The sequence below is a fragment of the Leifsonia sp. 2MCAF36 genome (assembly GCF_052115525.1).
Lineage (GTDB): Bacteria > Actinomycetota > Actinomycetes > Actinomycetales > Microbacteriaceae > Leifsonia.
On record NZ_JBFRGV010000013.1, the window covers coordinates 1 to 111,501 of the forward strand.

Consider the following 111,501-nt stretch of genomic DNA (forward strand, 5'->3'; position numbering starts at 1 on the left):
CCGCATTGTTCTCGACCCTGACCTGGGATCAAGGCACCGAAATGGCCGAGCACGCCCGCTTCACCATCGCCACCAACTGTCCGGTGTTCTTCGCCGACCCGCACTCTCCCTGGCAACGCGGCAGCAACGAGAACCTGAACGGGCTGATCAGGGACTTCTATCCCAAAGGCACCAACTTCAACACCATCACCGACACCGACCTCGCCGAAACCCAACGCCTGCTCAACATCCGCCCCCGCAAAACCTTGAACTACGCCACCCCAGCCGAGAAACTCGACGAATACCTACAAGGCGTTGCACTCACCAGCTGAAACCACCGCGGCCAAAGGGCACATTTGGGGCAAATGCGCGAGCAACGAACCGCGCCTCACGGAAGGGCGGGCGGGCAGAATGAGGGGGTGGTGCGGGTGCAGACCGAGGTCGTGCCGCTGGTGCTGTTCCTGGCGCTGGCGGTGCTGTTCGCCGTCCTCGGGGTGTTCTGCCTGGTGCGGCCGGGGCGCGCGGCCGCCTTCTTCGCCGACGAGGATGCGCGTCGCCCCTTCCGCCCGCGCGACGCGCGGGCGCTGGGCGTCGTTTTCGCGGTGGGCGGCGCAGCCTTCGCCGCAGTGGGCATCGTGCGTCTGCTGGTCGTCCTGAGCGGCGGCTGAGCGCATCCCGACACCCCGCAGCGCCGCGGGCCGGGCGTCGCCGATCGCCTACGATGAGAGGGGGCCGTCAGGCTCCGCTCCGCACGCGAACCATGACAGGGAGGGCCCATGCCGAAGCCGCGCACGCGCCGCGTCCCTGTGCGGATGTCCGTCCCGACCGGCACCGGACGCTGGCTGCGCCAGCTGCACTTCTCGGCGTTCTCGCTCGTGATGATGGGCGTCCTCGTGCTCGCCGTCATCATCCTCGCTCCGACCGTTCAGGCGTTCCTGTCGCAGCGGCAGCAGATCGCCGACCAACAGCGCGCGGTCGACCAGCTGGCCACTCAGGTGGACACGCTGAAGGATCAGCGCGCGCGCTGGAACGACCCGAGCTACCTGCGGGCGCAGGCGCGGGACCGCCTGTACTACGTGATGCCCGGCGAGGTCAGCTACCTCGTCATCGACGACCGTGCGCCCGCGGCGAAGCAGGACGGCACGCCCGTCAGCTCGAAGCTGCAGAAGACCCGTACCGACTGGGTGGGTTCGCTCTTCGGCTCCTTCATGGGGGCCGGCCTGACCGAGGCCACGCCGCAGCAGTTGAGCGGGACGCCCGCCCCCGATCCGACCGCCACAACGACACCCGTACCGAAGAAGTAGTCCCGCATGACCACACCCCCTTTCGACCCCGTGACCGACGAGGACATCGCGGTCGTCTCCGAGCAACTCGGCCGGGCCGCACGCAACGTCGTCGGCATCGCCGCGCGCTGCGTCTGCGGCCGTCCCACCGTGGTGTCGACCGCACCGCGCCTGGACGACGGCACGCCGTTCCCGACCTTCTACTACCTGACGCATCCCGCGGCCACAGCGGCCATGTCGGCCCTCGAGGCGACGCAGGTGATGAACGAGTACAACGAACTCCTGACCACCGACGACGAGGTCAGCGCCCAGTACCGGGCGGCGCACGAGAGCTACCTCGCCGACCGCGAGTCGATCGCCGCGGTCGAGGAGATCGCCGGCATCTCCGCCGGTGGGATGCCCTCCCGCGTGAAGTGCCTGCACGCGGTGGCCGCCCACGCGCTCGCCGCAGGCCCGGGCGTCAACCCCATCGGCGACCTGGCGCTCGCCCGCGGCGGCTGGTCGCCCGCGGTGTGCGAGTGCCGCATCCACCTCGCCGGCTAGGAACGCCGTGCGGGGGAGCGGGGCGGTCGGGAGCAGCGGGATGCGCCTCAGCGGTGGCGGACGGATGCGGCGCCTGGCCGCAACCGTGGCTGCCGCGACGATCGCCGTCGCCACCGCGGTGGTCCCCGCGACCGCCGCGCGGGCCGACCAGGTGCGCGACCTGGAGTACTGGCTGAACGACTACGGCTTCTCGCAGGCCTGGAGCACCACCCGGGGGGCCGGCGTGAAGGTCGCCGTCATCGACACCGGCGTGGACGGTTCGGTCCCGGACCTCGCCGGCGCCGTGGTGGGCGGGACCGACGTCTCCGAGGTGGGTGCGACGAACGGCCAGAAGCCGCTCGGCGACGGCGACAACGCCAACCACGGCACCTGGGTGGCGTCGCTGCTCGCCGGTCGCGGCACCGGTGCGGGCAACGGAGTACTGGGCGCCGCACCGGAGGCGAGCATCCTCTCGGTCTCCGTTGCACTGGGCAAGGCGATGGGACCGGTCGGCAGCGACGCGCAGATCGCCCAGGCCGTTCGCTGGGCGGTCGACAACGGCGCCTCCGTCATCAACATGTCGCTGACCCGGAACACGCTCGACTGGCCGGTGAGCTGGGACCAGGCGTTCCAGTACGCCTTCGCCCACGACGTCGTCATCGTCGCGGCCGCGGGCAACCGGGGCAGCGGCACGAGCGAGGTCGGCGCGCCGGCCACCATCCCCGGTGTGCTGACGGTCGCGGGCGTCGACCGGGCAGGCAAGGCGAGCTTCGACGCCTCCGCCCAGGGCATCACCATCGGCGTCTCCGCTCCGAGCGAGCAGCTCGTCGGAGCCAACCCGGGCGGCGGGTACGTGCAGTGGGCGGGAACGAGCGGAGCCACGCCTCTCGTCGCCGGCGCCGTCGCCCTGGTCCGGGCGGCGCATCCGGAACTGAAGGCGGCGGATGTGATCGAGCGTCTCATCCGCACGGCGAAGCCCGCGGGAGGGACGGTCCCCAGCCCCATCTACGGCTACGGACTGTTGGATGCGGCGGCCGCGGTCACCACGGACGTGCCCCACGTCACCGCGAACCCGATGGGCGACCTGGGAGACTGGATCCGCATCCACCGGCGCGCCGAGTCGCCGTCGGCCACCTCGCCGCCGTCGCCGGGCCAGAATGTGCAGGCGGCACCTGTCCCGAAGAAGCTCAGCCCCGAACGCGCGCTACCATGGAGAGACATCTTGTGGCCGCAATGGAGCGTCCTCACCGCCTTCTGGCTTCCGTTCGCCCTGATAGCCGGCTTCCTCGCCCTCGTCGCCCTCGGCGGCGTCGGCGCGTGGCTGCATTTCAGGCGAACGCGCAGCAGGGGGTAATGTAGGCCCAAACTTTCGTGTTGAGGAGACGCATCACTGTGCCCAAAATCCTGATCGTCGGCGGTGGCTACGCCGGCTTCTACACCGCGTGGAAGCTCGAGAAGCAGCTCCGCGCAGGCGAGGCCGAGGTCACCATGGTCGACCCGCTGCCGTACATGACGTACCAGCCGTTCCTCCCCGAGGTCGCGGTCGGTTCCATCGAGCCGCGTCACGCGGTCGTCGCGCACCGGCGTCACCTGAAGACGACCAACATCATCACGGCCAAGGTCACCTACGTCGACCACGCACGCAAGGTGGCGACCATCCAGCCGCCGGTGGGCGAAGCGTACGAACTCGAGTACGACATCGTCGTGGTCACCGCGGGCGCCGTGTCGCGCACGTTCCCGATCCCGGGCGTCGCGGACCAGGCGGTCGGCCTGAAGAACATCGAGGAGGCCGTGTACATCCGCGACCGCCTGCTGACGAACTTCGACAAGGCTGCCTCCATGCCGGCCGGCCCGGAGCGCGATCGACTCCTCACCGTCGTCGTCGTGGGCGGTGGCTTCGCCGGCATCGAGATCTTCGCCGAGCTGCGCTCCTTCGCGAGCGCTCTGCTGAAGCGCTACCCCGAGCTCGCGTTCGAGGACACGCACTTCCACCTGATCGAGGCCATGGGCCGGATCATGCCCGAGGTGTCGCTGAAGACCAGCCACTGGGTGATCAAGAACCTCGCAGAGCGCGGGGCCGAGATCCACCTCGACACCCAGCTGCAGAGCGCGGTGGATGGCGTCATCCAGCTGTCCACCGGCGAAAGCTTCGAGTCGGACCTCATCGTCTGGACCGCCGGCGTGATGGCGAATCCGACGGTCGTCCGCCACACCGACCTCCCCATCGAGGAGCGCGGCCGCCTCCGCGTCCGCGCCGACCTCCGGGTGGGCACCGAGGACGAGATCATCGCCGACGCCTGGGGTGCCGGCGACGTGTCCGCCGTGCCCGACCTGACCGGCGCCGGCGTCGGCGGCTACTGCGTGCCGAACGCACAGCACGCGGTCCGCCAGGGCAAGCTTCTGGCGAAGAACATCGTCGCCTCCCTGCGCGGCGAGCTGCCGCGCCAGTACTACCACAAGAGCCTCGGCGCGGTCGCCGGCCTCGGCGTCGGCATCGGCGTGCTGCAGTCCGGCAAGATCGCGATCACCGGCGTCATCGGCTGGCTCGCGCACCGCGGCTACCACGGTCTCGCGATGCCGTCGTGGGAGCGCAAGTGGCGCGTCATCTGGGGCTGGTGGAACAACTTCTGGCTCGGCCGCGACATCGTGTCGATTCAGGCCGTGCAGAACCCGCGTGCCAACTTCGAGGAGTTCGCCGCCCGTCCGAAGCCGGCCGTCGAGGCCGCTCCGGCCGTGGAGGAGCCCGCCAAGAAGGCTCCCGCCCGCAAGAAGCCGGCCGCTGTGAAGCAGCCGGCCGAGGTCACTGCGAAGTAGCCTGCCTGTCGTCCTGACGGTGGCCGCAGCATCCTGATTCTCAGGAGGCAGCGGCCACCGTTTCAGTTCGTCGCGACCCGACGCGGTGGGGCGGAGGAACCGCGAGCGCGTGCGGCGCTGTCATCCTCCGTTTCGTGCCTCTCGCGGCGTGTCGAATCGGATCTCCTCCGATTCCCACAGGCCCAGTGCGGAGTGGTGGCTCGCCGGCAGGGGAGGAGAACACTCCCGACACGCCGCATCGGGATCGGGAACGGAGGAGAAACGAGGGCCGCCGAGGAGCGGGTTCCTCCGCGCTGATTGACTCCCGGGCTGCGGTTCCTCTCCGCCTGTCCACCATCCGTTATGAGCTAGCGTCAGACACGGACCGCTCGAAAAGTACCCCCAGTGGGACTCGAACCCACACTCGGGCGAGTTTAAGTCGCCTGCCTCTACCGATTGGGCTATGGGGGCCGGGGCCGACGGCGTGGGCCGGGCGACGGTGCGGTCGGCTGGTTACCGGTTGCGGTACGGCGACTTGACCATTTGGATGATCGCGGCCGTGGCGAGGCTGCCCCCGACGATCACGACGAGCCAGATGAGACCGATGAGCAGACCTTCCATGCGCTCAACGCTACACCGTCGCCGCCGTCCGCCGCGTCTGCGAACACCTTCAGGGCATCCCAAGTCCGTGCGCATACTCCGGGCCGAAACTGGGGCCAGACACCCTTCTGGTGAGGTGTCCCCGACCCGGCCGGTGCCCGACATCCCCCCGACGTGGTCACCGGCCGGGTTCACCTCTGCAGCGCATCGTGTGGGGCGCGCATCCCTTCGGCGCGCATCCCACCCGGCTAGGCTCGATCGGTGACCACGCGCTGCCACTGCCTCAGCGGCGAGACCTACGACGCCTGCTGCGGACCGCTCCACCGTGGCGCTCCCGCGCCGACCGCCGAGCGGCTGATGCGTTCCCGCTTCAGCGCGTTCGCCCTGGGCGATGCAGCGTACCTGCTGCGCAGCTGGCATCCCTCGACCCGTCCCACCGAGCTCACGCTCGACCCGGGCCTGCGCTGGTACCGGCTCGATGTCCAACGCACCGAGCGCGGGGGACCGTTCGACACGGACGGCGTGGTGGAGTTCGTGGCCCACTACAAGGGAGACGAGCGCGGCAGCCTGCACGAGACGTCCCGGTTCGTTCGCGAGGGCGGCGAGTGGTTCTACCTGGATGCGCTGGAACGATAGCTGCCGCCACGCCCCGACAATCCTCCCTGGGGCCCGCAAGCGTCGGGCCGCTGTCACAGGCTCTCGGATGCATTGCGTGAGGCCGGAAATGGCGCGTGTCGGTTGATTGTCCGGCTTGCGGACGTCCAACGGCTGTCGCATCATGGCCCTGTGTCTCAGGCGACGTTGCATACCGATCGTATTCGGCTGGTCCCCTTGGGCGACGAGCATCTGGAGTTCGAGGTGGAGTTGGATTCCGACCCTGAGGTGATGCGTTATCTGACCGGCGACGGCCGCACCCGCGCCCAGGTCGAGAAGGCTCACGGTCTTCGGCTGGCGACGGCGGAGTCGGTGCCGGGGCTCGGCTTCTGGGTCGGATTCGTGGATGACGAGTTCGTCGGCTGGTGGCTGCTGCAGCCTGCCGGCTGGGGAGACGGTCCCATCGTCCCGGGCGAGGCCGAGCTGGGTTACCGGCTCCTGCGGCGCCACTGGGGCAAAGGTCTCGCCACCGAGGGATCCCGCGAGATCCTGCGCCACTCGTTCCAGGACCTCGACCTGCACCGGGTGTTCGCCCTCACCCTGACCGTGAACGAACGTTCCCGGGCGACCATGTCTTCGACGGGCCTCCAGTACGTCCGGACCTTCTACGAGGACGACGACGACCGCGACGGCAGCGAGCTCGGCGCAGTCGAATATGCGATCACCAAAGACCAATGGGGAACGGCACGGGCCAGCACGGATGCCGCGACACCCGCAAGGTGACCGGCACACGCGCAGTGGGATGAGCGATCTGCGCCATCATTGTGCCCATGACATCGGAACTTGATTGGGCGCGCTTCCGTGAGGCGTTCGAGGACGACCTTGGCGTGCTCCCTGATGGCGAGGTACTCGGATATGCGGAACACGACTGGGACACCGTGTTTGAGATGCTGCACCACAGCGGCTGGAAATTGACAACGAGTGATGGGCATTCACCGCTGCCACCCAACATAAGGGATCTCGCAGAGGCCGATAGTTTTGCTGTTTGGCCCGTTGACGGGGTACGCGTCAACTTCTTCCCCGGTCCAGACGCGGTGATTTTCGACATCGACCTCCGCGAGATCGTCGACCAAGCCTCAGTGGACGGCGTGGCCCGTGTCATGAGGATGCTCGGAACCACGCTTCACCGAGATGTCGTGATTCGAGAGGAAGGCTCGAGTTGCCCGGCGATCGTTCGCTACACCACTGCAACGGACCAGTTCTCATTGGGTTGAATCCGAGGCAATTCTCGGAAGGGCGGCGCCTCGAGCTGGCCTCGACATACTGCGCGGGATCGGCTTGCGGACGCTTCTATAGGTCGCGGATGTTCAGCAGTGCGCGAACGCGCAGCGTTCGTCGAAGGCCGGGTTCGTGCAGGCCGTCGACGATGACCGCGGCGCCGCACCACCTCGCGCCACTCATCTCCACAAGGGACCGGCATGCACCGGACTGTGCACCGGTGTCCACCCAATCGTCGACGAACAGGACGGAGTCACCAGACGTGAGAAGGGAACGGCGTAGCCCGAGCCGAAGGTGCCTGTCGCGATAGTCCGGGACGGTCGAGATCATCCACCACGCATCACTGTCGGCAGAGGGACCTGGATCCTTCCTCACCTCGGCGAACCCGACGCCAAGGTGCTGCGCCACCAGAACTCCCAGCAGGCTTCCCCTCGATTGAGTGCCTAACACCACCGTCGGTCGCTCATCGGAGAAGAGTCCAGCGAGGGCAGCTCCGATCTGCTGGACGACCTGTGGATCCCTCCACCAGCCGGTGACATCGGCGCGATAGTCCGGATCAGTGCGGTCGCCGATCCACCGGAATGTGGCACGCAACTGGTCCCGCAGCTCTGACATCGCAACATCGTGACACATCGTTTCGAGGTGGCGAGGGAGGATCTCTCAGCGGACCGGTCCGCGGTGGGTGACGAACGCGGCAACCTCCGGGTCACGGAGGATCCTCGTGAGGGTGCTTCGCCCGAGCGCGCTGATTCCGGGGAGCGATTCGCGGTAGTACCAGACCAGTCCCATCGCCTGTTGGAAGGCCCATGCTGCCCCGCGTTGCCACTCCAGCTCGCTGCACCCTAACTCGTGGCGCAGCACCGCGCGTCCATCCTCTTCGAGCATGTGCCATGCGGCGACGAGGTCGAGCGCCGGATCGGCGGGGCCGAATCCTCCTCCATCGAGGACCCCGACCAGATGCTCGCCGTCGACCAGAAGGTTCCCGGGGATGAGGTCGCCGTGCGTCATCATGTCCGGCCCGGCGGCCGGTAGCGTGCGGAGTCTGCTCCAGTACAGGCGCAATTGACCGACCGGCAGCAGGCCTTCACTCTGCCGGAAGCAGGCATCCATCCATTGGTCGGAGTCTTGGAGGTTCCCTCCTCGCCCGCCGCCGCCGAAGCTTCGCCCATTCGTGTCCGCCGTCCGCAGCGTGCCGATGAGTGTCGAGAGGTCGCGGGCGAAGGCGGCTGATGTCTCCAGGGCGTGTGGTGAGGCGACGTCGCCGGGCAGCCAGGTCTGCACCGACCAGGGCAGCGGGTAGGTGCCGCCCGGATCGCCGATTGCGACAGGGGCTGGTGTCGGGAACGGGCAGCACACCGCCAGGTCGCGCATCGCTTCGGCCTCTCGGTTGAGGCTGGCTCTGACCGCGTCCGGATCGGCGGCGCGCAGCGGGAACCTGGCAGCGAGGTCGTCACCGATCCGGAAGATGGCGTTCACTGTGCCGTCGACCGCGATGCGGCGCACGGTCATGCCGGCCCACCCGGGGTATTGCGAACCGATCAGGGTGCGCGCGAGGCCCTCGTCGATGCCCAACTCGTCACGGTGCATTGAGGCACCCAAACTGGTCCCGCAGCTCTGACATCGCAACATCGTGACACATCGTTCAACGCAGAAGGAGGACCGGCTATCCGGGCCGCCGCCCGTCCGTACCGGCAGGAAATCTTGACCTAGCGGGGTAATGCGCTCCGCCCAGGGGCTGAAATCTGCCCGAATAAGGCTCCCCGCACGTGCCCGAGCCGTAGCGTGTTCGGCATGAGTTCGTTCCTGCGTCGCAATCGATGGCTCGTCGAGCCGGTCATCGCCGTGGCCTTCTTCGTGCTGTGGGCGATTGAGGTCGTTGGCCGGCACCAGATCGCCCCAGGTTCGCTTCACGTCACCCTTCCGTTTTGGGCGGCGCTCCTCCTTCTGGCCGCGGCGATTGCTTTTTCGCGCCTGCGGCCGGTTCTGGCCATGGTGGCAGGCGCTGTCGCCCTGATCGGGCAGCTGCTCTTTCCAACTGCCATCTTCGACGAGCCACTGGTGTACTCCGGCTACGTGATCGTCATCCTCGTCATTGCCGCGACGACCCACGGGCGGATGCACGCAGTCACCCTCGCTTTCGCCATCGGGTCAGGTCTGTCGGTGGCGGGACTTCTCTCGTGGTCGCTCAGCATTGGACACGACAATGCCTGGACGCGTGCCCTGTTCTTCATCCTGTGCACGGGTGCCGCGGGATTGGGGTGGCTGGCGGGCACCCTGATCGGAACGTGGAGGAGGAAGCGCACCAGTGAGCTCGAGCTTGAGCGAGCGACGAGCGCGCTGCGCGCAGCGAAGACCGAAGTCGTCGTGGCTGAAGAGCGGGAGCGTATCGCTCAGGACGTGCACGACATCATGGCGCACTCACTTTCGGTGATCCTGGCCCAAGCAGACGGAGCGCGTTTGCTGGCTGAAGAAAGGCCAACGGCGGTGGTGCCGTCCCTCGCGACGATCGCCTCCACGGCACGCTCATCCTTGACGGAGGTCCGTGTGCTCATTGAGACCCTGGTCGGAACCCCCGACGGGCCGGGGCATCCCGGCATGAAGGATCTGGAGGAGCTCGTGCAGCGTCTGTCGGACGCGGGACTGACGATCACGGTCGAGCGCTTCGGTGACGCCATCGACCTCACCGTCGCGCAGCAGCTCGCTGTCTATCGGATTGTCCAGGAGGGACTGACGAACGCGCTGAAACACGCGGGTGCGGGAGCCACGGTGCGGCTCGCGCTCGACAATCGCGACGACGGCATCGCCGTCTCCATCGCCTCCCGGCCGGCCAATGAGGTCGGTGATCCGGCGGCCCCCAACCCGGCAGGAAGGGGTGTGATCGGTATGCGGGAGCGTGCTCGGCTCGCCGGAGGCTGGCTTGACGCGGGGGCCGACGACGACGTCAGCGGAGGGTTCCTTGTCGCGGCCTACATCCCGGCGAATGGACGAAGCGAGGTGACCCCGTGATCCGGGTGGCGGTAGTCGATGATCAGCCGCTGTTCTGCGCGGGATTGCAGATGATGATCGAGTCGCAGCAGGATCTCATTTTCGCGGGCGCCGCAACGAACGGGAACGAGGCCGTGGAACTGGCGCAGTCGGCGCATCCGGATGTCATGCTCATGGACATCCGAATGCCGGGGATGGATGGCATCGCCGCCACTCACGCTATCCGGAGCGCAACAGCTTCGCGTCTGCCGCGCATCATCGTCCTCACGACATTCGACCGCGATGAAGCGGTCGCTGCCGCGCTGCGAGTCGGCGCAGATGGCTTCCTTCTCAAAGATGCGACCCCCGACTTCATCCTGGCGGCGATCCGCACCATCCATGATGGGCACTCGGTCATCGCATCCAACGCCACGAGTGAGCTGTTCCGCACACTAGCCAGGCGCCGCCCCGAGGCGATTGATCCCCTCTCGATTCGCGAAAAGGAAGTATTCCTGCTCGCAGCCCGCGGTCTGAGCAACGGCGAGATCGGCCGTACCGCTTTCATCTCCGAAGCAACGGTCAAAACCCACGTCAGAAGCATCCTCGCCAAGCTCGACCTCACGTCCCGCGTGCAACTGGTGGCGTTCGCGCATGAGAACGGCCTCGTGCGCTGACCTACCCCGGAGGGCTCCGTCGTGTACTTATCGGTGAATGTCCGAGGCTAGGTTGCTCGATTGAGCGGAGGCAGCTGCGACGGCCGAGTTGCCTGTAGCGTCGGTCGGTGTCCTGCTTCTTCATTACCCACCCTGAAGTGGTGATCGATCCCTCCGTACCGATCGAGGATTGGGGTCTGTCTGATGCCGGGAGGGCGCGGGCGGCTATCCTGCCCAAGTGGATGCGCGGCGAGGTGCGCAGCATTTTCAGCAGTGCGGAGAAAAAGGCTCGCGAAACTGCTGCCATCCTCGGGGAGGCGCTCGGACTTGACGTCACGGTGGACCCGGCGCTCGGCGAAATGGATCGAAGCGCTACAGGCTACCTGCAGCCGGATGAGTTCGAACGGATTGTCGACGAGTTCTTCGCCTTCCCCGATCAGTCGGTGCGCGGTTGGGAACGAGCGGTCGACGCGCAGCATCGGATCGAACGTGCCGTACGCGGGCATCTTCAGGACGGCCACAACGACGCGGCAGCTTTCGTCGGTCATGGCGGTGTCGGAGGCTTGCTCCTCGGGAGCCTCAGTGGCCGCCCGATAAGCCGGAACCTCGACCAACCGGGGATGGGGAGCTACTTCATTTTCAATGCCCAGGATGGTCGAGCGTCGCTGCAGTGGCGGCGCGTGGAATGACCGCCCGGGTGGCGGTGCGGTCCACGGCTAGGGGTGGCCCCACACCGATCGCGCCTGCGGGGCGAGCGCGAGCAGCGGCGCACTGTCGAGCACGACGTGAGACTCGGACACATCGAAGGCCGGCCACTGGACGATCACCTCGAGCGGGCCCTCCGGCGGCAGCGGCCACAGCCACATCCCGTCATCGAAGCGGTAAAGGTCCTCAGACCCTCCGCCCGATCCGCCGGACGGGTTGAGGCTGTGCTTCTGCGGGGTCACGCCGTACATGCCGGGCGCTAGATCGGCGATCAGCTGCTGTCCGTCCCCGAGTACGACGCCGTAACGCACGCGATCGGGGTCGTAGCGCACGAAGTGATTGTGGATCTCGGACTGCATCTCTCGCCACTCCTGACGGCTTGCGCTTCCTCGCCGGATGCGACGGTCGATGACGAACTCGACACCGTTGCTGTAGATGCGGGCAATCGTCAAGATGATGGCGACCGTGTCGTTGATGGCGATTGTCTCACCGATCGGAAACACCGCAGGCAGCTCTTCGTCTGACGGCTTCCACCATGGCGCCGGAACCTGAGCGGTGTCTTCGGTCTCATCGTCGGGCGGGTCTGACGGGAAGAAGCTCACGGGGGCAAGACGATCACATCGGTGTCCGCCCCCGCAAGAGCCCGAGTCCGCTCAGCCCATCGACGACGATGTCCGTCACCAACCGGGCGTAGCGCCCGTCGGGGTCCAGGTCGGGGTCGAATACGGTCACGGATGCGCCGATCGCGCCAGGGGCGAGCCGGGCGAGCAACGCGGTCAGCTGTGACGCGTCGAGTCCGCCGGGGTCGGGACTGTCGACCGCCGGCATGATGCTGGCGTCGAGCACGTCGACATCGATCTGCAGCCAGTATCCGGTGCCGGCCACGGCGTGCGTCGCGGCGGTCACGTCGTCCGGGGCCCGCTCGATCGCCTGTGCGGCGGAGATCACCAGTCCGAGGGTCCCGCGGGCCTCGGCGGAGTGCTCGTCGTCCTGTCGGTGGCCGATGTGCACCACGCGTCCCGGGTCGAAGTAGGGGCCGAGACCGTCGATGTCCCCGACCGCCGGCCAGTGCAGGCCGACAGCGGCCGCGAGGTCCTCGCCGGCGATGCTCGCACAGGCATCGCTGTTGCCCGGGTGCCGGAAGTCCGTGTGGCCGTCGACGTGCACCAAGCCCGTCCCGCCGCGACGCGCCAACGCAACACCGATCCCGAGGAGCACGCTGCAGTCACCGCCGATGACCAGCGGGACGTCACCCGCGTCGAGAACGCTCGTCAGCCGAGCAGCGAGCCGCCGCGCATGGTCCACCAGCGCTGTCTGGTTGCGCACCTGGCCGTCGGCGCGCGTATCGTCGTCGTCGACGTATCGACCACCCAAAACGACGCCTGCATCAGCGGCTCCCTCGTTCATGAACCGCTGGAACAGGCCCGCCTCCCGCAGCGCTTCCGGGGCTTTGTCCGAGCCCGGAACGCTCCCGCGTTGCGGTGGCCGAAGCCCGAGATTGGTGGGAGCCGAAATCAGCGCGATCATCTTGCCAGCCTGACAGAAGCCACCGACCACGGACGCCCGTGACCCGATCCGCCGTCGATAGTGTTGGGGCCGTGACGGTGACTGGTAATCCTGAAGTGTTGGTGGTCGGATTCGACCCGCGCCTCCTACCCGGTGTCGACGCGGACGCGGTGGAGCCGGCTTTCGCTGCTGGTCGTGCACGCGCACGTGAGCTGGATGTGGAGCTCGTCGAGTGTCTGATCGCGCCGGACGAATCGGCCGTGCAGACGGTGACGCACGCCATTGCGGAACGTCCGTGGGCCTCCGTTGTCATCGGCGGCGGGCTTCGGGTGCCGGATGACGCCGTGCCGCTGCTGGAGATCGTGGTCGCGGCGGTCAGGAGTCTGGCTCCCGGAGCCGTGATCGCGTTCAACACGAGTCCGGTCGACTCGGCCGACGCAGCGCTCAGAGCCCTGGAAATGCGGGCGCACTTCGGTTCTTAGGGGATCGTGCGGTCGAGTGCGGGGGCGACGAAGCGCTCCCACAGCCAGAAGGCGACGCTGGTCGCCGCGAACCCGACAGCCGCGCCGACGACCACGACGACCCCGACGCCGCGCTCCACGAGCGACGCGACCGGGAGCAGCAGTGCGAAGAGCACCGTATAGACCACGAGACTCAGGCCTGCCCACAGCCAGCGGGACCACTGGACGATGGCGCGGCCAGCCAGCCCGCCGATCGGGAGCAGCATCACCGCGGCCGAGCCGATCCCGGCCAGGGCGAGGACGTTGACCAGCTCGGCGAGGAAGACGGTGACCGGATTCGTCGGCGCGGCGAACAGGCCGACGGCGAGCCAGGCGAGCACCCCGAGGGCGGCCACCGCGGAGACCTGCACGGCGGCGATGCGTCCCTGGCGCACACGCCCCGCCTCCGGCCCGAGGGTGAGGGTGAGGACCAGGGCGAACAGCAGTGCGGGGGAGAGCTCGAGCAGCCGGGAGCCGATCGCCGCGACAGCCACCACCACCAGCAGACCCGGGTGGAGGGTCACCCGCGGCATGGGCAGGTGCAGGTGCGCCGCGAGCCCACGCCCGGCGAGGACCCAGACCGCATTGACGGCCGCGACCGCGAGCGCCACCGCGACGAGGACGCCGGGGTACGCGCCCGCATCCGGCACGGGAGCGGAGAGCGTCACCAGCAGGGAGGCCACCGCACCCGCGACGACCGTGGGCCAGAGCGACTGGAGTCCCGTCGCCGGCTGGGTGAGCCCGGTGGCGGGGGATGGGGTTGGCGACGTGGATGCGGTCGGCGTCCGGCCGAACAGCGCGGAGGCGTCGGAGAGCTCGGACCGGGGCCGGTTGCGTCCGAAGAGGGAGGCCCGCTCGCTGTGCCGCCCCCGATCTGCTCGTCCTCGCGCGAGAGCGGCGGCGAGTAGGCGTGCGGGCAGGACGAGCAGCAGCAGGGCGGCGACCGCGAGGCCGACCGAGCGCATCCAGCCGGGGAGGGCGTCCGCCGTGACCGTCGGCGCTGACGCGGTGGTGAACGGCACGTCGACCCATCCTCGGGTCTCGGGATGCGGCGGCCCGGCGGGAGGCGCCGCTCCGGGTGCGACAGGCGCGGGCGTCGTCGGGGAGGGCGTCGGTGTCGGCGTGCGGGTCGGCGGCGGCGCGCGAACGGCGCTGCCCGCGGCGACCGTCAGCGTCACCGCGTTGCTACCGGCGCTGACGTTGCCGGCGGCGTCCCGCTGCAGGGCGGACAGCGTGTAGGTGCCGGCATCGAGCGCCCCCTGGCAGGACCATCCGCCGGCGACGACATCGGCGGTGCAGACCACGGCGGCGCCGCGGGCGGTCGAGGCGTACAGCGTGATGTGCGCGCCCGTCTCGCCTGCGCCGCCGAACGCGAGAGGCGTGCCCGGCGACGCGGAGCCTCCCGTCGGCGTCGTGATGGACGGGGCGGAGGGGGACGTGCGGTCCACGTCGATCGCGACGGCAGCGCTGGTCGCCGAACGCTGCGACGAGAAGTCGGCGACCTGGGTCGCGGTGATGGCATGGCGACCGTCGGTCAGGTCGGCGCTGAGGACGCATCCCCAGTTGCCGTTCGAGTCGGCGGGGAAGGTGCAGGAGGCGCCGGTGTCTGCCGTGACCGTGACGCTGGCACCCGGATAGGCCGTGCCACGGACGCCGCCGGTCGTGGGGACGACCCCGGAGCCCGCGATGACCGGCGGATGCAGCACCTTCACCTGGTCGGCGTCGCTTCCCCCTGGACCCGCGTCGGCGCGAACCGCCACCTTCGGGCCGTCGGGCAGGGAGGCGAGAGCGCAGCTCCAGCGGCCGTCGTCGCGGACGGTCGCCTGGCAGCTCTCGGAGGCGCTCGGCGAGGAGCCGCCGGAGACGCTCACCACGTCGCCCGGTGTCCCGGAGCCGGCGACGGTCAGCGGGAAGGTGGTGACGAGGCCGGAGGGCAGCCGGTCGAGGGCGAGGGGCTGTGCGGTCGGAGGCGGCGACGGCGTGCTCGACGGCGGGTCGGTGCTGGCGGGTGCGGCGGCCGCGGGGGCGCGGGCGGCGGTGGGCGCGGGTGTGGGTGCGGCGGTGGATGCCGCGGCGGGTGACGACTCCGCCATCAGCCCCGCAGCGCTGAGCAGCAGCGCGACGAGAGCGGCGACGGCCGCGACGGTCGCGAAAGACACCAGCTCGATCGACCCCCGTGGCCGGACTGGTGGTGACCCGTCGCTCGTAAATCCCCGCATTCCACCCCATTCCAGGGGGTAGTGGATGCCGCTGTCAAACGAATCGCCGGGATTTGCGGCATACTTCCATCTGGGTCAACTGTCCCACTTTCTCCCGCGCGACGGAGCGCGGCGGAACCCGAGGAGTCCGGATGACGCGCATCCCGGTGGCGGACCGGCGCACGGCGCTGGTGCAGGCCGCGCTGCGGGTGATCGCCCGGGACGGCGTCGCGGCAGCCACCACCCGTCGCGTCGTCGCCGAGGCAGGGATGCCGCTGGCGAGCTTCCACTACGTCTTCGCCTCGCGCGACGAGTTGATGGCCGAGCTCATCGAGGCGGCCGTGGAGAGCGAGCAGCGCGACCTCGCCCCCGTCCTCTCCGGCGACAGCGGCGGGCTCGGGATGCGCGACGCGCTCCGTGCGGGCCTCCAGCACTACTTCGACGGCCTCCGCGCCGATCCCGACCGCGAGAAGGCGATGCTGGAGCTGACCCAGTGGGCACTCCGCGAACCGGGCTTCGAGCCGCTGGCGCGGCGCCAGTACGCCCGATACCACGAGGTCGCGGCCGACGCCGCCGCCGCAGCCGCACGCCTCACCGGGTGCGAGTGGACCAGGCCGCTCGACGACGTGGCGCGCATCCTGGTCGCCTTCACCGACGGCCTCACCGTCGCCTGGCTGGTCACGCGCGACGACGCCGCGGCCGAAGCGACGATGGACCTGGCCGCCGAAGCGCTCGCCGCGCTCGCATCCCGCGCCGTACCGAACCCTGCCACACCCACGCTCGCCCCGCAGGCGACCCCCACCGAGAACGCAGGTACCCGATGACGAACACCTCCACCCCGGCCGTCTTCGCCGAACCGACCCGCAAGGTGCCCGGTCGCTGGGTCGCCGCCTTCGCCGTCGCCTGGCTGGGCGTGTGGATGGCGCAGCTCGCGCCCATCCAGAAGCTGCTGCCCGACCAGGTGCAGACCGAGCTGCACACCGGCTACTGGGTCGACAATGTCATCGCGTTCGGCGTCATCTCGGGCATCTCCGGCGTCTGCGCGATCGTCGCCTACCCGCTGACCGGGGCGCTCTCCGACCGCACGACGAGCCGCTTCGGCCGTCGCCGGCCGTGGATCGCCGTCGGTACGCTCGTCTTCGCCGTCTCCCTCGTGCTCCTCGGCCTGCAGACCTCCATCATCGGGATGGGCGTGTTCTGGTCCCTCGCGCTCACCGGGTTCTGCATCCTGACGGCCGCCCTCACCGCGACGATCAGCGACCAGGTTCCGGTGGATCAGCGTGGCTACGTGAGCGGTTGGATCAGCGCTCCGCAGGCGATCGGCATCATCCTGGGCGTCGCGCTGGTCACGTACGTCTTCGTCGGCGCGGTGGTCGGCTACACCGCGATGGCCGTGCTGCTGATCGTGCTCGTGCTGCCGTTCCTGTTCCTGCCGGATGCGGTGCTGCCGCGGGAGCTGCGGGAGCCGATGACGCTGCGCAGCATCATCGAGGGGCTGTGGATCAGCCCGCGCGAGCATCCCGACTTCGGCTGGACGCTGCTCAGCCGGGTGCTGGTCAACTTCGGCAACGCGTTCGGCACGTCGCTTCTGCTGTACTTCCTGGAGTTCGGACTGCGCGACCCGCACGCCGACGACGACCTGCTCATCCTCATCCTCATCTACATGGTGTTCGTGATCGTCTCGTCGCTGGTCCTCGGCCGGCTGTCCGACCGGCTGGGACGTCGCAAGGCGTTCGTCTTCGCGTCGTCCGCCGTCCAGGGTGTCGCCGCCCTGCTGCTCGGCTTCGTGCCGCAGCTGTCCGTCGCGTTCGTCGCGGCGGCGCTGCTCGGCATCGGTTACGGCTGCTTCCTCAGCGTGGATCAGGCCCTCGCAACGCAGGTCCTGCCCGACCCGGAGACCCGCGGCAAGGACCTCGGCATCATGAACATCGCCCTGGCCGTTCCTCAGGCGGTCGCGCCGCTGTTCGGGGCGATGATCGTCGCGGCGATGGGCGGCTTCGCCGGGCTGTTCGTCCTCTCCGCCCTGTTCGCGTTCGCGGGTGCGCTCGCGGTCGCCCGAGTGAAAGCGGTGCGTTGATGCCGGACCTCGACCTCACCATTCCGCCCCGGGCCTCGGAGCGCACCTGGACCACGCCCGACCTGTTCTGGCCGTCGCTGTCCGCGGCGACGGCGCGCCTCGATCCGCCGCTGGCGGTGTTGCACCTGCCCGCCCTGCGGCACAACGCGCACGACCTGCTGCGGCGCGCGCAGGGGCCGTCCGGCCAGCCGGCCAAGGCGATCCGCGTCGCCTCCAAGTCGGTCAGGGTGCGGTCGGTGCTGGATGCGGTGCTCGCGCTGCCCGGGTACGCCGGGGTGCTCGCGTACACACTGCCGGAGGCGCTCTGGCTGGCCGAGGGGGACGCCGGGCATCCGCCGATCGGGGATGTCGTGGTCGGCTACCCGACGGCCGATCGCGCGGCGATCCGGCGGCTCGCGGCTTCGCCGGAGCTCGCCTCCCGGGTCACGCTGATGGTCGACTCGGTCTCCCACCTCGACTTCATCGACGCGGTCGTGCCGCCCGCGCAGCGTGAGACGCTCCGGCTTTGCCTGGAGCTCGACTCCTCCTGGCAGGCGCCCGTGCTCGGTCACATCGGTGTGTTCCGATCCCCGCTGTACTCGGCCGACGCCGTCCGGGCGGTCGCCGAGGAGATCGTCCGCCGGCCCGGTTTCGCCCTGGTCGGGATGATGGGCTACGAAGCGCAGATCGCGGGTCAAGGTGACAATCCGCCCGGCAAGCCCGCCTGGGGCGCGACGCTGCGCTGGGTGCAGAAGAACTCCCGCGATGAACTGCTCGGCCGGCGCGGCGAGGCGGTCGCCGCGGTCCGCGGTGTCGCCGACCTGGAGTTCGTGAACGGCGGCGGGACGGGCTCGATCGAGTTCACCGCCTCGGACCCGTCAGTGACCGAGATCGCCGCGGGCAGCGGGCTGTTCGGGGGGCACCTGTTCGACACCTACCGGTCGTTCCATCCCGCGCCCGCCGCCGCATTCGCGCTTTCGGTGGTGCGCCGTCCCGCCCCAGAGACGGCCACGCTGCTCGGCGGGGGATGGATCGCTTCCGGACCGCCGGCCGCAGACCGGATGCCCAAGGTGGAGTGGCCGACCGGCCTGTCGATGGTCGCGCGCGAGATGGCCGGTGAGGTGCAGACACCCCTCACCGGAGCCGCGGCCGGCATCCTGCGGATCGGCGACCGGGTCTGGCTGCGGCACACCAAGTCGGGCGAACTCAGCGAGCACGTGGACGGCTTCCACCTGATCGACACGGTGGATGGCGGCGCGAGCGTGGTCGGTGAGGTGGCGAGCTACCGCGGCGACGGCCAGGTGTTCCTGTGACGGCCGCGGGTGGGCTCTGGCGCAATTGGGCGCGAACCGAAGCGGTGCGTCCTCAGGGGGTGGAACGGCCGGCGTCCGCCGAGGCGGTGCAGCGCGCGGTCCAGGCTGCCGCCCGCAAGGGGATGCGCGTGAAAGCCGTCGGTGCCGGGCACAGCTTCACGGGCATCGCGGTCGCTCCGGGCATCCAACTCGACCTCGACGACCTCAGCGGGATCGTGGAGGTGGACCTCGAGCGCGGACGCGTCACCTTCGCCGCGGGGACGCACCTGCACCAGCTCCCCAGGCTGCTCCACCCGCACGGGCTGGCACTGGAGAACATGGGGGACATCGACCGGCAGACCATCGCCGGCGCGACCTCCACGGGTACGCACGGCACGGGCGGCTCGTTCGGCGGGCTCGCCACCCAGATCGTGGGCCTCACGCTGGTGACGGGGGAGGGGGTGCTGCTGCGGATCGACGAGACGCAGAACGCCGACCTGCTCCCCGCCGCCCGCCTCGGCCTCGGCGCGCTCGGCGTCATCGTCGACGTGACCCTGCAGTGCGTGCCCGCCTACCTGCTGCAGGCGGTCGAACGCCCGGAGCCGCTGCAGGCGACGCTGGAGTCGTACATCGAGCGTTCGGCGAGCGAAGACCACTTCGAGTTCTACTGGTTCCCGCACACGGAGACAGCGCTCACCAAGACGAACACGCGGCTGCCGCTCACCGCCGAGCGCCGGCCGCTGTCCCGCACCGGGCGCTGGATGGACGACGAACTGCTCGCGAACGGGTTGTACCGGGGCGTCTGCGCGCTCGGCACGGTGGCGCCCGCCGTCATCCCGCCCTTCAGTCGGCTCGCCCAGCGCCTGACCGGCAACCGGGACTTCACCGACCACGCGCCGCGGGTGTTCGTCACCAACCGCACGGTGCGTTTCCGTGAGATGGAGTATGCGCTGCCCAGGGAGGCCGTGCCCATGGCGCTCGCCGAGGTGAAGGCGCTGATCGAGCGGCGCGGCTGGCGCATCTCCTTCCCCGTCGAGGTGCGCAGCGCGGCGGCCGACGAGAACTGGCTGTCGACGGCGTACGGGCGCGAGAGCGGCTACCTCGCCGTGCACCGGTACTACCGGGAGGACCAACGCGAGTACTTCGCGGCGGTCGAGGAGATCATGGTCGCCCACGAGGGACGCCCGCACTGGGGCAAGCTGCACGGCCGGGATGCGGACGCGCTGCGGGCGGTCTACCCGCGGTTCGACGACTTCGTCGCCGTCCGCGACCGGCTCGACCCGGAGCGCCGCTTCGAGAACGCCTACCTGCGCCGCGTCCTCGGCCCCTGACCCGCCCGCTCGGCCCGCCCGGCCCGCCAACCGCGGCGTCTGCGCCCGTTTGTCGCGTGTGCACCCGCGCGCGCAGCCGCCCACGTTCCAAACGAGCGCAGACGTGCGGCGGCTGAGCCGCTAGAAGCTGCCGCCCATCTCCTGGAGGCGCTCGACGCGCTCCGGGATCGGCGGGTGCGTAGAGAACAGCCGGGCCATCAGGCCGGGCTTCAGTGGGTCGGCGATCCACAGGTGCGCCATGGACGAGTTCTGCTTGCGCATCGGCCGGCCGTAGGCCTCCAGCTTGAGGAGGGCACTCGCCAGCGCATCCGGGTGCCGGGTGGTCATGGCGCCGGTCGCATCCGCCAGGTACTCGCGCTGCCGAGAGACGGCCAGCTGCACCAGGGTCGCCACCAGCGGCGCCACGATCGCGGCGGCCAGCCCGAAGATGAGGACGACCGGGTTGCCGCCGCCGTTGTTGTTGTTGCGGTTGCCGCCGAAGAACGCCATCCGCAGGAAAATGTCGGCGATGAAGCCGATGGCCACGGTGAGCCCGAACACGATCATCCCGAGCCGGATGTCGTAGTTCCGCACGTGCCCGAGCTCGTGGGCCATGACGCCTTCGAGTTCCGCGTCCGTCATGATGTCGAGCAGCCCGGTCGTCGCGGCGACGGACGCGTGCTCGGGGTCGCGGCCGGTGGCGAAGGCGTTCGGGGCCGGGTCGTTCACGATGTAGACCGCCGGCATCGGGGTTCCGGTGGCGATCGACAGGTTCTCGACGACGTTCCACAGCCGCGGGTTGTCGGCCTTCTGGATCGGGATGGCGCCCGACATGCTCAGCGCCTGACTGCTGGCCAGGTAGTACTGGAACAGCGCGTAGAGCACCGCCCCGATGACCACCACCACGAGGATCGTGTAGCTGTGGTAGATGTACGACGCCAACCAGCCGAGCGCACCGATGAGAACCAGGAACAGCAGGATGATGAAGACGGTGTTGCGCTTGTTCCTGGCGATCGCCCTGTACATCTAGGCCCTAGAACTGGACGCGCGGGGGCTCAGCGATCGCGGCGAGGTTGTCGACCTCGAAGAACTCGCGCTCGGTGAAGCCCAGTCGTCGGGCGAAGAGGTTGTTGGGGAACACCTTGATCTTGGTGTTGAACTCGCGGACGCCACCGTTGTAGAAGCGGCGCGACGCCTGGATCTTGTCCTCGGTGTCGACCAGGTCGGCCTGCAGGCGCAGGAAGTTCTGACTCGCCTGGAGCTGCGGGTACGCCTCCGCCACCGCGAAGATGCTCTTCAGGGCGGTCTGCATGTGGTTCTCGGCGGTGGATGCCTCACCCGGTGTCTGCGCGGAGAGCGTCTCGGCGCGCGCCTTGGTCACCGACTCGAACACACCCTTCTCGTGGGCGGCGTATCCCTTGACCGTCTCGATCAGGTTCGGGATGAGATCGGCGCGGCGCTTCAGCTGCACCGTGATGTCGCTCCACGCCTCGTCGACGCGCACTTTCAGCGTCACGAGGGAGTTGTAGGTGGCCCACAGATAGATCCCGATGATCGCCACGATCACGACGACGATGATGACCGGAATGAGCCATTCCATGTTCGCAGAACTCCTTGTGTGCAGGGCGCCGGATCGAGCAGATCCGCAGTCCACATCCTAGCTTCGGGGGAGTTGGCGCTCACCGCGTTCCCATCACACTCGAAGCAAGCGCCTCGGTGATGGACAGGGGGACGACAGGGCGCGACCAGGTGCACAATGGCCTCGTGAGTGAGCTCGCCGAACGTCGCCGACCCGGCCGCCCGCGCAAGGAGCGCGGCGCCGCCTCGGCGCGCGCTGCGATCCTGCGCGCTGCGGCCGAGGAGTTCGCCGAGCGCGGCTACGAGGCGGCCTCGCTCCGGGCGGTTGCGCGCCGTGCCGGGGTGGATTCCGCGCTCGTCCACCACTACTTCGACGGCAAGGCCGACCTGTTCGCGGCGACCCTCGAAGTGCCCCTGCGACCGGACCGGCTGCTGGATGTGGTGCTGTCGGGTCCACGGGAGGACATCGGGGAGTCCCTCGTCCGCTACGTGCTCGAGCGTCTCGACGACGAGAAGTCCGCCCGGCGGATGGTCGTCATCATGCGCACCGTGCTCGGCGGTGGCCCCGGCACGCGGATGGTGCGCGAGTTCCTGGCGCGCGAAGTGCTGTCGAAGCTCGCCGCCCTGAGCGATGCGCCGGACGCGGCCCTGCGCGGTGAGCTGGCCGCCGCACAGCTGGTCGGGATCATGGTGACCCGCTACGCGCTCCAGGTGGAGCCGATCGCGAGCACCCCGGCGGACGAGATCGCGCGCCGGGTGGGCCCGGTGCTGCAATGGCATCTCTTCGGCGGACCCGATGCACCGCTCTCTTGACGTGGGCCCTCCGACAGGCGAATAATTCAGCACATGATGAATTCGCCGGATGCGGCGGACCCCGCCGTCGCCATCGAGGGCCTGCGGGTGCACCGCGGCCGGACCGACGTGCTGCACGGGCTCGACCTCCGTATCCCGCGTGGGCAGGTCGTCGGACTCCTCGGTCCGAGCGGGTGCGGCAAGACGACCCTGATGCGCGCCATCGTCGGCGTGCAGAGGATCAAGTCGGGAACGGTGTCAGTACTGGGCCAGCCTGCGGGATCGGCTGCGCTCCGGCACCGCGTCGGCTACGTCACGCAGGCCGTCAGTGTCTATGACGACCTGACCATCCGGCAGAACCTGGACTACTTCCGTCGGGTGCTCGGCGCCGGCCGCGCCGACGTCGACCGAGCGATCGTCGCCACGGACCTCGAGGAGCACGCCGGACGCCTCGTGTCGGCGCTGTCCGGCGGCCAGCGCAGCCGCGTCTCGCTGGCCGCGGCCTTGCTCGGCTCGCCCGACCTGCTCGTCCTGGACGAGCCGACCGTCGGGCTCGACCCGCTGCTGCGCGTGGAGCTGTGGGGGCTGTTCCACCGCCTCGCGGAGTCGGGCACCAGCCTCCTGATCTCCAGCCACGTCATGGATGAGGCCAGCCGCTGCGACCGGCTCATCCTGATGCGCGAGGGCGCCGTGCTCGCGGATGCGACGCCGGACGAACTGCTTGCGGAGACCGGCGCGGCGGATGCCGAGGGCGCGTTCCTCGCCCTGCTTCGGCGTCACCACGCGCGGCACGCGCTGCCCGACGCGGAACCGAGCGCGGAGTCGAGCGACGAAAGCGCCGCCCCCGCCGTTCCGGCCGATTCGGCAGAGCTCGAGGAGGACGCGCGATGAACCCCACCCGGACCCTCGCGACGACCGGCCGCGTCCTCAACCAGATTCGCCATGACCCGCGCACTGTGGTGCTCCTGCTCGTCGTGCCGAGCCTCCTCATCGGGCTGGTCGCCTGGATCTTCACGGACACGCCGGTCTTCCAGACCGTCGGGCCGGCCATGCTGGCGCTGTTCCCGTTCGTCGTGATGTTCCTGGTGACCTCCATCACCACCCTGCGGGAGAGGCGCACCGGCACGCTGGAACGCCTCCTGTCGATGCCGCTCGGCCGTGGCGACTTCATCATCGGGTACACGATCGCGTTCGGGTTGCTGGCCATCGTGCAGGCCCTGCTCGCGTCGGCGTACGCGCTGTGGGTGTGCGGGCTCGACGTGAAGGGCGACTCCTGGCTGCTGGTGGCCGTGGCGGTGACGGATGCGGTGCTCGGCAGCACCCTCGGGCTGTTCGCGAGCGCGTTCGCCCGGACCGAGTTCCAGGTGGTTCAGTTCATGCCGCTCCTGATCTTCCCGCAGATCCTGCTGGGCGGCATCTTCTTCCCGCGCGACCAGTTGCCGGCCGGGCTGAAGGAGCTGAGCGACTGGCTGCCGCTCTCGCACGCGGTGGATGCGCTCAACGCCGTCGCGACGAACGCTCACGACGCCGCGTACGTCGGCGGCCAGTTGCTGATCATCGGGGCGTTCGCGCTCGCCGCCGTCATCCTGGGCGCGCTGACGCTCCAGCGGCGCACGGCGTAGCCGCGCCCGAGGTCGCCGACGCGTGCCAGGACAGCGCCGTTCGCGCCCGTTTGTCACGTGTGCCCCTGCGCGCACAGGCGCAGAGGTGACAAACAGGTGCGCTCACCGATGCGGGAGCGCGAGCGGGAGGTAGCGCTAGGCGGACGCGGCGGCGTCCTCGTCGTCGGGCGCCTGCAGCTCGGCGGTGCCGGTGTACCGGTAGCGGACGCGCGTGCCCGTGGCCCGCTCGTCGAGCGGACGCCACTCGGTGCCGACGTTGCCGTCGCCGACGATGGAGACGTCGCGGATGACCTCCTTCGGCTGCCCGCCGACGAACGATTGGATCACCTCGGCGTACACCTCGGAGTCGGGGTTCAGCAGCACGGCGACGTAGTGGTCCGACGGCTTCACGTCGCGCGCCGGCACCCACAGCCGTTCGTCGAACTGCACGAGTGTCGTGCCGTCGGCGGCGCCACCCGGCCGCACCCCGGTGACGACGCCGTCGAGCCAGGTGTCGCCGTCGTGGTACGCATACAGCTCGCGCATCGGCGACTCGTAGTCGGCCTCGTCGGCCCCGTCCTCATCCAGGTAGTCCAGCGGTGACGTCATGCCCCGAACCCTACCCCCGGGCGCAGCGCGTCGGCGAGGAGGGGAGCCAGGTCGCCCCGGGCGCCCTCGGCGACGCAGACCGACTCCAGTCCCTGCCACGCGGCCGTCTCGGCGAGCAGCGGCAGGAGCCGGTCCAGCGTCGCGGGCGGCGAGCCGGGCTCCGTCCAGGCGGACTGCACGCGCAGCACTCCGGCCTGGCGGTCGCTTTTCAGGTCGATGCGGCCGACCAGGGCGTCGTCGATGAGGATCGGCAACGAGTAGTAGCCGTAGACGCGCTTGGGGGCGGGTGTGTAGATCTCGATGCGGTAGTGGAAGCCGAACATCCGGAGCGCGCGATCGCGGAACCAGACCACCGGGTCGAACGGGGACAGCAGCGCTGCGGCCTCGACCGTGCGCGGCTTCCGGGCGTCCCGGTGCATCCAGGCGCGGACCGGCCGGCCGGCGCTCTCCCAGCCGCGCACCTGCACCGGGATGAGCTCGCCCGCGTCCTCGAGCTCCTGCAGGGCGACGCCGACCCGCGGTCCCTTGATCCGGTAGTAGTCGGCGAAGTCGCGCGCGGTGCCGATGCCGTGCGCGACGGCCGCCCGCCGGAGCAGCTCGCGGATGGCGTCCTCCTCGGACACCGTCGTGTCGAGGACGCTGGAAGGCAGCACCTGCTCCGTCAGGGCGTACCGGCGCTGGAACCGCATCCGCCCCGCGATCGCGACCTCCCCGAACAGGAACATCCGCTCCAGCGCCCGCTTCACCTCGGACCAGCCCCACCACGGGCCCGTGCGGCGGTTCGCGTCGTGCTCGATCTCGCCCGCGACGAGCGGGCCGTTCGCCTCGAGCTCGCCGCGCAGCCACTCGGCCGTGCTCTCGTTGACCTCGAACCAGCTCCCCGGACCGCCGTAGCGCTCGCGGTACTCGCGCATCCGCCAGGCGAACAGCGGCCAGTCCTCCTTGCGCATGAAGGCGGCCTCGTGGGCCCAGTACTCGGTGTGCGGCCCGCGAGCGTCGAAGGTGAGCCGGTCGAGCAGCGAGCGGTCGTACGCGCCGAGCCGGGCGAATGCCGGGAGGTAGTGGCTGCGCTCGAAGACGTTGACCGAGTCGATCTGGAGCACGCCGAGCCGGTCGACGAGGCCGTTCAGCTGGCGGGTGCCCACGACAGCGGGGTGTGGCCTCCCGAAGCCCTGCGCGGCCAGCGCGATCCGTCGAGCGAGAGCGGGGGAGACCTGTTCGACCACGCCTGAACCCTATCGACAACCTCGGACACCGGACGTTCACCGCCCCGTCACCGCTGGGCGACCGCCCGGACGCCTGGGCTTCCTACCGTGACGACGTCCGGGCGTTCCGCCCGGGCGACACCCTGCACTGGAGGAAACCCGTGATCAACAAGCGCGCACGTGCCGCCGGCCTCGCCGCCGCGGCGACCGTCGTCGCACTCTCGCTCGCCGCCTGCTCCGGCGGCGCAAGCGCCAGCACCAGCACCGACAACGCCTCGATCGCCACCGCCACCGACGCGATGTCGGCCGGCGGGATGGACGCGCTGGTCGCCGCCGCGAAGAAGGAGGGCAGCCTCAACATCATCGCGACGCCGGGCGAGTGGGCGAACTACCAGGAGATCTTCGACGGCTTCACCAAGAAGTACGGCATCACGATCAACCCGAGCCAGGACAGCGCCTCCAGCCAGGAGGAGATCGACGCGGCCAAGAAGCTCAAGGGCCAGGACACCGCACCGGACACCTTCGACATCGGCTCCTCCGTCGCGCTCGCCAACACCCAGTACTTCGCCGCGTACAAGCCGACCGGCTGGGACGACATCCCGGCAAACCAGAAGGAGAAGGACGGCCTCTGGAAGGTCGGCTACTACGGCGTCATGGCCGTCGGGTACGACGCCGACAAGATCAAGACCGCGCCGAAGTCCTTCGACGACCTCCTGAAGCCGGAATTCAAAGGCGCCGTGGCGCTGAACGGCAACCCGACCCAGGCGGCCGCTGCGGCCGGAGCGGTCGCCTACGCGACCCTGCAGAACGGCGGGACGCTCGACGACCTGACCCCGGGCGTCGACTGGTTCTCGAAGCTGAAGAAGGCGGGCAACTGGAACGCCGCCGACGGCAAGCCGAACACCATCGCCTCCGGTGAGACCCCGGTGCTGCTCGACTGGTCGTTCAACCAGAAGGGCTACGCCACCTCCGACACCATCAAGGGCGGCGGCGTGAACTGGAAGTACGTGGTCCTCCCGGGCACCGCGTACGTCGGGTACTACAACCAGGCCATCAGCAAGGACGCCCCGCACCCCGCGGCCGCCCGTCTGTGGGAGGAGTACCTCTACAGCGACGCCGCCCAGAACGCGTGGCTGAAGGGCGGCGCCTACCCGGCGCGCGTCGACGCGATGGAGAAGGCCGGCACCCTGGACAAGGCGGAGTTCCCCGGCAAGCTGGACACGGTGGCTGTGATGAGCGACAAGCAGGCGACGGACGCCGGCACGCTGCTCAACGCCAAGTGGGCGAACGCGGTCGGCTGATGACCGAGACCGTCACAGGCGCTGCTGCGCCCGCGGTCGACCGCGCTGCCGCCGGAGTCTCCGAACCGGAGACCCGGCGGCAGCCGTCGTCCGGCCGGCTCCCGGTCGCGCGTGCCGGGAGGCGGCGCCGTACGGGCGTCGCCGCCGTGCTCGGGCTGACGCCCTTCGCCTTCTACGTCGTCGTGTTCCTCGCCATCCCGACCGTGGTCGCGGTCGGCAGCGGCTTCGTGGACGGGCAGGGGCGCTTCACCGTCGCGAACCTCACCGGCCTCGCCGAACCCGCGATCGCCGGCTCGTTCTTCGGAGCGTTCTGGCTCTCCGCCCTCACGGCGATCCTGGGCGCGATCGCCGGCGCCGCGCTGTGCTTCGCCCTGCTGCGCTCGCGCCCCGGCGGCGTCACCCGCTCGCTGGTGGATTCGGCCAGCAGCGTCTTCGCCCAGTTCGGCGGGGTGATGCTCGCCTTCGCGTTCATCGCGACAATCGGCGCACAGGGTCTCGTCACCGTGCTGCTGCGGAACGTGGCGCACATCAACATCTACGAGAACGGCGTCTGGTTGTACACGGTGCCCGGGCTCATCCTCCCGTACCTCTACTTCCAGATCCCGCTGATGGTGATCACCTTCATGCCCGCGCTGGAGGGGTTGCGCCCGCAGTGGCTGGAAGCGACCGCCACCCTCGGCGGCAGCTGCTGGACCTACTGGACGCGCGTGGGCGGGCCCATCCTGCTCCCGTCGTTCCTCGGCAGCCTGCTGCTGCTGTTCGCGAACGCCTTCTCCTCGTACGCCACGGCCGCCGCACTCGTCGGCCAGGCCAACAACATCGTGTCGCTGCAGATCCGCCAGGCGCTGATCAGCGAGACCGTCCTCGGCCGTGCGAACCTCGCAGGGGCCATGGCCCTCGGGATGCTGCTGGTGATGGTCGTCGTCATGCTCGCCTACTCCGTGCTGGTGCGACGCACCGCGAGGTGGCAGCGGTGACCCGGGCCGTCGAGGCGCGCCCCGCGCGCCGCCGCCGCGGCCAGCCGTTGCGGCTCGGACCTGGCCCCGCCGTCCGTGCGATCATCTGGACGGTGCTCGGGCTGTTCTTCGCCATCCCGCTGTTCTCGATGGTGGAGTTCACGCTCCGCACCGCGAAGCCCGGCGTGTACAACGTCGACCGCTGGGTGGCGGTGTTCTCCGGCGAGACCACACGCTACGACCGTGTGTACCAGGGTCTGGGCAACTCCCTCGTACTCGCGGTGGTGACCGTCGCGATCGTGCTGCTGGTGCTGCTGCCGACGATCGTGCTGGTCGAGCTCCGCTTCCCGAAGCTGCGCCGCCTGCTGGAGGCCGTCTGCCTGCTTCCGATCATGATCCCGGCGATCGTCATGGTGGTCGGGCTCGCACCGACGTACGCGGTCGTCACGCAGGTCTTCGGCTCGGGCTCCTGGACGCTCGCGTTCGCGTACGGCATCACGGTGCTGCCCTACGCCTACCGGGCCATCCAGAGCAACGTCGCCGCTGTCGACATGATCACCCTCAGCGAGGCCGCCCGGTCGCTCGGCGCCGGCTGGTGGACGGTGTTCTCGCGGGTCCTCGTGCCGAACCTGCGCCGCGGCATCCTCGCCGCCTCCGCCCTCTCCGTCGCCGTCGTGCTGGGCGAGTTCACGATCGCCTCGCTGCTCTCCCGCGTCAACCTGCAGACCTCCCTGCTGCTGGTGTCGCAGTCCGACCCCTTCGTTGCGGTCATCTTCGCGCTCCTCGCGCTGGTGTTCGCGTTCGTCCTCCTCCTCGTCGTCGACCGCCTGGTGAGCGTGCGGCGACGGCGTCCCGCGAAAGGCTGACATGACCGCCCTCGAAACCCCCGTTCTCTCCTCCCGCACCGGATCGACCGTCGAGCTGCGCGACCTCGTCCGCGACTTCGGTGGCGGCGCCGGGCTGTCCGGCTTCGACCTGGCGGCCGCTCCCGGCGAGCTCATCGCACTGCTCGGCCCGAGCGGCTGCGGCAAGACCACGGCGCTGCGCTCGCTCGCCGGCCTGGAGCGGGTGGACAGCGGCAGCATCCTCATCGACGGCCGCGACGTCACCGACGAGCCCACCAACCGCCGCGACCTGGGGATGGTGTTCCAGTCGTACTCGCTGTTCCCGCACCTGACGTCGGGTCAGAACGTGGAATTCGGCCTGCGGATGCGCAAGGTCGCCCCGGGGGAGCGCCGCCGCCGCGCCGCCGCCGCGCTCGAACTGGTCGGCCTCGACCACCACGCGGACCGCTACGCCCACCAGCTCTCCGGCGGACAGCAGCAGCGCGTAGCGCTCGCCCGAGCGCTCGTCACCGAGCCGCGCGTTCTGCTCCTCGACGAACCGCTGTCCGCGCTCGACGCGAAGGTGCGCGTGCAGCTGCGGGATGAGATCCGCCGCATCCAGACGGAGCTCGGCATCACCACGTTCTTCGTGACGCACGACCAGGAGGAGGCGCTCGCCGTCGCCGACCGCGTCGCCGTGATGCGCGCGGGCCGGATCGAGCAGATCGGAAGCCCGGAGGAGCTGTATCACCGGCCGGCGAGCGCGTTCGTCGCCGAGTTCGTCGGACTGACCAACCGGGTCGAGGGGACGGTCGCGGGCGGGCGCCTCCGGGTGCTCGGGCAGCAGGTGCCGCTCGCGTCGCGTGTGGCTGACGGCGCGGTCACCGCCTACCTCCGGCCCGAGGATGTGCTGCTCGCGGCGGAAGGACTGCCCGCTGTCGTGCTCACCACCAGCTTCCTCGGGGCGCTGCGCCGCACGCGGGTCCGCCTGGAGGACGGCAGCGAGCTCGCCGTGCAGCACGGCGCCCGCGAGCGGCCGGAGCCGGGCGAGCGCGTGTCCATCGCGCTCAGCGGTTCACCGGTGACTGTTGCGCCGCGCTAGCACCGGCGTAGAGTCCGCGCATGTCCAGTGACTCTCCAGCGGGGGAGCGTGCGGAGGAACCTGAATCCGGCATTCAGATCGACCCCGCCACGTTCGAGCGAACCCTGTCCCTCACGGACATCGCGCACCGTATCCCGGTGCAGGATGTCATCATCTTCCCCTGGTACCGCCTCATCGAGACAATCAGTCCCACGCACACCGTGGGCAAAGGGCGGACCAACCTGACTCTCATCGCGCCCGACATCATGCAGACGGACACCACCGGGACGCCGTACGCCTCCTTCACGAACCGGCCGACACCCTCCGGCGGGCCGGGAGTTTCGGTGCATTTCACCCCCGGCGACTACGGAGCCACCGCGCCGGCCGACTACATCGTCACGTTCGTGATCACGGCCAACGGCTCGGTGAACCTCAACGTCGGCGGCTACGCAGGCGGCACGGCGCCGACGGGGACGGGCGCACGAACGGTGAACGGCAACGTCGCCGTCGTCGTCGGCCTGAGGAGCGTGCCGCCGAACCAGGTGACCTACGCGTCCATCCAGCAGACCGGAGGCTCCAGCTGGCAGTGGTACCGCACCGAGATCGAGTACCCGCCGCTCATCCTGCAGCTGTGAGACGGGTGATCGCCGCGTGCGGGGTCCGGTGACGGCCCTCCGCCGCGGCCTACACTGACGGGCATGCCAGACACCGACCGCCCTGTCCAGCCGCCCGCCACACCGCCCGCCAGCCCGCCCGTCACCGGACCCGCGGGGAATCGCGCGCCCGCGCGTTCGTGGTTCCAGCGCCGCGGCCGTGAGCTCGGCGCGGCCGTCGACGGCACGGACTCCGCCGACGAAGCGCTGCCGCGCGGGATGCGGATCGCGGGCGCCTGGTCGTGGCGCCTGCTGGTGATCGGCGCCGTCATCGCCGTGATCATCTACCTCATCATCCAGCTCAAGCTGATCGTCATCCCGGTACTGATCGCGGTGCTGCTCGCCGGGCTGCTGGTGCCGTTCAAAGACGTCCTGGTCCGCCACCGCTGGCCGAAGTGGCTGGCGATCCTCACGGTGCTGATCACGCTGGTGGTCGTGGTCGGCGGCCTGTTCTACCTCGCCATCTGGCAGGTCACACGGGAGAGCGGCCAGCTCCAGCGGCAATCCGTCACGGCGTTCCAGGGCCTCCAGGACTGGCTCACCACCGGGCCGCTCGGCCTCAGCCACGACCAGATCAGCAGTGCGTTCTCGTCGATCGGGAAGTCGATCCAGCAGGACGGCCAGGTGTTCCTCTCGGGCGCCCTGTCGGTCGGCTCGACCGTCGGGCACATCTTCGCCGGTGCCCTGTTGACGCTGTTCAGCACCATCTTCATCCTCATCGACGGCAAGAGCATCTGGGGCTGGATCGTCCGGGTCTTCCCGAAGCGGTCGCGCGCTGCCATCGACGGTGCGGGCAAGGCCGGCTGGGTGACCCTCCGCAACTTCGCCAAGGTGCAGGTGCTGGTCGCATCCATCGATGCGCTCGGGATCGGGCTCGGCGCGTTCTTCCTGGGACTTCCGCTGGTCATCCCGATCGCGGTGCTGGTCTTCCTCGGATCGTTCATCCCGGTCGTCGGCGCAGTGGTCACCGGCGTGCTCGCGGTCTTCATCGCGCTCGTCTTCAAGGGCTGGGTGTTCGCCCTCATCATGCTCGGGGTCGTGCTGCTGGTGCAGCAGATCGAGGGGCACATCCTGCAGCCGCTGATCATGGGCAGCGCCGTGAAGGTGCACCCGCTCGCCGTCGTGCTGGCGGTCGCCGCCGGGTCGCTGCTCGCCGGCATCCCGGGCGCGCTCTTCGCCGTGCCGTTCGTGGCGGTGCTGAACGTCATGGTGCACTACGTCTCCAGCCAGGAGTGGCGGACCGGCCAGCCGACAGGCTGGGAGGAACCCGACCGACCCATCTGGGAGACCGTTCCGCGGCCCGTGCGCAAGCCCCCGGGCCGAGGCTGACGTCCGCTCCATGCGGTGCGGAGAATACGACCGCCGGTAGGCTGACCCCGTGGCAATCGCGACCGATCACACCCGCACACCGTTCGCAGGCCCCAGCCTGGACGAGTTCGAGGCCGCGCGCGCCATCGTCGCGACGGTGGCGCAGCCGACCCCGATCGAGAGCTCCCGGTACCTCACCGAGCTGCTCGGCGCTCCGGTGCTCCTCAAGTGCGAGAACCTGCAGCGCACCGGGTCGTACAAGATCCGCGGCGCCTACAACCGGATGTCGAAGCTGAACGCCGAGGAGCGGGCTCGCGGCGTCGTTGCGGCTTCCGCCGGCAACCACGCGCAGGGCGTGGCGTTCGCTGCCCGGGAGCTCGGCATCCACGCGACGATCTTCATGCCGGTCGGCGTCGCCATCCCCAAGTTCCAGGCGACGCGCGCCTACGGGGCGGATGTCGTGCTCAGCGGCAGCTACGTCGACGAGACGCTGCGGGCGGCCGCCGACTTCGCGGCCGAGACGGGCGCCGTCCTCATCCCTCCGTTCGACCATCCGGATGTCGTGGCCGGCCAGGGCACGCTCGGACTGGAGATCCTGGAGGCCGTGCCGGATGTGCGGACCATCGTCGTCCCGATCGGCGGCGGCGGCCTGATCTCCGGCGTGGCCAGCGCGGTCAAGCAGCAAGCGGCCCGGGACGGGCGGCAGGTCCGCGTGATCGGCGTTCAGGCCGCCAATGCGGCCGCCTACCCGCCGTCGCTGGCGGCCGGGGAGCCGACCAGCATCGCGCTCGTGGCGACCATCGCCGACGGCATCGCGGTCAGCCGGCCCGGCGCGCTCAACTTCGAGATCATCCGCGACGCGGTCGACGAGGTCGTCACCGTGTCAGAAGACGACATCGCGCGAGCCATGGTGGTGCTCCTCGAGCGCGCAAAGCTGGTCGTGGAGCCGGCCGGCGCCGCGGGCGTCGCGGCGATCCTGGCCGGAGCGGTGCCGGCCGACGGAACGACGGTCGCGATCCTCTCCGGCGGCAACATCGACCCGCTGCTGATGCAACGCGTGATCAGTCAGGGCCTGGCCGCCTCCGACCGCTACCTCAAGCTCCGGATCAGCCTGCCCGACCGTCCCGGCCAGCTCGCCCGGATCGCGGAGATCCTCGCCGGCGTCAACGCGAACGTCGTCGAGGTGCTGCACACCCGGCACGGACGTGGGATCCAGCTCAGCCAGGTCGAGCTCGATGTCAGTGTCGAGACGCGCGGCACGGACCACCGGCGCCACGTCATCGACGCCCTCAGCGCCGCCGGCTACGACCCCGTCGTCGACGACGAATAGCCGGGCTGGTCAGAGTCCGGGCCGGTCAGGCCCGAGGCGGCCGATCAGTGACCGGTGTACGTCTCGACCTTGGTGACCGTGACGGCGATCTGGCGGCCGTTCGGTGCCGTGTACTCCGTCTTGTCGCCGACCTTCAGGCCGAGGATGGCGGAGCCGAGCGGGCTCTGCTCGCTGTACACGGGAAGGTCGGTGCCGGACGCGATCTCGCGGTTGCCGATCAGGAACACGCTCTCGTCGCCCGCGATGGTCGCGGTGATGACGGTGCCCGGCTCGACGACGCCGTGGCTCTCCGGCGCCGCACCGACGCTGGCGCTGCGGAGCAGGTTGGTGAGCTGGACGATGCGGGCCTCGATCTTGCCCTGCTCCTCCTTGGCCGCGTGGTAGCCGCCGTTCTCCTTGAGGTCGCCCTCCTCGCGGGCCGCCTCGATGCGCTTCGCGATCTCGTTACGGCCGTTGACGCTGAGCTCCTCGAGTTCGGCCGACAGTCGGTCGTACGCGTCCTGGGTCAGAAACGAGACCTGAGACTCCTGAGACATGATGAACTCCTTCGCGCCTGCGGCTGTCGCCATCGGCAGATGGTCCGGTTCTGGACCGGTGGTAAAGTCGACGCCCCGGTCGCAGCCGGGGCGTATCCGCACAATACTAGGTCAGCCAGCAGGTGTTGATCAAACCCGTGTTGGGCTTCATGATCGTCCGGATGGGCTCCTTGTACGCCGTGAGGCGCGTGTCGGATCCGGGGTACTGCACGATGCGCCAGCCCACGATGGCGAAGTCTTCGTTGAGTGCCTGGAGGGCGCACGTCACCGGCGTTCCCGGGGGAGCGTTGATGGTGAACGAGATGTCGACGTGGTGGTCGTCCGGGATCGTGTAGGCCGTGTCCGTCGTCTCCAGGTTCGCCTGGTCGTTGTCCCAGCCGGCCCAGAACACCCACGCGGTGACGATCGCAACGAGAGCGACCAGACCACCGATCAGCAGCCAGCGGTCGCGGCGCTTCCGTTCGCGGGTGCGGCCGTAGCGGGTGTCGAGCGTCGGGGTCGCCGTCATGCGTGCACCGCCATGCCGATCCAGCTCCGCTTCCCGCTCAAGGGGTCCACCGCCGGGCGACGGTAGGCTGAGACCAGACTAGGAGACAAAGCTGTGAATGCTGACTTGCCCGAGACCGACCTCTTCCTGAGCGCGGTGGCCGCGTGATGGCGGACGCCCTGCTGCGCGCCTCCGTCCGGCTGGCCGCGACGCCGGCCCCGACACCGTCCGGCGCGCCGGCCGACGACTCCGTCACCCCCGGTGTGCTCGGATTCGTCGTCACGTTCCTGCTCGCCGTGGTCGTCGTGCTCCTGGTGCTCGACATGGTGCGGCGCATCCGTCGGGTGCGCTACCGGGCCGAGATCGCGGAGAAGCTCGACGCGGAGCAGGGCGGCGACGGGCGGCTCGACGAGGATCCGGACGGGCCGATCCGATGAACGCTGATCGCGCCGCGGCGCCGTCAGAACAGTTGCGCCACCCGCTCGGCGAGCAGTGAGACGCCGATGAGCGTCATCGCGACCGCCGAGACCCGTGCCAGCACGATCGTGCCCCGCGGCCGCGCCGCCAGCAGCTTCCGGGCGAGCACGGCGACGCTGAGGTAGACGACGGCGCAGGTCGCGACGAACAGTCCGCCGAGCAGCAGCATCTGCGCGGCCGGCGCCCACCCTCCGCTCGCTGTGGTGAACTGCGGCACGAGCGCGACCAGCACGAGCAGCCCCTTGGGGTTGAACCCGCTCACTCCCGCGCCGCGCAGGAACGACGTCAGCGGCGAGGCGGTGCTGTCGGTCGCGTGGGCGGACAGCGGTCCGGCCGACCGGACGAGACCGTTGATGCCGATCCAGAGCAAGTACAGCGCACCACCGACGGTGAGCACATCCAGCAGCACCGGGTTGGCGGCGACGAGGGCGCCAAGGCCCACCGCGACGGCGAGCACGACGATCAGATAGCCGAAGAGGATGCCGCCGATCGACGGCAGGAGAGCGCGGCCGCCGAGCCCAGCGGTGACGGCGTATGCCCAGTCGGCGCCGGGCGTGCAGACGAGCAGGGCAGCGACGGCCCAGAAGCCCATCACGAGTGTCGGATCCATAGCCGTCCCTTCCGCGCCGTTTCTTGCTGTCACGGGAAAGCTATGCCAACGCGGGACGAAAGTGCTCCCTACTTTCGACCGTCCGCACCGATAGAGTGGAAGAATCTTCCGTATGGATGCGATCGACAGGCAGATCCTTGCCGCGCTACAGGAAGACGGCCGACTCAGCCTCACCGACCTGGCCGCGCGCGTCGGCCTGACGCTGTCGCCGTGCCACCGACGCGTGCGGGAACTGGAGAGCGCCGGGGTCATCGAGCAGTACCGCGCCGTGGTGTCGCCGGCAGCGGTCGGTCTCGACTTCGAGGCGATCGTGTTCGTCACCATCGACCGCACCGACCCGGACACCGTCGGCGCGTTCGAGGAAGGCGTGCTCGCCATCCGGAACATCGTGCAGGCCGAGCGCCTGTTCGGCGACCCGGACTACATGCTGCGCGTGCTCACCGCCGACCTGACCGGCTACCAGGAGCTGTTCGACGGGCCGCTGGGTGCGCTGCCGGGCGTGCGGAAGCTGTCGTCCACGCTGGTCATGAAGCAGGTGACCGGACGCCGGGCGCTGCCGACCTGAACCGCCCTGCGCCTCAGCCGGCGTTGTAGGCGGGGTGCATCGCGATCAGGAGCGTCGCCGTCCAATGGCAGAGGAACGCCAGCACGGTCAGCGCGTGGAAGATCTCGTGGAACCCGAAGCGCCCCGGGAACGGGTTGGGCCGCTTCATCCCGTAGATGACGGCGCCGATCGTGTAGAGGATGCCGCCGACCAGAACCAGGGTCATCATCGCTGCGTTGGCGTCGAACAGGTCGACGATGTACATCATCGCGGCCCAGCCGAGCGCCAAGTAGAGCGGGACGTACAGCCAGCGTGGGGCGTTGATCCAGAACACGCGGAAGGCGATCCCGAGCAGCGCCCCGGCCCACACCAGTGACAGCAGCAGGATGCCCTTGCTCGGCGGCAGCGCCAGGACCGCGAGCGGGGTGTACGTGCCGGCGATGAGCAGGAAGATGTTGGCGTGGTCGATGCGCTTCAGCAGGATCTTCGTGCGCGGCTTCCAGTTGCCCCGGTGATAGAGCGCCGAGTTGCCGAAGAGCAGCATCGACGTCAAAACGAATACCGCGGACGCCCACTTGGCGGGCGCGCCGTGCGCCAGCGTGATCAGGACGATGCCCAGCACGATCGTGACCGGGAACGTGCCGGCGTGCAGCCAGCCGCGCCAGGTCGGCTTGACATCGGCCGGGACGGCAGGGGAGGCGTCGAGCAGCGGGATGTTGGGCAGCTCCCCGCCGCCGTCGCGCGCTTCGCGCTCGTCCGCCTGCACGGCGGCGTCGGATGCGTTGAGCCCGATCGTCGGCTCCCGCAGGAGCTCCGCGACATCCTCGCCGGCGCGCGCACTGTCGCGCGCGCCGTTCGGGCGGGCGGGGTCCGGGCTCTTGCGAGGCGACATGCTCCCAGAATACGGGAGGAGGGTGCCGGGATGCTGTGAGCAGAGGACGCCGTGAGTCGCATCCCGTCACGGTGGCGCTAACGTAGCAGCGTGAGCAGACGAGCATCGCCGGGCAGCCGGCTGCAGGCGAGCTGGCTGCTCTACGGGCTGTACCAGAAGCGCCTGCGCCGCGACCTCAACCGCGATTCCCTGCCCAAGCACGTCGCGATGATCATCGACGGGAACCGGCGCTGGGCGCGCCAGGCCGGACTCACCACCGTCGCGCACGGGCACCGCGCGGGCGCCGCGAAGATGCGCGAGTTCCTGGAATGGTGCGACGATCTCGGCATCGAGGTGGTCACCCTCTACCTGCTGTCGTCGGACAACCTGACCAACCGCGAGAGCGGGGAGCTCGGCGACCTGATCGAGATCATCGCCCAGCTGGCCGACGATGTGTCGCACTACCGCGACTGGCGGGTGAAGCACGTCGGCCTCACCACCGGGCTCCCGGCCCGGCTGGTGGAGGCGCTCGCCGACGCCGAGCAGCGGACGGCCGACAACCATGGCATGCACATCAACCTCGCGGTCGGCTACGGCGGCCGCAAGGAGATCACCGACGCCATGCGCAGCATCGTGGCCGCCCACCACGCCGACGGTGGCAGCCTCGAGACCCTGGCCGACCTGCTGACCCCCGACCTCATCGGCGAGCACCTCTACACCGGGGGCCAGCCCGACCCCGACCTCGTCATCCGCACCTCGGGGGAGCAGCGGCTCAGCGACTTCATGCTGTGGCAGAGCGCGCACAGCGAGTTCTACTTCGTCGAGGCGCTCGGGCCGGATCTGCGCGAGGTGGATTTCCTGCGCGCGGTGCGCGACTACTCCCGACGCCAGCGCCGCTTCGGCGGCTGATTTCCGGTGCTCGTCGCCGTCCGCCAGAATCGGAGGGTGACGACGATCGAGGAGTTCGCCCGCGGCTTCGGCGAAGAAGCCGGTTATCTGGACTACGGCAGGGTCGGTCCGCTCTCGGCGACCGTGCGGGCGGAGGTCATCGGGCAGTACGAGATCCTGTCCAAGGGACGGTTCGGCACCATCGCGCGGATGGGCGAAGAGGACCAGCGGGTCCGGGATGCGGTCAGTGCGCTGACCCGGTTCCCGGCCGACCAGATCGTCTTCCAGCCGAACGCCTCCAGCGGTCTCCTGCACGCGGCGTTCGGCCTGACCGGCGGCGACGTTCTGGTGTCGCTGGCCGAGTTCCCGTCGCTCACCTACGCCGCCGAGCGCGCCGCGCAGGCGCTCCGCGTCATCACGCCTGTCTGGCTCGAGACCGACCACGACCGGGTCACGCCCGCGCGCATCCGGGAACAGCTCACGGACAGCACCGCGGCGGTCATGGTCAGCCTGGTGGACTCGCGCACCGGCTACCTGGCCGACATCGACGGCATCCGCCAGGTGATCGGCGACCGCCTGCTGATCGTGGACGCCATCCAGGGCTTCGGAGTGGTGGACGCGCCGTGGGAGGTGGCCGACGTCGTCGTCTCCGGCGGCCAGAAGTGGATGCGCGCCGGCTGGGGCACCGGCTTCCTCGCCCTCAGCGAGCGAGCGATCGACCACCTGACGCCCGTCTTCAGCGGGTGGACAGGGTCCGGGCCGGAGCAGCCGTGGGACGAGGTGCGCGAGCCGGTGCACGGCGCCGGTGCGTTCTCCGTCTCCAACCCGGACCTCGTCGCCGAGGCGCGCTTCGCCGCCGCCCTCGAAGACGTCGCCGCGGTGGGAGTGGATGCGGTCGCCGCCGCGATCTCGGGCAACGTCGAGCGGGTGCTCGACCTGGCCGACGAGTTCGCCGTGCCGGTCACCTCCTCGCGCAGCCCCAACGAGCGCGCGGGCATCATCGTCCTGGAACCGCTGCCCGACCAGCTCACCGCGCTCGGCGCATCCCTCTTCAACCACGGCGTCACCGCGTCGGTACGTGCGACGAACGCGCGGATCAGCATCCACGCCGGCACGACCGAGGAGACGCTCGAGATGCTGCGGGCGGCGTTCACGTCGTACGCGTCGCTCACCTGACGGCCGCCGGTCGGCAACCTCCAGAACTGGGGGCGAATGTTCACCTGAGCGAAACACGACACGCGGTCGCAGGAGGGGTTCGCGCTGAGCTCCGGGCGTAGTTTCGAGCCATCGGGCACCGCGCCCGATCGAGACGGCCACGTACGTTCGTTTCGAAACCAGCGGCCGTCTCGCCAGTGAGATCCGCCGGCTCCCGAGGGAGCGGCGGGGTGGGAGTGGTCGTGGCGGAAACAGCAACCCGACAGGCAGCAACCCGGTCGAACGGCGAGGCTTCGGGAGCGGCGAAGACGAGCGAGCGCACCTACGTGCTCGACACGTCCGTCCTGCTCTCCGACCCGAAGGCGATCTTCCGTTTCGCGGAACACTCGGTGGTCATCCCGGTGATCGTGATCAGCGAGCTCGAAGGCAAACGCAACGACCCGGAGATCGGGTACTTCGCCCGGCAGTCGCTGCGGAACCTCGACGAACTGCGTGTGAAGCACGAGCGGCTCGACTTCCCGATCCCCGTCGGCGACGGCGGCTCACTGCGGGTGGAGCTCAACCACTCCAACATGTCGGTCCTCCCCAGCGGAATGCAGCTCGGCGACAACGACTCGCGCATCCTCGCGGTCGCGCTCAACCTGTCGAACGACGGGCTCGCGGTCACCGTCGTCTCCAAAGACCTGCCCCTCCGCGTCAAGGCCGCCTCGATCGGCCTGGCCGCCGAGGAGTACCTGCACGAGCAGGTCATCGACTCCGGCTGGACGGGGATGGCCGAGGTCAGCCTCGGCAGCGACCAGATGGCGGCCCTCTACGACGACGAGTGGATGCGCAGCGAGCAGGCGGAAGGGCTCCCGATCAACACCGGCCTGGTCATCCACTCCGACCGCGGCTCGGCGCTCGGGCGGGTGGTGGCGGACGGCGAGGTCAAGCTGGTGCGCGGCGACCGCGACGTCTTCGGGCTGCACGGACGCTCGGCGGAGCAGCGGCTCGCAATCGACCTGCTGCTCGACCCGGAGATCGGCATCCTCTCGCTGGGCGGCCGCGCCGGAACCGGCAAGTCGGCGCTCGCGCTGTGCGCCGGCCTCGAGGCGGTGCTGGAACGGCGGCAGCACAAGAAGATCATGGTGTTCCGCCCGCTGTACGCGGTCGGCGGTCAGGAGCTCGGTTACCTCCCCGGCGACGCGAGCGAGAAGATGAATCCGTGGGGGCAGGCGGTGTTCGACACGCTCGGCGCGCTGGTGTCTCAGAACGTGCTCGACGAGGTCCTCGACCGCGGCATCCTGGAGGTGCTGCCGCTGACCCACATCCGCGGGCGGTCGCTGCACGACGCGTTCGTGATCGTCGACGAGGCGCAGTCGCTGGAGCGCAACGTGCTGCTCACGGTGCTCAGCCGGATCGGGCAGAACTCGCGGGTGGTGCTCACGCACGACGTCGCCCAGCGCGACAACCTCCGCGTCGGCCGTCACGACGGCGTCGCCAGCGTGATCGAGACCCTGAAGGGCCACCCGCTCTTCGCGCACGTCACCCTCACCCGCTCGGAGCGCTCCGCCATCGCCGCCCTCGTCACCCAGATGCTCGAGGCCAACGACCTAGCCTGACCCGCCCCCGCCGTCGAGTACACACAAACTGCACGCCGAGAGCGCTCTCGGCGTGCAGTTTGTGTGTTTGTCGAGCCAGACGAGCAGATCGGCCCGCTCCGCCAGCAGCGGGCGCACTGAGGTGTACTGCCACTCCGTCGTCCAGGAATCGGCCCCGGTGAAGCCCCGAACATCCTTCACGAAGCTGGGCCGCTCTCCCCACTCGGCACCGTGGAACAGTCCGTCGATCTCCGTGTATGGGCCGCCCGTCACTGCGGCGACCCGGCGCGGAGCGTGGACTTGCCGCTGCCCGCATCCGCCGTCGAGTACACAAAAACTGCACGCCGAGAGCGCTCTCAGCGTGCAAGTTTTGTGTACTCGACGGTGGCGGGCGTCACGAGCGGGAGGTGGGCCCGTCTTAAGGAGTGAGGGAAGGGCTGCAGATGAGCGAGGACGGATTGAACACGGACGTGGTGCTGGCGGCGGAAGCCCTCGGTATGCTGCGGTCGGAGTTGCGCCTGGACGCTGAGAATACCGGCTATGGCAGCGCGGTCAGCGGAGTCGAGGGGTGCCTCTCGCGGTTCCGGGTCGCAAGGGTCACACCGCAGAAGGCCGGGTTGTTCGTGGCGGTGTGGCGCCGAGCCGCCGACGGGGGCACTGAGCCATACCCAGAGGACGCCCAGATGCGGATGGTGATCGTCACGCGCGAGGGCCTTCGGTTCGGAGCCTTCGTCTTCCCGGCGACTGTCTTGGCTCAGCGCGGCGTCACATCCGCGGGCGGTCGGGACGGAAAGCGCGGGTTTCGCGTGTATCCGCCGTGGTCCGTCGTCGAGAGCGCCCAGGCCGTAGCCACTCAGCGCTGGCAGTGCGAGCACTTCGTCACACTGGACCACTGACGAGCGGCTGGTACACACAAACTGCACGCCGAGAGCGCTCTCGGCGTGCAGTTTTTGTGTACTCGACGGTGGGGGAGGAGGTGCGGGTCAGCCGGGGCGCGTCATCGAGAGGACGTCGAGGGCGGCGTCCAGCTGTTCCAGGGTGACCTCGCCGCGGTCGACGAAGCCCAGGTCGATGACGGCCTCGCGCACGGTGATGCCCTTCGCGACGGCGTGCTTGGCGACCTTCGCGGCGGACTCGTAGCCGATGACGCGGTTCAGCGGGGTGACGATCGACGGGCTCGACTCGGCGAACGCGCGGGCTCGGTCGAGGTTCGCCTCCAGGCCGCGGATGGTCTTGTCGGCGAGCACCCGGCTGGCCTGCGTGAGCAGACGGATCGACTCCAGCAGGGCGGTGCCCATGACCGGGATGGCGACGTTCAGCTCGAAGAGGCCCGAGGCGCCGCTCCAGGCGATGGTCGCGTCGTTGCCGATGACGCGCGAGGCGACCATGAGCACGGCCTCCGGGATGACCGGGTTGACCTTGCCGGGCATGATCGACGAGCCTGGCTGCAGGTCCGGGATGTGCAGCTCGCCCAGGCCGGTGTTCGGGCCGGAGCCCATCCAGCGCAGGTCGTTGGAGATCTTCGTCAGCGAGACGGCGATCGTGCGGAGCGCGCCGGATGCCTCCACCAGCGCGTCGCGGTTGGCCTGCGCCTCGAAGTGGTTGCGCGCCTCGGTGATCGGCAGCTCGGTCTCCTCGGTGAGCAGCTCGATGACCAGCTGCGGGAAGCCGAGCGGCGTGTTGATGCCGGTGCCGACCGCCGTGCCGCCGAGCGGGACCTCGGCCACGCGGGGGAGGGCGGCCCGGATTCGCTCGATGCCGTAACGGATCTGGGCTGCGTAGCCGCCGAACTCCTGACCGAGGGTGACCGGTGTGGCGTCCATGAGGTGCGTGCGTCCGCTCTTCACGGCCTCCGCCCACAGCTCGGCTTTCTCTTCCAGCGCGACCGAGAGGTGGTCGAGGGCCGGGATGAGCTCGTCAGTGAGCGCGCCGGTGACGGCGATGTGCACCGAAGTCGGGAAGACGTCGTTGGATGACTGCGACGCGTTGACGTGGTCGTTCGGGTGCACCGGACGGCCCAGGCGTTCGGACGCGAGGTTCGCGAGCACCTCGTTCATGTTCATGTTCGACGACGTGCCCGATCCGGTCTGGTAGACGTCGATCGGGAACTCGGCGTCGTGGGCGCCCGCGGCGACCTCGTCAGCCGCCGAGGCGATCGCGTCCGCGACGTCCTGGTCGAGCACCCCGAGGCGGGCGTTCGCCAGCGCCGCCGACTTCTTGATCCGGGCGAGCGCGGCGATCTGCGCGGGCTCCAGCACCGAGCCGGAGATCGGGAAGTTCTCGACCGCTCGCTGCGTCTGCGCGCTGTACAGGGCGTTCTTCGGGACGCGCACCTCGCCCATCGTGTCGTGCTCGATGCGGTACTCGGCGTCCGCCTGGGTGTCCACCACGGTGTGTATTTCCTTTCTGTTGGCGGAGGTTGCGTCAGTCGCGCAAGCCGACGACGACGTCGGGGACGACCCGGCCCTCCGCGAGCCGGTAGTTGGCGCCCACGACCGCGAGAGTGTTCTCGGCGACCGCGGAGGAGATGATCTCGGACTGTGCGAGCAGTTCGGCGACGGTGTCGCGCAGGTGCTCGCGGCCCACCTCGCTGGCGTCGACGGCCGCCGGGTCGACCGCACCGTCGCCCACCACGCGGCGCACGGCGGGGACGATCGGAGCGATGAGCTGCGCGATGTGCGGCGGGAGCGGCTCGGCGTCCTCCGCCTGAGAGCCGATGGCCGCCGCGACGGCGCCGCAGCTGTCGTGGCCGAGCACGAGGATGAGCGGGACGTTCAGCACCGCGACGGCATACTCCAGCGAGCCGATCACCGAGCTCGACACGACCTGCCCGGCGTTGCGTACGACGAAGGCGTCGCCCAGGCCCATGTCGAAGATGATCTCGGCCGAGAGGCGCGAGTCGGAGCACCCGAAGATCGTCGCGACGGGGTTCTGGCCTCCGGCGACCGACTCGCGGCGCTCCACATCCTGATGCGGATGCTGCGGCTCGCCCGCGATGAAGCGGGCGTTGCCCTCGAGCATGGAAGTCCAGACCTTACCGGGGCGCGTGGTGGGCACTACTTGTCTCCTCCGAGTGAGTGGATCTGACCGGCGAGCGAGGACGCCACCGTGCGGAACTCCGTGTCGTCGGCTGTACCGAAGACGACGATGGTGCTGTGGCCGGATGTGGTGACGAGCGCGTAGGCGACGTTCCCGTTGTCCGAGCCCGACTTCCGGTTGTCGTAGACATCCCAGGTGACGCCGTCGATGTCGCGGGTGCCCGCGATGCGGGACTTGTCGACCTGGTCGGAGACCCAGCTGTCGTTCGCGCCGAAACCCTGCGTGATGCCGATGAACTGCTGCTTCGGCGTGATCAGCCCGATGTACCAGGAGTCGACCTTGTCGGCGGTCTTGGTGCGCAGTTCAGCGTTGTTCGATTTCCAGCCGGACGGCAGCTTCGGCACCAGGAGGGCGTCCGGCTCGCTGCCCTGCGCCTGCTGGACGATCGACGGGTAGTCGACGGGTGGTGTTGTCGCCGTCGGATTGCCGCGCGGCACGACGAGCACGATCACCGCGACCAGCGCCAGCGTCGCCAGGAGCGAGTAGACGAGGTTGTTGATCGTCTGGCGGTTGCGGTGGTTCGCCGAGTTCACGGCCTTGCGGTCTGCGGTCTCTTGCGGAGTCTCGGGGCGTCCGAGCTCGGCGACGACCGCCGGTGGTTTGTCGCGGGGGCTCATTCGCCGTCGAACGCTCCCGAAGTCTGCGGCGTTCCGGAGGACTGCGCCGTTCCGCCACCGGCGCGCGCCGCGTCGAGCCGCGCCTTCGCGCCGATCAGCCACTCTTCGCAGTGCCGGGCGAGTGCCTCGCCGCGTTCCCACAGCGCAATGGACTCTTCCAGCGTCGTGGCACCCTGCTCGAGCTCCGTGACGACGCGGATCAGCTCATCGCGTGCTTCCTCATAGCTGAGGGCGCTGAGCGGATCCCCGGCAGGGGAGGTCGAGGTGGTGGGCATGGCATCCATTCTATTTGGCCCGCTGTACGCTCGCTGGTCGTCCGGCCTCAGTTGTGGATGACTCCGTGTGCCCGGCGGGTGAGGAAACTTCTTCGCCGGCGGTGGCGGCGATCGAACCGCCGGAGACCGTCAGCCTGAGTGTCGTGCCTTCCGGCGCCTCGGCGGGGTCGGTGACCACGTGGCCCGCGGCGGTCTGCACGATCGCGTAGCCCCGGTCGAGCGTCCCCTGCGGCGACAGGGCGCGCAGCTGACCGCGCAGCTCGGCGACACGGGTGCTCTCGCGCTCGACGCAACGATCGACCAGCTCGGTGCCGCGGGCGACGTAGCGGGTCAGCTCCTCGGCGCGGGCGTCCACGATCCACGACGGGGATGCGAGCACCGGCCGGGTGCGCAGGTGGCCGATCCGGTCGATCTCGTGCGCGATCATGTTCGTGACGCGCATCCCGATGCGGGCGCGGGCCTGTTGCACGCGAGCCAGCTCCTCCGCCACATCCGGTACGACGCGCTTCGCGGCATCCGTCGGGGTGGACGCGCGCAGGTCCGCCACCTCGTCGAGCAGCGGTCGGTCGGCCTCGTGCCCGATCGCGCTCACGATCGGCGTCACCGCGTCGGCCGCCGCGCGCACGAGTCGTTCGTCGCTGAAGCCGAGCAGGTTCTGGAAGTCACCGCCGCCGCGCGCCACGATGATGACCTCGACCTCCGGGTCGGCGTCGAGCGTCCGGATGGCCGAGACGACCTCTGTCACCGTCCGGTCGCCCTGCACCGCCGCGTGGACGACCCGGAAACGCACCTGCGGCCAGCGCAGCTGCGCGTTGCGGAGCACATCCTTCTCGGCGTCCGAGTCTTTGCCCGTCACCAGGCCGATCGTGTGCGGGAGGAAGGGGAGGCGCTTCTTGCGCTCGGCGGCGAACAGACCCTCGGCGGAGAGCTGCTGCCGGAGCCGCTCCAGGCGCTCCAGCAGGTCGCCGAGGCCGACGTGCTTCATGTCGTAGACCTGCATGGTCAGGGTGCCGCCCTTGACCCAGAAGTTCGGCTTGATCGCCGCAACGACACGGTCGCCCTGCTTCAGGTCGGCAGGGATGCGCGCCTTCACCGACGACCAGATGGTGAAACTGATCGTGGCGTCCTCGTCGAGGTCTTTGAGCTTGCCGTAGACGTTGCCGCCGGAGGTGCCCCACTGGGTGATCTCGCCCTCGACCCAGGCGGTGCCGAGGCGATCGATCCATCCCTTGATCTTGCTGTTCAGCAGCGCGACGGGCCACGGCGCGTCGACGGTCGGCGGGGCCGCCTGCATGGCCACCGTCGTCGGTTGCGCCGTCGTCTGGCTCACCGCGCCCTCCCATTCCGTGTTCAGCGTGCTCACGTAGGATCGAAGGGTGAGCGACGCAACCATCAGCCTCCCGATGCCGCGCATTCCCGGCGCCAGGCGACGGCTTCAGGATAACCCGGTCGTCGGACACAAGAAGGTCCTGCTGGCAGCGCCCCGCGGCTACTGCGCCGGCGTCGACCGCGCCGTGATCGCCGTCGAGAAGGCGCTCGACCTCTACGGAGCGCCGGTCTACGTGCGCAAGCAGATCGTCCACAACGTGCACGTCGTGTCCGAACTGGAGCAGCAGGGCGCCATCTTCGTCGACGAGGTCGATGAGGTGCCGACCGGTGCGCACGTCGTCTTCTCGGCCCACGGCGTTTCCCCGGCCGTCGTCAACGCTGCGGCCGACCGTGGCCTGCGCGCGATCGACGCGACCTGTCCGCTGGTCACGAAGGTGCACCGCGAGGCCGTGCGGTTCGCGCGCGACGACTTCCAGATCCTGCTCATCGGCCACGCCGGTCACGAAGAGGTCGAGGGCACCGCGGGCGAGGCGCCCGACCATGTGACCCTCGTGAACGGTCCGGACGACGTCGACCGGATCGAGGTCCGCGACCCGGACAAAGTGGTCTGGCTCTCGCAGACGACCCTGTCGGTCGACGAGACGATGGAGACGGTGCGCCGCCTGCGGGAGCGCTTCCCGAACCTGCAGGATCCGCCCAGCGACGACATCTGCTACGCCACCCAGAACCGCCAGGTCGCGATCAAGAAGGTCGCCGAGCAGGCCGAGCTCGTCATCGTCGTCGGCTCCGCCAACTCCTCCAACTCCGTTCGCCTCGTCGAGGTGGCGCTCGAGTACGGCGCGAAGGCGGCCTACCGGGTCGACTACGCGACCGAGATCCAGCAGGAGTGGCTCGACGGGGTGTCCTCGATCGGAGTGACCAGTGGTGCCTCCGTGCCCGAGGTGCTCGTGCAGGAGGTGCTTGACGACCTCGCCGGCGCAGGTTACCGCGATGTGGAGAAGGTCAAGACGGCGGAGGAAGACCTCATGTTCTCGCTGCCGAAGGAGCTCCGCAAGGACATCAGCGGCAAGCAGGACTCCCGGGCGCTCGGCGGCCGCAGCCGCTGACGACGCGGCGGTTCCCGACGCCTACGGCGTCTGCGTGGGCGTCGTCGTGCCGCTGTAGAACCCGAGAAGCACCGGGTCGGTGGCGAGCACCGCGCCCGCGAAGATCAACAGGACGACCATCGCGACGATTCCCGCGACCAGGGGCACCCAGAACGCGAGCCGGCGCTTGACCAGGAGCATCGCGGCGATCACCGCGGAGACGACCCAGATGAGCGCCATGGTGATGGAGCCCACCAGCACCAGCGTGCCGACGATGGGCGCCGGGGTGTAGTCGCCGAGGCCGTTCGTGCTGTGCAGCAGCTGCATCGACGCCGGGATCGCCTGCAGCGAAGCGATCGAGTACGACATCCCGAAGAAGCCGAAGACGGCCAGCAGGATGGTGAGCGTGAGGTTCCAGGTCGGCGCGGCCTGGCCGAGACGCGCCTGCTCGCCGGGCGAATGGATGGGCGCGCCCGGGTGCGGGGGCCGCACGCCTGAGAGGGGTGCGCCGACGGGCGGCGCGGTGGTGTCGTCCTCGCGCTCCAGCGGCCGCGACGTGTCCAGCCGGTCGGCGTCCGCCGGGGGATGCCACACCCAGCCGGGCGGCGCGAGCTCCCCGAACTGCGGGCGCGGCCGCTCGTCCGGCTGCGGTTCCTGCTCGGCCATCCCGGCCGCCTCCTCGCTGGTGCTGGTGCGTGTTCCGGGCGGCGGAGCCTCGGACGCCGCCGCCTGGTGCGACTACTTGCCGGAGTGACCGGCCGAGCCGAGCTGCTGCGTGGCCTCGACGACGCGCGCGGCCATGCCGGACTCGGCGACCTTGCCCCAGGCGCGCGGGTCGTAGATCTTCTTGTTGCCGACCTCGCCGTCGATCTTGAGAACGCCGTCGTAGTTCTGGAACATGTAACCGGCGAGGGTGCGCGTGAAGGCGTACTGGGTGTCGGTGTCGATGTTCATCTTCACGACGCCGTTGCGCACGGCCTCCGCGATCTCCTCGTCGGTGGAGCCCGAGCCGCCGTGGAAGACCAGGTCGAGCGGCTTCGGGCCGTGGCCGTACTTGGCGGTCAGGCCGTCCTGGATCTCCTTCAGGAGTTCCGGGCGCAGCTTGACGTTGCCCGGCTTGTAGACGCCGTGAACGTTGCCGAAGGTGAGTGCGGCCATGTAGCGGCCGTTCTCGCCGAGCCCGAGGGCCTCCACTGTCTGGATCGCGTCGTCGAGCGTCGTGTAGAGGTGCTCGTTGATCTCATGGCTGACGCCGTCCTCCTCGCCGCCGACGACGCCGATCTCGACCTCGAGGATGGCGTTGATCGCCTTCGTGCGCTTGATCATGTCCCGCGCGATCTCGAGGTTCTCGCCGAGCGGCACCGCCGAGCCGTCCCACATGTGGGACTGGAAGATCGGGTTGCGGCCGGCCTTCACCTCCTCCTCGGAGGCGGCGATCAGCGGCAGCACGAAGTCGTCGAGCGCGTTCTTCGGGCAGTGGTCGGTGTGCAGCGCGACATTGATGGGGTAGTTCTTGGCGACCTCGGTGGCGAACTTGGCGAACGCGAGTGCGCCGGTCGCGCGGGCCTTCACGCTCTGGCCCGCGAAGTAGTCGGCACCGCCGGTGGTGACCTGAATGATGCCGTCGCTTCCCGCCTCGGTGAGACCCTGCAGCACAGCGTTGATCGTCTGGGACGACGACACGTTGAACGCCGGGTAGGCGAAGCCGCCGGCCTTCGCTTTGTCGAGCATTTCTGCGTACTGGTCCGGCGTGGCGATGGGCATTGCAGCTCCTAGGGAAGGGGATGTCGAACGCCCTCATCATACCGGCGCGCCCGGCGGCCGACCGTGGACTCCTCGTTCGGCGATCAGGGTGCCATGGACGGGTGGACGTCTGTGCAGATCCCCTCCCGGCGCGTGAGGTGGCCGATACACTGGCAGCGTCCGGCAGCGATGCCTCGCGCCGGTATCGACGACTCGTGTTCCGTATCCGTCCGGGAGGACCCATCATGACCAGCACCGACAGCGCGTCCCATTTCACACATCCGGACCGGAACCTGGCGATGGAGCTGGTGCGGGCGACCGAGGCGGCGGCCATCCGGGCGACGCCGTGGATCGGGCGCGGTGAGAAGAACGCGGCGGACGGCGCAGCGGTGGATGCGATGCGCAAGTTCCTCGGGACGGTCAACTTCGACGGCGTGATCGTGATCGGCGAGGGCGAGAAGGACAACGCGCCGATGCTGTTCAACGGTGAGCACGTCGGCAACGGCCGGGGGCCGTCGGTGGACATCGCGGTGGACCCGATCGACGGGACATCACTGACGGCTGCCGGGCGTCAGAACGCGGTGTCGCTGATCGCGGTGTCCGACCGGGGAACGATGCTCGACGCGTCGAGCGTGTTCTACATGTCGAAGATCGTCACCGGCGCCGAGGGCCGCGGTGTGGTGGACCTGTCCCAATCGGTCGGTGACAACATCCGCGAGCTGGCGAAGGCGAAGGGGAAGCCGGTGGGCGAGATCCGGGTGGCCGTGCTGGACCGGCCGCGGCACGCGGAACTGATCGAGGAGATCCGCGCGGCCGGCGCCGGCACCCGGCTGATGCTGGACGGCGATGTCGCCGGCGGGATCAATGCGGCGCGCTACGAGTCCAACATCGACATGTGCATCGGCGTCGGCGGCAGCCCCGAGGGTGTCACGACGGCCTGCGCGATCAAGGCGCTCGGCGGCTTCATGCAGGCGCGGCTTGCGCCGAAGGATGATGCGGAGCGCGCACAGGGGATCGCCGCGGGCCTCGACATGGAGAAGGTGCACAGCGCCGACGATCTGGTGAAGGGCGACAACACGTTCTTCGTGGCGACCGGCGTGACCGACGGCCAGCTGGTGGCGGGTGTTCGGCGCAAGGGCCCGATCATTCGCACGGAGTCGATCGTGCTCCGCTCCAAGTCCGGTACTGCCCGCCGCGTGATCGCCGACCACCTGGCCGAGAAGTGGCTGGAGCCGGACCAGCTCTAGCGGGTCGGCTGGGCGACGTCGAGTCGTGAGTCGTTGCGGCTATTCGACGCGAGTTGCGACTAATTGTCGCGACTCGCGGCGTCGTCGGTGAGAGGGCGCGGCGGTCGGGTGACCCAGCGCCGGCCCCGGCGTGGCTCCGGACGGCGAGGCGTGAGTCGTTGCTGCTATTCGCCGCGAGTTGCGACGTCTTGTCGCGACTCGTGGACCGACGGCCGGGCTGCCTCGACCAGGCAGGCCCGGACGCGGCTCGGCTATGCGGTGCGGGCGGCGGGACCGCTGTCTGCCGCGCGCTCCTGCTCCTCGATCGCGATCTTGTCGATGCCGTGCATGTCGCGCGGTTCGACGTCTCGAGGCTGCATGTCGTGCGGTTCGAGTTCGCGCGGTTCGACGTCTCGAGGTTCGAGCTCGCGCGGTTCGAGCTCGCTGGGCTCCAGTTCGCTGACGAGTTCGAAGGCGGTCAGTTCCCGCGGCGACTCCTCGATCCCGGCGAGGGCGCCGATCACCTTCGACTCGTCGAGAGCATTCAGCTTGCGGGCGGCCGGGAAGACCTGGCGCTCGAACGACCCGACGAAGCCGTTGTAGTCCTTGACGGTCCGCTCCAGCGACCGGCCCAGCTTCTCGATGTGGCCGGCCGTCGTCGACAGGCGGCTGTACAGCGTGCGGCTGAGGTCGAACAGCTGCTTCGCCTCCTGGGTCAGCACATCCTGCTGCCAGCTGAAGGCCACCGTCTTGAGCACGGACCACAGGGTGACCGGGGACGCGAGCGCCACGCGCTTGCCGAACGCGAACTCCATGATCGACGGGTCCGCTTCGAGCGCCGACGAGACGAGCGACTCACTCGGGATGAACGCGATCACCAGCTCGGGGGAGGACTCCAGCCCCGTCCAGTACGCCTTGCTTCCGAGGGCCGTGATGTGGTCGCGCACCGCCTTGACGTGCTGCTTGAGCAGCGCCTCCCGCTGCGCACCCTCGGCGCCCGTCGCTGTGGCGGGGATCTGGCTGGCCTCCAGGTAGGCGTTGAACGGCACCTTCGCGTCGAGCGCGATGTTCTTCCCGCCCGGGAGCCGCACGATCATGTCCGGTCGGCCGGCGCCCGACTCCGAGTGGATGCTCGACTGCACGTCGAAGTCCACTCGCTCGAGGAGTCCCGCCGCCTCGACCACGCTGCGCAGCTGCGTCTCGCCCCAGACGCCGCGCGTGCTGTTCGAGCGCAGTGCCGACGCCAGGGCCTCGGCCGTGCTGCGCAGGCGCTCTTCGGATTCGACCGCCGTCTGCAGCTGCTGGGTCAGCTGACCGTGCTGCTGGCTGCGCTGGGACTCCAGCTCGACGACCTTGCGCTGCATCTCGGTCAGGCTCTCGCGCACCGGGGCGAGGGCCTGCAGCACCTTGCTCTCGGTGCGCTCGCGCTCGGAGTGGGCCTCGGCTTCGGCGCGGTGCCGCTCGACCGTCTCGCGGTACTGCTCCTGGGCGATGCGCAGCTGCTCCTGCATCGCATCCACTCGGCTATGCGCGGCCGCGAGATCGGCGCGGATCTCGGCCTGCACCGCGGCCTCGGTCGCGCGGATCTCGGCCTGCGCCGCCGCCTCAGCCGCCCGAATCTCGGCGATCTCCGCCTGGTGCTGGGCCGCGACCAGCGCTGGATCGACCACGGGAGCCACCGGCCCGCTGGCAGCGGCACGGTCGCGCACCAGCTTCACGACGGCGAAGCCGGCCACGGCGGCGCCGACGATGAGCCCGATCAGGAGGCCGAGGAGCAGGGCGAGGAGGTCCATGTGCTCAGTGTGTCAGCGGCCGCCGACACTGGAGGTCGCGCGGGCCGCGAGTCGTGAGCGGATGCGCCTATCCGACGCGAATTGCGACATCATGTCGCAACTCGGCGGGAGGGCGGGCGAGAGGGCGAGGGAGTAGGAGCGCAGTCAGGCCGCGACGGGGACGCCGATCCGGCCGAGGCGGGCGCCTGTCAGCGCGGCCAGGTCGGCGATCGTGCCGGCCTCGTGCCGCTTCGCCGCGTGGATGACGATGGCGGCGCACGCCTCCGCGTCCGCGAGCGCATCGTGGTGGTGGAAGCCCTCGAAGCCTGCTGCCATGGCCGCGACCGGCAGGCGGTACGAGTCCAGAGTGTAAGTCTGACGCGCGACCTGGAGGCTGCACAGGTAGCTGTATTCGGGGCAGGCGACGAAGGTGGCCGCGCACGCGGCCCGGATCACGCCCATGTCGAAGCCCGCGTTGTGCGCGACCAGGTGGTCGTCCTCGGCGAATTCGACCAGGTCCGCGAGCTGGTCGACCCAGCCTGCCGCATCTGCCACCTGTTCGGGCTGGATGCCGTGGATGCGCACGTTCCACTCCTGGAACTGGTCGTGCCCCAGTGGCGGCCGGATGAACCATCCCGCCCGGTCGACGACCTTGCCGTTCCTGACCTTCACGAGCCCGACCGAACAGGCCGACGCGGCGGAGGAGTTGGCGGTCTCGAAGTCGATGGCGGTGAAATCCAGGGTCACGTTCGTCATGCTGACACGCGCCACCGACGCGCCCCGGCAACCCACCCGCGCGCCGCCGCATCCGCCCCTTGCATCCGCCCCCGCATCCGCCCGCCGTGCTCCGCCCGCCCCCTCGCCGAAGTGCTCGTACCTGCGCTCGACGCGCCGAGTGGACGCGCACCTGCGAGCACCTCACCGACCGGCCCGGGCGCGCCGTCGCCGCCGCGCGTAGCATCGCGGCATGCGATCCCGTCACCAGCTCGACCTCCACGCGGCCTCGTTCGACCGGGCGGCCGACGTGTATGACGCTGCCCGGCCGTCCTACCCGGCGGATGCGGTCAGCTGGCTGACCGAGGGGATCGATGGTCCGGTCCTCGACCTCGGCGCGGGCACCGGCAAGCTCGCTGCGTCGCTCGTGGAGCGCGGTCTCGACGTGACCGCCGTCGACCCGTCACCGGAGATGCTGCGCGTCCTCCGCGACCGCCTCCCCGCCGTGAGTGTGAGCGAGGGGACGGCGGAACGCATCCCCGTGCCGGACGCCTCGTTCGCGCTGGTGCTCGTCGCCCAGGCCTGGCACTGGGTGGATCCGTCGCGGGCCATCCCCGAGGTCGCGCGCGTGTTGCGCCCCGGAGGCCGCCTCGGCCTGGTGTGGAACGAGCGCGACGAGAGCGTGGGCTGGGTGCGCGAACTGGGGGAGCTGATGGATGCGGGCAGCGCGTCCTTCGACGACGCATCCGACCCGGTCCTTGCGGCCCCGCTCGGCCCGCTGGAGAAGCACGAGACGCGCTGGGTGCAGACCCTCTCGCATGACGGACTGCTGGACCTGGCGCGCTCGCGCAGTTACTTCATCACGAAGGATCCGGAGGGCCAGACCGCCGTCATCCAGTCCCTCCGTCGCCTGCTGCGCGAGCATCCCGACCTCGCCGGGCGCGACACCATCGAGCTGCCGTACGTGACACGTTCCTACCGCGCGGCGCTGGAGCAGTGAGACCGGCGGCCCGTGTCGCACCGCCCCCGTAGAATGGACGACCGTGGCTCTCACTATCGGAATCGTCGGGCTGCCCAATGTGGGCAAGTCCACCCTCTTCAACGCGCTGACCAAGAATGACGCTCTGGCGGCGAACTACCCGTTCGCGACCATCGAGCCGAACGTCGGTGTGGTGAACCTGCCCGACCCCCGGCTCGACCGGCTGGCCGAGCTGTTCCACAGCGAGCGGACCGTCGCGGCCCCCGTCTCGTTCGTCGACATCGCCGGCATCGTGAAGGGCGCGAGCGAAGGGGAGGGACTCGGCAACAAGTTCCTGGCGAACATCCGCGAGGCCGACGCCATCGCCCAGGTCGTGCGCGGCTTCAGCGACGCGGACGTCGTGCACGTGGCCGGCAAGACCGACCCGGCCGGTGACATGGAGACCATCAACACCGAGCTCATCCTCGCCGACCTGCAGACACTCGAGAAGGCGGAGCAGCGCTACGAGAAGGAGGTCAAGGGCCGCAAACTGGAGCCGATCGTGCTCGAGACAGCCCGTGAGGCGATCGCGTACCTGAACTCGGGCAAGCCGCTCTCCAGCTCGTCCATCGACCTGGAGCCGGTCCGCGAGCTCGGCCTGCTCACCGCCAAGCCCTTCATCTACGTGTTCAACGTGGATGAGGACGTCCTGACCGACGAGTCCCGCCGCGCTGAGCTGGCCGCGCTCGTCGCACCCGCCCAGGCCGTCTTCCTCGACGCCAAACTGGAGTCGGAGCTGATCGACCTCGACCCGGAGGACGCCGCCGAGCTGCTCGCGTCCACCGGCCAGGACGAGTCCGGCCTCGACCAGCTGGCGCGCATCGGCTTCGACACGCTCGGCCTGCAGACCTACCTCACGGCCGGGCCGAAGGAGTCGCGCGCCTGGACCATCCCCAAGGGCGCAAAGGCCCCGCAGGCGGCCGGCGTCATCCACACCGACTTCGAGAAGGGCTTCATCAAGGCCGAGGTCATCTCGTTCGAGGACCTGATGGATGCGGGCACCGTCGCCGAGGCGCGCTCCCGCGGCAAGGCACGCATGGAGGGCAAGGACTACGTCATGCACGACGGCGACGTGGTCGAGTTCAGATTTAATGTCTAGCTGATCAGTGCTTTTATTCGATAGGTAAGCGCACGGTCAAGACCCTGACAGCTCCAGTGGGGCAGTCCCCTTAGTCGTGGAATGTGAATTCAAGCTCACTGCCCCCACACCATGAGCCGCCCTACCAGCAGGCACAGGTACACCCCCGCGATCACGATCGGCCCGATTCGGACGCTGCGGATCAACCGGCTCGGGACCCGGTACCAGACCGGCGACTGATGCTGCGTGTAGCGGGCAGACCGGTCCAGCGTGCGCCTGCCGACCGTATCGAGCACCGCGAACAAGCGATCGTACGTACGTCGGTCGGTCATTCGGAACGGCTTGGGGGAGTACACGTACATCCAGTCGTCGACGATCTCCACGTCGAAGTCCGCGGCGCGGTCCATTAACAGGACCATCAGGTCGGGTGTGAATAGGTAGAGCGCGTCCTGCTCGGAGCCCTTCGGGACGTGCAGGTGGAAGTAACGGTCGAAGTCGCCCTCCAGCGACAGCGCCTGTGACGACGTGAAGCGCCAGGGCAGGTTGCTGCGGCCGAACCATCGCCGATTGCGTCGTGCCTCGAGCACCAGGTGCGGCAGCGCACCCGGGAGGCGCAGCCGGAAGTAGCCGAAGCGGCGCAACGCCCGCTCGCTTCGCCAGTCGCCCGCGTACTGGAAGTTGCCGACCTCGAAGTCCGAGCCAGGTCCGGTCGAGAGGATGTCGTACCCTCGCGGCGAACTCCCAGCGGTGAAGATCACGCCGGAACGGCGGAAGCCGACCGCCTCCGGGACGTAGGAGAGCCCGTTGTCCGCTGCGAAACGGTGAAGGCGGTAGCGTCGGCGCCAGTTGGGAGCGAACCACGCGTCGCGGATCACGATGTCCGACATCAGCCGCGTCACCCAGGTCACCAGCGCGAGACAACCCAGCAGTATCGCAAACATGAGTGCCGTCGTCCCGGCGAGGGCGGGGACGCTGCGATTCCCATCCTGGGCGATGCGAAGGATGGTGGCCGCGGTCATCACGAGAGCGGCGAAGGTGACGAATACCAGGACGAATAGGGTCGACGGGATGACGACGGATGTGCGGAGGACTCTCCGCAGGACCGCGATGGCCGGGAGACGCAGGCCGGACCGCTTTCGGTAGAGTCGAACGTCGCGATGGCGCACACGTGCGCTGAGCGCGGCGTAATCCGCGCGGTCGACGGCGAGTTGGGGAGGCATGGGACGATGCTGTCACGCCGCCGAGCGTCCTCGCGCGTCCCCGATGGGGCCACAACGATCACGCCGGTCAGTCGCGAGCGACGCGAGCCCTGACGGTATGCAACGCGGTGACCCAGTGGACGCCAATGGGACCCTTCATAGGCCAGTCAACGTCGAAGGGCTGATTGAGGCGACTTACCGCGCGCCCGTCGGTGGCAATTCGCATTACAGCTGAAGGTCGACCCCGAAACGGATAACAGCTTCGCGAATAGCTGCAGGCACCATCTTTTGCAGGAGTGGGAACCAGCTCTGAAGGTCTCGGGCGTCGGCATACCGCAACCAGACGTCCTCGTTGTCCGCATATGGTTCATTGTGTTGATCGCCGTGTGCAAGGTACTTGGATCGTAAAGAAACCGGAACTTGCGTGAGCGCGACGGTGGGAGCTGAAGGCAGCCGGCCAATGAACGCATTCTGATTGCGCCGAATCTCCTCCCGCTCCTTGTGCGAGAGCAAGCGGGTCAGTCGTTCCCTGGGGCGACCGGTCCCGGGCACGGCAGCTTCGCTCAACTCGAACTCGACAGTAAGCGACGTCCCGTACCAGCCGAACGGGTCGCCGGATCGCGATAGCTGTACCCATACGAGGAGGAACTGTTCTCCAACAGGCTTGGACCAAGCAGCTGTCGATCCAGGACGGATCCGACGGAAGCCTTCCTTCTCGAGGACGGGCCCTAGAAGCGCGACCAACTCTCGGTGAACCTGTTTCCCGGGGATCGCTGACATACCGCAACGATATGCAGGGCGAGAGTGTCGTTCGAACAATGACGAGCCCGAGCCTGAGACCTGGACGGCGGACCTGAGTTCGACGTCGGGCTAAGAGTGTTGTCGCGATGCAAAATCTGATGCCTATCCGTGACGTAACGTGGTGGAGTTCCGCTTCAACGTGTGAATCGCCCATGGGAACGTAGAGGGTCTCAGCCCTCCGACTTCTCACTCACGTCTTGCGTCGGAATGACACGTATCACCAGATGGCCTCCTGTGGTGGGAAGTACGCTCACAGGGAGGGTTGTTCGATCGGAAGAACCGTACAGGGGGAAGTCTTGGGTTATCCGCGTCCGGAACGGATGAAGGACAAAGACACGCAATTCAACATCATGGCCCTCGTCGGCAACGGCTTCGACATTCAAGTGTTGAATGAGTACGAGCAGAAGACCACCACCCGATACGCAGACTTCTATCACTTCATGAAGATGAAGAACCTTAGCGCCGACAACCTGGTCCTTCGGGAGATGGAAGCCTCACTCGGCAGCGGATTAGCGAATTGGAGCGATGTCGAAGGGTGCCTCGCTCAGTTGGCCGCGAAGCGTGTTCCTATCGAGGACATACGAACATCCCTTGTCGAGGTCAGAGCCTGTTTCTCCGAATTTCTGAACACCGTTGTTAGCAGCTCTCTACTGGCGCAACTCAGCCACGACGCGGAGACACGAAGCTGGAGTCTCGAGACGCTCTCTCGTTTCCTCTGGGACGTGGACGACGAGACGCAGTTGCGCAAGGTACCTTTCGGCTTGCTCAAGTCGAACTATGACACTTATAACTACTACTTCGTAAACTTCAACTACACGTCCCTTCTCGACAACTATCTCTTCATGGACTCGACGCAGTTCGACCCGCTGCCATACAAGACAGTCGACACGAACTTCACGTTTTATGCGGATCCGCGCGGGTTCGATCGGTCCGGCTGGAACTTTGCATCTTCAAGCTACGTCGAGGCGCAGGTAGTCCATCCACATGGGTATCAGGACATCCCTCGGTCTCTACTCTTCGGTGTGGACCTGGACGGCGATCCCCGCGCCAAGAACGCCAAGCTCGCGAAGCCGTACTGGGCCCGTGCGGATACTCGATATGCCCACCTCTTCTCCGACACTCACCTCTTCGTTGTTTTCGGCAGCTCGCTCGGGGCGACGGACTCGTGGTGGTGGCAGCGGATTGCCCAGTCGTTGAAGGAGGACCAAAAGCGAGCTTTGATCTTGTACTGGTGGAATCCATCTGACGTCTTCCCGGAGACGCCTGAAGAGGTCACGGACCGCTTTTTTGGCGCGGCGAATGTCACACCACAAGACCGCCGCAAGATACGGGATCAGATCGTCGTCGTCAGCTACAACGAAGGCACGAAACGCGTTTGGCTCAACACGACGCGTTAATTCCGAGCCGCTCTGCGTACCGGAAACATGTCGATGATTACCCTGCGCCAGCTGTCAAGCACGCTTCCCCGACGAATGCAGGTACGGGGACCTGACGTTGTTCTCTGACGTAACGCGGTGGAGTTCCGCTTCAACGTGTAGCTTTAGCAGTTTTCCCGCCGTATCGCTGGGCGGAGCGAACGGTCTCGGTACGCACGTCCGCAGATTGTCCGCGAGAGTTGCGCATGAGGTCCGGCCTGTCAAAGCTGATCGTGAACTATCGGCTCAAGTCCGCGGTGAAACAAATGGGCGACAACGCACCCGTCGAAGTCGGTGTCATCGCGGAGCAACTCGTCGCCGCAGGATTCCCCGAGTTCGTCATCCACTACAAGCACGGACGCACACTCTGGCACGGACCCCTTTTCCACGGCTGGGCTGAGCCGTCCTAGCGCCGTTTCAGTCGCGGTCGAGTTCCGGTTCGGACGTACCTGATAGGAGATTCATGGGAGTGCCTGCGTCCCCGTGTCCTACCGGGAACGGCCAAGCAACCAGAAGCGCCCTGGCTTACTTCTTCCCCTTCTTGTCGTCGACGATTCCCCCGATCAGTCCTCCGATCGCGCCGCCAAGTACGCCGCCGGCCGGGCCGCCGAGAAGCGAGCCGATGCCGGCGCCGATGCCCGCCAAACTCGAGCCGTAGCTGACCCTGGCGATGCTGACCGTGGTGGATCCCTCGGGGTTTACGGAGACGTCGAACGAGCCAACGGCGGCCGATGCGACGACCAGCGCCACAGGGCTGGCTTTGCCGCCTGCGGCGAGCCGGTCGTAGACCTGGCGCGACTCGAAGAACGCGCGCTGCGGGTCGCCCTTGCCTTCGCCGGCTTCGTACCCCAGGACATAAAGGTCGAGAAGGGTCTGCACCTCTTCGTCGGTGATCAGTTCTGCCGCCTCCAGCCGCTCGAGGATCGCCTTGTGGTCGCTGACGTAGTCGCCCTTGTTGGCTTCCGTAATGCGTCGCGCTTCCGCACGAGCAGCGTGCATCATCCCCGCGATGTCGGTGCCGAAGTATGTCGAACTTTCCATCATGCCCTCCCAGAAAAAGTGCTCATCGTGTTGATCGGACCTAGCACATACCCGCCGGCGGGACTCCGGCAAGACACCGGCCCCAGGCGGCTATTGGAGGGCTTGAGCGATCGCCTTGTCGGCGAGAAGCACACGATGTTGGCAGCTGCGCGAGCGGAGTAGATGCGATCGCGTCGAGAGCCACTACTTGACGGCCCTCTCGCGCAAACGCGCGGCGACGCATTTCTGCCGCGGCGCGAACGGCCCCTCGTTCTACTCTTGTCTCGGGGCACTGCCGCTCCGGAGAGGAGACGCGCATGTCCGAACTCGAGGGGGATCGGTCGTCCTCGGCGCCCGACGGCGGCGAGAACGCTGGGGTCGTGCTCACTCCGCCCGCTGCCGTCCCGGAGATTGGGGAGGACCAGGCGATCGGCATGGTCGCGGTCCCGCCGGGCAAGCGCGCCGAGCTGCAGGGCAAGGCGCAGGCCTTCGTGGACGAGTTGGCTGCCCTGGAGCCGGGAAGCCCGGAGTTCACCCGCAAGATCGTCGACATCACCCGCCTGGGCGAGCAGGAGGTCCGCTCGTCGGCGGATATGTCGAACCGGATGCTCGAGCGGCCGTCGTCCTCGCTCGCCGCCGCCCGGGGACGCGGAGCAGCGTCGGATCCGCAGGCCCAGGTGGCGCGTGCACTGCTGGACCTCCGGACGACCATCACCGAGCTCGACCCGGGACGCGCCGACCTGACCGGGCCCAAGCGTGCGCTGATCCGCATCCCGGGCGGCCGCAAGCTGACGCGCTACTTCGAGCGGTACCAGTCGGCGCAGAAGCAGCTCGATGCGATCATCAGGGCGCTGATCTCGGGTCAGGACGAGCTCCTAAAAGACAACGCCGCGATCGAACAGGAGCGTGCGACGATCTGGGCGACGTTGGGCACGCTCGCCGAGTACAACGCCCTCGCCTCCGCGCTCGACGCCGCCACCGCGGCGCGGATCGCGGAGCTCCGAGCATCCGACCCGCGACGTGCCGACGCGATGACCGCGGACGCCCTGTTCCCCATCCGCCAGCGCCGGCAGGACCTGACCACGCAGATCGCAGTGTCGGTTCAGGGGTACCTCGCTCTCGATGTGGTCCGCAGGAACAACTCGGAGCTCATCAAAGCTGTCGAGCGCGCACGGACGACGACCATCTCGGCTCTCCGCACCGCCGTGGTCGTCGCTGAGGCGCTCGAGAACCAGCGGTTGGTGCTCGACCAGATCGGCGCGCTCAACGAAACCACCAACTCGATGATCGATCGCACGAGCGAACTCCTGAAACAGCAGACCGGGATGGTCCACGAGCAGGCGTCGTCGTCGGGTGTCAGCGTCGACACGCTGCAGCACGCCTTCGACAACGTCTTCTCGACGATGGACGCCATCGACGGGTACCGCGCGAAAGCGGTGGAGACGATGGCCGTCACCGTCGATGCGCTCGAGCAGCAGGTGGCTCGGTCGAGGGGTTACCTGGACCGGTCGCGCTCGAACACGAACTGAGTGCCAGAGCGCTGGGCGCCGCAGCGCCGGAGCATCCAGCCGTCACGGCAGATCGAGATCGAGTCTCGACCCCGCGAACCGATTGGCCAGGAAGCGGCCGTTGATCAGCAGGGCGGACGCGTCCTGCTCGACCGCCGCGTCCCTCATCGTCCGCGCGGCGGTTTCGAGCGCTTCGAGTTGTGCGATCAGTGCCTGAGCGGGTGTGAGGCCGCCGGCCAGCACATGCTCGGCGGCCCATGCGGCGGGCAAGGCAAGGTACGCCCGCAGCGTGTCGGGAAGATAGACGGTCGCCGCGACCCGCACGATCACCTCCGGTTCGCCCGACCCGGTTACCCGCGGAAGGGTCTCGGCGAGCAGTTCACCGATCCGCCCGACGGCCGCCACCGCCTCCTCCGGCACGCGGCGCCCGAGACGCGCGGCAAGGGTCAGCAGGTCGCTTGCGAGGTTGGCATCATCGACGTGGATCTCCGACCCGGGCGGCAGGATTCCCAGCGTCTGCAGGGCCCGCGCCGAATTCGCTGCGTCTTCGGCGGCGTGGACTGCAAGGGCGGCGACGAGCTGGGCGAACGCCGTCAACCATTGACTGAGAGGGATCGTGCGGCTCGAAAGCGAGACCGCTCCGTAGTGCTGCTCGACCTCGGCAGTCCATCGCGGTCCGGGCTCCCACCGCAAGGACAGCGCCTCGGTCTGGCCGGACAGCCGCAACCGGCTGATCGTGCCGCGGCGGTGGGCCATCCGGTCGGCCAGTGAGCGGGTGCGTTCGACGGAGAGCGCGCTGGAGGCGACATCTGGTGGGAGTGAGCGCGTGACACTGTCGATGAGTTCGCGGAGGAGGGACTGCGGGTCGGAATCCGTTCCCGCTCGGCTCAGCCTGTCCAGCTCCATCTCGTGCTCCCGCAACGCACCGGTTCTCGGAGGGCATCCATCGAATGCCTACGGGCTCATCCAAGCACGTCCGACCACGTTGCAGAACATGCTCCTGGAGCTTCTCGGTGGCCGCCCAGGCGCGGGCAACATCCTCATCGGGTTCACCCGAGTTGGCGGTGCACCGATCGAGTCGAGAGCCCGTGTGCTGGCCCATTGATGTCCTAAAACGCGGCTCGAGAAATACCGCGCTTTGTGGGCCTGTGCGTAGTCGACGACAGGGATCGGCCTAGTCGCCTAGGGCCGGAGGAGAGTGTCTCGGTGATACCGCAATCGGCGGCAGTTTGAGAGTTCTTCAGCGGCGCTGTTAGCGTCGCGACCGAGGCGGATCGGGGTACACGATAGCCCTCAACGCGTCTCTTTCAAAGATGAACGAGTCCCGGGGCGGTCGGCTTCGGGAGAGATGAGGTTGAACAATGAAAAGTCGAGTAATGCTTGCCACCGTTGGTGCGACGCTGGCGCTTCTGGTTGGCGGGGCGGCCGTTGCGGCGCCGGCTAGCGCCGTGGGAACGAAGAACGGAAAGTGCACCTATTACGACTCGTTTGTGGGCACGAGCACCGCTACAGGCAACAGCTACACGTCTGGCCAGAAGAGCCTCTGCGGCGATGTGAAGATCCGAGTGGGGTACAACCCCTCTGGTGGCACGGCTGTTTACACCCCGTGGAAGCGGGCGACCGGGTCTGTCATGCAAGGGCCCGTTGGTTACGTGGTATTCGGCGGTGAGCACACGATCACCAACCCGGGCGACATTTCCGTCGGCGATCCGCTGATCCGCACCTGATGCGGTCCCTGCGCGCGGTGCTGTTTCTGGGCTTCGTCGTAGGGAGTCTCATTGGCTGCAGTGGGCCGGCGTCGGAGCCGGCCCACTCGGCCATCGAGCAGTCGATCTCTGGACAGCAGAGGGACGCCCTGAAAGATGGCCGGATCACGTGGGATGAATATCAGAGTGCGTTCAAGGCGTACGCGGCATGTTTGACGAAGAAGGGGTACGAGCTCGTCAACCCTCAGGTGAAGGACGACCTGATGGATTTTGGAGTGCCGGGTGCCGCAGTGGAATCGGGCGCAGACGAGACCTGCTACGCCTACAACTGGGGGCAGGTCGATGGAGTCTGGCAGATCGACCACGAGGACACGTCGGAATCTGCGCAGATCGTCGCCCACTGCCTTCAGGTGAACGGCTACACACCCGCTGAGAAGTACCAGGACAATCTCGAGCTTCTCAAGACGCACGGCATAGACATTGCCGACTGCCCCGTCAATGGCTGACTCGGTGGATGTCGAGCCCACAGCATCGTGGGCCATGAGCTTTACCGTCTTGCTGCTGGTGGTCTTGTGGGGTGCCCCGCTGGCTTTGCTCGGTGTCAGCCTTACCGGTGCGAAGGCTGAACAACGCTCATCAACGTCTGGGACGACCGTTGCGATCGTTCGCGTGGGAAGTAGGCAGTTCGACGGGAGACAGTCCGTGACGGTCACGGCGCACATGAGCCGCGTTCCCGCAGCCTCCGCTGGCGTGGCGGGAACGGTGACCGCCCTTCGAATCGGAGCTGGCGACAACGTCGAGGACGGGTCCGAATTGTTCGCCGTCGATGGACGAATGCTGTTGGCCTTTTCGCAGAATGTGCCACTTTTTCGCGAACTGCGAATGGGCGACTCTGGCGACGATGTGGCGGCGTTGGGGAGGTTCTTGAACGCGCGTCACCTGCTTGAGAGCCCCGCCGACAGTCGGTTCGGCCCGAAGATGCGTGTGGCGGTTGCTGCGTATCAGGCGCGATATGGCTACGACCAGGACGGCGTATTCAGGCCGTCGTACGTCGTTTTCATCCCGCACGATTTCGGACCGGTTACAGAGGTCAGTGCATTAATAGGGGAGCGGGTGACGGACCAGGCTGCTGTCATCAAGGGAACTTCGCGCCCGACATCCCTTCGCCTTGAGCCTTCGAAGAAGGACCCCTCGCCCGTTGCGGAAACGACTACTGGCGCCGTGCTGAGGATCGGCAGCGAGCAGATAGCCATCTCAGCTCGGGTGCCGTCAACGCAGGAGCTTCCGGCGATTTGGGCATCATTGACCGCGGGTGTGGCGCGCGGTGAACTCAAGCAATCAACCGTAGCAACGGACTCAAGTACGGAAATTCAATTTGAAGGGGCGCAGATAGCGCAGACCTCGAATTCGACCGCGGGCAGCGTCCCATCATCAGCGCTCTTCACGGCCGCAGACGGCACATCATGTCTGTTCGAAAGCGGTTCGGCCTCACGCTGGATGGAGAAAGGGACTACTGCACATATCGTCCAGGCGAAGCCCGATAGCGGGGAGATCGGTCACACCTTGATCGATTCGCGTTTGATCGGCATCCATGTTGCACGCGATCCCTCGCGGCTAGACCCCAAGATTCTCGCTCGATGCAAGTCGTAGTCCGTGGAGCGAGCATCAGATTCGGATCGCGGTCGGTCTTCGAGGGGCTTTCGGCGACCTTCCCGTCCAATCAGGTCACCGCTCTGGTCGGCCCCTCCGGCAGTGGTAAGTCGACCCTGCTCGCCGCGATCGCGGGGTTCCGCAAGTTGGAAATGGGGTCGATCGAACTCGGCCCGCAGGAGAGTTGGGTGAGGCCATCGTCGGCGCTGGTCAATTGGATCGCGCAGGATTCCAATATCCTGGGCGGCCGCTCCGCTCTGGACAACGTGATGCTCGGACCATTGAGCGAAGGCGCAACGCTGAGGGAAGCTTCACAACGTGCTGCGCGCGCTCTCGGACGCGTTGGGCTCGGCGCAACCAAGCATGCGCCAGCAAGGCACTTGTCGGGGGGTGAACGGCAGCGGGTGGCGGTGGCGCGCGCTCTCTCTTCGACGCGTCCACTCATTCTGGCCGATGAGCCATCGGCTGCGCTCGACGAAGTCAATACCGTTGGTTTGGCGGATCTCTTCGCGCAGGCGAGTGGTCGGGCGACCATCATCGTGGCAACTCATGACCCGGTGATGATCGCTGCTGCCTCCTCCATCGTCACAATCAGGCGCTCCCCGCTGTGAGAAGAGACCTGTGGAGGCTCGGCGAGCTAGTTCGTGAGGCCACGCTGAACGTCATCAACCCGCGGTCGAAGATGATCGCGACACTCATTGTCGCCACCGTGCTGGGCTCCGCGTGCGCGGCCTTTTACGCGTTTGAATCTGAGCGCTTCTCAGAGCAGCTCATCACACTCGAATCTCGCGGTGCGAACATCGTCAGCTTTCGAGCGGCTTCACCAGATGCCGACATTTCAATCTCCAGAAAATCGTGTGAGGGGCTCTCGCGCGTGCGAGGCGTCAAGCGCGCGGGCCTTCTGAAGAACGAAGGCAGCCGTGACGTTCCGGAGATCGGTGCGAAGACCACCATCTTCACAGCCAGCGCGACCCTCTTCCCGGGACTGTCCACTAGTGACGGCCTGATCGGCATGAGCCTCGTAGGTGAAGGGGTGAGGACTGTGACACTCGCGCCCTCTGACACTCGGGCGCTTTCCGCTGCTCCTCGCCAACCAGAAGGAATCCCGACCAACGCAGCCATCGTCCTCCCGCTGGCTGCGGATTCCAGTTCAGGCTCGCAATGCGTCGTCGAGCTTGCGCGTTTCCAGAACAGCCGAATTGACATTCCGACCCTCGCCTCTCAACTCGACGTGCGCGGCGGCAGCATCGTGGGTCGCGTCCAGCTGCGCCTGACCACGGACCCGGTAGCAGAGTGGGCCAACCGACCAGGGCAATTCGTAGGAGTAGCGGGAGGGGCAATCGGCGGACTGTTGGCCTCCTTGTTGGTCTGGACGCGGTCGAGCGAAGTGGCCACGTACAGGCTTTCCGGGACAAACCGGCGGTCGCTGGCCCTGCTGCTGACAATTGAAAGCCTTCTCGCATCCGGGGTCTTCGCCTTCTCAGGAGCTCTGGCGGTTTGGACCGTGAGGTCCTCCAGTGTCAGCACACCGGAAGTGCTGTATTGGCTGTTCGCGGGAAGTGCCTCCTGGTGGGTGGCGGCTCTACTTGGCACTATGCGCTCGATCGCTGTTTCACCCGCGGCCATGACTCGCGAGCGCTAGTCCGTTCTGCAGACCGCAAGGCATGGCGTGAACACACGCGCGACCGGTGTGCCGAGTGGCAGCTGACGGGTGCGCGGGCTGGCAGGATGTGGCCTATGATTCCAAGCCGTTGGCCGCGGGCCCTGTGGTGGCTTCTCTTCATCCCAGGCTTCGTGATGGTTATGACTCCGTTTGAGCTTCTGGGACGCGGAAGAAGCCTCGGGGCTCCTGTGGTCGCGCTGATCTGTCTGGCCATCGTCGTGCCGCTCGTCGCGTATGTCCTCGTCGTGCGGTGGCGAGCGGACGCGCGCTTCGACGCGGTCACGGCGCTGTGGCCGTCCGCCTACGTCGTCGAGGGAATCTCGTGCGACCCGACCACGGCCGGCCTTTTCGCAGTGGGTGGCGCGGAGGCGTCCGTGCGGTCGAAGAAAGGGTTCGCGGTGGCGTTCGACCCAGACGGCGCGCGCTTCTACTCAGGTGGTCGCCATGTCATCGAATTCTTGCGGCTGACGTGGTCAGAGGTCGAGTCGATCGGGATCGAGACGGTGCAGGTCCCCAGCCGACAGGCCACCGCGCTGGAACTCACGGTTGCACGCGACGACGGGCCCGCGAAGCTCCCGATCGTGATCAAGGCGACCCGCGGAGTGAGCGGGTTCCGGTACAGCTCACCGGTCGAGACGGATAAGCATCTGAAGGCGATACTGTCGCTTCGCGGAACTACGCCGGAGACCGTTCGTCCCGTTGTTCGCTCGGAAACGCCGACGGACGCTCAAGCAAGCGCCCGAGGTACCCTCGCTCCGGGAGTAACGTCCGTTGGCATGACGCGGTTCTCGCTGATCGCCATCCTGGCCGGGCTGCTCGCTCTCCTGGCCATGCTTCCCTTCGGAATCCTGACGTGGACGGGCGTGTGGTCGCCGCCGGGCGTATTCTTCCTGCCGTTCATCCTCGTCGGAATCGGGGTGATGACAGTGGGCAGGATGGTCGGGCTCTTCGTCCCCATGCGCGAATCTGCGGAACTGCGTGCCGGCTACACGCTGTCTCGCGACGGTGACACCAACGTCGACCAGCTCGACCCGAAGACGGGCTACGTCATCCGCCCTGCCGGCCACCCGGCTCTCACCCGGGACGAGGAGAAGAGCGCGCTCCTCCGGGTGCGCGCTTCGGGCGGCATTGGTATTCGTCCCCCGATGGGTGCCGACGAAAAGCTCTGACCCCGACATTTCCTTAGCATGGACCCATGACCACGCGACTGAAGGGCCGCCGGCGCCAGGCGGCACGGGTTGTGGGGGACGTGGCCCGCTGGGCAGGTTCGTCGCCGCTGGTTGGCGCGGTCGTGCTGGTGGGCTCGTATGCGCGCGGCGCCGAGCGGATGGCGAGCGACGTCGACCTGGTGCTGCTCAGCGACGACCCCGACGCTCTCGCCGACTCGGCCTGGTTCCGCGACCTCGAGCCGGGCGCGCGGCTGGTGCGGTCCACCCGCTGGGGGCCGGTGCGGGAGCGGCGGTATCGTCTTCCGTCCGGGCTCCTTGTGGAGTTGGGCTTCGCCCCGGTCTCGTGGGCTGAGCTCCCACTGGACGCCGGCACCCGGCGGGTTCTCGCCGACGGCCACCGCGTCCTCTACGACGACGGAGTCCTGCAGCCCGCATCGGAGGCCGCCCGCGCACCTGTGCCAAGCTGAGGCCCTCGGTTCGGCTCGAAGGAGAGGACGCTCATGCCATCGTTTCGCGCGACCATACGTCAGGCAGGCAAGACGGCCACGGGGATCCCGGTACCCGAGGAGGTCGTGGCCGAGCTTGGTAGCGGCAAGAAGCCGGCGGTCGTCGTGCGGATCGGCTCGTACGAGTACCGGTCGACGGTCGCGAGCATGGGCGGCGAGTTCATGATCCCGCTCAGTGCCGACCACCGGGCGGCCTCCGGGGTGGCCGGGGGAGACGACGTCGAGGTGACGCTGAGTCTCGACGGGGCGCCGCGCGAGGTGCCGCTTCCCGCCGAGGTCAGGGAGGCGCTGGATGCGTCCCCGGCGCTCGCCGACGCCTATGCCGCGCTGTCGTACAGCAGGCAACGGGCGCTGATCGAACCGATCGACCAGGCGAAGACGGCCGAGACGCGGGATCGCCGGGTTCAGAAGGCCCTCGCGAGTCTCGGCGGAGGCGCATAGCCTCCCTTCTCGGCCGGGGCGCCCGGTCGATAATTGAGGGATGAGGGCACGGACGTTCGCGGCCGCAGCGACATCGGTTGCGGCTCTCGCAGCGGTGGCCCTCGCCCTCGGCGGCTGCACCGGCACGGGAGCGAGCACGGGGAGCAGCACAGCCCCGACCGCCGAGCATCAGACGCCATCATCACCGGTGACACCCACCCCCGGCACCCCGACCGCGACAGCATCCGCCACGCTGCAGCACGTCGTCGTCATCCTGGAGGAGAACAAGCCGGCCTCCAGCATCGTGGGCAACGCCGACGCGCCCTACTTCAACCAGTTGCTGACCCGCTACGCGCATGCGTCGATGTACAGCGCGATAACGCATCCCAGCCTGCCGAACTATCTTGCGCTCACCAGCGGGACCACCGGAGGCCTCACCTCCGACTGCAACCCGCCTGGCGGCTCGTGCCTGGTCACCGATCCGAACCTCGCCGACTCGTTGCGCACCGCCGGGCTCAGCTGGCGGATGTACGCGGAGGGCATGCCGTCGCCGTGCTCGACGCCGAACACTGACCGGTACGCGGTGAAGCACAACCCGTTCCTCTACTACCCCAGCGTGACGTCGTCCGCCGCCTACTGCGACCTGCACGATGTGCCGTTCAGCGCGTTCGCGGCGGACCTCGGCAGCGCCTCCACGCTTCCCGCGTTCTCGTTCGTGAGTCCCGACCTCTGCAACGACATGCACAGCTGTCCGGTTGCCACGGGGGACGCGTGGCTTTCCCGCGTCGTGCCGCAGATCCTCGCGTCGCCGGCGTTCACCACGCAGCGGTCGCTGCTCGTCGTCACCTTCGACGAGGGCGACAGCTCGGACAACGTCGTCGCCTGCGTCTTCGCCGGGCCGGCTGCGCGTCGTGGGGCGGTCTCCAACGCCGCGTACACGCACTATTCGCTGCTGCGGACCATCGAGGATGGGCTCGGCCTCCCGCCGCTCGGGGCCAGCGCGGCCGCCTCGCCGATGACCGACCTGCTGGCCCGCTGACCCGGCAGCCCGTGGCCGGATGCGCCCTCAACCTCCTGTAGGTTAGGTAAGCCTTATCGTCATCGGAAAGTGGGAGTGCGTGAACACGGGGACCGTCATCGTGATGGGAATCATCGCGGGAGGGACGATCTTCATCGGACTCCCGGTGGGACGGCTCGCAGCGCGCGGCAGAGGTATGCGCGCCATGCTGAACGCGATCACGATCGGTGTGCTGTTGTTCCTGCTCTGGGACGTCCTGGTGCACGCGGTCGAGCCGGTGGAGGCGGCGCTGACCGCCGCGTCGGTGGCCCACTCAGCGTCCTGGTGGCCGTTCATCGGCCTGGCGGCGCTGCTCTTCCTCGGTGTCGGCGTCGGCCTGCTCGGGCTGGTGGCCTACGACCGGTGGATCGCCCGGCGCGCTCGCGCTCCGCGGGATCCGCACGCGACGAGCGGAGGCGTGCTGCGACTGGCGGAACCGGCCAGCCGTCTCGCGTTCCTGATCGCCGTGGGCATCGGCCTGCACAACTTCGCCGAGGGGCTCGCGATCGGTCAGTCGGCCGCCGGCGGGGAACTGCAGCTGGCCGTCGTGCTGGTCATCGGCTTCGCTCTGCACAACGCCACCGAAGGTTTCGGCATCACCGCTCCGCTCGCCGGCTCCGGCAGACCGGCGCCCTGGGCGCAGCTGGCACTGCTCGGCGTCATCGGGGGCGGCCCGACCCTCGTCGGCACACTCCTCGGCAGCGTCGTCGTCAACGAGGCACTCGCGCTGGTCTTCCTGGCGCTCGCGGCGGGGTCCATCATCTACGTGCTCCTCCAGCTGGTCGGCGTCGCCCTCCGAATGGATCGGGGCCTGACGATGTACGTCGGCATCCTGATCGGCCTGTTCGCGGGCTTCGCCACCGACTTCGTGGTGACCGCGGCCGGCGTCTGAATACATCCCCGGGTGGACGCCGTCCGCCTCGTGGAGGGTCACCATGGCTCCATGTGGATACAACGGATTGTGTTCGCGGGCATCATGTACTGCCTCTTCGCGCTCGCCGTGGGCTCGACCTATGTGATCGCCCAGCACGACGGCCGAAGCGCGGTTGAAGACGCTCCACGTGCTCTGCTCTCCGCGCCGTCGATCGACGGCCGGCCGGGTCGTCTCGACCTCGCCCGTTACGAGGGCGTCTTCTGGGCGCGCTACGATCGCGCCGACCAGCCGATCGCCGGGAACGGCTACCTGGATGGAGCCCGCGCCGACATCCCGAAGGGAGTGCTCGCCACGGCCCGCGCATTCGGTGGCGACGCCGTCACCTGGCAGCCGGCGGACGGTCGGCGATTTGCGATCGTTGCGCAGGCGGAACCCGGCGGCGATGTGCTGGTGGCAGGCCAGTCCCTCCACCGCACCGAGCAGCGAGCGACGGAGTCGTTGGTCATCACCCTTCTTGTCTTGTTCGCCGGCGCCGTCGTGACCGCGGTGGGGCTCGTCCTCAGCTGGCTGCTGGGACGGCGATCCGTCCCGAGGTGAGGCCGGTCACCGCCGCTTGACCGCGTAGCGGTGCTCCGGACGCCCGGTCGTCCCGTACCGCAGCTCCAGGCGGAGGACGCCGCTCTGCTCCAGCTGGGTGAGCGCACGCTGGGCGGTGGTCCGGCTGATGCCGATCGCGGCAGCCACATCCGTCGCCGAGATGCTCGACGGGCTGCCGGAGACGGCATCGAACACGGCTTGCAGCGTCGGGGCGAGGCGGCGGATGGCCTCCTCCTGGGCGGGCGTCGCGGGCCGCAGCAGGTCGAAGATGCGGTCGATGTCCTGCTGGCTCGCGAGCTCCGGGAACCGGGCCAGGTCGTCATGCGCCCGCCGGAACGAGGCGAGCCGTTCGGCCAGCTCCGCGAACCCGAACGGTTTGACGAGGTAGTGGAGGGCGCCGAGCTGCACCGCGCGCCGCACCGTGGCGACGTCGTTGGCGGCCGAAATGACCAGCACTGCCGGGGGAGCGGGGTCCGCGAGGAGGGTGCGCACGACCTCCAGCCCGTCCTCGTCGGGGAGGTACACATCCATCAGCACCAGGTCGGGCCGGAGGGAGGCGGTCAGCGCGCGGGCGTCGGCGGCCGTGTGCGCGGTGCCGACCACCCGGAAGCCGGGGACGGCTTCCACGAACCCGACGTGAACCCCGGCGACCCGGAAGTCGTCGTCGACGACGAGGACGGAGAGCGGGTCGTCGTTCATCCGGTCACCTGGCTCGACGGGGGCCGCGAGCATGGCAGGACGACGGTGAAGGTCGCGCCAGGACCCTCCGACACGGTGACCGTGCCGCCGAGCTTCGCGACCGTCGAGTGCACCAGCGACAGACCGAGCCCGCTGTGGCGGACGGGGGAGCCCTGCTTGGTCGTGTAGCCGTTGGCGAAGATCCGCGGCAGCTCGGCGCTCTGGACGCCGGGACCGTTGTCCGACACCCGGACGGTGATCGACTGCGGCGATTCGACGATGCTCACCGTGGTGCGCCTCGGTGCCGACGCCCCCGCCAGGGCGTCGAAAGCGTTGTCGACCAGGTTGCCGACGATGGTCGTGAGGGCCTGGACGCGATCCGGCGCCTCCCCGAGGTCCGTGTCCGGGGCGATCACCAGTTCGATGCCGCGCTCGTTCGCCTCGGCTGCCTTCCCGAGCAGGAGCCCGATGATGAGCGGCGCGCCGATGTGGGTGCGCAACGTGTGGTCGAGGTCGGCGGTCGTGCCGCGGATCTCGTTCAGGTACTGGAGCGCCTCATCCGGCCGCCCCAGCTCGAGCAGCCCGGAGAGCGCATGCATCCGATTCGAGTACTCGTGCTGCTGGGCGCGGATCGACTCGGCGAAGCTGCGCTCGCCGTCCAGCTGACGGGTGAGCGCCGTCAGCTCGGTGCGGTCCTGCAGGGTGACGACGGCACCGTGCGGTCGGCCGCCGATGGTCACCGGCATGCGATTGATGACAAGAACGTAGTCGTCGGTGATCGCGATCGCGTCCGTGATCGCGGTCGTGCCGGTGAGGGTGTCCCGGATGGGCGTCGCGGCGAGCACATCGTCGAGGAGCCGGCCGCCTGCGCCGTCGGGGAGGTGCAGGAGGCGCCGGGCCTCGTCGTTGACGACGGTGATGCGCCCGGCGGGGTCGATGGCGATCACGCCCTCCCGGATCCCGTGCAGTGTCGCTTCGCGCTCCTGGAGGAGCCGTGCGATCTCATCCAGCTCCAGGCCGAAGGTGCGGCGCTTCAGGAAGCTGGCCAGGGCGAACGAGACGAGCGTCCCGATGGCGAGCACGAGCACGAACCAGGCCCCGTACGCCGGTAGCTCGGCCAGGAGTTCGCTGCTGACGCTGCTCTCCCGGATGCCGACGGAGATCTCGCCGACGACGGTGGTGCCCTCACCGAACAGCGGGACGCGGGCATTGGCGTTCACCCCGGTCGCTCCGGGGTCGACGCGGAGGTGCACCTTGCCATCGCGGGCCACCAACGGCTCGGACACCTTCTGGCCGATGAGCGCCGGGTCGGGATGCGAGTGCCGCACCCGGTTCCGGTCGATGACGACGACGTAGTCGGCGCCGGTGCGTTCGGCCGTCTGAGAAGCGAGGGACTGGACGGTCGTCGCGCAGTCCGGTCCGCCCACCGTCATGCAAGACCGGATCTCAGGAATTTGCGCGAAGGTCTGGGCGATTGCCGCCGCCCTCTCCTGGTAGTCGGCGTCCAGGTTGCTGCGCGCAGTCTGCGCGAAGAGCACGAAGCCGATCACCATCGAGGCGGTCAGAATCGCCACCTGAGCCAGCAGGATCTGGCTCGACAGTCGCCTGATCCGTCGTCGCATCCTGGAAAGTCTCTCACCCGAACCCGGCAGATGGCCGCGCCCAGAACGCCCAGAACCTTCGGCAACGCTCAGATCCGGGCGAATGGGGCACAAGCGCGACAGCGGACGTGGCCATGGCGGAGCATCGTCCACACGGTGAAAGCCACACACACCGAGCTACACAACGAAAGACAGAGAGGTCTTCGAGATGGTTGGACAACAACCCCGTGACATCGTCACGACACCCGATTCGGACGAGTCGGCGCGCATCGACATCGTCGCCCTGACCAAGCGGTTCCTCACACCGAAGGGGGACACGTTCACGGCCATCCGCGACGTCACCTTCACTGTTGAGCCCGGCAGCTTCTGCGCGATCGTCGGACCGACGGGCTGCGGAAAGTCGACGACACTGGCCCAGGTCTCCGGGCTGGAACGGCCCAGCGCCGGCTCGGTGAGCGTCGGCAGCCGGATCGTCGACGGCATCACCTCCGGGGTGAGCTACATGTTCCAGGCCGACTCACTCTTCCCGTGGAAGACGGTGCTGAACAACGTGATGATCGGCCCCATCCTGCTCGGGACGCCCAAGAAGGAGGCGACCGCCCTTGCGATGGACTGGCTGCGACGTGTCGGCCTGTCCGGGTTCGAGGACCGCTACCCCCACCAGCTCTCCGGCGGCATGCGCAAGCGCGTCGCCATGGCGGCGGCCCTGATAAACAACCCGCGCATCCTTCTCATGGACGAGCCGTTCGGCGCCCTGGATGTGCAGACGAAGGCGATCATGCAGACCGAGCTCCTCCAGCTGTGGGAGCAACTGCGGCCCACCGTGCTGTTCATCACACACGACCTGGACGAAGCGGTCGCGCTCGCCGACAAGGTCGTCATCATGACCAGCAGCCCCGGGACGGTGAAGGACGTCTTCGAGGTTGACCTGCCGCGTCCGCGCGGCGACGTGCAGGAGATCCGCCACGAGGCGCGTTTCCTCGAGATTCAGGGGCGGATCTGGGAGTCGCTGCGCGACGAAGTCACCCGCGCCTACCAGCAGACAGCAGGAGCGGCAGCGTGACCACCATGACCACCACCAGGACATCCCAGCCCACCCTCGCGGGCACCCGTGAGACCGATCTGCAGCTCGCAGGCCGCCGCGCGCTCAAGCGGCGCACCACCGCCGTCTGGATCGGCCGCGTCGCCGTCGCCGTCTTCGTCATCGGCGGCTGGCAGTGGTTCACCTCGACCGGTTGGGTCGACAAGTTCTTCTACGGCCAGCCGTCGGGAATCTGGGACAGCCTGGTGCGGCTGTTCACCCAGGGGACCGCGTTCGGAACCATCTGGGAGAACCTCTGGATCACGATTCAAGAGGCGTTCCTCGGCTTCATCGTCGGCACGATCGCCGGCGTTGTGTTCGGCATCCTCCTCGGCTCCAACCGGTACCTTGCGTCCGTCTTCGGGCCCTACATCAAGATCGTGAACTCCATCCCGCGCATCGTGCTCGGCTCGATCTTCATCGTCGCGTTCGGGCTGGGCATCGGGCCCAAGGTGCTGCTGGCCGCGGTGCTGGTGTTCTTCGTCGTCTTCTTCAACGCCTTCCAGGGTGTTCGGGAGGTCGACCCCAACCTGGTCGCCAACGTCCGTGTCCTGGGGGCGTCCCCCGCACAGGTTGCGCGGCACGTGACCATCCCGTCGGCCATGACGTGGATCATCGCCAGCCTGCACACCGCCTTCGGGTTCGCGATCATCGGCGCGCTGGTGGCGGAAGTCCTCGGCGCCCAGCACGGCATCGGACTGATCATCAGCCAGTCGCAGGGCAACTTCGACCCCAACACGGTCTTCGCCTGCATGGTGATCGTCGCGGTCGTGACCCTCGTGGCCGAGTACCTGATCACCCTGCTGGAGAAGGCCCTGCTCAAGTGGCGGCCGCCGAGCCGCTCCGAAGTCCAGGCCATCTGACCCGGCCGGGCAGCTGACCAACCGGGCCGCACCGGCCCCCCTGAAGACCTGCAATGAGGCAGACCGCCGGCACGCCGGCAACACGAAAGGAACCCCAATGAACAAGCGCAGCATCGGTGTTATCGCGGCCGCGGGCATCGTCGCCCTCGGACTCGCCGCCTGCAGTTCCGGTGGCGGCGGGTCGGGCAGCAGCTCCTCCTCCACTTCCGCCGCTTCGATGCCGACCGTGAAGATGATGGTCGGCGGCATCGACAAGCAGATCTACCTCCCGTACCAGCTCGCTCAGAGCCTCGGCTACTACAAGAAGTACGGCGTCAACATGGAGCTGTCGACCGAGCAGAACGGCGGGGTCGGCGCCGAGGAGGCGATGGCATCCGGTCAGGTGGACATGGCGGGCGCCTGGTACATCCACACCGTCGATTTCCAGTCGAAGGGCAAGGACGTCATCAACCTCGTCCAGCTGTCCGGCGCCCCCGGTGAGCGCGAGATGTGCAGCCCGGCGAGCGGAGTGAAGTCGGCCGCCGACTTCAAGGGCAAGAACCTGGGAGTCACCGACCTCGGCTCGGGCACCGACGAGCTGACGCAGTTCCTCGCCGCGCAGCACGGCATCCAGAAGACGCAGTACAACACCATCGCGGTGCACGCCGGATCGACCGCGATCGCGGCCATCCAGCGCAACAGCGCGGACTGCGTGATGACCACGCAGCCCACGGTCGGCGCCCTCACGTCGCAGAAGCTCGCCACCACCGCCGTCGACCTGGCGACGACAGCCGGAGCCACCAAGGCCCTCGGCGGAGCGTGGCCGGCGGCCGGACTGCTCGCCAACGCCAGCTGGGTGAAGTCTCACGAGGACGCCGCCCAGAAGACGGTGGACGCGCTCGTCGCGACCATGCACTGGATCGCGACGCACAGCGCGAAGGACATCGCCGACAAACTGCCGCAGGACTTCGTGCAGAACAGCACGATCAGCAAGCAGCAGTACATCGACGGCCTCACCCAGGACAAGGGTCAGTTCCTGCCCGACGGCATCATGCCTGCCGGCGGCCCGAAGGTGATCTTCAACATGGAGAAGACCATCGGCGTTGACACCTCCAAGGTGACCTACGCGAGCACCTTCACCAACAAGTACGCCGACGCGGCGAACAAGCTGGAAGGGTTCACCCCGACGACGAAGCCCGCCGGCGCGAACGGCTGACGCGGCCGACCGAAAGACCCGGAGAGACCCGCCAGGCAGCAGCCTGGCGGGTCTCTTGTGTCCGTCGGGACCGGATCTCCTCGCTATGCTGACTCAGCACGTATCGACAGACGAGGGGCACTGACATGGGTTCGCTGTTCTACGGCGCCTCGCGCCTGGAGATCGTGGTCGACGACGCGACCCTGGCCCTGCTGCAGCGGGTGATCGTCGCCAAGATGCGCCGCGGTGAGCCGTTCGCCATCACCTGGGACGACGACGACTCCATCGGCGACGGCCTGAGCAGCGTCTGGATCTCCCCGACGATCGAACTCCACTTCAAGTTCGACAGCGGCCGGCTTCCTGCCCTGGACCCGGCCGAACTGGAGCGCATGTCGATGGAGTCCGCCACCCCGTCCGGCCTTCGCCTCCGCAACGCCACCCTGATCGCGGAGCCGACCGGCTACGACAGCTGACCGTCGGTCCAGTCAAGTGCGGCCGCGATCTGTTCGGCATCGGGCAGCACGTGTCGTTCAGCGGCGGGGAGGGCGTCATAGGCGTACGTCGATACCGCCATGGGCGATGCCGTCCGCCCGAGGGCGTATCGGACTGTGCGGTCGTTTCGACTTCCACAGATCAGAATCCCAACGGTGGGGCGGTGGTAGTCACGACGCATGGTGTCGTCGACGAGGGCGATGTAGAAACCGAGTTGGCCGGCGAACCCTGGCTCAAATTTTCCCGTCTTGAGTTCGACCACGACGTAGCGCAACTGTTCCGTGTGGAAGAAGAGAAGGTCGACAAAGAAGTCATCACCGTCAACATCGAAGTGAACTTGCCGGCCGACGAAGGCGAAACCGGTGCCGAGTTCCCGAAGCGTGTCGACGATGCGGTTCATGAGCGCCTGCTCGAGGTCGCGTTCGGCCACTTTTCCTGCCAGGTCCAGGAAGTCGAAGACATAGGGGTCTTTTGCGAGCTGTCCGGCGAGGTCGGAGTCCGATTCCGCGAGTTGCCCTGCGAAATTGGACGGTGATGAACCGATCCGCTCCCGCGTGCGGTTCACGATGTGGTTGGTGAGAACGTTCCTGGACCAGCCGTGCTCGGCGGCCTCTTCGGCGTACCAGTCTCGGTCGTCTTGGTTCTCGAGCTTATCGAGCAGCACCATGATGTGCCCCCACGGCAGTAGTCCAGCAGACTGCTGGACTATTTGGTCACGTTCCGGCCAGGCATGAGCGAACGCACGCATGTAGAACAGGTTCGATCTGGAGAACCCCTTGATCGACGGGAACTCGGCGCGGAGATCCTCGGCGAGCCGAGCGACCACATGGGCTCCCCATTGTTCGTCAGCTTGACGCATCAAGATTGTGCTGCCTATCGACCAGTACAAGCTGATGAGCTCGGTGTTCACGCGGCGCTGCGCAGTTAGGCGGGCCGAGCGAACTCGTTCTTTGAGCTCGTCGAGAACCACTGCATAGTCGGACGGCAACGTTCGGACCTGGGAGGCCACTCGGTCACATTAGCCAAGCGGAGATAGTCCAGCGGATCGCTGGACTACCGCGCACTGCTCGCCCGGCTAATAGCGGTCACATGGCCCAGCTGCCAGGGCCAGGGGGCTCTAGTCGACGTCCGTGGCGTCGATCGGGATCGGAATGATCGTCTCGTCCGTGATCATCAGGCCGTAGGAGGAGTTGGCCGATTCGGCGAGCTCCGTGATCCAGGTGCGGTTGATTGCTGGTGCTCGTCCGCCCTCGTATTCGCACATGATCGGGACGCCGTTGTCGATCCAGACCGAGGCGCGCTTGCGGCCGATGGTGCTGTCCCCACGCCAGCTGAGGAAGAAGTGCTCGCCACGGCGCAGCTTCAGGGTGATCACGACCTGCAGATGGGACAGCAGCCGGTCATCCAGTGCGAAGCTGTGCATGCCGTAATACAAGGTACCCACGGGACCATTCTCTCGAATTTTCGGGCGTACGACGACTGGGCGCGCTTTTCAGGTGCCGGTCACCCAGTGCGCGGTGACCGCCTGCACGTGGGCACCGTCCAGGTCGCCGAGTTTGATGCCGACGAACCGGTGTGCGGCGTCGGATGTCTGCACCCGAGCGGGCGGGTCGTCGGCGACCAGGACCTCCACGATTCTCTCGGCGACGCCGTCCGCGGTCTGTGCGTTGGCGGGGTCGAAGGCGGCCGCGGTCCGCGCCAGGTACGCCCGCAGCGCCGTGTCGTAGGGCGTGCCCTCCGCCAGCGTCCTCTCGATCCCGACGTTGGCGACGAACTCCGTCGACACCGCACCCGGCTCGATGACGCTGACCCGGACGCCCACGGTCGCGGCGACCGGAGTCAGCGACTCCATGAAGCCTTCGACAGCGAACTTCGCCGCGCAGTACGCCTCGTTGAACGGCTGGCCGACCACGCCGCCGACACTGGAGACGGTGAGGAGACGTCCGCGGCTCTCCCGCAGCAGCGGCATGGCCGTTTTGGACATCGCCACGACACCGAAGAAATTGACCTCCATCACGGCGCGGACGTCGTCGACCGACTCCAGCTCCACCGTGCCGACGTGGCCGGCGCCCGCATTGTTGAGCAGGGCGTCGAGCCGACCGTAGGTCGAGCGAATGTGCGCGAGGCAGCCCTCGATGGAGGCGGGATCGGTCACGTCGAGCGGCTGGAGGTCGAGCTCGACACCGGCGGTCGCCGCAGCGGATCGCAGGGAGTCGGACTTCGCGAGGTCGCGCATCGTGGCGACCACGGTGAAGCCGGCGCGGGCGGCAGCGACAGCGGTCGTCAGGCCGATGCCGGAGGACGTTCCGGTCACGAGGAGGATGGGTTCGGTCACGGGGCAATCCTCCCACCGCGGGGCCGGTCCAACGGTGGCCGCTTACCGCTTCGCGTCGCGGTCTCACCAGGTGCGGCGGACGCCTGCCTTGGCGCTGGCGACCAGGGTCCGCGGCGGCACGTCGTCCGCGACGATCGCGCCGGCGGCGATGACCGCATCCCGGCCGATGGTCACGCCCGGGAGGATGGTCGCCCCTGCGCCGATCCACACGTTCTCTTCGACGACGATCGGGCCGCCGGTCAGCCAGACCTTGCGGTCCTCGGTGTCGACCGGGTGGCCGACGGTGATGAAGGTCGCCCGCGGCGCGACCATGACGCGCTCCGCCAGGCGGACGCCCGCGTAGTCGAGGAACGTGCAGTTCTGGTTGATGAACACTCGCTCGGAGAGCTCCAGGTTGCGGCCATGGTCGGTGAAGAATGGGGGATAGATGGTGACCCGTTCGGGGAGGGGACGGCCGAGGATCTGGGCGAACAACTCGTGCTTGCCCGCTTCGTCGTCGAACGGCAGCACATTCAGGCGCGACGTCAGCGCCGTCACCTCGAGAACACGCTCGGACATGGCCCGGAACTCGGGGCTGTGGATGCGCATCAGCAGGTCGGACACCCCCCGATCCTCGCACGGACGGCCGCCACGCTACGGTTGTTCCGAACACCGCTCACCTGGAGGATCCATGCCGTACATCGTCGACTTCGTCACCGTGTCCACCGTCGGGCTGGAGTCGTCTCCGGTCGTCGACGCGCTCGCCGGGCTGCGCGCGAACGAGGCGCGCTACTTCCACAACAAGTACGACCTCGACTTCACGGTCGGGACCGCGGAGGAAGAGTCCGAGGCGATCGAGCGCGTGGCTCGCGTCCTGAAGGAGGAGCGCGACATCGTCATCGCGTCGCCGGCCCTGGAGGCGACCCGGTTCGAGGTCGACGGGGTGGACTGGACGTACGTCTTCTATGAGTCGGGCCTGTCCATCAACCTGCTTTACACAATCGCCGACGGCGGCAAACGCGCGGTCGGGTTCAAGCTCTCCGACGGGATGGAGGTGCCCGCCGAGTTGTCCGCTTTCAAGTTCGCGCGCCAGAAGTCCCGGCTCGCCGGCACCATCCGCGGCTCCTACTTCGTCGTCAAGGGCGAGTACTGACGGTTTGCACGAACTCGGCGACCGTCGAAGTGAGCAGGTCGCGCACGCCTGCAGCGCCCAGCGGGGAGTCCTTCAGCGACCGCATGCCGTGATCGGCCCCTGGCACGTCGACGACCCGGATGCGGTCGCCGTCGCGGGCCTCGTGACCGCCGAGTTCGCGGCGGAGGTCGTCGGCCGTCCCGAACGTGTCCCGCCCGCCCTGCAGCACCAGCACGGGCACGGTCGGCTGCAGCAGCTCGGCCAGCCGCGACTTCTCGGGGCTTCCGGGAGGGTGCAGCGGGAACGCCAGGCAGAGGACGGCCGCAGCCGCGGTGGAGGCGGCGGTGCGGCACGCCACGCGGGCCCCGGCGCTTCGGCCGCCGACGACGAGCGGCAGACCCTGCGCGAGCTCGTGCACGCGGGGAGCCGTCTCCAGCCACGCCGTGTCCAGGGACGCCGGTCGGGCGGCGACGCGCTTGCCGGCCACCCGCCACGGCTGCTCGTGGCGGACAACGGTGACCCCGAGCTCCGGCAGTCGCGCGGCGAGCACGGCGAGGTCCACGGCGTCGATGCCGCCTCCGGCTCCGTGACCCAGCCACAGCACCGCGAAGGGATGTTCGGCCTCGGCGACGGTCAGCCTCCCCGGGCCGACCGAGGTCGGAACGTCCAGCAGCATGTCGTCCACGCTACCTGCTCCGACTTTCTCAGGGACGAAGATCGACCGAACCCTTGCTTCGGCGCAAGCGTGGGCGGACCATAGACGGGTAGCGGGCGACAGGTCGGACGGGGATGGTCATATGGTCGCGAACTCACGGATGTGCGCGGTGTGCGGAGCGCCGATCTCCGCCGAGCGGAGACTGGTGCCGACGTCGAGCGGGTCATGGGCGCCGGTGCCGGTGCCGGTGGGCTGCACGAATCCGTTGTGCCCGAATTCGTCGACCCAGCAGCGGACGGCGCCACCCGGCGCGGCGACCCTCGTCGCCTGACGGCCCGGCTGAGCGAGCCCGAGCGGGCTCGCCGCTCACTCCCGTTCGCGGTCGGTGCGGACGGTGGTCACACCATCTACGCTCGCGAGCTGCGCGATGAGCCGCTGCGTGTCCGCCGCATTCGCCCGCACGCGCACGCGGAGCTGCATCCTCTCGATGTCCGCGTCGCCCCGCCCACTGCCGGCTGAACTGTGCCGCAGGTCGTCGATGCTCGTCCGCGCACGCGTGTCGGCGCAGACATCGAAGAGACGGGCGAGGGTGTCGCCGGTCCGGGTGGCCTCGACGGTGAGCGTGGTTCCGTGGGTTCGGCGCAGCACCCGCTCGGCGGTGGGGAGCGTGCCGACGGCCACGAGGTGAAGAGCGGTACCGACGACCGCGATGATCGGGAGGCCCGCTCCGCACGCCATCCCGATCGCCGCCGTCACCCAGATGGAGGCGGCCGTGGTGAGCCCGACCACGTTTCCGCGGTTGACGAAGATCACACCGGCACCGAGAAAGCCGATGCCGGTGACGACCTGGGCGGCGATCCGCGACGGGTCGGTGGCGGTCAGCCCCAGGTCGGCGAAGCCGTACGCCGAGACGAGGGTGAACAGCGCCGAGCCGAGACCGACGAGGATGTGCGTCCGCAGCCCCGCGCTCTTCAGCCGCCGCTCGCGCTCCACGCCGATGACAGCACTGAGCGCGAAGGCGAGGAGGAGCAGCAGCAGCTGCGTCACCAGTTCTGTCCCGCCCAGCCAGAGCGTCATGCCGGGAGTCTAGGTTTCGTGGATGCGCCCGGCTACCCAGCCGTGCGCGCCTCCCGGCCGCCGCGCGGCCGCACGAAGACGAGCAGCGCCAGGTGCACCACCGCCAGCGCGGTCGCCACCCCGACGGCGGTCAGCCAACTGCTCGCCGTCGTCCCACCGCTGAACAGCAGCCCCAGCACGGTCGTCGCGACGATCGCCCCCACGTAGCGCGACGTCTGGAAGATGCCGGCGGCCACTCCGCTGTCCTCCGGGCGCGCCGACGAGTAGAGCGCCTGATTCATCCCGATGCTGACGACGCAGTAGGGGATGCCGAGGGCGGCGGTCAGCAGCAGCACCGCCCACGGCGCGGTCGTGGCTGCGCCGAAGGCCAGCAGACCGGCTCCGATGACGAGGGCGACGGCCCCGGTGATCAGCGTGGGGCGCAAGCCGATCGACTCGATCGCCCGCGCCGCGAGCGGGGTGACCACGATGGTGACGGCGGCGAGCGGGAACATCAGGAGCCCGGCGACACCGGCCGAGTATCCGCCGTGCGTCTGCAGGTACTGCGGAAGCCCGAAGAACGCCGAGTAGTAGACGACGTTGAAGATGGCGAAGCAGAGGTAGACCATCAGCAGCCGGCGGTTGGCCGCCAGCAGGCGGAGGTCGAGGAAGGGATGCGACGTCCGCAGTTCACGCCAGACGAAGAGTCCAGCTGCGACCGCGCACACCGGCAGCAGCCACCACAACGGCCGGGGGTGGACGTCGAGCAGGAACACCAGCAGGGAGGTCAGCGTGGCGATGAAGAGCAGGATGCCGGGGATGTCCGACTCGGCGAGCGTGCGGCTGAACGGCGTCCGCTCCCGAACGGCGTCGCGCGGCGCGAACAGCCAGACTCCGATGAACGTCACGACGGCCAGGGGGACGTTGATCCAGAAGATGGACTGCCAGCCGAGGAACGTGACGAGCGCGCCGCCGAGGACCGGCCCGATGGCCGCGCCCGACGTGTTGGCGATCTGGATGCGGCCCAGCAGTCTCGGGGTGCCGACACCGGAACTCGCGGCCAACGGACGCAGCATCGCTATTGCGGACGGGAAAGCGGTCGCCGTGCCGACGGCGAGGGCCACCCGGCCGATGCAGACGCCGACGAACGACGACGAGAGCGGGGTGAGCGCGCAGGCGAGCGCGACCACCACCATCCCGAACAGGAACAACCTGCGCGGGCCGAACCGGTCGGCCAGCCGGCCCATCAGCGGTTGACCGGCGGCCGACGCCAGGTAGAAGGAGGTGATCACCCAGGTGACGGTGGTCACATCCACGGCGAATTCGCGCTGCAGCGACACCAGCGCCACCGCGATCATCGACGAGTTGAGGGGGTTGAGGAGGGTGCCCAGGCTGAGGGCGGCGACGGCCGGTCCGGTTCGGGGGCGGCCGGGGTCGGCGGAGCGTGTCACTCGTCCACGCTACCCGCCGAGGGCCGCGGGCTGCGGTTCCGGTCAGTCGTCGAGGTCTTTGGTCGTCACCGGGATGGTCGAACGGTACGGGTAGGCCGGCATGGAGGAGTACTGCTCCTCGTCCGCCAGTTCGTACACGTCGTAGGCGAGTGCGCCGGCGAACGTGGTGGCGACGCGGATCTCGCCGGGCGGGCAGCCGCCGATCAGGGGCACGACCACGACGCTGTCGAGGGTCCGGCCATCCTCGTAGAGGAGGGCCGCTTTGATGGTTCGCGTAAGAGCGTCCATGACCGGACTTTACGGCGGTTCGCGTGAACCTCCCTTGACGGCACGCGGCTGTTTGGAGAAAGTGATCACAGCGGAGGGAGTGCTGTGGGGACCTTGATCTATGACGGCGCCGACGGTTTCACGTTCGACGACCGGGTGCTGGCACACCTGCAAGCGGTCATCCAGACCAAGCTCCGGCGGCGCGAGGGCTTCCTGCTCATCTGGACGGACCGGACGGCCGGCCCGATCGGCGTCCTCCGCTCGATCTGGCTCGACCCGGCGATCTCGGTGCAGTTCGTCTTCGTCCATCCGGAGTTGCCGGAGCTGAACCGGGACTGGCTCGCCATCCTCACCGAACGCGCGAACAGCAACGCCGGCCTGCTGCTCGAGGACACCCTGCGGGCGGAGATCCGCGAGGAGGTCCCGGCGGGGAGCTACCGGGCCACCAAGGGGAATTCGGGGAAGCGCCCCGAGGAGCAGTGATGGGCCACCTCATCTACGGCAACGGGGCGCAGGAGTACGAGTTCGACGACCGCACGCTCTCGCACGTCAAGATCGCCATCGTGACGAAGCTGCGCCGTCACGAGAGCTTCCTGCTGAACTGGCAGATCCCGAGCGACCACGGCGGCGGCCGGGTGAGCCTCTGGATCAGCCGCGAGGTGCCGTTGGCGTTCGTCTTCGCGGATGTCAAGCCGCCGAAGCTTAACGAACGGTGGATGGAGGCGCTGCTGCAGTCGGGCCAGCGCACCGGTGGGATGGTGGTCGTCTCCGAAGCGGAGGCGGAGGCGGTGCTCGGCAAGCGGTAGCGGTAGCTGTAGCGGCTTACGGGAGGAGCGCCAGCTTGCCTCCGGGGTGGCCCTCCTTGAGAAATGCCAGCGCGTCCGGGGCTTCGGAGAGCGGGTACGTCCGTGCGATGGGAACCTGCAGGCGACCGCTGCCGGCGAGTTCGAGCAGTGTCCCGCGCACCGAGTCGCGGAAGGCCTGGCTCTCCGGCTGGGCTCCGAACACCGCGTGGAACCCCTCCGCCTCTGCGCGCTGAGCGGCGACGATCGTCACGATGCGGACCCGGTCGGGCACCAGCTGCAGCGACACGTCGACCGCCTCCTGGGTCCCGACCGTGTCGAGCGCCGCACCGATCGGCCCCTGGGCCGCTTCAGCGACCCGCTCCGCGAGCCCGGGTCCGTACGCGACCGGCAGACCGCCGAAGCGGCGCACCCGGGCGAAACTGGCCTCGCTCGCGGTGCCGATCACGCGAGCGCCCAGTTCGGCGGCCTGCTGCAGGATGCTGACGCCGACGGCTCCGGAGGCGCCGTGCACGAGGATGGTCTCGCCCGCTCGGACGTCCGTCACGCTCAGCATCTGCGCTGCCGTGGTGCCGGCCAGGAGGAGGTTGGCGGCCTCCTCGTCGGAGAGTCGCGGCGGCTTGGCGAACACATCCTGAGCCGGCACGGTGACCTCGGTCGCATAGCCGCCCTGGATGCGGAAAGCGACGACGGGGTCACCGACGACGCCGCCGCCCGAGGCGATCCGGGTGTCCGGCCCGATCGCCGCGATCACTCCGGCCACCTCGTACCCGATCGGCACCGGCAGCTCGAGCCCCTCGCGAGGCGCGGAGACGTGCTTGTAGTCGGCGGGATTGACGCCGGCTGCGGTGACCCGGATGGTCACTTCGCCCTGCGCCGGTTCCGGGACCTCGACCTCCGCGAACTCCCAGGTCTCCGGTCCGCCCCACTGCTTCGCTAGCCACTGTCGCCCGGTGCGGGGCCCTGCCGTCTCGTCGCGTGCCATGCTCCGCAGTCAACTCTCGTCGGCTGTGTGTGCGCTTACGAGGCGGAGACCCCGTCGGCCGCCCGGCCGCTGTGGCGCACCCGGCGCGAACGGGTGGGGGCGAGGCGCAGCATCTGGGCGGTCGAGCTGTCGTCGAGCTCGACGAGGTCGCTGCGCGACTTGATGAAGTCGCTGAACGACCGGAAGCCGAGCGCCTTCTCGCTGAACGACGGGTCCATACGCTTCATCTGGCCCTTCACCGTGGAGCTGTGAAGCCAGTCGGAGTCGTCCTTCTCGTGGCCGAGCTGCATCGCGCGGGCGAGCAGCCGGGTCGCGACGAGCTGGGAGTCCTCCTGCTGCTCGTCGGAGGCGTCCGCTTCGGATTCGGCGTCTGCCTCGGCCTCCGCTTCGGCGGCCGCCGGGCGCTTGCGTCCGCCGCGACGCCTGGCCGGCTTCTCCGGCTCGGACGTCGTTCCCTCGGTCGCCGGTTCGGTCGCAGCAGGTGCGGCCGCCTCGTCGGAGGAGGAGCCGACCGTCGCAGCGGCGCCCGCCGCCGTAGCTGCGGCCGCGCTCCCGGTGGTCGCCTCCGGCTCGTCCTCATCGGGCTCGGCCGCGTCGGCGGCCTCGTCGCGGGCGATGCCCGGGAGGTCGTCGTAGCTGACGAACTCATCGCAGGCGGCGGCCAGTGACTTCGCCGTCGACCCGGCGACGCCGATCCCGACCACGTAGCGGTTGAGCCGCCTCGCCCGCTGGGCCAGCGGGATGTAGTCGGAGTCGCCCGCGACGATCACCACGTGGGTGAGCTCGGGCAGGCGGAACAGGTCTTCGACCGCGTCCACAGCAAGCCGGATGTCCGCGCCGTTCTTGGCGTAGGCCGCGGCGGGGAACAGCTGCACCAGGTCGACGGCGCGGGCGACCAGCTGACCGCGGTACTCCGCGTTCACGGCCAGCGACCAGTCCGCGTACGCGCGGGTCAGCACCAGCGTGCCGAAGGAGGATGCGAAGTCGATCACCGCGCCCAGGTCCACCCGCGCCTGCGCCAGCTTCTCGGTGAAGGAGGCCTTCGGCGCGGTCGAATACGACTTTGGCCGGTCGCGCATGAACGAGCCGCGACCGTGCACCTGGTCGTAGCGCGAGATCACGATGTTGTCGAAGTCGATGTAGACCGCGACGCGGCCGTCCCCAGGTTCACTCATACAGCCACGATATCCCGGGCCGGCGTCATCCCTTCACGTACCGGTCGGCCACATCGAGCGCCGCGTCGATCGCGGCGAGCCCTCGACGCAGTTCGTCCTCGCCGATGACCAGCGGCGGCGCGATGTGCACCCGATTGAAATGGGTGAACGGCCAGACGCCCGCCGCCTTGCACGCCGCGGCGACCTCCGCCATCGGCGCCGCATCAGGGCCGGCCGCGTTGAACGGCACCAGCGGCTCGCGCGTCTCGCGGTCGCGCACCAGCTCCAGTGCCCAGAACAGCCCGCGCCCACGGACCTCGCCGAGGGAGGGATGCCGGTCGAGCCACGACCGCACCTCCGGCTCGACGACGCGCGCGCCCAGGTCTCGGACCCGCTCGAGGATCCCGTCGCGCTCGAACACCTCGAACGTCGCCACCCCGGCGGCGCACGCCAGCGGATGCCCGGAGTAGGTCAGGCCGCCCTGGAAGGCGATGTCGTCGAAGAACGACGCGATCGCGTCCGAGATGACGACGCCGCCGAGGGGGACATAGCCCGAGTTGACGCCCTTCGCGAAGGTGATGAGGTCCGGCACGACGTCGAACGCATCCACCGCGAACCACTCGCCGACCCGGCCGAAGCCGACCATGACCTCGTCGGCGATGTAGACGATCCCGTACCGGTCGCACAGCTCGCGCACGCCCGCGAGGTAGCCGGGCGGCGGGACCAGCACGCCGTTGGTGCCGACGATCGTCTCGGCGATGATGGCGGCGACGGTGGCCGCGCCCTCCAGCACGATGACGTTCTCGAGGTGCTCCAGCGCCCGCCGGGTCTCCTCCTCGGGAGACGTCGAGTGGAACGCGGAGCGGTACGCGTACGGCCCGAAGAAGTGGGCCACGGACGGGTCGCTCGGCTCGTTCGCCCAGCGGCGGGGGTCGCCCGTCAGCGAGATCGCCGTCGACGTGCCGCCGTGGTACGAGCGGTACATCGACAGCACCTTGTGGCGGCCGGTCACCCGGCGCGCCAGGCGGACGGCGTACTCGTTCGCGTCGGCGCCGCCGTTCGTGAAGAAGACCTTGTTCAGCGTCCCCGGCGCCACCTCCGCGATCCGGCGAGCCAGCTCGCCGCGGACGTCGTTCGCCATCGACGGCTGCACCGTCGCGAGCCGGCCGGCCTGCTGCTGGATCGCGGCGACCAGGTCCGGGTGCTGGTGCCCGAGGTTGAGGTTGACCAACTGGGAGCTGAAGTCGAGGTACGCGTTGCCTTCGTAGTCCCAGAAGGTGGAGCCCTCTCCCGCCGCGATGGGCAGCGGGTCGATCTTCGCCTGCGCGCTCCACGAGTGGAAGACGTGCCGGCGGTCGTCGCTGCGCACTTGGCGCTCGGCGGCCTGGTCGCCGAACGGGTGCTCGGCGCCGTGCCGGTCGACGTAGCCCGTGCGCTCGGTGGGCTCTGCGGGGCGGACCGGCTGCGCGTCGGTGTGGATGGTGTCCGTCATGGTGTCCTCGCCTGCTCAGGAGTTGCCGGGGAACGCGAGCTCGATGCGGGAGTGCACCGGGTCCGGCCAGCGGGTCGTGACGACCTTGCTGCGCGTGTAGAAGTGGAACGACTCCGGCCCGTAGATGTGCGCATCCCCGAACAATGAATTCTTCCAGCCGCCGAAGGAGTATGCGCCCACCGGAACCGGGATGGGCACGTTGATGCCGACCATCCCCACCTCGATCTCGAATTCGAACCGGCGGGCCGCGCCGCCGTCGCGGGTGAACAGCGCAACACCGTTTCCATACGGGTTGGCGTTGATCAGCTCGACGGCCTCCTCGTACGTGTGCACGCGGACCACGGAGAGCACCGGGCCGAAGATCTCGTCGTCGTACGCCTTCATCCCCGGCTTCACATGGTCGAGCAGGCTGACCCCGACGAAGAAGCCGTCGCCCTCGAAGGGGCGCTGCGTTCCGTCGGCGACGACCGTCGCGCCCTCGGCGGCGGCCCCGGTCACGTACGAGGCGACCTTGTCGCGGTGCTCGCGCGTGATCAGCGGCCCCATCTCGCTGGCCTCGTCCGTGCCGGGCCCGATGCGCAGGGCGTCGAGGCGCGAGTGGATGGCCGGCACCAGCCGGTCGCCCACGTCGCCGACCGCGACCACCACGCTCACCGCCATGCAGCGCTCGCCGGCCGAACCGTACGCGGCCGAGACGGCAGCATCCGCGGCGGCGTCGATGTCCGCATCCGCCAGCACGACCATGTGGTTCTTCGCGCCTCCCAGGGCCTGCACGCGCTTTCCGTTGGCCGACGCTCGCTGGTAGATCGAGCGCGCGATCGGGGTGGAGCCGACGAAGCTGACCGCGGCGACATCGGGGGAGTCGAGGATGGTGTCCACCGCCTCCTTGTCGCCGTGCACCACGTTCAGCACGCCGTCCGGCAACCCCGCCTCGCGGAACAGCTTGGCCAGGAAGACGGACGCGCTCGGGTCCTTCTCGCTCGGCTTCAGAACGACCGTGTTGCCGCAGGCGATTGCGCTCGCGACCATCCACAGCGGCACCATCACCGGGAAGTTGAACGGCGTGATGCAGCCGACGACGCCGACCGGCTGCTTGACGCTGTGCACGTCCACGCCGGTGGAGACCTGCTCGCTGTACTCGCCCTTGAGCTTGTCGATCAGGCCCGCGGCGAACTCGACGTTCTCCAGCCCGCGGCCGATCTCGCCGGCGGCGTCGGAGAGGACCTTGCCGTGCTCGCCGGTGACGATCGCGGCGAGCTCGTCGCGGCGCTCGGTGAGCAGGTGGCGCAGCCGGAAGAACACGTCGGCCCGCTTGGTCAGGCTCGTGGCCCGCCAGCCGGGGAAGGCGGCCTTCGCCGCAGCGATCGCCCGCCCGGTCTGGGCGGCGTCGGCCAGCGCGACTTCGTGCTGGCGCTCGCCGGTGGCCGGGTTGAAGACCGGGCCGGTGCGGTCGGGCCGCGCGGCCGCGTCGGCGGGGGCGTCCTCGCCGGCGATGAAGTGTCGGATCAGGGCCACGGGGGTCCTCCAGGTGGATCGAGCCGGACGTTCTGCCCGGTGCTGACAGTAGGCTTGCATCCCCATGATCACAGAGCGGAGGCGGGAGCAGCGATGCCAGATCGTCGGGACCCTGAAGCGGGTCGAACAGTTCGTCCGGAGGCGTCGGCAGCGACCTCAGCGGCTGGTGCAGCGGCGGTGCTTCCGACCGTCCGCGAGGTGCTGCGGATGGAGCAGGTCGCCCGCGCGCTGCCCGAGGTCCTGACCGGGAGGGAACGGCTGGACGCGCCCGTCCGCTGGGTGCACGTGGCCGAGACCGCGGAGGCCGCACGTCTCGGATCGGGCGGTGAGCTGCTGCTCGCCACCGGCGTCGGGTGGCCCTCCGACGACGCCGCGCTGCGCCGGCTCGGCCGCGTGCTCGTCGAGGCGCACATCGCAGGCCTGGTGCTCGAACTGGGGCCGCCCATGCCGGTCGCGCCGCCCGCTCTCGTGGACGAGTTCCGTGCCGCCGGACTGCCCTTCGCGGTCCTGCATCGGGAGGCACGATTCGTCGCCATCACGGAGGCCGTGCACTCGCGCATCATCGCGGAGCAGATGGCGGCGCTGCGTGCGCGGGACGACATCCACGCGCTCTTCACCGACCTCAGCCTGCGCGGGAGCCCGGCCGACTTCATCGTCGAGCAGGCGGCACGGGTGCTCGGGTCGCCCGTCGTCCTGGAAGACACCAGCCACCGCGTCGTCGCGGCCGCCGGGCTCGACGCGGGCCATCGGGCCGGCGAGCAGGCCGAACTGGCGGAGTGGGAGCAGCGGTCCCGCACGGCGCACCGCTCGGGCGGCGGGGGCTGGACGATCGTGCCCATCGAGGCGCGCGGGATGCGCTGGGGCCACCTCATTGCGCTGCCGGGCGAGCCGCATCCCGCCGGCCGCTCGAATGTTCTCGAGCAGGCGGCGGTCGCGCTGGCACTCAGCCGGCTGTCGGACCGCGACGAGGACGAGTGGACGCGGCGCAGCCACGACACGCTCCTCTCCGCCCTGCTCGGGCGTCGCTTCGCGGGCGAGGGCGGAGTCACAGCACGGTTCGAGGCGGCGGGCTTCCCGCTCGCCGGGCGCGAGGTGGCGGGCGCGGCAATCCGGCTCCGGTCGGGCACGCTGCCGGTCTCGGCGGCTCCGCGGGTCGTCGAAGCGGCGCGGGCGGCGGGCGCCGACGCGGTCGCAGGGCGGCATCCCGAGCGGGCGGGGACGCTGGTCGTCGCACTCTCCGCGCGGCCGGGACGACGGTTCGGGGACCCGCTGTTCGAGGCGATCGCGGAGGCCGCCGGCGCTGCGCGACTCGACGACCCGGCGGCGGTGGTCGCGGTGGGGTCGGAGGCGCGCGGGATCACCGGGCTGCTGTCGTCGCTGGAGGAGGCGGTCGAGCTGGCCGCCGGCGCCGGAGCCCGAGCCGACGCGCGGCTGGGGCGGCGGCCGGTCATCCAGCGCGTGCAGCACCGCCCACTCCTACGCCTGGTCAACGCGTTCGGCGGCGACCCGCGGATGGTCGAGCACACCGAGCAGATGCTTCGGCCGCTGATCGAGCACGACCTCGCCACCGGCGGCGACCTGATCGAGGTGCTCCACGCCTACCTCAGCCACCCCGGCAACCGCACGCGCGCGGCCGCCGCGAGCCACCTGTCCCGGTCGGTGTTCTACCAGCGGATCGCCCTCATCGAGGACCTGCTCGGCATGGACCTGGACGACGGCGAGACCGTCGCCGCCCTGCACGCCGCAGTCCTCGCCCGTGGGCGCACCGCCCCCTGACGTCCACCGCTCTGGTTGACGCAACACGCCGCACCCGCGTGGGGCCGCGCGGCGTGTTGCGTCAAGTGGATGGGGCGAGGGGCGAGGAGATGCGGGCTACGAGTCGAAGCCGAGGCCCGCAGCGTCCAGGATGCGCAGGAAGGCGTTGCGGTGCCCGGAGTGATGGTCCGCGCGGTCGAGCGAGCGGCGGGTGAGGTTGATGCCGATGGCGGCTGCGGGCTCGGGAGGGAACGGGATCGGGCGCGTCCGGACCATCTCCAGCTCGGTGCGCTCGGTGCTGCGGCCCGCCAGCAGGTCCAGCATCACCTTCGCGCCGAGGTGGGTCGCCGCCACCCCGAGCCCGGTGTAGCCGGCGGCGTAGGCGACCCGCCCCTGACGCGCCGAACCGAAGAACGCGCAGAACCGGCTGCAGGTGTCGATCGCGCCGGCCCAGCGGTTCGTGAAGGTGAGTCCCTCCAGCTGCGGGAACGTCGTGAAGAAGTGGCCGGCGAGGCGCCGGAAGGTCTCCGGCCGGTCCTCGTGCGCCGATCGCACGCGGCCGCCGTAGTGATAGATCGCGTCGTAGCCCCCGAACAGGATGCGGTCGTCCGCAGTCAGCCGGTAGTAGTGGAACTGGTTGGCCGAGTCGCCGATCCCAAAGCGCCCCTCCCACCCGATCGACGCCCGCTGGGATGCGCTGAGCGGCTCGGTCATGAGCACGTAGTCGTACACCGGCACGGTCGCCAGCCGGTTCCGCCGCAGCAGGCTGGGGAAGACGTTGGTGGCAAGCGCCGTCCGGCGCGACCGCAGCGTGCCGGTCGGTGTCTCCAGCACGGTGCCGTCGCCGATGCCCTGCACCGGGCTGTGCTCGAAGACCTCGACGCCAGCGGCCACGCACGCCCTGGCGAGCGCGCGGGCGAGCTTCGCCGGGTGCACGAGGGCCGAATCCCGTCGCCGGAGCAGGCCGGCCTCGTAGGTGGGTGAGTGCACCAGAGCACGCACGGCATCCCGGTCGAGCAGCGTCTCGTCCGGTCCCTCGGACTCGCGGAGGCCGTCCACCTGGTACTCCTCGGTGGCCACGTCGAGCGCGCCGTTGCGCTCGAACCCGGCATCGAGGCCCAACTCGGCGACGATCGCCTCGATCTCGTCCAGGTTGCGCATCCCGAGCCGCTGCAGCCGGTCGAACTCGCCGGGCCAGCGGGAACGGCCGTTGTCGTCGCCGTGCGTGAGGCTCGCCTCGCAGAAGCCGCCGTTGCGGCCGGAAGCCGCCCAGCCGACACGTCGGGCCTCGAGGAGGACGACGCGGGCGGACGGGTCCTTGCGTTTCGCGAGCAGCGCCGTCCACAGTCCCGTGTAGCCGCCGCCCACCACCGCCAGGTCACAGCTCACGTCGCCGCGGAGCCGCGGGTAGTGGTCGCCGGGGGCATCCTCCGTCCAGAAGACGGACTGTCTGCTGGGCGCGAGGGCGTGCCGGACGACCGCGTCGTCGGTTGGCTGGCGCTCGAAGACGGTGCTGGTCCGGGAGGGGCTCACGCCGTCATTCTGCCCGACGCGAGACCGCGGATTCGTCGCAAAAGTTGGCCGTGCCATCCATTCCGTCCGGCCGCGTCAGGAGGTTCGCAGCGAAACCTGGGGACGCGGAGGACAGACGAACAAGTATCGTTGGCCGCGCAGCAGGAGCCGCGCAGCAGTGGCCGCGCAGCAGGAGCCGCGCAGCAGGAAGGGAGGCGGCCGTGAGCAACGGAGCTGGTCGCGTGACCATCGCAGGGCTGGCCGACCGGCTCGGGCTCTCGAAGGCGTCGGTGTCGTACGCCCTCAACGGGCTGCCCGGGGTGAGCGACGAGACCCGGGAGCGGGTGCTGGCGCTGGCGGAGCAGCTGGGATGGCATCCCAGTTCGTCCGCGCGGGCGCTGTCCCGGGCCCGGTCGGACACGATCGGCATCGTGCTGCGCCGCGACCCCGGGATGCTGGGCACCGAGCCGTACTACATGAGCCTGCTGGCCGGGATCGAGAGCGAGCTCTCGGACACCGGGCAGTCGCTGCTGCTGCGCGTGGTCGGGGCGGACACGGGTCAGGAGGTCGCTGCCTACCGGCGCTGGAGCGCCGAGGGCCGGGTGGACGGCGTCATGCTCTTCGACCTCACGTCCGACGACCCACGGCCGGCGCTGCTCGACGAACTCGGGCTGGCGTTCGTGCTGCACGGCAATCGCGAGACCCTGGCCCCGGGCAAGGTGCTGCTCTACGACGCGCGCTCGGACGCCGCCATGCTGGTCGGGCACCTCGCCTCCCTCGGCCACCGGCGCGCGCTGCACATCACCGGTCCGGCCGAGTTCGAGCACGAGCAGGACCGGCGCGACGCCGTCGAGCGGTACGGCCGCCAACGCGGACTGGAGTTCGCCTTCGCGGTCTCGGACTACTCGATGGAGGCGGGGGAGCGGATCGCCGCGGAGCGGATCCGCGACGACGCGTCGATCACCGCCGTGCTGACTTCGAACGACCTGCTGGCCCTCGGCGCGCAGACGGCCCTGACCCACGCCGGGCGCGACGACGTGGCGATCGCCAGCTGGGACGACTCCCTGCTCTGTCGTCTCGGAACCCGGCCGATCACCGCGCTCGACCGCTACCCGGAGGAGCAGGGCCGTCGCTCCACACGGCTGCTGCTCGACCAGCTCGCCGGGACGCCCGCCCTCGACAGGCGCGCCCGCCCGAGCCGCCTCGTGCCGCGCGCGACCAGCCTCCGCGTCCCCGAGCCCGCCGCCCGCTGACCCGCGCATTTGCGTGCCGAGTGGCGACATCCTGTCGCAATCGGGAACCGATAGCAGCAACGACTCACTGCTCGACACGCCCGGGCCGACCGAGTCCGAGTCGTGACCTCCGGGGGCCGGAAAGGGCGGATGAGCCGGTATACCCTCGGACGAAGCGAAGTCAAGGATTGACACCTGAACCGGTTAAGTTAGGCTTCCCCTGGCGCCCCGCCCTCGGCCCTCGCACCGGGAGCGGATGCGCCTTCATCAAGAGACGAAGGAGTCACAATGAGGAAACGCGCCATCTCCGTCGCGGCAGTAGCCGCAGCGGTAGCGCTCGTGGTCACGGGCTGCAGCAGCTCGGGATCCGGATCGTCGTCCAGTGGAGCGACGCTCACCTACTGGGCCAGCAACCAGGGGACGAGCCTCGCCAACGACAAGCAGGTCCTCACCCCGGTGCTGGACGAGTTCACCAAGCAGACCGGCGTCAAGGTCAAGCTCGAGGTCATCGGCTGGAACGACCTGCAGACGCGCATCCAGACCGCCGTCACCTCGGGCCAGGGTCCGGATGTGCTCAACATCGGTAACACCTGGGCCGCCTCCCTGCAGGCCACCGGAGCGTTCCTGCCCTACGACGACGCCAACATGAAGGCGATCGGCGGCAGCGACAAGTTCGTCAAGACGGCACTCGAGACCGGTGGTGCACCGGGCAAGCCCGTCACCAGCGTCCCGCTCTACGGACTCGCCTACGGCCTCTACTACAACAAGAAGATGTTCACGGATGCCGGTCTCACCGCTCCCGCGACCTGGGAGGACCTGGTCGCCGACGCCAAGAAGCTGACCAACGGCACGCAGTACGGCTTCTCGCTCGCGGCGGGCAGCTACACCGAGAACGTCCACTTCGCCTTCATCAACTCGGCGCAGAACGGCGGGGAGTGGTTCGACAGCAAGGGCAACCCCACCTTCACCAGCCAGGCGAACATCGACGGCATCAAGCGCTACCTCGACCTGATGCAGACCGACAAGGTCGTCGCCACCTCGAACGCCCAGTACGACAACGGCGTCCAGGCCGTGAACGACTTCGCCACCGGCAAGGTCGCGATGATCCTCAGCCAGAACAACGCCGACGCCTCCATCGTCGCCAACGGCATGAAGAACGACCAGTACGGCGTGGTGCCCTTCCCGGCCCCGGCCGACGGCAAGAAGATCGCCAGCTTCGTCGCCGGCATCAACCTGTCCATCTTCAAGAACACGAAGAACAAGGATGCGGCCCTCAAGTTCGTCAAGTACATGACGAGCGAGAAGACCCAGTCCACCCTGGGCAAGCCGTACGCCGCCCTCCCGGTGCTGAACGGCGCCAAGCCGACCTTCACGGACAACGCCGAAGAGGCAGCCACCTTCCAGAAGATCTACAACGACATGACGAAGCCGCTGCCCCTGGTGCCGGCCGAGGACCAGTTCGAGAACACCGTGGGCAAGGCGATGAACGACATGTTCGCCAAGATCGCCACCGGCGGCACGATCTCCGACTCCGACATCAAGTCGGCGCTGTCCAACGCTCAGGACCAGGTCAAGCAGTCGCTGGGCGGCTGATCCACGCATGACCCGCTCCGCCGGGCGGGGCGCTGAGGCCGCAGTCGCGGCCCGGTGTCCCGCCCGGCGGAACAGCCACACCCTTCAAGGAGACCCATGTCGACGACGACAGACGTCCGCGGACCGTCACGCACCGTGCCGGCCGAAGCTGCACCGCCCAAGCGGAAGCGCCCCCGGCCCAAGGGATGGTGGCTGCCGTTCATCCTCCTGGCACCGGCCATCATCTTCGAGCTGCTCATCCACGTCGTGCCCATGCTCACGGGCATCTGGATCAGCTTCCTGCAGCTCACCAAGTTCTACATCGCCAACTGGGGCGAGGCGCCGTTCGTCGGTTTGAAGAACTACGCCGTCGCCCTCGACTTCAGCGGCTCGGTCGGTTCCGGCCTCCTCAAGTCGTTCTTCGTGACGATCGGCTTCACCATCCTCGTCGTCGGCCTGTCCTGGGTGCTCGGCATGGCCGCAGCGGTCGCCCTGCAGGGCCGGTTCAGGGGGCGCGCGTTCTTCCGCACCCTGTTCCTCGTGCCGTACGCGCTGCCGCTCTACGCGGGCATCATCACCTGGAAGTTCATGTTCCAGAAGGACACGGGAGCGATCAACCACTTCCTCTTCGACAACCTCCACCTGCCCGGCGACAAGCCGTTCTGGCTGATCGGCGGCAACGCGTTCTGGTCGATCGTCATCGTCGCGATCTGGCGCCTCTGGCCGTTCGCCTTCCTGATGCTGATGGCCGGCCTCCAGTCGATCCCCGCCGAGGTCTACGAGGCCTCCGCGGTGGACGGCGCCAAGCCCTTCCGGCAGTGGCGCGCGATCACGCTGCCGATGCTGCGGCCGGTGAACTCGGTCCTGCTGCTGGTGATGTTCCTGTGGACGTTCAACGACTTCAACACACCGTTCGTGCTGTTCGGGAGTACGGCCCAGCCACCGGGCGGGGACCTGATCTCGTTCCACATCTACAACGCGTCGTTCCTGACCTGGAACTTCGGCTCGGGTGCCGCGATGAGCGTCCTCCTGCTGCTGTTCCTGCTGATCGTCACCGGCGCATACCTTCTCGTCGTGAACCGGAGGAACCGCAATGCGTGAGACCCGCTCATCCCACGTCTTCCGCTGGGTCACCGTCGCCGTGCTGACGGTGTTCACGGTCGTGCCGCTCTACGTGATGGTCACGTCGTCCGTGAAGCCGCTGTCCGAAGTCCAGTCGGCGTTCACCTGGTGGCCCCAGAACATCACCTTCCAGCCGTTCATCGACATGTGGTCGACCGTTCCGCTGGCGTCGTACTTCGTCAACAGCCTCATCGTGTCGAGTGCGGCGACGCTGATCTCGCTGGTCATCGCCGTCTTCGCGGCCTACGCGGTGTCGCGGTACCGATTCAAGGGACGCAACGTCTTCACCACCACGGTGCTTTCGACGCAGATGTTCCCCGGCGTGCTGTTCCTGCTCCCGCTGTTCCTGATCTTCGTGAACATCAACCAGGCGACCGGCATCCAGCTGGTCGGCACGCGCTGGGGGCTCATCATCACCTACTTCACGTTCGTGCTGCCGTTCTCCATCTGGATGCTCGCCGGCTACTTCGACGGCATCCCTCGCGATCTCGACGAGGCGGCGAAGGTGGACGGGTCCGGCCCGATGGGCGCGCTCTGGCACGTCGTCCTCCCCGCGGCCCGTCCCGGCCTGATCGCTGTCGCGATCTACTCGTTCATGACCAGCTGGGGCGAGGTGCTGTTCGCGTCGGTGATGACGACGGACGAGAACAGGACTCTCGCGGTCGGTCTGCAGCTCTACTCCACGCAGACGAACGTGTACTGGAACCAGATCATGGCGGCGTCGCTGGTTGTTTCCCTGCCGATCGTCGTCGCGTTCCTGCTGCTGCAGCGCAACTTCGTCGCCGGGCTGACGGCCGGCGCGGTCAAGTAGCGCTGCTGCGCCCGCTCCACTCCTGAAAGGCATCATGGATCGCCCCTCCCCGGTCTTGACGGTCGACGACGCCCCCGTGGTGTGGCTCGGCGCCAACTTCTGGTCGCGCACCGGCGGCCCGCTCATGTGGACGCGCTACGACCCCGCCGTCGTGCGGGACGAGTTGCGGGTGCTCGCCGAGCACGGGCTCAACATGACCCGGTCGTTCTTCTACTGGCCGGACTTCCATCCGACGCCGGACTCGCTCGACGAGCAGTGCGTGGCGAACTTCGCCGACTTCCTGGACGCGCACACCGAGGTCGGGATGACCACGGTGCCGACGTTCCTGGTCGGGCACATGTCGGGGGAGAACTGGGATCCCGCCTGGCGCGACGGCCGCGACCTCTACCGCGACGTGTGGTTCGTCGGACGACAGGCCTGGTACGTGCGCGAGCTCACCGCGCGGTTCGCCGCGCATCCCGCCGTCGCCGGCTGGCTGCTCACCAACGAGGTGCCGATCTACGGCGGCGAGGCGCCGCGTCCCATCGTCGACGCGTGGGCATCGCTGCTTGTGAACGCGGTGCGCGCGGGCGGGGGGACGCAGCCGGTCGCGGTCGGCGACGGGGCCTGGGGCATCGAGACGACCGGTCACGACAACGGCTTCTCGGTGCGCGACCTGGCCGAGTACACCGACTTCATCGGACCGCACGTCTACCGGATGGAAACCGACCAGGTGCGCCAGCACCTGAAGGCCGCGTACATCGCCGAGCTCTCGGCGACGCACGGGCTTCCGGTGGTCATGGAGGAGTTCGGCCTGACCAGTGACTTCGTCTCGGACGCCGGCGCAGCCTCCTACTACCGGCAGCTGTTGTACACGACGCTGCTGGCGGGGGCGACCGGCTGGATCGCGTGGAACAACACCGACTACGACGACCTGGCCGACCAGCGGCCCTACTCGCACCATCCCTTCGAGATGCACTTCGGGATCACCGACCGTCACGGGGCGCCGAAGCCGCCGCTGCGGGAGCTGGCGCGGTTCGCGTCGGACCTCGCGGCGATCGAGCTGCCGTCGGTGCGGCGGGCGGCGGTGGATGCGGCGCTCGTCGTGCCCTCGCACCTCGCCGAGGACTACCCGTTCACGAACGAGGGGGAGCGGGCGCACATCGTCGCGACGGGGGAGCAGGCGTACGTCGCGGCGCACGAGGCGCACATCCCGGTCGCGGTCGTCCGCGAGAAGGAGGACGGCGGCCTGCCGGCCGGGTACGGGCTGTACCTGCTGCCGTCGGTCAAGCAGCTGTGCGCGACCTCCTGGCAGCAGGTGGTCGCGCTCGCGACGGACGGCGCGACGGTCTATGCGTCGTACTCGCACGGGCCGAGCGGTGTCCAGCGCGGGCCTTGGTGGGCGCACACCGAGGAGCTGTTCGGGGTGCGGATGGACAGCGCCTACGGCCTGGCCGAGCCGGTGACCGACGACACGGTGACCCTGCGGTTCACCTCCGACTTCGGGTCGATCGCCGCCGGGACGGAGCTGTCGTTCGGGGCGGCGGGCAACGAGAACGGCCGCACGTACCTGCCGGTGCGTCCGACCTCCGGACGCGTGGTCGCGGTGGATGCGCACGGGCGGCCGGCGGTCGTGGTGCAGGAGCACGGGGCGGGCCGCGCGGTGCTGTCGACGTATCCACTGGAGTACTTCGCCTCGGCGCAGGGCCGGGTCAACCCGGAGCAGACGTGGCGCATGTACGACGCGCTCGCGGACGTGGCCGACGTCGAGCGGGACGTGCGGCTCGACGACCCGCTGGTCTTCACTGACGCCCTGGTGCACGAGGACGGCCGCCGCTTCGTCTTCTTCATCTCGCAGCACGACACCCCGGTGACCGTGACGCCGTCGGTCGCCGGCGGCGACCTCCGCGCCCTCGACGGCACTCCGACCCCCTCGGTGACCCTCGACCCCTACGGCGTCGCCGTCCGCCTCCTCACCCAAGACTGACCGCCCCCGTCGCCTCCACCCGTCGTCTCGTCCCTCCGTCGAGTACACAAAAATCACACGCCCGAGCGGCGTGTCGCGTGCACTTTTTGTGTACTCGACGGAGGGGGGCGGGGCGGGGGTTAGGGGTGGGTGGAGAGGTAGGCGATGAGGATGGTGGCGTGGTTGAGTTCGAGGTCGCGGATGCTGACGAGGAGGGTCACCCGGGGGTGGGTCTTGGTGAGGGTGCGGAGTTGGGGGACCGCAGGGTTGGTGTCGAGTTCGTGCTCGTAGCGGGTGCGGAACTCGCCGAAGTGCTCGCCCTCGAGCGACGGGTCCTGGTGGAACCAGCGGCGGAGCTCGGTGGATGGCGCGATCTCCTTCAGCCACAGGTCGATGTCGGCCCGCGCCTTGCTGACGCCGCGCGGCCACAACCGGTCGACGAGCACGCGGAAGCCGTCATCCGGCGCGGGCGGGTCGTAGATGCGTTTCACGGTGATCACGGGATGCTCCCCTTTCGGTGTCTGCGCGGCGCGGTCGTCAGCCGGCCGCCAGCAGGGCGTCGGTTTCGGCGGCGGTCGGCGCGGTCGCCGGGCCGTGGCGCGTGACGGCGATCGCGGCGGCAGCGTTCGCCCGCAGCGCCGCGTCGAGCGGCTCCGCGCCGCGCGTCAGCGCGGCTGCGAGGACGCCGCCGAAGGCGTCGCCCGCACCGGTCGTGTCGACGGCCGTCACGGGGAAGGCCGGCAGGTGCGCGGGGGCCGGGTCGCCGGTCGCCACCCAGCAGCCGGCCGCGCCGTCGCGGACCACGGCGACGGACCGCGCCTCGGGGCCCTCCCGCAGCATCCCGCGGAGGGCGCCAGCGGCGGGGGCGGGATGTGCGTGCGCGCGCAGGATGCGGGCCTCGCGAGCGTTGGCGCTGAGGACGTCGGTGCGGCGGAGCACGGCCTCGAGCAGCTCGGGGTCGAGCGACTCGACCAGCGGGGACGGGTCGAACACGACCCGGGTCTCCGGACGCAGGTCGGTCAGCCACCCCGCGACGGCCGGGCCGGCGATCGGGTGCGCGAGGCTGTACCCGGAGACGTAGACCACGTCACTGGCTCGCGGCTGGACGGCGTCCAGGTCGGCGCGGGTCAGCATCCCTTCGGCCCCGGGTGCGGTGACGAAGGTGCGCTCGGCCTCCCCGTCGACGAGGACGACGCAGTAGCCGTTGTCCGCCGACTCGAGCGGCGGGTTCGCCACCGAGATGCTCTCCCGCCACAGGGCCTCGGCGACCACTTCGCCGAACGGCCCGCTGCCCGAGCGACCCGCGAAGACGACCTCCGTGCCGTCGCGGGCGGCCGCGGCCATCACGTTGAAGCCGCCGCCCGCCGACATGCCGGACGCGGACGCCAGGACGTCGCCTCCGCGCTCGGGCAGCGCATCCACTCGCAGCAGTAGGTCGACCACGACGGTGCCGGTGAAGATCAGTCGTCCGTCAGCCATGTCGTCTCCTCACCCGCAGCAGCCCGTCGACCAGCGGCTCCAGGTCGAGCGCGTTGACCCGGCGCACGGTGTCGAGCGCGCTGCGCGGCCAGTCCGCGGCGCCGGTCGCACCGAGCACGGCGCCGGTCATCGCGGCGATGGTGTCGGTGTCACCGCCGAGCGCGGCAGCGCGGCAGAGCGTGTCCCAGGCGGCGTCCGGTTCGGGATGCGCCGGGTCGCCGCCCGCGACCGTCACGGCGACCAGGGCGAGCGCGGCGACCACGGACTCCTGGGCCGCGACGGAGGTGCCGACCACCTGGGCGAGGAGGTCGTCCTGCTCTCGCGGTGGCAGCTCCACCAGCGCCGGGATCGCCCACTCCAGCCGTTCGGCGATCTCACCGCCCGCCACCCAGTGCCCTCGGCGGGCGCCCTCGCGGGCGGCGGCGACCGCGACGTCGAGCGCCTCCGGGGTCTCGGCCCCGTCGACGCCCGCGCTGACGGCAGCGCCGATGGCGGCGGCACTGGCGATTCCGAGTCCGGTGTTGTGGGTGAGCGAGCTCACGGCGACCACCGCGTCCACGAAGGCGCCGAGCGGTTCGACCGGGGTGGCGATTCCGAGGGGTGCGATCCGCATGGCGGCGCCGTTGGTGGCGCCGAACCGGCCGGCTTCCTCCGGCGGCATGCCGTCTTGGAGGCGTTGGAGGGCTGCGCGGGTGCTGGGGCCGAGGAGGTCGAGCGAGCCGCGTGCCTCCATTGCCCGCTCCCAGGCGAGGAGTTCGGCGGCGAACGCGGCCGCCTTGACCGTGCCGTCGCCGTCGATGATCAGCCGGGCCAGCAGTACCGCCTGCTCGGTGTCGTCGGTGATGGATCCGGCCGGCATGCCCGCCGCGATCTGCTGGTGCGGTCCCGCGGCGACCAGGCCGCGGATGCGGCCGTGGTCGGCGGCGATCCGTTCGCGGGACATCGACTGCGTCGGCATCCCGAGCGCATCGCCGAGCGCCAGCCCCTGCAGTGCGGCGAGGGACCGTGCGCGCGCGCTGTCCCTCACAGCGCCGCCGTGGGGACGGCGCCGGGTGCCGTAGCGGGTTCGGGGGTGCGGATGTCGGTCACGGGCAGCCTCCTCGCGTGCGATCGGTCCATTCTCCCGCCTGCACGGGCCGCGCTGCTAGGTGCGACCGCTCGGCGCCACCCGCTGTGAGGGCAGCGGACAGCGCGGCAGGGGACAGCCAGGCCGCGGACAGTCCGGCCGCTAGTGCGCGAGTGCCGCCTCTGCAGGCACGTCTGCGGGCTTCCGCATGAAGAACGACCCGGCCACCGCGAACAGGGAGATGATCGCCCCGGCCAGGAACGCGGCGCGGATGCCTCCGGCCTGCGCCGCATCTGCCGAAGCTCCTCCGGTCGCCAGGACGGTCGACTGGAGCGTCAGCACGGCGATCAGGAGCGCCGTCCCGGCGGCTCCGCCGACCTGCTGGATCGTGCCGAGGATCGCGCTGCCGTGCGAGTACAGGTGCGGCGGCACCGCGCCGAGGCCGGCGGTGAACAGCGGCGTGAACATCATCGCGAGTCCGAGGCTCATCGTCACGTGCGCTGCGATTACCAGGCCGACCGGAGTGTGCTCGGTCACCATCGTGAGCGACCACAGCACCAGGCTGACGAGGATCGACCCCGGCACGACCAGTACGCGCGGGTCGAAGCGGTCGTAGAGCCGCCCGACGAACGGCGCGGCGAGGCCCATGATCAGCCCGCCCGGAAGCAGGATGAGTCCCGTCGCGAGGGTGTCGAGGTGCAGCACGTGCTGGAGGTACAGCGGCAGCACGATGATCACGCCGAACATCGACGCCGTCGTGATCGCCATCAGCACGATCGACACGGTGAAGATCGGGTACCGGAAGGTCCGCAGGTCGAGCAGGGCCCGATCCTTCCGCTGCAGGATGAGCTGACGCGTGATGAAGGCGGAGAGCCCGAGCACACCGACGACGAGCGACCCCCACAGCATCAGCGGGCTCGCCGATGCCGCCCCGGATTCGCCGGAAAGCGTCAGCCCGTAGACGAGCCCGCCGAACCCGAAAGCGGACAGGATGACGGACAGGACGTCGATCCGCACCTTCTGGGTCTCCGTCACGTTCTCCACGAAACGCATTCCGATCAGCAGCATGATCAGCGCGATCGGCAGCACGATCAGGAAGATCCAGCGCCAGGCCAGGAAGTTCAGGATGAGTCCGGAGATCGTCGGCCCGATCGCCGGTGCGACCGAGATGACGATCGAGACGTTGCCCATGGTTCGACCGCGCAAAGCGGGCGGAACCAGCGTCATCAGCGTCGTCATGAGCAGTGGGATCATGATCGCCGTGCCGGACGCCTGCACCACGCGGGCCGCCACCAGCACCATGAAGCCGGGCGCCAGCGCTGCCGACAGCGTGCCGAGCGAGAACAGGGACATCGCCGCGATGAACATCTGCCGGGTCGAGTAGCGCTGGAGCAGGATGCCCGTGATCGGGATGACGACCGCCATCGTCAGCATGAAGGCCGTGGACAGCCACTGAGCCGCGAGGGCGTCGATGTGCAGGTCGTCCATCAGCTTCGGGATGGCGACGGTCATGATCGTCTCGTTGAGGATCACGACGAAGGTGGCAGCCAGCAGCAGGTAGATCACGCGCTGGTCGCGGGGAGAGATGCGGATGGGCGCGCCAGCGGGCGCGCTCGGGCGGTCGAGCCGGCCGGCGTCGAGGGAAGGCACTGGTGAGGTCTTCTCAGTCACCGGTCAAACCTATCGAGGGCCACCGACATGCGGGGTGTCGGATGTGTGAACTGTGGAGAAGTTCGCTCTCCGCAGAATGGGGGAATAAATCCGCTCGCTCAGCGACCGAGGCCGACCCTGTCGACACGACGGTGGTAGCGCATTCCCGAGAGACCGCCGAGGATGGCGCCGCCGAGGCTCACGATGGCGACGATGATCGCCGTGATGATGCCGGTCAGGGTGACCGTGCCCTCGTTGAGCGGGATCCGCGGGAAGCTGTTGAGGTTGCCCAGGATGTTGAACTGGCTGCCGAGGATGAGGCTCAGCAGGGCGACGACCACGGCGATGATGACGGCCCACAGCCACACCGCGACGCCCTGCTTGGCGCCGTCGAAGCGCGCCATCCGCCCGGCGACGTAACCGCCGCAGAAGTACGCGACGAAGAGGATGACGACGAGGGCGATCGCGCCGACGATGCCGACCGTCGAGGCGTTCTTGCTCGCCTGGCTGGCGGCGGTGTCGGCGTTGCCGCCGGCCGTCCCGAGCCCGACCGCGGCCCCAGCGGCCGCCACGAGCGCGGTCAGCAGGACGGCCGTGCCGGTGGCGGTCAGCCAGCCGAAGAAGGCGGATCCGAACTTCATCCCGCCGAATTCGCTCTTCTCCCGCTCGAGGACGTCGTCCCGGAGGCTGTGGGTTCCGTCGGCCGGCGCTGCGTCGGTGGCGTCACGGTCGTAGACGGGCTCGCCCGGGCGCCGGTCGTCCGGCGGTGTGATCGGGTCGGTCATGGTGTCCCTCTTCCCAGGTCGCCCGCTGGTGCAGCGGGTGGTCGGTCAGTCGTGTGCGACTGTATGCGGGAGGTGGAGGCAGGCACAGGCGGTTGATTTACTCTCGAGGCGAGAGGATGCTGTCGTAACCTCAGCGACCCAGCGCGGAGACCGTACGTACCGCGTCGCCCACGGCGGGTGCGACGGCCGCGAGCTCGGCCGCTGTCGTGTCCGGTCCCCAGGAGAACCGCACAGCGGTCCGCGCCAGGTCGTCCGGGTAGCCGAGCGCGAGCAGCACGTGGGAGGCGTCCTCGCTTCCCGCTGCGCAGGCCGAGCCGCTGGAGCAGACGGTGCCGCGCCGCTCCAGTTCGAGCAGCACGGCCTCGCCGTTGGTGCCGGGGAACACGAACGAAGCGGTACCGGGCAGTCGTGCCGTGGGATGCCCGGTGAGCGAAGCCCCCGGCGCCTCGTCCAGCACCGCAGCGATGAACGCATCGCGGGACTTCGAGGCCGCCGAGGCCGCCGTGGCCCGGCCATCCCCGTCGTCCGCCGCCAGACGCTCCATCACGAGTCGGGCCGCTGTCGCCAACCCGACCGCGCCGGCCACGTTCTCGGTGCCCGACCGCCGCCCGCGCTCCTGCCCGCCGCCGTGGATGAGCGGCTCGACCGGGATGCGCCCCCGCACGTACAGCACGCCGACGCCCTTGGGGGCGCCGATCTTGTGACCGGAGACGCTCAGCGCATCCACGCCGAGTGTTCGCACGTCGAGCGGCAGCCAGCCCGCCGCTTGCACCGCATCCGTATGAAAGGGGATGCCGTGCTCGTGTGCCAGCGCCGCCAGCTGCGCGATGGGCTGGATGGTGCCGACCTCGTTGTTGGCGAGCATCACCGAGGCCAGCGTCGTGTCGGGACGCAGCGCCGCAGCGAAGTCGGCCGCCGCGACCAGCCCATCCCGGCCGACCGGGACGAAGCTGACGGAGAACCCGTGCAGCCGCACCAGGTAGTCGACCGACTCCAGCACCGCCTCGTGCTCGATCCGTGTGGTGACGATGTGCCGGCCGCGCGGGTTCGCCAGGGCGATGCCCTTGATCGCAAGGTTGTCCGCCTCCGTTCCGCCCGAGGTGAAGGTGAGCTCGGAGGCCCGGCAGCCCAGCCAGGTCGCGACCGTCGTGCGTGCCTCCGCGAGGGCGCGCGCGGCCGACTCGCCGACCGCGTGGTGGCTCGACGGGTTGCCGAAGTCGCCCGTCAAATACGGCCACATCGCCTCCAGCACCTCCCTGCGGACCGGTGAGGTGGCGGCGGCGTCGAGGTAGATCACTCGACCACCACGTCCAGCCCGAGGTCGAGCGAGCGGACGCTGTGGGTCAACGCCCCGGCCGAGATCACGTCGACGCCGGTCTCGGCGATACGGCGGACCGTCGCGAGGCTGACGTTGCCGCTCGCCTCCACGATGGCGCGGCCGGCGACCAGGGCGGCGCCCTCGCGCAGCTCCTCGACGGTGAAGTTGTCGAGCATGATCGTGTCGACCCCGGCGGCCAGCACCGGCTCGATCTGGTCCATCCGGTCGACCTCGACCTCCAGGTGCGTGGTGTGCGAGAGCTGCTCGCGCACGCGACGGAGCGCGTCGGTGACGGAGAGCCCGGTCTGCGCTGTCAGCACCGCGAGGTGGTTGTCCTTGGCCATGACCGCATCCGACAACGAGTAGCGGTGGTTGTGGCCGCCTCCCGCCCGGACAGCGTGCCGTTCGAACGCACGCAGCCCCGGCGTGGTCTTCCGGGTGTCCACGATGCGGGCGGAGGTGTCGGCGACTTCGGCGACGAAGGCGGCGGTCAGCGTGGCGATGCCGCTCATCCGCTGCACGAAGTTGAGGGCGACGCGTTCGCCCTGCAGCACCGAGCGGGCGGGTCCGAATACGGTCGCCAGCGCATCCCCGGATCCGAAGGTCGCGCCGTCGGCGACGTGCAGCGTGACCTCGATCGCCGGGTCGGTGAGGGTCATCGCCGCGGCGAACACCTCGCCGCCCGCGAACGTGCCCGGCTCGCGGGCGACCAGCCGTGCGGTCGCGGTCGCCGCCTCCGGAATGAGCAGCTGACTGGTCACGTCGCCCCACGGCGCGTCCTCGACGAGGGCGGCTTGCACGACGGTGTGGATGATCTGGCGGGTCAGCATGCTGCGGGAACCTCGAGCCGTGTCGACGATGAGTAGAAGGAGAGCTGAGTGCGGGGAACCAGCGCCGTGTGGGCCGGCTCTCCGCTCACCGGGAGCGGGAAGTCCGAGCGGAAGTGCGCACCCCGGGATTCCTCGCGGGAGAGCGCGGCGGCGACGACGAGACGCGCGAGCGTGAGGAGGTTGGCATCCTCACCGGGTGCCGGGTCCGCCGTCGCAGCGAGTTCGGCCGCGGCAGCCATCAGGCGCGCGCCGTCGCGGTGGACGCCGGCCGCCTCCCACAGCAGGGCACCCAGCCGCGAGCGGTCGAATAGCTGCGACGCTGGATGTATCGGTGCGGAGTCGGGCAGGTTCGCGACCGTCGCGTCCCCCGCCCACGCGGGTCCGTCCGTCCACGGCTCGCCGATCACGCTCGCCGCGCGGTGGGCGAAGACCAGCCCCTCCAGCAGCGAGTTCGACGCCAGCCGGTTGCCACCGTGCGCGCCGGTGCACGCGACCTCGCCGACGGCGAAGAGCCCGGGCACGCTGGTGCGCCCGGCGGTATCGGTCGCCACTCCGCCCATCGCGTAGTGGGCGGCCGGCGTGACCGGGATGGGGTGGCGCGCCCAGTCGTAGCCGGCGGCGCGCGTGGCGGCGTCGATGGTCGGGAAGCGTCGGGCCAGGAAGTCCGCGCCGAGAGCCGTCGCGTCCAGAAGCACCGGGCGTCCGCCCTGCGCCGCCATCTCGACCGCGATTCCGCGGGCCACCACGTCGCGCGGCGCGAGTTCGGCATCCGGATGCACGTCGGTCATGAAGCGCTCGCCGCGGGCGTTCCGCAGCACAGCGCCCTCGCCTCGCACGGCCTCGGAGACGAGGAAGCCGCCCGCGGCGGCAGGAGCGGCCGCTGTGGCCGGTCCACCCGGTCGAGGCAGGTACAGCGCCGTCGGGTGGAACTGCGTGAACTCCAGGTCCGCCAGAACCGCCCCGGCCCGCCACGCGGCCGCCACCCCGTCTCCGGTGGCGACGGCCGGGTTGGTGGTGTGCGCGTACAGCCGGCCCCATCCGCCGGTCGCAAGCACCACCGCATCGGCGTCGAGCGATCGTCGACGGCCGCCCACCCGAAGGAGGACACCCACAGCGCGTCCGTCGCGGACGGCGACGTCGCTGAGGAACGCGCCCTCGATCACTGCAATACCGGCAGCCTCCACCGCCTCGACCAGCGCACGCTCCAGCTCCGCACCGGTCGCGTCGCCACCGGCGTGCAGGACGCGGGCGGAGGAGTGCGCTGCCTCCAGGCCCCGAGCGAGCGCATCGCCGTCGCGGTCGAACGCCGCGCCCAGCGCGATCAGCTCGCGCACCCGGTCAGGCCCGTCGGCGCACAGCGCCTCCACCGCCGCCCGGACGTTCAGACCGGCCCCGGCGCGCAGCGTGTCGGCGATGTGGGCCTGGACACTGTCGTCGGCGAACAGCGCAGCCGCGATCCCGCCCTGCGCGTGTCGGGTGCTGCCGTCGCTGAGCGCCGTCTTGGTCACGATCGTGACGGTGTGGCCGAGCGCGTGCGCCCGGAGCGCGGCCGTGAGGCCCGCGATCCCGCTCCCGACGACGACGACGCGGCTCATGTCACGCCGCCATCGTGGTGTCGGGCCGCGCTGCGAGCATCCGCTCCAGGGCGACCCGGGCGGGGGCGGCGACCGACTCCGGCACCGTCACCTGATTGACGACGTCGCCGCGCACGAGCCCCTCCAGCACCCAGGCCAGGTAGCCGGGGTGGATGCGGTACATCGTCGAGCAGGGGCAGACCACCGCGTCGAGGCAGAAGATGGTGTGCTGCGGGAACTGCGCCGCCAGTCGCTGCACCAGGTTGATCTCGGTGCCGATCGCGAACGTGGAGCCGGCCGGCGCGGCCTCGATCGCCTTCACGATGTAGTCGGTCGAGCCGTACTCGTCGGCCGCATCCACCACATCCATCGGGCATTCGGGGTGGACGATCACGCGGACGCCGGGGAACTCCGCTCGGGCGTGCTCGATCTGGCCGACCGTGAAGCGCTTGTGCACCGAGCAGAAACCGTGCCACAGGATCACCTGGGCGTCCTCGAGGGTCTGGGCGTCCGTCCCGCCCCACGGCTTGCGCGGGTTCCAGAGCGGCATCCGCTCGAGCGGCACGCCCATCGCCTTCGCGGTGTTGCGGCCCAGGTGCTGGTCGGGGAAGAAGAGGACGCGCTGCCCGCGCTCGAACGCCCACTGCAGCACGGTGGAGGCATTGGATGAGGTGCAGACGATGCCGCCGTGCTCGCCGCAGAACGCTTTCAGCGCCGCCGAGGAGTTCATGTAGGTGACCGGGATGACCGGCACGCGTCCGTCGGCGTCCGGCTCGGTGCCGTACAGCTCCTCCAGCTGCTCCCAGCACTCCTGCACCGAGTCGAGGTCGGCCATGTCGGCCATCGAGCAGCCGGCGGCCAGGTTCGGCAGGATGACCCGCTGATCGGGGCGGGACACGATGTCCGCCGTCTCGGCCATGAAGTGGACGCCGCAGAAGACGATCGCCTCCGCCTCCGGTCGCGCCTTCGCCGCATTGGCCAGCTGGAACGAGTCGCCCACGAAGTCGGCGTACTGCACCACCTCGTCGCGCTGGTAGAAGTGGCCCATGACGGCGACCCGTTCGCCGAGCGTCTCTTTGGCGGCGCGGATGCGGTCGCGGAGCTCCTGGGCGGACGCCGTCCGGTACTCCTCCGGCAGCTCGCCCTGGCGCGGCGCGTCAGCGGGGATCGGGTCGCCCAGAGAGGCACCGGGGCCGTAGGAGGGCAGGAGGCTGTCGAATTGCCACGGCGCCTCGGCCAGGTCGGGGTCGCACGTCTCGCCGTCGAGCCGGCCGGAGGCGATGAGCCGGATGGTGGTGTCGACCGAGGCGATGGTCATGATGCGCTTCTTCCTTCGAAGGGATGCTGCTGGCGGGGGAGCGGCCCCGCGTCGGCGAGGTCGATCTGGTCGTTGTAGCGGTACAGCCGCGGCGGGCGGTGCGGCGTGCCGGTGAGGTACTCGTCGGTCGCGACGACGGCTCCGGACGCCTCGATGGTGCGGCGGAAGTTGGCCGGGTCGAGGGCGCGGCCGAGCACGGCTTCGTGCACGCCGCGCAGCTGGGCCAGCGTGAAGCGCTCGCCGAGGAACGCGTGGGCGATGCGGGAGTACTCCATCTTCGTGCGGAGCCGCCAGAGGGTGTACTCGACGATCACGTTGTGGTCGAACGCGAGCTCGGGGAGATCGTCGGCCGCGAACCAGCGGACGTTCTCGCCCACGCTCGCCCGCTCCGCCTCGTCGCTGCGCACGAGCGCCCAGTAGACGACGGAGACGACACGGTCGGCGCCGGGGGAGCGGTCGGTGTCGCCGAACGCGTACAGCTGCTCGAGGTAGCTCGGGGTGAGGCCGGTGGTGTCGTTGAGGGTGCGGGCGGCGGCGTAGGCGAGGTCCTCGCCAACTCGGAGCGGCCCACCGGGGAGTGCCCAACGCCCTTCGAACGGCTCGCGGATCCGCCGCACGAGCGGCAGCCACACCTGCGGCACGCCCCCGGTCTCGTCGTCACTGCGCAGGGCGAAGATGACCGTCGACACGGCGAGGACGGCGCTCGCGCGTTCATGCCGTGCGGTCATTGCCTGCTCCCTCACTGTAAAAGTCAACCTGACTCTAACGTCGAACCCATCTTAGTGTCATCTCGACCAGAACCACAATCGTGGCTACCTGTGCGGCGAAATCGTGCCTACCTGTGCGGAGACTTGCCCCAAATGTCTGTTGTGGCGCCCTCATTACCGCTATTTGGGGCAAACCATTGCGTACGCGCGCGGCGACCGAACCGGATATGCTGGCCGGACATTCAACTGAATACTGGGCCAACGAGGTCGATGCGGGAGAGTCGCGTGCGTGCGCGCGACACCGAAGGAGCAATCCTCCCCGACAATCTCTCAGGTACGTGTACCGCATCGGACTGGCCACTCTGAAAAGCAGGACGGCGCCCGCCGTCCTCGCCCACGGTGAAAGCCGCGTCCCCTCGGGAGGCGGTGAAACTCTCAGGCCGGATGACAGAGGGGGAGTTCTTCCCGGGAGCGGCGACGCTTCCGCAGCCCCCGGCCGACGGCCGGCGAATCGGAGAACTCATGACCTCGCAGCAGAGCCCGTCCACGGACGACGAGCGCACCTCCCCACTCCACGACGCGCACACCGCGGCCGGCGCATCCTTCACCGACTTCGCGGGCTGGCAGATGCCGGTGCGCTACTCGTCGGATCTGGCGGAGCACCACGCCGTCCGCACGGCCGCCGGCCTGTTCGACCTGTCGCACATGGCCGAGATCGTGCTGATCGGGCCGGAGGCGGGGGAGTCGCTCGACTACGCGCTCGCCGGCAAGCTCTCCGCGCTCGCCATCGACCAGGCGAAGTACAGCCTCCTGCTCTCCCGCTCCGGCGGCATCATCGACGACCTCGTCGTCTACCGCACCGGCGATGACCGCTATATGGTCGTCGCCAACGCGTCGAACCGGGATGCGGTGGCGCAGGAGCTGCGCAACCGCACGTCCCCCTTCGAAGTCGAGGTGTTCGACGAGTCCGACGACATCGCCCTGATCGCTGTGCAGGGGCCGGCCGCGCTGTCCATCCTCCTCGCGACGCCAGGCCTCGCCGCCGACGCCGGCGCGCTCGGCGGCGAGGATTTCGGGGAGCGCCTCTCCGCCCTCAAGTACTACTGGTCGCTGCCCGCCGAGTTCGAGACGCACCCCGTGCTGATCGCCCGCACCGGCTACACCGGCGAGGACGGCTTCGAGCTGTACCTCGCCCCCGACAATGCGCGCGCCCTGTGGGATGCGCTACTCGAGGCAGGCACGGCCCAGAGCCTCGTCCCTGCCGGTCTCGCCAGCCGTGACACCCTGCGCCTCGAAGCCGGGATGCCGCTCTACGGCCACGAGCTGGGCCTCGACACCATGCCGGCGCAGGCCGGGCTCGGCCGCGTGGTCAACCTCGCGAAAGACATCGACTTCGTGGGTCGCGCCGCGAGCGAGGAGGGACCGGACGCCGAGGCCCGCGTGCTCGTCGGCCTCACCGGCGAGGGCAAGCGCGCCGCCCGCGCCGGCTACCCGGTCTTCGCCAAGGACGTCGCCGACGGCGAGGACGCAGAGGTCGGCGTCGTCACGTCCGGTGCCCTCTCGCCGACGCTCGGGATGCCGATCGCGATGGCCTACGTCGCTCCCCAGTTCGCCCGCGCGAACACCGTGCTCCACGTGGATGTGCGCGGCACGCGCCTCCCGTTCACCGTCACCGCCCTCCCCTTCTACAGCAGAAAGAAGCGCTAACCATGGCCGCAGAACGAGACCTGCCAATAGCTGATTTGAAGTACACGCCCGAGCACGAGTGGCTCCTGGTCGAGGGCGACGTCGCGACCGTGGGCATCACCTCCTACGCCGCCGAGAAGCTGGGCGACGTCGTCTTCGTGGAGCTGCCGGAGGAGGGCAGCGATGTGACCGCCGGCCGTGTCGTCGGCGAGATCGAGTCGACGAAGTCGGTCGGCGAGTTGTTCGCGCCGGTCGACGGCATCGTC

The 111,501-nt window shown here is 69.1% G+C and carries 117 protein-coding genes, 1 tRNA gene and 2 riboswitches (1 of these 120 only partly in view); of the genes, 66 read left to right on the forward strand and 52 right to left on the reverse strand.

Annotation, left to right across the window (positions count from 1 at the left end):
* The 6 genes from AB4079_RS17375 to AB4079_RS17400 form a co-directional block, all read left to right on the forward strand.
* Positions 1-311 (forward strand): IS30 family transposase (locus AB4079_RS17375; RefSeq protein WP_441788578.1); only part of this gene is annotated, 311 nt, incomplete at its 5' end.
* Between the two features lie 87 nt (positions 312-398).
* Positions 399-647, forward strand: a complete 249-nt coding sequence (locus tag AB4079_RS17380) for a hypothetical protein (RefSeq protein WP_441788579.1) — start codon at positions 399-401, stop codon at positions 645-647.
* 108 nt (positions 648-755) lie between these two features.
* Positions 756-1,283, forward strand: coding sequence for an FtsB family cell division protein (locus tag AB4079_RS17385; RefSeq protein ID WP_441788580.1), 528 nt, complete (start codon positions 756-758; stop codon positions 1,281-1,283).
* A 6-nt stretch (positions 1,284-1,289) separates the two neighbouring features.
* Positions 1,290-1,805, forward strand: coding sequence for a DUF501 domain-containing protein (locus tag AB4079_RS17390; protein ID WP_441788581.1), 516 nt, complete (start codon positions 1,290-1,292; stop codon positions 1,803-1,805).
* Positions 1,806-1,869: 64 nt separating this feature from the next.
* Positions 1,870-3,138, forward strand: a complete 1,269-nt coding sequence (locus AB4079_RS17395; RefSeq protein WP_441788687.1) for a S8 family serine peptidase — start codon at positions 1,870-1,872, stop codon at positions 3,136-3,138.
* 38 nt (positions 3,139-3,176) lie between these two features.
* Positions 3,177-4,598 (forward strand): NAD(P)/FAD-dependent oxidoreductase, encoded by a 1,422-nt coding sequence (locus AB4079_RS17400; RefSeq protein WP_441788582.1) that lies wholly within the window; start codon positions 3,177-3,179, stop codon positions 4,596-4,598.
* A gap of 376 nt (positions 4,599-4,974) precedes the next feature.
* Here AB4079_RS17400 and AB4079_RS17405 read toward each other — a convergent pair.
* A tRNA-Leu gene (locus tag AB4079_RS17405) sits at positions 4,975-5,048 on the reverse strand.
* A gap of 390 nt (positions 5,049-5,438) precedes the next feature.
* On the opposite strand from AB4079_RS17405, the gene AB4079_RS17410 reads away from it, so the two are divergent.
* From AB4079_RS17410 to AB4079_RS17420, 3 genes are all read left to right on the forward strand, one after another.
* A complete protein-coding gene (locus AB4079_RS17410; RefSeq protein WP_441788583.1) occupies positions 5,439-5,813 on the forward strand; it encodes a YchJ family protein in 375 nt (124 codons plus the stop codon).
* 150 nt (positions 5,814-5,963) lie between these two features.
* Positions 5,964-6,554 (forward strand): GNAT family N-acetyltransferase, encoded by a 591-nt coding sequence (locus tag AB4079_RS17415; RefSeq protein ID WP_441788584.1) that lies wholly within the window; start codon positions 5,964-5,966, stop codon positions 6,552-6,554.
* A 47-nt stretch (positions 6,555-6,601) separates the two neighbouring features.
* Complete coding sequence (locus AB4079_RS17420; protein WP_441788585.1) at positions 6,602-7,045, forward strand: hypothetical protein; 444 nt, start codon at positions 6,602-6,604, stop codon at positions 7,043-7,045.
* A gap of 76 nt (positions 7,046-7,121) precedes the next feature.
* Here AB4079_RS17420 and AB4079_RS17425 read toward each other — a convergent pair whose 3' ends face one another.
* On the reverse strand, positions 7,122-7,664 hold the full coding sequence (locus AB4079_RS17425) for a phosphoribosyltransferase family protein (RefSeq protein WP_441788586.1): 543 nt from the start codon (positions 7,662-7,664) through the stop codon (positions 7,122-7,124).
* A gap of 45 nt (positions 7,665-7,709) precedes the next feature.
* Positions 7,710-8,636, reverse strand: a complete 927-nt coding sequence (locus AB4079_RS17430; RefSeq protein WP_441788587.1) for an aminoglycoside phosphotransferase family protein — start codon at positions 8,634-8,636, stop codon at positions 7,710-7,712.
* A gap of 204 nt (positions 8,637-8,840) precedes the next feature.
* Between AB4079_RS17430 and AB4079_RS17435 the strand changes: the two genes are divergently transcribed.
* From AB4079_RS17435 to AB4079_RS17445, 3 genes are all read left to right on the forward strand, one after another.
* Positions 8,841-10,055: a sensor histidine kinase gene (locus tag AB4079_RS17435; RefSeq protein WP_441788588.1), complete on the forward strand. Its 1,215-nt coding sequence runs from the start codon at positions 8,841-8,843 to the stop codon at positions 10,053-10,055.
* On the forward strand, positions 10,052-10,687 hold the full coding sequence (locus AB4079_RS17440; RefSeq protein WP_441788589.1) for a response regulator: 636 nt from the start codon (positions 10,052-10,054) through the stop codon (positions 10,685-10,687). The genes AB4079_RS17435 and AB4079_RS17440 overlap by 4 nt, the downstream gene beginning before the upstream one ends.
* Before the next feature lie 107 nt (positions 10,688-10,794).
* Positions 10,795-11,355, forward strand: a complete 561-nt coding sequence (locus tag AB4079_RS17445; protein WP_441788590.1) for a histidine phosphatase family protein — start codon at positions 10,795-10,797, stop codon at positions 11,353-11,355.
* A gap of 27 nt (positions 11,356-11,382) precedes the next feature.
* On the opposite strand, the gene AB4079_RS17450 is transcribed toward AB4079_RS17445, so the two are convergent.
* Together AB4079_RS17450 and AB4079_RS17455 are read right to left on the reverse strand one after the other, a co-directional pair.
* Positions 11,383-11,973: a hypothetical protein gene (locus AB4079_RS17450; protein WP_441788591.1), complete on the reverse strand. Its 591-nt coding sequence runs from the start codon at positions 11,971-11,973 to the stop codon at positions 11,383-11,385.
* A 13-nt stretch (positions 11,974-11,986) separates the two neighbouring features.
* The gene (locus tag AB4079_RS17455; RefSeq protein ID WP_441788592.1) at positions 11,987-12,898 is read right to left on the reverse strand and encodes an arginase family protein; all 912 of its coding nucleotides are present in this window, start codon (positions 12,896-12,898) and stop codon (positions 11,987-11,989) included.
* Positions 12,899-12,969: 71 nt separating this feature from the next.
* On the opposite strand from AB4079_RS17455, the gene AB4079_RS17460 reads away from it, so the two are divergent.
* Positions 12,970-13,359, forward strand: a complete 390-nt coding sequence (locus AB4079_RS17460) for a hypothetical protein (RefSeq protein ID WP_441788593.1) — start codon at positions 12,970-12,972, stop codon at positions 13,357-13,359.
* Here the strand turns inward: AB4079_RS17460 and AB4079_RS17465 are convergent.
* Positions 13,356-15,536: an Ig-like domain-containing protein gene (locus AB4079_RS17465; protein WP_441788594.1), complete on the reverse strand. Its 2,181-nt coding sequence runs from the start codon at positions 15,534-15,536 to the stop codon at positions 13,356-13,358. The genes AB4079_RS17460 and AB4079_RS17465 overlap by 4 nt on opposite strands.
* Before the next feature lie 191 nt (positions 15,537-15,727).
* Between AB4079_RS17465 and AB4079_RS17470 the strand changes: the two genes are divergently transcribed.
* Genes AB4079_RS17470 through AB4079_RS17485 form a run of 4 tightly spaced genes read left to right on the forward strand, consistent with a single transcriptional unit; the run spans position 15,728 to position 20,254 of the window.
* Complete coding sequence (locus AB4079_RS17470) at positions 15,728-16,399, forward strand: TetR/AcrR family transcriptional regulator (RefSeq protein ID WP_441788595.1); 672 nt, start codon at positions 15,728-15,730, stop codon at positions 16,397-16,399.
* Positions 16,396-17,652, forward strand: coding sequence for an MFS transporter (locus AB4079_RS17475; protein ID WP_441788596.1), 1,257 nt, complete (start codon positions 16,396-16,398; stop codon positions 17,650-17,652). Before AB4079_RS17470 ends, AB4079_RS17475 begins: the two co-directional genes overlap by 4 nt.
* On the forward strand, positions 17,652-18,944 hold the full coding sequence (locus AB4079_RS17480; RefSeq protein ID WP_441788597.1) for an amino acid deaminase/aldolase: 1,293 nt from the start codon (positions 17,652-17,654) through the stop codon (positions 18,942-18,944). Before AB4079_RS17475 ends, AB4079_RS17480 begins: the two co-directional genes overlap by 1 nt.
* A complete protein-coding gene (locus tag AB4079_RS17485; protein ID WP_441788598.1) occupies positions 18,941-20,254 on the forward strand; it encodes a D-arabinono-1,4-lactone oxidase in 1,314 nt (437 codons plus the stop codon). The genes AB4079_RS17480 and AB4079_RS17485 overlap by 4 nt, the downstream gene beginning before the upstream one ends.
* A gap of 120 nt (positions 20,255-20,374) precedes the next feature.
* Here AB4079_RS17485 and AB4079_RS17490 read toward each other — a convergent pair whose 3' ends face one another.
* Positions 20,375-21,259, reverse strand: a complete 885-nt coding sequence (locus AB4079_RS17490; protein WP_441788599.1) for a M48 family metalloprotease — start codon at positions 21,257-21,259, stop codon at positions 20,375-20,377.
* A 7-nt stretch (positions 21,260-21,266) separates the two neighbouring features.
* A complete protein-coding gene (locus AB4079_RS17495; RefSeq protein WP_441788600.1) occupies positions 21,267-21,833 on the reverse strand; it encodes a LemA family protein in 567 nt (188 codons plus the stop codon).
* A 164-nt stretch (positions 21,834-21,997) separates the two neighbouring features.
* Between AB4079_RS17495 and AB4079_RS17500 the strand changes: the two genes are divergently transcribed.
* The 3 genes from AB4079_RS17500 to AB4079_RS17510 are packed head-to-tail and all read left to right on the forward strand — an operon-like array spanning position 21,998 to position 24,225.
* Positions 21,998-22,624, forward strand: a complete 627-nt coding sequence (locus AB4079_RS17500) for a TetR/AcrR family transcriptional regulator (protein ID WP_441788601.1) — start codon at positions 21,998-22,000, stop codon at positions 22,622-22,624.
* Between the two features lie 33 nt (positions 22,625-22,657).
* On the forward strand, positions 22,658-23,494 hold the full coding sequence (locus AB4079_RS17505; RefSeq protein WP_441788602.1) for an ABC transporter ATP-binding protein: 837 nt from the start codon (positions 22,658-22,660) through the stop codon (positions 23,492-23,494).
* Positions 23,491-24,225 (forward strand): ABC transporter permease, encoded by a 735-nt coding sequence (locus AB4079_RS17510; RefSeq protein WP_441788603.1) that lies wholly within the window; start codon positions 23,491-23,493, stop codon positions 24,223-24,225. The genes AB4079_RS17505 and AB4079_RS17510 overlap by 4 nt, the downstream gene beginning before the upstream one ends.
* A 135-nt stretch (positions 24,226-24,360) precedes the next feature.
* On the opposite strand, the gene AB4079_RS17515 is transcribed toward AB4079_RS17510, so the two are convergent.
* Together AB4079_RS17515 and AB4079_RS17520 are read right to left on the reverse strand one after the other, a co-directional pair.
* Positions 24,361-24,813 carry a hypothetical protein gene (locus AB4079_RS17515; protein WP_441788604.1) on the reverse strand — a complete coding sequence of 151 codons (453 nt, stop codon included), beginning with the start codon at positions 24,811-24,813 and terminating at the stop codon, positions 24,361-24,363.
* A complete protein-coding gene (locus AB4079_RS17520) occupies positions 24,810-26,039 on the reverse strand; it encodes a winged helix-turn-helix domain-containing protein (RefSeq protein WP_441788605.1) in 1,230 nt (409 codons plus the stop codon). The genes AB4079_RS17515 and AB4079_RS17520 overlap by 4 nt, the downstream gene beginning before the upstream one ends.
* Before the next feature lie 140 nt (positions 26,040-26,179).
* Here AB4079_RS17520 and AB4079_RS17525 point away from each other — a divergent pair, with 140 nt between their 5' ends.
* The 7 genes from AB4079_RS17525 (at position 26,180) to ilvA (ending at position 33,471) form a co-directional block, all read left to right on the forward strand.
* Positions 26,180-27,319 carry an ABC transporter substrate-binding protein gene (locus AB4079_RS17525; protein ID WP_441788606.1) on the forward strand — a complete coding sequence of 380 codons (1,140 nt, stop codon included), beginning with the start codon at positions 26,180-26,182 and terminating at the stop codon, positions 27,317-27,319.
* Positions 27,298-28,296 carry an ABC transporter permease gene (locus tag AB4079_RS17530; protein WP_441788607.1) on the forward strand — a complete coding sequence of 333 codons (999 nt, stop codon included), beginning with the start codon at positions 27,298-27,300 and terminating at the stop codon, positions 28,294-28,296. Before AB4079_RS17525 ends, AB4079_RS17530 begins: the two co-directional genes overlap by 22 nt.
* Positions 28,284-29,141 (forward strand): ABC transporter permease, encoded by an 858-nt coding sequence (locus tag AB4079_RS17535; protein WP_441788608.1) that lies wholly within the window; start codon positions 28,284-28,286, stop codon positions 29,139-29,141. The genes AB4079_RS17530 and AB4079_RS17535 overlap by 13 nt, the downstream gene beginning before the upstream one ends.
* Before the next feature lies 1 nt (position 29,142).
* On the forward strand, positions 29,143-30,201 hold the full coding sequence (locus AB4079_RS17540; protein WP_441788609.1) for an ABC transporter ATP-binding protein: 1,059 nt from the start codon (positions 29,143-29,145) through the stop codon (positions 30,199-30,201).
* A gap of 20 nt (positions 30,202-30,221) precedes the next feature.
* Positions 30,222-30,815 carry a hypothetical protein gene (locus tag AB4079_RS17545; RefSeq protein WP_441788610.1) on the forward strand — a complete coding sequence of 198 codons (594 nt, stop codon included), beginning with the start codon at positions 30,222-30,224 and terminating at the stop codon, positions 30,813-30,815.
* 63 nt (positions 30,816-30,878) lie between these two features.
* Positions 30,879-32,162 (forward strand): AI-2E family transporter, encoded by a 1,284-nt coding sequence (locus tag AB4079_RS17550; RefSeq protein ID WP_441788611.1) that lies wholly within the window; start codon positions 30,879-30,881, stop codon positions 32,160-32,162.
* Positions 32,163-32,211: 49 nt separating this feature from the next.
* Complete coding sequence (ilvA, locus tag AB4079_RS17555) at positions 32,212-33,471, forward strand: threonine ammonia-lyase (RefSeq protein ID WP_441788612.1); 1,260 nt, start codon at positions 32,212-32,214, stop codon at positions 33,469-33,471.
* A gap of 44 nt (positions 33,472-33,515) precedes the next feature.
* Here the strand turns inward: ilvA and greA are convergent, their stop codons facing one another.
* Together greA and AB4079_RS17565 are read right to left on the reverse strand one after the other, a co-directional pair.
* The gene (gene greA / locus AB4079_RS17560) at positions 33,516-34,007 is read right to left on the reverse strand and encodes a transcription elongation factor GreA (protein WP_441788688.1); all 492 of its coding nucleotides are present in this window, start codon (positions 34,005-34,007) and stop codon (positions 33,516-33,518) included.
* A gap of 106 nt (positions 34,008-34,113) precedes the next feature.
* On the reverse strand, positions 34,114-34,515 hold the full coding sequence (locus tag AB4079_RS17565; protein WP_441788613.1) for a DUF4307 domain-containing protein: 402 nt from the start codon (positions 34,513-34,515) through the stop codon (positions 34,114-34,116).
* Positions 34,516-34,661: 146 nt separating this feature from the next.
* Between AB4079_RS17565 and AB4079_RS17570 the strand changes: the two genes are divergently transcribed.
* Positions 34,662-34,931 (forward strand): hypothetical protein, encoded by a 270-nt coding sequence (locus AB4079_RS17570; protein WP_441788689.1) that lies wholly within the window; start codon positions 34,662-34,664, stop codon positions 34,929-34,931.
* A 23-nt stretch (positions 34,932-34,954) separates the two neighbouring features.
* On the opposite strand, the gene AB4079_RS17575 is transcribed toward AB4079_RS17570, so the two are convergent.
* Positions 34,955-35,581, reverse strand: coding sequence for a LysE family translocator (locus tag AB4079_RS17575; protein ID WP_441788614.1), 627 nt, complete (start codon positions 35,579-35,581; stop codon positions 34,955-34,957).
* Between the two features lie 112 nt (positions 35,582-35,693).
* Here AB4079_RS17575 and AB4079_RS17580 point away from each other — a divergent pair, with 112 nt between their 5' ends.
* Positions 35,694-36,146, forward strand: a complete 453-nt coding sequence (locus AB4079_RS17580; protein WP_441788615.1) for an Lrp/AsnC family transcriptional regulator — start codon at positions 35,694-35,696, stop codon at positions 36,144-36,146.
* A gap of 13 nt (positions 36,147-36,159) precedes the next feature.
* Here AB4079_RS17580 and trhA read toward each other — a convergent pair whose 3' ends face one another.
* Positions 36,160-37,017 (reverse strand): PAQR family membrane homeostasis protein TrhA, encoded by an 858-nt coding sequence (trhA, locus tag AB4079_RS17585; RefSeq protein WP_441788616.1) that lies wholly within the window; start codon positions 37,015-37,017, stop codon positions 36,160-36,162.
* Positions 37,018-37,107: 90 nt separating this feature from the next.
* Between trhA and AB4079_RS17590 the strand changes: the two genes are divergently transcribed.
* The 4 genes from AB4079_RS17590 (at position 37,108) to AB4079_RS17605 (ending at position 41,515) form a co-directional block, all read left to right on the forward strand.
* Positions 37,108-37,905: an isoprenyl transferase gene (locus AB4079_RS17590; RefSeq protein ID WP_441788617.1), complete on the forward strand. Its 798-nt coding sequence runs from the start codon at positions 37,108-37,110 to the stop codon at positions 37,903-37,905.
* Between the two features lie 36 nt (positions 37,906-37,941).
* On the forward strand, positions 37,942-39,060 hold the full coding sequence (locus AB4079_RS17595; RefSeq protein WP_441788618.1) for an aminotransferase class V-fold PLP-dependent enzyme: 1,119 nt from the start codon (positions 37,942-37,944) through the stop codon (positions 39,058-39,060).
* A gap of 215 nt (positions 39,061-39,275) precedes the next feature.
* Entirely contained in the window at positions 39,276-40,640 is a 1,365-nt protein-coding gene (locus tag AB4079_RS17600) for a PhoH family protein (RefSeq protein WP_441788690.1), read from the forward strand.
* 422 nt (positions 40,641-41,062) lie between these two features.
* Positions 41,063-41,515, forward strand: coding sequence for a MepB family protein (locus AB4079_RS17605; RefSeq protein WP_441788619.1), 453 nt, complete (start codon positions 41,063-41,065; stop codon positions 41,513-41,515).
* A gap of 87 nt (positions 41,516-41,602) precedes the next feature.
* Here the strand turns inward: AB4079_RS17605 and AB4079_RS17610 are convergent, their stop codons facing one another.
* From AB4079_RS17610 to xseA, 5 genes are read right to left on the reverse strand one after another with little or no spacing between them, the layout of a single operon-like run.
* Entirely contained in the window at positions 41,603-43,009 is a 1,407-nt protein-coding gene (locus AB4079_RS17610; RefSeq protein WP_441788620.1) for a class II fumarate hydratase, read from the reverse strand.
* Between the two features lie 34 nt (positions 43,010-43,043).
* Positions 43,044-43,640 carry a carbonic anhydrase gene (locus AB4079_RS17615; protein ID WP_441788691.1) on the reverse strand — a complete coding sequence of 199 codons (597 nt, stop codon included), beginning with the start codon at positions 43,638-43,640 and terminating at the stop codon, positions 43,044-43,046.
* 35 nt (positions 43,641-43,675) lie between these two features.
* Positions 43,676-44,335, reverse strand: coding sequence for a DUF4245 domain-containing protein (locus tag AB4079_RS17620; protein ID WP_441788621.1), 660 nt, complete (start codon positions 44,333-44,335; stop codon positions 43,676-43,678).
* Positions 44,332-44,610, reverse strand: coding sequence for an exodeoxyribonuclease VII small subunit (locus AB4079_RS17625; RefSeq protein ID WP_441788622.1), 279 nt, complete (start codon positions 44,608-44,610; stop codon positions 44,332-44,334). Before AB4079_RS17625 ends, AB4079_RS17620 begins: the two co-directional genes overlap by 4 nt.
* Before the next feature lie 10 nt (positions 44,611-44,620).
* Positions 44,621-45,904, reverse strand: coding sequence for an exodeoxyribonuclease VII large subunit (gene xseA / locus AB4079_RS17630; protein ID WP_441788692.1), 1,284 nt, complete (start codon positions 45,902-45,904; stop codon positions 44,621-44,623).
* 109 nt (positions 45,905-46,013) lie between these two features.
* Here xseA and AB4079_RS17635 point away from each other — a divergent pair, with 109 nt between their 5' ends.
* A complete protein-coding gene (locus tag AB4079_RS17635) occupies positions 46,014-47,045 on the forward strand; it encodes a 4-hydroxy-3-methylbut-2-enyl diphosphate reductase (RefSeq protein ID WP_441788693.1) in 1,032 nt (343 codons plus the stop codon).
* A gap of 21 nt (positions 47,046-47,066) precedes the next feature.
* Here AB4079_RS17635 and AB4079_RS17640 read toward each other — a convergent pair whose 3' ends face one another.
* Positions 47,067-47,690 carry a DUF6264 family protein gene (locus AB4079_RS17640; RefSeq protein ID WP_441788623.1) on the reverse strand — a complete coding sequence of 208 codons (624 nt, stop codon included), beginning with the start codon at positions 47,688-47,690 and terminating at the stop codon, positions 47,067-47,069.
* 72 nt (positions 47,691-47,762) lie between these two features.
* Positions 47,763-48,788 (reverse strand): class II fructose-bisphosphate aldolase, encoded by a 1,026-nt coding sequence (fbaA, locus tag AB4079_RS17645; RefSeq protein ID WP_441788624.1) that lies wholly within the window; start codon positions 48,786-48,788, stop codon positions 47,763-47,765.
* A 224-nt stretch (positions 48,789-49,012) separates the two neighbouring features.
* On the opposite strand from fbaA, the gene glpX reads away from it, so the two are divergent.
* Entirely contained in the window at positions 49,013-50,014 is a 1,002-nt protein-coding gene (gene glpX, locus AB4079_RS17650; protein WP_441788625.1) for a class II fructose-bisphosphatase, read from the forward strand.
* A 251-nt stretch (positions 50,015-50,265) separates the two neighbouring features.
* Here glpX and rmuC read toward each other — a convergent pair whose 3' ends face one another.
* Positions 50,266-51,786, reverse strand: a complete 1,521-nt coding sequence (gene rmuC, locus AB4079_RS17655) for a DNA recombination protein RmuC (RefSeq protein WP_441788626.1) — start codon at positions 51,784-51,786, stop codon at positions 50,266-50,268.
* A gap of 144 nt (positions 51,787-51,930) precedes the next feature.
* On the reverse strand, positions 51,931-52,512 hold the full coding sequence (locus AB4079_RS17660; protein ID WP_441788627.1) for an exonuclease domain-containing protein: 582 nt from the start codon (positions 52,510-52,512) through the stop codon (positions 51,931-51,933).
* Positions 52,513-52,732: 220 nt separating this feature from the next.
* Between AB4079_RS17660 and AB4079_RS17665 the strand changes: the two genes are divergently transcribed.
* Entirely contained in the window at positions 52,733-53,479 is a 747-nt protein-coding gene (locus tag AB4079_RS17665) for a class I SAM-dependent methyltransferase (protein WP_441788628.1), read from the forward strand.
* Between the two features lie 43 nt (positions 53,480-53,522).
* Positions 53,523-54,596, forward strand: coding sequence for a redox-regulated ATPase YchF (ychF, locus tag AB4079_RS17670; protein WP_441788629.1), 1,074 nt, complete (start codon positions 53,523-53,525; stop codon positions 54,594-54,596).
* Positions 54,597-54,691: 95 nt separating this feature from the next.
* Here the strand turns inward: ychF and AB4079_RS17675 are convergent, their stop codons facing one another.
* Together AB4079_RS17675 and AB4079_RS17680 are read right to left on the reverse strand one after the other, a co-directional pair.
* Complete coding sequence (locus AB4079_RS17675; RefSeq protein WP_441788630.1) at positions 54,692-55,795, reverse strand: hypothetical protein; 1,104 nt, start codon at positions 55,793-55,795, stop codon at positions 54,692-54,694.
* Between the two features lie 204 nt (positions 55,796-55,999).
* Entirely contained in the window at positions 56,000-56,554 is a 555-nt protein-coding gene (locus AB4079_RS17680; RefSeq protein WP_441788631.1) for a hypothetical protein, read from the reverse strand.
* 341 nt (positions 56,555-56,895) lie between these two features.
* On the opposite strand from AB4079_RS17680, the gene AB4079_RS17685 reads away from it, so the two are divergent.
* Both AB4079_RS17685 and AB4079_RS17690 read left to right on the forward strand, forming a co-directional pair.
* Entirely contained in the window at positions 56,896-57,972 is a 1,077-nt protein-coding gene (locus tag AB4079_RS17685) for an AbiH family protein (protein WP_441788632.1), read from the forward strand.
* A gap of 224 nt (positions 57,973-58,196) precedes the next feature.
* On the forward strand, positions 58,197-58,400 hold the full coding sequence (locus tag AB4079_RS17690; protein ID WP_441788633.1) for a tail fiber domain-containing protein: 204 nt from the start codon (positions 58,197-58,199) through the stop codon (positions 58,398-58,400).
* A gap of 115 nt (positions 58,401-58,515) precedes the next feature.
* Here the strand turns inward: AB4079_RS17690 and AB4079_RS17695 are convergent, their stop codons facing one another.
* Entirely contained in the window at positions 58,516-59,031 is a 516-nt protein-coding gene (locus tag AB4079_RS17695) for a hypothetical protein (RefSeq protein ID WP_441788634.1), read from the reverse strand.
* Between the two features lie 296 nt (positions 59,032-59,327).
* Between AB4079_RS17695 and AB4079_RS17700 the strand changes: the two genes are divergently transcribed.
* Positions 59,328-60,539, forward strand: coding sequence for a toxic anion resistance protein (locus AB4079_RS17700; RefSeq protein ID WP_441788635.1), 1,212 nt, complete (start codon positions 59,328-59,330; stop codon positions 60,537-60,539).
* A 42-nt stretch (positions 60,540-60,581) separates the two neighbouring features.
* Here AB4079_RS17700 and AB4079_RS17705 read toward each other — a convergent pair whose 3' ends face one another.
* The gene (locus AB4079_RS17705; protein ID WP_441788636.1) at positions 60,582-61,424 is read right to left on the reverse strand and encodes a hypothetical protein; all 843 of its coding nucleotides are present in this window, start codon (positions 61,422-61,424) and stop codon (positions 60,582-60,584) included.
* A gap of 470 nt (positions 61,425-61,894) precedes the next feature.
* Between AB4079_RS17705 and AB4079_RS17710 the strand changes: the two genes are divergently transcribed.
* From AB4079_RS17710 to AB4079_RS17760, 11 genes are all read left to right on the forward strand, one after another.
* Positions 61,895-62,245, forward strand: coding sequence for a hypothetical protein (locus tag AB4079_RS17710; RefSeq protein ID WP_441788637.1), 351 nt, complete (start codon positions 61,895-61,897; stop codon positions 62,243-62,245).
* Positions 62,245-62,730 carry a hypothetical protein gene (locus AB4079_RS17715; RefSeq protein WP_441788638.1) on the forward strand — a complete coding sequence of 162 codons (486 nt, stop codon included), beginning with the start codon at positions 62,245-62,247 and terminating at the stop codon, positions 62,728-62,730. Before AB4079_RS17710 ends, AB4079_RS17715 begins: the two co-directional genes overlap by 1 nt.
* 34 nt (positions 62,731-62,764) lie before the next feature.
* A complete protein-coding gene (locus AB4079_RS17720) occupies positions 62,765-63,874 on the forward strand; it encodes a peptidoglycan-binding domain-containing protein (RefSeq protein WP_441788639.1) in 1,110 nt (369 codons plus the stop codon).
* Complete coding sequence (locus tag AB4079_RS17725; protein WP_441788640.1) at positions 63,862-64,485, forward strand: ABC transporter ATP-binding protein; 624 nt, start codon at positions 63,862-63,864, stop codon at positions 64,483-64,485. The genes AB4079_RS17720 and AB4079_RS17725 overlap by 13 nt, the downstream gene beginning before the upstream one ends.
* Positions 64,482-65,516: a hypothetical protein gene (locus AB4079_RS17730; RefSeq protein WP_441788641.1), complete on the forward strand. Its 1,035-nt coding sequence runs from the start codon at positions 64,482-64,484 to the stop codon at positions 65,514-65,516. Before AB4079_RS17725 ends, AB4079_RS17730 begins: the two co-directional genes overlap by 4 nt.
* 209 nt (positions 65,517-65,725) lie before the next feature.
* Positions 65,726-66,706, forward strand: coding sequence for a hypothetical protein (locus AB4079_RS17735; protein WP_441788642.1), 981 nt, complete (start codon positions 65,726-65,728; stop codon positions 66,704-66,706).
* A gap of 26 nt (positions 66,707-66,732) precedes the next feature.
* Positions 66,733-67,173, forward strand: coding sequence for a nucleotidyltransferase domain-containing protein (locus AB4079_RS17740; protein ID WP_441788643.1), 441 nt, complete (start codon positions 66,733-66,735; stop codon positions 67,171-67,173).
* Between the two features lie 33 nt (positions 67,174-67,206).
* Positions 67,207-67,653 carry a DUF1905 domain-containing protein gene (locus tag AB4079_RS17745; protein WP_441788644.1) on the forward strand — a complete coding sequence of 149 codons (447 nt, stop codon included), beginning with the start codon at positions 67,207-67,209 and terminating at the stop codon, positions 67,651-67,653.
* 40 nt (positions 67,654-67,693) lie between these two features.
* On the forward strand, positions 67,694-68,671 hold the full coding sequence (locus tag AB4079_RS17750) for an alkaline phosphatase family protein (RefSeq protein WP_441788645.1): 978 nt from the start codon (positions 67,694-67,696) through the stop codon (positions 68,669-68,671).
* A gap of 79 nt (positions 68,672-68,750) precedes the next feature.
* Positions 68,751-69,581 carry a ZIP family metal transporter gene (locus tag AB4079_RS17755; RefSeq protein ID WP_441788646.1) on the forward strand — a complete coding sequence of 277 codons (831 nt, stop codon included), beginning with the start codon at positions 68,751-68,753 and terminating at the stop codon, positions 69,579-69,581.
* Positions 69,582-69,632: 51 nt separating this feature from the next.
* A complete protein-coding gene (locus AB4079_RS17760; protein ID WP_441788647.1) occupies positions 69,633-70,160 on the forward strand; it encodes a hypothetical protein in 528 nt (175 codons plus the stop codon).
* A gap of 6 nt (positions 70,161-70,166) precedes the next feature.
* Here the strand turns inward: AB4079_RS17760 and AB4079_RS17765 are convergent, their stop codons facing one another.
* Both AB4079_RS17765 and AB4079_RS17770 read right to left on the reverse strand, forming a co-directional pair.
* The gene (locus AB4079_RS17765) at positions 70,167-70,859 is read right to left on the reverse strand and encodes a response regulator (RefSeq protein WP_441788648.1); all 693 of its coding nucleotides are present in this window, start codon (positions 70,857-70,859) and stop codon (positions 70,167-70,169) included.
* The gene (locus AB4079_RS17770) at positions 70,856-72,460 is read right to left on the reverse strand and encodes an ATP-binding protein (protein ID WP_441788649.1); all 1,605 of its coding nucleotides are present in this window, start codon (positions 72,458-72,460) and stop codon (positions 70,856-70,858) included. The genes AB4079_RS17765 and AB4079_RS17770 overlap by 4 nt, the downstream gene beginning before the upstream one ends.
* A 187-nt stretch (positions 72,461-72,647) precedes the next feature.
* On the opposite strand from AB4079_RS17770, the gene AB4079_RS17775 reads away from it, so the two are divergent.
* From AB4079_RS17775 to AB4079_RS17790, 4 genes are all read left to right on the forward strand, one after another.
* Positions 72,648-73,502: an ABC transporter ATP-binding protein gene (locus AB4079_RS17775; RefSeq protein ID WP_441788650.1), complete on the forward strand. Its 855-nt coding sequence runs from the start codon at positions 72,648-72,650 to the stop codon at positions 73,500-73,502.
* A 5-nt stretch (positions 73,503-73,507) separates the two neighbouring features.
* Positions 73,508-74,383, forward strand: a complete 876-nt coding sequence (locus tag AB4079_RS17780; protein WP_441788694.1) for an ABC transporter permease — start codon at positions 73,508-73,510, stop codon at positions 74,381-74,383.
* Positions 74,384-74,480: 97 nt separating this feature from the next.
* The gene (locus tag AB4079_RS17785) at positions 74,481-75,578 is read left to right on the forward strand and encodes an ABC transporter substrate-binding protein (RefSeq protein WP_441788651.1); all 1,098 of its coding nucleotides are present in this window, start codon (positions 74,481-74,483) and stop codon (positions 75,576-75,578) included.
* 125 nt (positions 75,579-75,703) lie between these two features.
* Complete coding sequence (locus AB4079_RS17790) at positions 75,704-76,030, forward strand: DUF7882 family protein (RefSeq protein ID WP_441788652.1); 327 nt, start codon at positions 75,704-75,706, stop codon at positions 76,028-76,030.
* On the opposite strand, the gene AB4079_RS17795 is transcribed toward AB4079_RS17790, so the two are convergent.
* The 4 genes from AB4079_RS17795 to AB4079_RS17810 all read right to left on the reverse strand — a co-directional run bounded on the left by AB4079_RS17795 (position 76,018) and on the right by AB4079_RS17810 (position 78,987).
* Positions 76,018-77,058 carry a PDDEXK nuclease domain-containing protein gene (locus AB4079_RS17795; RefSeq protein WP_441788653.1) on the reverse strand — a complete coding sequence of 347 codons (1,041 nt, stop codon included), beginning with the start codon at positions 77,056-77,058 and terminating at the stop codon, positions 76,018-76,020. The genes AB4079_RS17790 and AB4079_RS17795 overlap by 13 nt on opposite strands.
* A gap of 108 nt (positions 77,059-77,166) precedes the next feature.
* A complete protein-coding gene (locus AB4079_RS17800; protein WP_441788654.1) occupies positions 77,167-77,493 on the reverse strand; it encodes a DUF7882 family protein in 327 nt (108 codons plus the stop codon).
* A gap of 48 nt (positions 77,494-77,541) precedes the next feature.
* The gene (locus AB4079_RS17805; protein ID WP_441788655.1) at positions 77,542-78,384 is read right to left on the reverse strand and encodes an SDR family oxidoreductase; all 843 of its coding nucleotides are present in this window, start codon (positions 78,382-78,384) and stop codon (positions 77,542-77,544) included.
* A gap of 63 nt (positions 78,385-78,447) precedes the next feature.
* Positions 78,448-78,987 carry a DapH/DapD/GlmU-related protein gene (locus AB4079_RS17810; protein WP_441788656.1) on the reverse strand — a complete coding sequence of 180 codons (540 nt, stop codon included), beginning with the start codon at positions 78,985-78,987 and terminating at the stop codon, positions 78,448-78,450.
* A gap of 67 nt (positions 78,988-79,054) precedes the next feature.
* Here AB4079_RS17810 and AB4079_RS17815 point away from each other — a divergent pair, with 67 nt between their 5' ends.
* Positions 79,055-79,516: a phage tail protein gene (locus AB4079_RS17815; protein WP_441788657.1), complete on the forward strand. Its 462-nt coding sequence runs from the start codon at positions 79,055-79,057 to the stop codon at positions 79,514-79,516.
* Here the strand turns inward: AB4079_RS17815 and AB4079_RS17820 are convergent.
* The 4 genes from AB4079_RS17820 to AB4079_RS17835 form a co-directional block, all read right to left on the reverse strand.
* Positions 79,500-80,171, reverse strand: a complete 672-nt coding sequence (locus tag AB4079_RS17820; RefSeq protein WP_441788658.1) for an alpha/beta hydrolase family protein — start codon at positions 80,169-80,171, stop codon at positions 79,500-79,502. The two genes, AB4079_RS17815 and AB4079_RS17820, sit on opposite strands and share 17 nt — an antisense overlap.
* A gap of 345 nt (positions 80,172-80,516) precedes the next feature.
* Entirely contained in the window at positions 80,517-81,227 is a 711-nt protein-coding gene (locus AB4079_RS17825; protein ID WP_441788659.1) for an MgtC/SapB family protein, read from the reverse strand.
* Positions 81,228-81,259: 32 nt separating this feature from the next.
* Positions 81,260-82,657, reverse strand: coding sequence for an MFS transporter (locus AB4079_RS17830; protein WP_441788660.1), 1,398 nt, complete (start codon positions 82,655-82,657; stop codon positions 81,260-81,262).
* A gap of 42 nt (positions 82,658-82,699) precedes the next feature.
* Positions 82,700-82,945: a hypothetical protein gene (locus tag AB4079_RS17835; protein WP_441788661.1), complete on the reverse strand. Its 246-nt coding sequence runs from the start codon at positions 82,943-82,945 to the stop codon at positions 82,700-82,702.
* An 84-nt stretch (positions 82,946-83,029) separates the two neighbouring features.
* On the opposite strand from AB4079_RS17835, the gene AB4079_RS17840 reads away from it, so the two are divergent.
* Both AB4079_RS17840 and AB4079_RS17845 read left to right on the forward strand, forming a co-directional pair.
* Positions 83,030-83,407, forward strand: a complete 378-nt coding sequence (locus AB4079_RS17840; RefSeq protein ID WP_441788662.1) for a DUF7882 family protein — start codon at positions 83,030-83,032, stop codon at positions 83,405-83,407.
* Positions 83,407-83,730, forward strand: coding sequence for a DUF7882 family protein (locus AB4079_RS17845; protein ID WP_441788663.1), 324 nt, complete (start codon positions 83,407-83,409; stop codon positions 83,728-83,730). Before AB4079_RS17840 ends, AB4079_RS17845 begins: the two co-directional genes overlap by 1 nt.
* Before the next feature lie 16 nt (positions 83,731-83,746).
* Here AB4079_RS17845 and AB4079_RS17850 read toward each other — a convergent pair whose 3' ends face one another.
* Genes AB4079_RS17850 through AB4079_RS17865 form a run of 4 tightly spaced genes read right to left on the reverse strand, consistent with a single transcriptional unit; the run spans position 83,747 to position 88,873 of the window.
* Positions 83,747-84,712, reverse strand: coding sequence for an NADP-dependent oxidoreductase (locus AB4079_RS17850; protein WP_441788664.1), 966 nt, complete (start codon positions 84,710-84,712; stop codon positions 83,747-83,749).
* A gap of 35 nt (positions 84,713-84,747) precedes the next feature.
* Positions 84,748-85,887, reverse strand: coding sequence for an NYN domain-containing protein (locus AB4079_RS17855; RefSeq protein WP_441788665.1), 1,140 nt, complete (start codon positions 85,885-85,887; stop codon positions 84,748-84,750).
* 25 nt (positions 85,888-85,912) lie between these two features.
* Positions 85,913-87,358: an aspartate aminotransferase family protein gene (locus tag AB4079_RS17860; RefSeq protein ID WP_441788666.1), complete on the reverse strand. Its 1,446-nt coding sequence runs from the start codon at positions 87,356-87,358 to the stop codon at positions 85,913-85,915.
* Positions 87,359-87,373: 15 nt separating this feature from the next.
* Complete coding sequence (locus AB4079_RS17865) at positions 87,374-88,873, reverse strand: CoA-acylating methylmalonate-semialdehyde dehydrogenase (RefSeq protein ID WP_441788667.1); 1,500 nt, start codon at positions 88,871-88,873, stop codon at positions 87,374-87,376.
* A gap of 93 nt (positions 88,874-88,966) precedes the next feature.
* On the opposite strand from AB4079_RS17865, the gene AB4079_RS17870 reads away from it, so the two are divergent.
* Complete coding sequence (locus AB4079_RS17870) at positions 88,967-90,649, forward strand: PucR family transcriptional regulator (protein WP_441788668.1); 1,683 nt, start codon at positions 88,967-88,969, stop codon at positions 90,647-90,649.
* A gap of 96 nt (positions 90,650-90,745) precedes the next feature.
* Here AB4079_RS17870 and AB4079_RS17875 read toward each other — a convergent pair whose 3' ends face one another.
* Entirely contained in the window at positions 90,746-92,161 is a 1,416-nt protein-coding gene (locus tag AB4079_RS17875; protein WP_441788669.1) for an NAD(P)/FAD-dependent oxidoreductase, read from the reverse strand.
* A 200-nt stretch (positions 92,162-92,361) separates the two neighbouring features.
* Between AB4079_RS17875 and AB4079_RS17880 the strand changes: the two genes are divergently transcribed.
* From AB4079_RS17880 to AB4079_RS17900, 5 genes are all read left to right on the forward strand, one after another.
* Positions 92,362-93,393 (forward strand): LacI family DNA-binding transcriptional regulator, encoded by a 1,032-nt coding sequence (locus tag AB4079_RS17880; RefSeq protein ID WP_441788670.1) that lies wholly within the window; start codon positions 92,362-92,364, stop codon positions 93,391-93,393.
* A gap of 267 nt (positions 93,394-93,660) precedes the next feature.
* Complete coding sequence (locus tag AB4079_RS17885; protein WP_441788671.1) at positions 93,661-94,965, forward strand: ABC transporter substrate-binding protein; 1,305 nt, start codon at positions 93,661-93,663, stop codon at positions 94,963-94,965.
* A 96-nt stretch (positions 94,966-95,061) separates the two neighbouring features.
* Complete coding sequence (locus tag AB4079_RS17890) at positions 95,062-96,045, forward strand: carbohydrate ABC transporter permease (protein ID WP_441788672.1); 984 nt, start codon at positions 95,062-95,064, stop codon at positions 96,043-96,045.
* Positions 96,038-96,877 (forward strand): carbohydrate ABC transporter permease, encoded by an 840-nt coding sequence (locus AB4079_RS17895; protein WP_441788673.1) that lies wholly within the window; start codon positions 96,038-96,040, stop codon positions 96,875-96,877. Before AB4079_RS17890 ends, AB4079_RS17895 begins: the two co-directional genes overlap by 8 nt.
* A gap of 34 nt (positions 96,878-96,911) precedes the next feature.
* On the forward strand, positions 96,912-98,843 hold the full coding sequence (locus AB4079_RS17900) for a cellulase family glycosylhydrolase (protein WP_441788674.1): 1,932 nt from the start codon (positions 96,912-96,914) through the stop codon (positions 98,841-98,843).
* Between the two features lie 119 nt (positions 98,844-98,962).
* Here AB4079_RS17900 and AB4079_RS17905 read toward each other — a convergent pair whose 3' ends face one another.
* The 10 genes from AB4079_RS17905 to AB4079_RS17950 all read right to left on the reverse strand — a co-directional run bounded on the left by AB4079_RS17905 (position 98,963) and on the right by AB4079_RS17950 (position 109,570).
* Positions 98,963-99,322, reverse strand: a complete 360-nt coding sequence (locus AB4079_RS17905) for a DUF488 domain-containing protein (RefSeq protein WP_441788675.1) — start codon at positions 99,320-99,322, stop codon at positions 98,963-98,965.
* 37 nt (positions 99,323-99,359) lie between these two features.
* The gene (locus tag AB4079_RS17910) at positions 99,360-100,301 is read right to left on the reverse strand and encodes a PfkB family carbohydrate kinase (protein WP_441788676.1); all 942 of its coding nucleotides are present in this window, start codon (positions 100,299-100,301) and stop codon (positions 99,360-99,362) included.
* Entirely contained in the window at positions 100,294-101,328 is a 1,035-nt protein-coding gene (locus tag AB4079_RS17915; RefSeq protein WP_441788677.1) for an ADP-ribosylglycohydrolase family protein, read from the reverse strand. Before AB4079_RS17915 ends, AB4079_RS17910 begins: the two co-directional genes overlap by 8 nt.
* A gap of 201 nt (positions 101,329-101,529) precedes the next feature.
* On the reverse strand, positions 101,530-103,017 hold the full coding sequence (locus AB4079_RS17920; RefSeq protein WP_441788695.1) for an MDR family MFS transporter: 1,488 nt from the start codon (positions 103,015-103,017) through the stop codon (positions 101,530-101,532).
* A 119-nt stretch (positions 103,018-103,136) separates the two neighbouring features.
* A complete protein-coding gene (locus AB4079_RS17925) occupies positions 103,137-103,802 on the reverse strand; it encodes a hypothetical protein (protein ID WP_441788678.1) in 666 nt (221 codons plus the stop codon).
* A gap of 130 nt (positions 103,803-103,932) precedes the next feature.
* Positions 103,933-105,099, reverse strand: coding sequence for a cysteine desulfurase family protein (locus AB4079_RS17930; RefSeq protein ID WP_441788679.1), 1,167 nt, complete (start codon positions 105,097-105,099; stop codon positions 103,933-103,935).
* On the reverse strand, positions 105,096-105,950 hold the full coding sequence (nadC, locus tag AB4079_RS17935; RefSeq protein WP_441788680.1) for a carboxylating nicotinate-nucleotide diphosphorylase: 855 nt from the start codon (positions 105,948-105,950) through the stop codon (positions 105,096-105,098). The genes AB4079_RS17930 and nadC overlap by 4 nt, the downstream gene beginning before the upstream one ends.
* Complete coding sequence (nadB, locus tag AB4079_RS17940) at positions 105,944-107,545, reverse strand: L-aspartate oxidase (RefSeq protein ID WP_441788681.1); 1,602 nt, start codon at positions 107,543-107,545, stop codon at positions 105,944-105,946. Before nadB ends, nadC begins: the two co-directional genes overlap by 7 nt.
* A 1-nt stretch (position 107,546) precedes the next feature.
* A complete protein-coding gene (nadA, locus tag AB4079_RS17945; RefSeq protein WP_441788682.1) occupies positions 107,547-108,842 on the reverse strand; it encodes a quinolinate synthase NadA in 1,296 nt (431 codons plus the stop codon).
* Positions 108,839-109,570 (reverse strand): NUDIX hydrolase, encoded by a 732-nt coding sequence (locus AB4079_RS17950; RefSeq protein ID WP_441788683.1) that lies wholly within the window; start codon positions 109,568-109,570, stop codon positions 108,839-108,841. Before AB4079_RS17950 ends, nadA begins: the two co-directional genes overlap by 4 nt.
* Positions 109,571-109,812: 242 nt before the next feature.
* A riboswitch (glycine riboswitch) is annotated at positions 109,813-109,905 on the forward strand.
* A gap of 1 nt (position 109,906) precedes the next feature.
* Positions 109,907-110,007, forward strand: a riboswitch (glycine riboswitch).
* Between the two features lie 64 nt (positions 110,008-110,071).
* On the opposite strand from AB4079_RS17950, the gene gcvT reads away from it, so the two are divergent.
* On the forward strand, positions 110,072-111,256 hold the full coding sequence (gene gcvT, locus AB4079_RS17955) for a glycine cleavage system aminomethyltransferase GcvT (protein WP_441788684.1): 1,185 nt from the start codon (positions 110,072-110,074) through the stop codon (positions 111,254-111,256).
* Positions 111,257-111,258: 2 nt separating this feature from the next.
* Positions 111,259-111,501, forward strand: the 5' portion of a protein-coding gene (gene gcvH / locus AB4079_RS17960; protein WP_441788685.1) for a glycine cleavage system protein GcvH. Its footprint extends 147 nt past the window's final position; only the first 243 of its 390 coding nucleotides appear in the window; it begins with the start codon at positions 111,259-111,261; its stop codon lies off the right edge, out of view.

Bases quoted from the DNA above. Each gene is read 5' to 3' on its own strand.
- AB4079_RS17580 (WP_441788615.1), top strand. From the start codon at position 35,694: ATGGATGCGATCGACAGGCAGATCCTTGCCGCGCTACAGGAAGACGGC.
- AB4079_RS17870 (WP_441788668.1), top strand. From the start codon at position 88,967: ATGCCAGATCGTCGGGACCCTGAAGCGGGTCGAACAGTTCGTCCGGAG.
- AB4079_RS17640 (WP_441788623.1), bottom strand. From the start codon at position 47,690: ATGGCCGAGCAGGAACCGCAGCCGGACGAGCGGCCGCGCCCGCAGTTC.
- AB4079_RS17725 (WP_441788640.1), top strand. From the start codon at position 63,862: ATGCAAGTCGTAGTCCGTGGAGCGAGCATCAGATTCGGATCGCGGTCG.
- AB4079_RS17685 (WP_441788632.1), top strand. From the start codon at position 56,896: ATGAAGGACAAAGACACGCAATTCAACATCATGGCCCTCGTCGGCAAC.
- AB4079_RS17845 (WP_441788663.1), top strand. From the start codon at position 83,407: ATGGGCCACCTCATCTACGGCAACGGGGCGCAGGAGTACGAGTTCGAC.
- AB4079_RS17825 (WP_441788659.1), bottom strand. From the start codon at position 81,227: ATGACGCTCTGGCTGGGCGGGACAGAACTGGTGACGCAGCTGCTGCTG.
- AB4079_RS17420 (WP_441788585.1), top strand. From the start codon at position 6,602: ATGACATCGGAACTTGATTGGGCGCGCTTCCGTGAGGCGTTCGAGGAC.
- AB4079_RS17550 (WP_441788611.1), top strand. From the start codon at position 30,879: ATGCCAGACACCGACCGCCCTGTCCAGCCGCCCGCCACACCGCCCGCC.
- AB4079_RS17545 (WP_441788610.1), top strand. From the start codon at position 30,222: ATGTCCAGTGACTCTCCAGCGGGGGAGCGTGCGGAGGAACCTGAATCC.
- AB4079_RS17720 (WP_441788639.1), top strand. From the start codon at position 62,765: ATGAGCTTTACCGTCTTGCTGCTGGTGGTCTTGTGGGGTGCCCCGCTG.
- AB4079_RS17625 (WP_441788622.1), bottom strand. From the start codon at position 44,610: ATGCCCACCACCTCGACCTCCCCTGCCGGGGATCCGCTCAGCGCCCTC.
- trhA (WP_441788616.1), bottom strand. From the start codon at position 37,017: ATGTCGCCTCGCAAGAGCCCGGACCCCGCCCGCCCGAACGGCGCGCGC.
- AB4079_RS17950 (WP_441788683.1), bottom strand. From the start codon at position 109,570: ATGACCGCACGGCATGAACGCGCGAGCGCCGTCCTCGCCGTGTCGACG.
- AB4079_RS17620 (WP_441788621.1), bottom strand. From the start codon at position 44,335: ATGAGCCCCCGCGACAAACCACCGGCGGTCGTCGCCGAGCTCGGACGC.
- AB4079_RS17890 (WP_441788672.1), top strand. From the start codon at position 95,062: ATGTCGACGACGACAGACGTCCGCGGACCGTCACGCACCGTGCCGGCC.
- xseA (WP_441788692.1), bottom strand. From the start codon at position 45,904: ATGCAGGCGGCCCCGCCGACCGTCGACGCGCCGTGGCCCGTCGCGCTG.
- AB4079_RS17910 (WP_441788676.1), bottom strand. From the start codon at position 100,301: ATGGCTGACGGACGACTGATCTTCACCGGCACCGTCGTGGTCGACCTA.
- nadA (WP_441788682.1), bottom strand. From the start codon at position 108,842: ATGACCATCGCCTCGGTCGACACCACCATCCGGCTCATCGCCTCCGGC.
- AB4079_RS17605 (WP_441788619.1), top strand. From the start codon at position 41,063: ATGAGCGAGGACGGATTGAACACGGACGTGGTGCTGGCGGCGGAAGCC.
- AB4079_RS17395 (WP_441788687.1), top strand. From the start codon at position 1,870: ATGCGGCGCCTGGCCGCAACCGTGGCTGCCGCGACGATCGCCGTCGCC.
- AB4079_RS17690 (WP_441788633.1), top strand. From the start codon at position 58,197: ATGAGGTCCGGCCTGTCAAAGCTGATCGTGAACTATCGGCTCAAGTCC.
- AB4079_RS17430 (WP_441788587.1), bottom strand. From the start codon at position 8,636: ATGCACCGTGACGAGTTGGGCATCGACGAGGGCCTCGCGCGCACCCTG.
- AB4079_RS17390 (WP_441788581.1), top strand. From the start codon at position 1,290: ATGACCACACCCCCTTTCGACCCCGTGACCGACGAGGACATCGCGGTC.
- AB4079_RS17480 (WP_441788597.1), top strand. From the start codon at position 17,652: ATGCCGGACCTCGACCTCACCATTCCGCCCCGGGCCTCGGAGCGCACC.
- AB4079_RS17680 (WP_441788631.1), bottom strand. From the start codon at position 56,554: ATGTCAGCGATCCCCGGGAAACAGGTTCACCGAGAGTTGGTCGCGCTT.
- AB4079_RS17475 (WP_441788596.1), top strand. From the start codon at position 16,396: ATGACGAACACCTCCACCCCGGCCGTCTTCGCCGAACCGACCCGCAAG.
- glpX (WP_441788625.1), top strand. From the start codon at position 49,013: ATGACCAGCACCGACAGCGCGTCCCATTTCACACATCCGGACCGGAAC.
- AB4079_RS17675 (WP_441788630.1), bottom strand. From the start codon at position 55,795: ATGCCTCCCCAACTCGCCGTCGACCGCGCGGATTACGCCGCGCTCAGC.
- AB4079_RS17515 (WP_441788604.1), bottom strand. From the start codon at position 24,813: ATGACGTCACCGCTGGACTACCTGGATGAGGACGGGGCCGACGAGGCC.
- nadB (WP_441788681.1), bottom strand. From the start codon at position 107,545: ATGAGCCGCGTCGTCGTCGTCGGGAGCGGGATCGCGGGCCTCACGGCC.
- AB4079_RS17385 (WP_441788580.1), top strand. From the start codon at position 756: ATGCCGAAGCCGCGCACGCGCCGCGTCCCTGTGCGGATGTCCGTCCCG.
- AB4079_RS17860 (WP_441788666.1), bottom strand. From the start codon at position 87,358: ATGACGGACACCATCCACACCGACGCGCAGCCGGTCCGCCCCGCAGAG.
- AB4079_RS17435 (WP_441788588.1), top strand. From the start codon at position 8,841: ATGAGTTCGTTCCTGCGTCGCAATCGATGGCTCGTCGAGCCGGTCATC.
- AB4079_RS17575 (WP_441788614.1), bottom strand. From the start codon at position 35,581: ATGGATCCGACACTCGTGATGGGCTTCTGGGCCGTCGCTGCCCTGCTC.
- AB4079_RS17835 (WP_441788661.1), bottom strand. From the start codon at position 82,945: ATGGACGCTCTTACGCGAACCATCAAAGCGGCCCTCCTCTACGAGGAT.
- AB4079_RS17425 (WP_441788586.1), bottom strand. From the start codon at position 7,664: ATGTCAGAGCTGCGGGACCAGTTGCGTGCCACATTCCGGTGGATCGGC.
- AB4079_RS17850 (WP_441788664.1), bottom strand. From the start codon at position 84,712: ATGGCACGCGACGAGACGGCAGGGCCCCGCACCGGGCGACAGTGGCTA.
- AB4079_RS17505 (WP_441788602.1), top strand. From the start codon at position 22,658: ATGATGAATTCGCCGGATGCGGCGGACCCCGCCGTCGCCATCGAGGGC.
- AB4079_RS17705 (WP_441788636.1), bottom strand. From the start codon at position 61,424: ATGGAGCTGGACAGGCTGAGCCGAGCGGGAACGGATTCCGACCCGCAG.
- AB4079_RS17885 (WP_441788671.1), top strand. From the start codon at position 93,661: ATGAGGAAACGCGCCATCTCCGTCGCGGCAGTAGCCGCAGCGGTAGCG.
- AB4079_RS17760 (WP_441788647.1), top strand. From the start codon at position 69,633: ATGTGGATACAACGGATTGTGTTCGCGGGCATCATGTACTGCCTCTTC.
- AB4079_RS17740 (WP_441788643.1), top strand. From the start codon at position 66,733: ATGACCACGCGACTGAAGGGCCGCCGGCGCCAGGCGGCACGGGTTGTG.
- AB4079_RS17715 (WP_441788638.1), top strand. From the start codon at position 62,245: ATGCGGTCCCTGCGCGCGGTGCTGTTTCTGGGCTTCGTCGTAGGGAGT.
- AB4079_RS17820 (WP_441788658.1), bottom strand. From the start codon at position 80,171: ATGCTGCTGGACGTTCCGACCTCGGTCGGCCCGGGGAGGCTGACCGTC.
- AB4079_RS17565 (WP_441788613.1), bottom strand. From the start codon at position 34,515: ATGACGGCGACCCCGACGCTCGACACCCGCTACGGCCGCACCCGCGAA.
- AB4079_RS17775 (WP_441788650.1), top strand. From the start codon at position 72,648: ATGGTTGGACAACAACCCCGTGACATCGTCACGACACCCGATTCGGAC.
- AB4079_RS17540 (WP_441788609.1), top strand. From the start codon at position 29,143: ATGACCGCCCTCGAAACCCCCGTTCTCTCCTCCCGCACCGGATCGACC.
- rmuC (WP_441788626.1), bottom strand. From the start codon at position 51,786: ATGGACCTCCTCGCCCTGCTCCTCGGCCTCCTGATCGGGCTCATCGTC.
- greA (WP_441788688.1), bottom strand. From the start codon at position 34,007: ATGTCTCAGGAGTCTCAGGTCTCGTTTCTGACCCAGGACGCGTACGAC.
- AB4079_RS17765 (WP_441788648.1), bottom strand. From the start codon at position 70,859: ATGAACGACGACCCGCTCTCCGTCCTCGTCGTCGACGACGACTTCCGG.
- AB4079_RS17635 (WP_441788693.1), top strand. From the start codon at position 46,014: ATGCCGCGCATTCCCGGCGCCAGGCGACGGCTTCAGGATAACCCGGTC.
- AB4079_RS17900 (WP_441788674.1), top strand. From the start codon at position 96,912: ATGGATCGCCCCTCCCCGGTCTTGACGGTCGACGACGCCCCCGTGGTG.
- AB4079_RS17785 (WP_441788651.1), top strand. From the start codon at position 74,481: ATGAACAAGCGCAGCATCGGTGTTATCGCGGCCGCGGGCATCGTCGCC.
- AB4079_RS17695 (WP_441788634.1), bottom strand. From the start codon at position 59,031: ATGGAAAGTTCGACATACTTCGGCACCGACATCGCGGGGATGATGCAC.
- AB4079_RS17790 (WP_441788652.1), top strand. From the start codon at position 75,704: ATGGGTTCGCTGTTCTACGGCGCCTCGCGCCTGGAGATCGTGGTCGAC.
- AB4079_RS17570 (WP_441788689.1), top strand. From the start codon at position 34,662: ATGGCGGACGCCCTGCTGCGCGCCTCCGTCCGGCTGGCCGCGACGCCG.
- AB4079_RS17855 (WP_441788665.1), bottom strand. From the start codon at position 85,887: ATGAGTGAACCTGGGGACGGCCGCGTCGCGGTCTACATCGACTTCGAC.
- AB4079_RS17925 (WP_441788678.1), bottom strand. From the start codon at position 103,802: ATGACCGACCCGATCACACCGCCGGACGACCGGCGCCCGGGCGAGCCC.
- AB4079_RS17700 (WP_441788635.1), top strand. From the start codon at position 59,328: ATGTCCGAACTCGAGGGGGATCGGTCGTCCTCGGCGCCCGACGGCGGC.
- AB4079_RS17510 (WP_441788603.1), top strand. From the start codon at position 23,491: ATGAACCCCACCCGGACCCTCGCGACGACCGGCCGCGTCCTCAACCAG.
- AB4079_RS17490 (WP_441788599.1), bottom strand. From the start codon at position 21,259: ATGTACAGGGCGATCGCCAGGAACAAGCGCAACACCGTCTTCATCATC.
- AB4079_RS17615 (WP_441788691.1), bottom strand. From the start codon at position 43,640: ATGCTCGAGGGCAACGCCCGCTTCATCGCGGGCGAGCCGCAGCATCCG.
- fbaA (WP_441788624.1), bottom strand. From the start codon at position 48,788: ATGCCCATCGCCACGCCGGACCAGTACGCAGAAATGCTCGACAAAGCG.
- AB4079_RS17815 (WP_441788657.1), top strand. From the start codon at position 79,055: ATGCCGTACATCGTCGACTTCGTCACCGTGTCCACCGTCGGGCTGGAG.
- AB4079_RS17665 (WP_441788628.1), top strand. From the start codon at position 52,733: ATGCGATCCCGTCACCAGCTCGACCTCCACGCGGCCTCGTTCGACCGG.
- AB4079_RS17710 (WP_441788637.1), top strand. From the start codon at position 61,895: ATGCTTGCCACCGTTGGTGCGACGCTGGCGCTTCTGGTTGGCGGGGCG.
- AB4079_RS17470 (WP_441788595.1), top strand. From the start codon at position 15,728: ATGACGCGCATCCCGGTGGCGGACCGGCGCACGGCGCTGGTGCAGGCC.
- AB4079_RS17745 (WP_441788644.1), top strand. From the start codon at position 67,207: ATGCCATCGTTTCGCGCGACCATACGTCAGGCAGGCAAGACGGCCACG.
- AB4079_RS17780 (WP_441788694.1), top strand. From the start codon at position 73,508: ATGACCACCACCAGGACATCCCAGCCCACCCTCGCGGGCACCCGTGAG.
- AB4079_RS17895 (WP_441788673.1), top strand. From the start codon at position 96,038: ATGCGTGAGACCCGCTCATCCCACGTCTTCCGCTGGGTCACCGTCGCC.
- gcvT (WP_441788684.1), top strand. From the start codon at position 110,072: ATGACCTCGCAGCAGAGCCCGTCCACGGACGACGAGCGCACCTCCCCA.
- AB4079_RS17770 (WP_441788649.1), bottom strand. From the start codon at position 72,460: ATGCGACGACGGATCAGGCGACTGTCGAGCCAGATCCTGCTGGCTCAG.
- AB4079_RS17495 (WP_441788600.1), bottom strand. From the start codon at position 21,833: ATGGAATGGCTCATTCCGGTCATCATCGTCGTCGTGATCGTGGCGATC.
- AB4079_RS17750 (WP_441788645.1), top strand. From the start codon at position 67,694: ATGAGGGCACGGACGTTCGCGGCCGCAGCGACATCGGTTGCGGCTCTC.
- AB4079_RS17455 (WP_441788592.1), bottom strand. From the start codon at position 12,898: ATGATCGCGCTGATTTCGGCTCCCACCAATCTCGGGCTTCGGCCACCG.
- nadC (WP_441788680.1), bottom strand. From the start codon at position 105,950: ATGCTGACCCGCCAGATCATCCACACCGTCGTGCAAGCCGCCCTCGTC.